Here is a 101912-nt window from a genome sequence, read left to right as displayed (position 1 = left end):
CTTGATTGACTATGCACTTGGGAACGCAGTCCCTGCTACCCCCAAGAGCGGATACGCTTTTGTGGCGGCAAACTCCAATGGTGGACAGAGCTTTGTCGAGGGTGGCACGCCGGTTACTCTGGGAAGAACCGGAAATAAATCGTTCTGCGCAATTGAGGATGGCGTTGTGCATTTTGATCCTACTGGCGCTGCTGCCGGCACCGCAGGTGCAACTGCCTGCATTGCATTGTCACCAATTGGCCAGTAAGTCAGTTTGATTTTGGCGAAGTACCTGGGGGAGGGTACAAGCCGGGAGGCGCCAGAAGCAATTCTGGCGTCTTTCTTTTTACAGCATAGTTCATTTGGAACTTAGATTGCTTGATACTAATACATACGATCTATTAATAAATACGGATCTATGAAGAATTTTTAGCAACCGCTGGACAAAGGGGGAGGGTTTGCTATGCATAAGCAAGAGGGTTTCTCGTTGATAGAACTGCTGATTGTTGTGGCGATTATTCTGATCATTGCGGCTATTGCGGTTCCCAGCTTGATTCGTGCCAGAGTTTCGGCCAATGAATCTGCGGCGGCCGCAGCTACCCGCACAATTATTACGTCCGAAGTTCAGTATCAAACCGCATTTGGGTCTTATTCTCCTGACCTTCCTTCACTGGGACCACCGGCCGCTGGGTGCCCACCTGGTGTCCCGCCGAGCACAAATGCCTGCCTGATTGACTTTGCTCTTTCTAACGCCGGCACAAACTCAAAGAGCGGTTACGTTTACGTTGCTAGCTCAACGAATGGGGCTGGCTCACAAACATTTGTAGAAGGCGCTTCGCCGAGTACTCCTGGACGTACGGGCGTTAAGACATTCTGCGGTACCGAAGATGGCGTGGTCCGCTTCAATCCAAGCGGAGGCGCGGTCCCAGGGACCCCAGCCGGGTGCACTGCCTTATCAATGATAGGAAACTGAAATTGGCGGTCATCAGAAAGCCCTTTTATGCTTCGCGACGAATCGGATTATTCCGGCGCCTTCTCAGTTAGTACGCAAGCTTTTCTCGTTTTGGAGTAGCTTGCGCTGGATAGAGATAACACTCTGTTGCGCTTCTCCCAACGTGGGGTAAATTTTCACGGCCTGCTGATAGACAATTAATGCTTCTTGCAATCTATTTTGACTCTCTAAATTTTTGCCCAAATGCAGATATGCGAGGTCGCTGGGAGCGATCTGGATTGACTTCGTAAAGTTCAGAATCGCTTCATTACTATTTCCCTCACTTTCCTCAAGCAAACCTAACCTCAGGTATGCAAAAGACTGTTGAGGATCAAGGCTTATTGCTTCACCATATTCAATTCTTGCTTCCTGGTTCCTGCCTGAAATAGCCAGCGCTCTGCCCAGCAGCGCATGTGTCCGGGCCTGGGAACGAGGATCATCGGTTAATTGCAACGCGAGTTTACACTCAATGATTGCTTTTTCTGGTCGGCCATTTCGAAGCAACGAAGAAGCATAATAGTAATGAGCATCTGTAGACTTCGGACTCATTCCTACGAGAATCCGATAGCCTACCAAAGCTTCCGCTGATCTGCCAGACTGTTCAAGAGCATTCGTCAAATTTGCCTGAGCAATATTATTGTTCGCTGTCACTTCTAAAGCATGGGACCATAATGAGACGCTGTCGTGCCAGTACTCCAGTTGATGGCGAGTATCCACAGAAAGAGCGATGAGTACGCAGAAACTGGCTACAGGCAAAAAATATTTGGGAATTTGCAATTTGTTGGACCAATCTGCAATCGCCCAGACGATGAACACGTAAAAGCCAATGAGCGGAATATAAACATATCGGTCCGCAATCGCCTGAGCTCCGATCTGAATGAACCCAATCACGGGCACTAATGTTGCTAGATACCAAAGCCAGCCCGTTAGCAGATAACGGTGTTTCCGGCCAAGAAGTGCCAAAGTAGATAAAGATACCAGCACGAATCCTGCCACGATAAGCTTCCAAAGCGGAGGTGGGTTGAATGCCAGGGGATAGAAAACCGCCAAACGTGTCGGCCAGAATGTTTTAAAAATATACTCTGCATAGGAAAACAATACATTTTTAAGACGAACATCCAGAGGAACTACATAATTTAACTTCGTAGCTTCTAACGATTTCTGTGCAATCAACGTAATGATGGAGCTTATAACTGACAGCAACACCAGAGGAGCTTTTTCGAGGAAAAGACGGCGCCAATGGGCTGGAGGAATTACCCCGTTGCTTTGCCCAATCCGGCCAAAAGGCCAATAGTCCAACAGTAATAATACAAACGGCAAAGTAACAACCATTGGCTTTGCCATTAAACCCAGGACAAAAAATGCCACGACAGCCAAATAACGTTTCATGCCAGGCTTGTGCACATACCAGCCATAGGCTGCAATCGCCAGCAACCAGAAGAGAGTACTCAGCACATTTTTGCGTTCGGCCACCCATGCTACGGATTGAACATTTAAAGGATGGAATGCAAACAGAGCAGCTACAATCCAACTGCGCCACAAAAAACCTGTGCCGTAATACAACACAGAAAACAGGAGCACGACATTAAGCACGTGCAACAGCAGATTGGTTAAATGGTAGCCTGCAGGATTAAGCTTAAAAATCTGATAGTCCACCATGTACGAGAGCCAGGTAAGTGGGTGCCAATTTGCTACATCGGTTGTAGTAAAAGCCCAAACGAAGTTGCTCCAGCTCAATCCTGACTGAACATGGAGATTCTCAGTAATGTAATCGTTATCGTCGTAATTGAGGAACCTGCATTCGCTCAGTGGATTGAAAAGAAGAAGCGTAGCTGCAACCAGGACCAGCGAAAGGACAACAAATTTTTTCTGTTTAGAATTGAATAAAGCATGCACAGAAAGATTGCCGTCTGGTTTTCCTTGAACTGGAGCAACCGTACTCGTAAAATCACTTCCTTTGCCGGAGACAATTCCAAACACAAATCTTAGCTCTCAGCCTTAATGGTTTTTGCGATTCTCAATGCCTTGCTGTTGTGCAAGGCCTTGGTTAATTGAATCAATGGCCTTCTGGGCTTCTGTCATGCCAGGCGTAATCGCCAACGCTTGCCGGTAGGCCCAAATCGCTTCATGCAATCGGTTTATTTGCTGCAATGCCCGGCCCAAGTACAAATACCCCAAGTTGCTTGGGGCGAGTTTTACTGCTGCCGCAAATTGGAAAACTGCTTCTTTGAATCTCCCTTCTTGCTGCAACAGTAGGCCATAATTGATGTGAGGTTTGTCTGCCGATGGAGCAAGTCGTATAGCTTCCTTGAAATCTCTTTCGGCCTCGGCATTTTTTCCCAACTGGCTGAAAGCTACGCCTCGGCTATTGTACGGAAGCGCCTTTGTTTCTTCTTCTTTCATGAGCGCAAGAGCGAGGTCACTCTGATGAACAGCTTCTTCTGCCATGCCAAGTCTAAGGAGCGGCACCGTAATGTTGTAATGTGGAGTTGCAACCGGCGGATTATCGGCAAGCGCGAGCTTATATTGGATCAAGGCTTCCTGCGGTTTGTTCAGAAGTAATAGAGCGTTGCCAAAGTTCAGGTTTGCCTGCATATTGTTTCCCGTGACTTGGATAGATCTTGACCACAGAGTCACGCTGTCACGCCAGTACGCCAATTCAAGTCGCGTATCCACGGATAGTACGAAGAGCGCACATGCTGCCATTGCCAGCACGATATTTCTTTTAACAACTGTCAGATTTCCCATCCAGTCGGCGAGCAGCCAGACTACTATGAGGAAGATCCCCATCAACGGAATGTACGCGTAGCGATCTGCCATGGCCATGCCCCCCACTTGCACAATACCCAGGACAGGCACCAGGGTTCCCAGGTACCAGAACCAACCAACGGGCAGATAACGTTTCTCGCGCATGCGCAAGACAATGATCGTGGTCAGAGCCAGAAACAAAGTTGCCAAGACGATCTGCCAGGAAGGAATGGATTTCTGTGGATGAGGATAATATATTGCCAGATGCGCTGGCCAGAACATCTTATAGATGTAGGTCAAGTAGGATGTCAAAGCGTTTTCAATACGAAACTTCAATGGCACTTGAAGGACGTCCATGGCTCCAACAGAATTTTGCGCTTTCAAAGTCACCACACAACTGAACACAGCGAGCAGGGCTAGAGGCAGTTTTTCCAGAACAAGCCGGAAAATATTCTCGGAAACACCTGTTCCTTTTTCAAAGATGTTAATACGTCGCAATGGCCAATAATCCAATAGAAGTAGTACAAAAGGCAGTGTTACGACCATGGGCTTGGACATGATCGCCAAAACAAACAATCCAACCACAGATAAATAACGCTTCCATGTGGGCTTGAATACATACCATCCGTAAGCCCAGATGGTCAGAAGCCAAAAGGTAGTGCACAGTATGTTTTTTCTTTCAGATACCCACGCAACAGATTCAACATTAAGAGGATGTACCGCAAAGAGGGCAGCTACAAAAAAGCTGGGCCCAATAGACCCTGTGCCGCGTTGCAACAATAGGAACATCAGCACTGCATTGATTGCATGCAGTAAAAGATTCATGAAATGATGCCCGGCAGGATTGGCGCCAAAAAGTGTGCAATCGAGCATGTGTGAAAGCCATGCTAATGGATGCCAGTTGGCTGCTTCTTCGCTGGTGAAGGCCCAAAGTAGGTTATTCCACGTCAAACCGGACAAAACGTGGGTATTCCCTGTGACGTACGCATTGTCGTCGTAATTGACGAACTCAAGACTTTTCACAGGCTGATATACAAAAAGCGTGATAGCAAACAATGAAAGGCCTAAGACCATCACTTTTTTTGGGGTCGAGCCAAAAAACCCGCTCAATGGGGACGTATGCCTTTTCGCTGCTGCTGGTGTTGTTAGTGGCATAGGTCAGGTTTGACTTGGCAACTTCTAGACAAAGAGTATACAGCTATAATATTTGGAACCATCTGAATCAATATGGTATTGATGGATTCCTTTCTTGTGGTGTAGTCGTCTGCTTTCTCGATATCGCATCGATGCGGTTCTGGATTTCGGTGGAATCCGATGAAATCTGCAAAGCTTGACGATATGCGGTGAGCGCCTCCACCAACCGGTTCTCCCGTTCCAAGGCTTGTCCCAGATAGAAATAGGCTGCACTGGTGGGAACAATCTCCAATGAGTGGGAAAGATTGGAAATTGCTCCGTTTAGATCGCCTTCCAGATACAAATGTACGCCTAAATTCAAATATGCCCTGTATTGCATGCCATCGAGTTGTATGGCTTCCCGATAGTGTGCCTTGGATTTTTCCATGTCGCCCATTTGTGAATAGATAGCTGCCATTTGAACATGCGCATTGGCTGCCGCAATGTTGCTTTGCGTGTAGAGCAGCGCTAGCTGAAATTCCTTGAGGGCTCCTTCACGGTCTCCTTGATAGACACGGTATGCTGCAAGATTAAAATGGGCCATTTCGTCATTTGGTTTGATCACTAAAGCGGAGTAGAAATGATACGCCGCCTCATCCAGTCTGCCTTTTTCCGCTAAAGCTGACCCCAAACAAACGTGGGCTGTAGCATTATTGGACGTCACCTCAAGCGCGTGAGAAAACAATGCAATGTTATCCTGCCAGCAGCCAAGCTGAATACGCGTACTCCACGATAAAGCAAGTAGTACCCCGAAGCAGGCTCCTCTTAAGAGATACTTTGAGACTTGAGTGGCTGGTACCCACTCCGAGATACTCCAAACGATCATCAGAAAAAGCCCAATCAATGGGATATAGGCGTAGCGGTCTGCCATTGCCTGGTTGCCAATTTGAACTAGCCCTATGACGGGGACGAGTGTCCCTAAATAGAAAAACCATCCCACCCGCAGGTAACGCTGCTGCTTAAACCGTAATACTACCCAGGCGGTTAACATCAGCAGGGCGGCAGCAAGCGCAATCTTCCAGGCAGCAAAAGTGCTGCCTGGATGCGGATAAAAAATAGCCAATTTGGAAGGCCAAAATGTCTTATAAATATAGCCGGCATAAGCAAGCAGTGCATTTTCGAGACGAACTGTAAATGGATAGGCAGTAGCAGATTTTACTGCCCCGCCAGATTTCTGGGCGATTACAGTGATGACTGCACTTGCAACAGACAGCATCATCAAGGGAACTTTTTCAAGAAGGAGCGCAAAGAAATCCTTCGATTGAGGGTTTGTGTCTCTGCTCTGACCAAATCCAAATCTCATCCGTTGTAGCGGCCAGTAGTCCAACAGCAGGAAGACAAATGGCAGGGTCACAACCATAGGCTTTGCCATCAACCCCAGGACAAATAGTCCAGCTACCGTTAGGTAACGTTTCCAATTGGGGTTCAACACGTACCAACCATACGCCAAGATGGATAACAGCCAGAACATCGTGCTTAACAGATTCTTTTGCTCCGAGATCCACGCTACAGATTCGACGTTGAGCGGATGAACGGCAAACATAGCGGCAACCATGAAGCTACGCCACAGAGAACTTGTACCCCGACAAAGCACAAGAAATAAGAGCGCTGCATTTACCGTATGCAAGATGAGGTTCGCAAAGTGATATCCCGCCGGGTCAGCTTTCGAGAACTGGCCAATCAACATATAAGATAGCCACGTCAAGGGATGCCAGTTTGAGAAATACGTGGTGGTGAATGCCCACATGACATTCTTCCAGCTTAGACCGGCAAGCACGCGGGGATTGCCGCTGACATACACGCCGTCGTCGTAGTTAATGAAACCATGATGGATAACAGGTTCGTAGAGAAGTAAAGTTCCTGCGATGAGGGTTGTGAGGGCCAGGACAAAAAGCAAACCATCTTTCCGGGTAGAAGAAACAGAGGCCGGGTCACCGCAGTTACGTAAGTCGTTTTCGAGCATGCTCATAGGAACAGCAGATAAGTCCTCATAGTTGGGATACAAGGCTATATTAGTGCAATTAACTCACATTTCTGGTTTGAAGTCGAAGTAAGTAAGGCGCACGATCTCATCCAGGAATCAAACGCTGAAGCTACAACAGACTTGAGCGATTTTCAGCAGGCGAGCGAGTCGCGGGAGATTTTAAGCTTATCCAGATTCCCCAGCACAGTTACAGCAATCCGGTCGGGCTGGAAGTATTCCTGGGCTAATGCTTGCAAGTCTGGGGCTGTCACGGCTTCAATGCGCTCGATGATTTCATCCAATCCGAAGAAGCGGTCAAAATACATTTCCTGGCGAGCCAGGTTCGACATACGCGAGGTGGAAGATTCCAGACTCAGCATGAGGTTGCCTTTGAGCTGATCTTTGGCTCGACAAAGCTCATCTTCCGGGATCCCATTTTCTTTCAGGCTGCGGAACTCGCTGACCACCGACTCCACGACCTTGGGCGCCGACTGGCGTGAGGTTCCGGCATAGACGGAAAGGCAACCTGTATCCCGGTACGGACTCAATTCGCTGAAAATTGCATACACCAGCCCCTGCCGTTCGCGGACGTTCTGGAAAAGACGCGAACTCATGCCTCCTCCCAACAATGTGTTGAGAACATAAGCGCTGTAGCGTCGCTCGTGAGAAATAGGATGGGCGGGGACGCCGAGGCAAATCTGCACCTGCTCCAGTGCTTTTTTGTTGCGCATGATGATTCGCGCCTTCACCTCGGGGGGTGTATCGTGCAAACCATTTTTCCCCGGCTTAAAACTCTGGAAGCGCTCGTTTACCAGTTCCACGAAACGCTTGGCGTCCAGGTTTCCCGCTGCGGCAATAATGATATTTTCCGGATGAATGTGCTTGCGGTAATAACTCTGCAGCAACTCCTGATCAAAGGCGCGGACGGTTTCTTTGGTCCCTAAAATTGGTTTGCCCAGGGGATGATCTTTCCAGAAATTCTGCGTAAAAATCTCATGCACGAGGTAATCGGGGTTGTCCTCATCCATCTTGATCTCTTCCATGATCACGCCACGCTCGCGGGCAATGTCATTTACATCAAGGACGGGATTCAATACCAGATCGCTAAGCACATCCATGGCAATGGGCATGTGTTGATCGAGAACTTTGACGTTAAAACAAATGCATTCTTTGGCGGTAAAGGCATCCATATTCCCGCCGATGGAATCCACTTGGCGGGCAATTTGCTCGGCGCTACGGCTTTTGGTCCCTTTGAAGACCATGTGCTCAAGGAAATGCGAGACGCCGTTGGCCTCTGGTTCTTCGTGACGCGAGCCGGTGCGCACCCAGATTCCGATAGAAACCGACCGGATATGCGGCATGGTCTCCGTTAGAACGGTCAACCCGTTGGGTAAAACTTTGCGATATATGTTGCGCGGCTCATCTACCATTTTCTGTTCTGCTTTCATTGCGTGCTCTTCCCACCCTGTCATCAACGTACAATAACTACAGGTTCACTTTTGTTAAAACTGTTGAAAGAAGATTCCAGGACGAGAACCATCTACAATTATAGACAGTTATTTGATGCATGGGTCAGCAGCTAAAATGCGCTTTATTGGGCCTTTCTTTTCAAGAACTTACGGGGATTATTGAAGGATTTGGCCAACCCCCATACCGCGCCCGGCAGCTTTACCAGGCCATTTACAGCCAGCGGCAGGGGACATTACAGGCTATTTCTACCCTGCCTGCAGATTTCCGCAATCAGCTCTCCGAAGAAGGTTACAGCATCGGTCTGCCTGCAATTGAAAAGAAATTTTCTTCTACCGACGGTACCATTCGTTATCTGATGGCTTTTGCCGACGGCCAAAGTGTTGAAACCGTCTGGATGCCTGAGGGCGATGGTGGAGAAGCAGGGGATGGATCAGAAGCCGACCTGGAAATAACGGATGAACTTCTTCCCTCAGGCCAGGCAACGGGAGGCTGGCAGGAAGGCAAATTTCATCGTGCAACAATTTGCATTTCAAGCCAGGCTGGCTGTGCGGTAAATTGTCAGTTCTGCATGACCGCTTTACTGGGGTTGCAGCGCAACCTGGCTCCTGGCGAGATTGTTGGACAGGTTCTTGCTGTACTGAACGACCGCAGCGTAAATATTGACCGCGAGCGCATCAACCTGGTCTTCATGGGGCAAGGGGAGCCGTTTTTGAACTATGAAAGCTTTATGCAAGCGGTCCGTCTGTTAAGTGATCCTGAGGGAATTGCGATTCCTGCCTCGCGCATGACCGTTTCCACTTCTGGTATCGTTCCCCGGATTTACGATTTCGGCAAAGAGCAGCTCCGCCCAAAGCTGGCGATTTCTCTGAATGCCTCAAACGATGACGTCCGTTCCGGCATCATGCCCATCAACAAAAAATGGGGTTTAGAGAAATTGCTGACGGCTGCCCGCGAATTTCCTCTGCGCAACCGTGAACGATTAACTTTCGAATACGTATTGCTGGATGGAGTGAATGACGAGGTACAGCACGCCAGCGAGGTAGTGGAATTGGTCCGAGGCATACGGGCCAAGGTGAACCTGATTGCTCTTAACCCCGGTCCGGAAATTGATTTCAAGACTCCTGTTGAACAGCGCGTGCATACCTTTCAGAAAATCCTGCGCGACGCCGGCATTCCGGCTTACATCCGCCGGCCACGCGGACGCGATATCTACGCCGCCTGCGGCCAGCTTAAGCGTACGGTTGCGTAGCCGTCCATTGATCAAATCATTGAAATCCAACCATCATTCCTAAATCTGGCTGTAAAATTCCCATTGTAGGATTCATAAGGTGATTGCAGGATGAACACTCCGCGCAGCTATCGCAGCCAGGATTTCGATGAACTCTGGCGCATTGACCAGGAGTGTTTCCAACAAGGCATTGCCTACTCCCGCCGTGAACTGGCCTGGTACATGAACCGGTCAAGAGCTTTTACTTTAGTAGCGGAAGAAGAAGCCCGCGGAAAAATTATGGGGTTTGTGGTTGCTGAGTCAGATCCTGCCGGCATAGGACATATCCTGACCATTGATGTGCGCCCCGGAGGCCAACGTGCAGGAACAGGGTCTCTGCTGCTGAAAGCCGCCGAGCGCTATCTCCTGCAAAAGAAATGCAAAGCGGTTTTGCTGGAAACTGCCGTTGACAATGCCGTTGCGCTGGCCTTTTATAAGCACCACGGTTATGCCGTGGTTGAAACCATTCCGCGCTACTACCTCAACAGCATAGATGCGCTGGTCATGGGCAAACGCCTGGAGGCCGTAAAGGTAGTCAAGGCTGGCTCGATCAAGGTCAAAAAGGCCAGGGCGAAAAAAATATGAAAAAATGCTCCTTTGGGGGGACTATAATTCACCTTAGGCCCCTTAACCTTCGTGCAGGCCACTCGTCTAATCTACAGCCGGCCGAAGCAATACCTGGGACCGGTTTGAATGCCCGAAAAAGAGGTGACGTATGTCGCTCTTGACTGTGCTGATGATAGTCTGGGGAGTGCTCACCGGTATTTTTGTTCTTCTGCTGATCTACCGTAGCACCTTGGCAATGCATGAGGATGATCAGCTATTTCTCAATGATGCCGAATCCCACTTACAAAATGAGCAAACCGAACTGCTGAAGCGCATGGATCAAATCCGGCCGTTTCTGCGCGTGCTGGGCGCTGGCTCCGGACTTCTGATTCTGGTGATTGGCGGTTTGTGGATCTGGCAAGGAATCGCGCAAAACCATCTATAACCGGTTTGTGCTCGAAGCGGTTTGGTTTTGACGAAATTGGCCCTGGGAGGGGAGAGTCCGGCTCTCGGGACGGTAGTTCTGTTTTTCCTCGAACCCCGAATCTATATTACCCGCCTTTCTCGACAAGTCTGTTAAGTTATCTATATTTTGTCTTATTGTCTTAAAATTTTATGATGGGTTATTCTATTGAAGATGGTTCACTTCTTGAAAAGGATGAGGCATTGAGCCGAGAGCCATCTCTGTCGAAAGCAACCATGTGTCCGGCATGTACGAGTCCTCAGGTCCTGGAGACTGTGGAGATTCCCGACCACGAATACGGGCTGGACTATCTAGCCAGGTACGCCGCCTGCAGAGAGTGCAACTCGCTTTACCAATCTCCCATGCCGAGTGACTCTGAACTGGCCTCGTTCTATCGCCAAAACTACCACAGCATGAGTGACGGTGGGTTTCTCATGCGAATGCGGCACAAGATGCGGATTCAACGGCTCAAGACCCTTCTCAACGGCAGCGGGGCCGTTCTAGACTACGGATGTGGCAATGGTTCATTCATGCGCCGGGCTGCGGCAGCCATCCCCAACGTCGAATTCATTGGTTATGAGATCGGTAACCACACTCAGGTCACCCGGCCTGCTGAGCGGGTCACGATCGTCCAAGGCGGGCCAGCGGATCTGTTTGAGGTTCTTTCTCCTTGCCAAGTGATCATCATGAACCACGTTATAGAACATCTGCCTGACCCATTTGCAATCGTCTCTGCGCTGGCCAAGAAGCTCATGCCCGGTGGCTGCTTCGACGGACAAACTCCAAACGCCGCATCTCTTGAGCACCGAATCTTCGGTCTGCGTTGGAGTGGGTTCCATGCGCCCAGGCATACTGTGGTCTTCTCCGTTGCCGGGCTGCGTAGCCTCCTCCAGCGGGCTGGGTTTGAATCAGTCAGCGTCAAAGGGGCCTTCAACCCAGCTGGTTACGCCGTCAGTTTCGCGAGCCTTCCCCACGGTCACGCTAAGGGAATGATTCCCAGGCACGGATTGAAGTGGCTCATATGTATCGCTGCCGCGACCGTTGTCTTACCGGTTGACGTCTGGTCGGGAGCGCCTGGAATGATTGACTTTAAGGCACGGAAGAAAGGAGACAATTAACTTGTGAGACCCGATGTCCTCTTAGCGCAGTATGGCAAGCGATCTGACGTTGTCTCTTTTATGATTACGACCGGCCACATTGCTTTTGTCCTGGCTCCGGTTTATTTAGCTGCGGTGATAGGACCAGGCGTCTTGCTGGTTCTCTTCTGGCTCTGGACGGGCCTGACCATGAGCGGCCTATTGAACCTGATGCATGAGTGTGCTCACTATCACGTCTTCAAAAAGCGTTGGGGAGCCAACCTCCTGGGGCGATGGATACTAGCCGCGCTGATGGTGACAGACTTTGATGCCTATCGTGCCTTGCACTGGGCCCATCACCAGAATCTCGGCGGAAGCGATGATCCTAAGTACAGCTACAAAGTTGACATCCGAGGCTGGCGCCTGTTCTTGTTTTTCCTCCGCTGCCTCATCGGCATTGAGGCACTGAAGAAATTCAGCTACGTAGTTCACACGCGACCCAATGCAAACCTGTCGCGTTCACGCTTCTGGATCGTTCGGGCCATGGCCTTTCATCTGGCATTCTTTGCCTCAGTGTTTATGGTTGCCTGGCGGTTTGGAGTACACGATGTCAGAATCGCGGCACTCAATGCTGCTATTTCTTATGGGGCCGTTTACCTCTATGGCGTGGCTTCTCTAACGCTCTTCGCAGCCACGCTTCGAGCAATCGCTGAGCACCAGAATGGGACAGATCACCCCGAAGTTGTGGGTAACGCGGTTTTGCGGAATCTAGCCTGCGGACCAATCGAGAGACTGATCTTCGGGTGTTATGGGTTTGCAGAGCACGCAACTCACCACCTTCACCCTGCCATTCCAAGCTATCACCTTCGTGATGCAACCCACGAGTTGGCTACCGAGGCCCCATGGCTTGAACCCCATGTTAGTTATCTTGCGATATTGACGGTCCAAACCCACTCAAAGTCGCCCTCCGAAGAATTACAGTATTTGCGGTAGACAATTTCTGACAAAGTACCACAATGAAAATGCCCCAAAGGTCTATTCTTGCTGGTGGCAATGGAAAGCCTCTTTTCGTTAGAGTAAACAGGCGGCAATTGCAATCAATGATCCTGTTAAGATATGAATCAAGCTACGCGAAAGTGGCGGAATTGGCAGACGCACCAGACTTAGGATCTGGCGGGGAAACCCGTGAGGGTTCGAGTCCCTCCTTTCGCACCAAAAAACCAGTTCCCGGTTCTCAGTTGTGCTGTGCACAGCCTATACAAGGCGCCTGCGCCTATTTGCAACCGAATGAATTATGATGAAATTCGTAGATTTGGGTTCTGAGAACTGAGAACCGAGAACTGCGAACTAAATCGAGAACCGAGAACTGATTATGGCCACCCCAGCGCAACCCAATATCAAGCTCACCAACAGCAAAGACTACCGGGAAAACTACGCCAACAGCGTGCAAGTACGCGTGAACGTATGGGATTTCTTCCTGGTCTTCGGCACCTTACAGCAGCCGACGCCGACTGAGATGGAGGTCAACAATTTTCAGGGAATTTATCTTAGTCCACAGCAAGCCAAGGCGCTGCTCACCATCCTGCAGCAGAATGTGGTGAACTACGAAAAGACCTTCGGCGAGATCAAGCTTGATCCGCGCATGGCAGTTCCCGGACAGGTGCATTGATGTGCGAGACAGGTTTGTGCCTGCCGGCCTGATGCGCAGGACTGCGCTCTTCATTTTTATTTTTGTTCTTTTGCTGGCCGCGCATTGGTCCCTGCTGCGGCTTCCCTACTTCTGGGATGAAGCCGGCTATTATGTCCCCGCCGCGTACGATATTTTTACTCGTGGCGATTTTATTCCTCATTCCACACTTACCAATGCACATCCGCCTTTAGTTATGGCTTACCTGGCCCTGGCCTGGAAGCTCTTTGGCTATTCCCCTGCGGTCACACACACGGCCATACTGCTGATTTCGGCATTGGCGCTGTTGGGCGTATTCGTGCTGGCGCAGCACGTAGCCAATCGTGTCGTAGCCGCCGCCAGCACCTTGTGTACGGCGCTGTATCCCGTATTTTTCGCCCAAAGCTCGCTCGCTCAGGTGGATTTGGCTGTAACCGCCTTCACTCTTTGGGGTGTTTTTTTTTATTTGAAGCGACGGCGCTGGCTGTGCGTGGCGGCATTCGCGCTTGCAGCGCTGTCCAAAGAAACCGCCATTATTACCCCGGCTGCACTCTTTGCGTGGGAGGCAATACGGAAATCAAAAGACACTCCGGCGACCTCGTTCTTTCAACGGGCGGTTCGTTCCACTTGGCTGCTACTACCAGCACTGCCGCTGGCCGCATGGTTCGCCTACCACTATGCGCACACGGGATACGTCTTCGGCAACCCACAATTTTTCCGCTACAACGTAGATTCCACTCTGCAACCGCTACGCATCGTCTTTGCCTTCATCCTTCGTGCATGGCAACTGGTTGGCCACGCCAATCTTTACTTACTCACGTTGGCCATGGTTTTGGCCATGTTTCTGCCTGCGCGGAGTGATGCAGGCGTCCCCCGCGAGCGCATTGCTCTACCTCATCAGTTTGTCTTTGCCGTAGTTATGGCTGCTTATCTTGTAGTCCTTTCGTTGATCGGAGGAGCGGTGCTGGCGCGCTACATGCTGCCAGCCATCCCTTTGGTGATTATCATCTCCGTTTCTACTGTCTGGCGCCGGATTCCCGGTTGGCCGGTCGTCATAACGCTGGTTTGTGCGGCTTTTGTTGCCGGACTGTTGATCAATCCACCGTACGTCTTCGCTCCTGAGGATAGTTTGGCCTACCGCGACTTCGTTGTGCTGCACCAGCAAGCAGCCGGCATGATGGAAAAGAGGTTCCCACAAGCGCGGGTGCTGACTGCCTGGCCGGCAACAGATGAACTCTCTAAGCCCTACCTCGGCTACGTCAACACGCCCCATAAAGTGCTGCAACTGGAAAGCTTCACCAGGGAGGACTTAGAGGCAGCCAGTCAGAGCACCGAATTCGATATGGCAGTTATATTTTCGAGGAAGTATGAGCCTCCACGCCGCCTGCCTGTTCCTGAATTCTGGAAGCGTGCTCAGACTCGATTTTTTGACTACCATCCCGACACGCCGCCGGAGTTGGCAGCACAGATTCTGGGAGGAAGCGTCCTTTGGAAGGCCCACCGGGGTGGGGAGTGGATTGCCATCATCACAATTCCCCAAATCCGGAATGCAGATCTGCACCGAAAGGCTGCGTTTACCTTTTAGAATCTTCGGCCCCCTGGACTCCCAATGCAGTCGGCCCCTCTCAGCCCCACTTGCTGCAAGTGGTTCGAAACCTCTAAAACAGGCATGATCGCCGCATATTTACTGGGCAAAGTCGCTTTCACATCGGGTACTTGCTGAGATAGTCTGCTGTGTTTACTGGATAGATATCATCGGTGGGCTGTTTCTGCGTACTGCGGACTGAGTACCGAGCACTGCTTTTGCGAATTTTCAAAGACCTCGTGGGCTTATGCCCCCGCATCCTAGATGCCAGATACACTTCCGGAACGATGATAATCCACGTTTGCTCAGAAATTAAGACTTTGATACCACAATGGGACCACGGGCTAAACCGTTTTAAGGGTTACTGTATCCGGGCTGCAGGTGTCGCTCCTCCAGCACGCGGGCACGCGCTGGGGACCCCCGGTTCAGGCGCTGGAGCATCGCAGAAATGAGGTATAGCAAGACTTAAAAAGGTGTAGCTCGCGGGAATTCCTAATCCGCGCTCGCCAGCCGCGCCGCGTCACGAAAAACCTTCAAGAACATCTTTTCTGTCAGTTTGCCGGTCAGGGTGTTCTGCATGGAAGGATGATACGACGCCAACAGGATTTTGCCGTTACGCAACCGGTATCTGGCTCCATGCCCAAAAACATATTGCCCTTTGCTTTGCAGTACTCCGCGTCGCTTCAGATAGTTCAGATACCCATCAAAAGCAATCTTGCCCAGCACGACAACCACTTTGACTTTGCTCAGTCCTGCTAATTCCCGGTCCAGGAATTCGGAGCAATTGGCCAGCTCTACCGGTGTCGGTTTATTAGCCGGCGGAGCGCAGCGGGCAACGGCAGTAATGTAAGCGTCCTTCAGCTTCAGGCCGTCGTCTCTGTGCGTGGCGGTAGGTTGAGAAGCAAAGCCGGTTTTGTACAGTACGGGATACATGAAATTGCCGGAACCATCTCCAGTAAACGGCCTGCCCGTGCGGTTGGAACCATGTGCGCCCGGCGCCAGCCCCAGGATGAGCACGCGCGCGTTTGGATCACCGAAGCCGGGCACCGGCTTGCCCCAGTACTCCCAATCGAGATATGCGCGGCGCTTCTCACGAGCGACTTTGCGGCAGTAATCAATGAGCCGTGGACAGCGCTCGCAGGAGACAACGTCAGAGTTCAATTGAACAAGCCAGGAGGACATTCTTAATATCTTCTCATTATCAGGGGACGGATGAATGCTTTTACCGCGGTATTTGGAACGGCATGACTATTTACGCTGCCCTTCGTTTGACCGCGCTCACCGTGCTCTCTTATCATCATAGTTCGTACATTTTTCACTCCGGCCAGGCCGGCATGCTCTCCTAAATTCATTTTCAGAAGGCTAAAGTTTGAGTACAGAAAGCAGCACAAACCATGACCCCTGTACGCGCGAAGTTTCGGTGGAAGTGCCTGCCGATGTGGTCGCCAGGGAAACCGAATCCGTCGTCCAGAACTATCAGAAGCTGGCGCGTCTGCCCGGCTTCCGTAAGGGCAAAGTGCCCATCACGGTGGTGCGCAGCCGCTTTGCTGGCGATATCCGCGGCGAGGTGATCGAGCGGCTTGTTCCCCGCTACTTCCGCGAAGAGGTAGAAAAACAGAAGCTGGAGCCCGTATCGCAACCGCAAGTGACCGACCTGCACATTAAGGAAGGCGAGCCTATGCGCTTTAAAGCAACCTTTGAGGTGTTGCCGCCAATCGAGGTCACCGGCTACCAGGAGCTGCGCGCGGAAAAGACCGATACCAATATCTCCGAGGAAGAAGTCACGGCTGAGCTGAACAATCTGCGCGAGCGCCGTGCGGTGTTCACTCCGGTTGAAGATCGCGCTCTCGCCGACGGCGACTTTGCCGATGTCAGCTTCACCAGCACACCCAAGGAAGAGGGTGGCAAACCGGTCCCTGTTAACGATGTGCTGGTGCACATTGGTGGACCGGACACTGTAAAAGAGTTTTCCGAAAACCTGCGCGGGGCCCGGGCCGGCGAAGAGCGCACCTTCGATGTTGCTTATCCTGAGGATTTCAACGATCCCCGCCTGGCGGGCAAGACCGTCGAGTACAAAGTCGAGGTCAAGGCTATTAAGCAAAAGAGCCTGCCGGAGCTGAACGATGACTTCGCAAAATCTCTGGGCGACTTTGAAGATCTGGAGACGGTAAAGCAGCGGATACGCGAAGGGTTAGAGAGTGAAAAAAAGCACCGCGCCGAGCACGAGGCCAAAGAAAAGCTGATGGATGAACTCGTTCGCCGCAATGAATTCCCAGTACCGGAATCCATGGTGGAGCATCAGATTGATCTCCGGCTGGAGCGCGGCCTGCGCGCCTTGGCCGCTCAGGGTCTGAGTGCTGAGCACATGAAAAAGATGGATCTTCCCCGCCTGCGCGCCGGGCAGCGTGACGCTGCGGTGAAGGAAGTGAAAGCGTCTCTGATCCTGGAAAAAATTGCCGAGGCTGAAAAAATCGAGGTCAGCGACGAAGAGGTTGGCAAGGAAATTGACGCTCTGGCACGGCAAACCAAGCAGTCTTCCGAAGAGATTCGCTCGCGTTTGACGCGTGATGGTGCGCTCGATAAAATCCGAAATAGGATACGCAACGAGAAAGCTCTCGACTTCCTCTACCGTAGGTCCGCATGAACATGACGGCGGCAACTATAATGGCAAAAGCTGGCCGTCCAGTCCCCCGCGGAGGGCGCTTAAGCTTCCCCAGTCTACCGGGAGGAGCGCCGCAGCCACCGTTGGCCAGGAGCAATCCCTATGCAAAAAAATGATCCTCATATGATGCTAGTGCCTATGGTTGTAGAACAGACCAGCCGCGGCGAGCGCGCCTACGATATTTATTCCCGGCTGCTGCGCGACAACATTATTTTTCTGGGCACACCCATTGACGATACTGTCGCCAACCTCGTGATTGCGCAGTTGCTGTTTTTAGCTGCCGAGGACCCCGAGCGCGACATCTCGCTGTATATCAACTCCCCCGGCGGTTCGATTACCGCGGGTATGGCTATTTATGACACCATGCAATTCATACGTCCTGACGTAACCACGATTTGTATCGGGCAAGCCGCCAGCATGGGAGCTTTGTTGCTGTGCGCCGGGGCGCCGAAAAAACGCTTTGCCCTGCCGGGTTCACGTATCCTGATCCACCAGCCCTCCATGGGCGGACTGAGCGGCCAGGCGACGGATATTGACATCCACGCCAGAGAGATCCTGCGTATGCGCGAGATTACCAATCAGATTTTAGCTAAGCATACAGGGCAAAAGCTGGATAAAATAGAGAAGGATGTGGAACGCGATTTCATCATGAACGCCCAGCAGTCCAAGGAGTATGGAATCGTGGATGACATTATTTACAAACACAAGTAGCAGTACCTTCGATTTGCAACTAAGGTGTGCATCCGATGGCACTTTTACGGGTCTTCTTGTATATGTATTAAGGAGTTCTAGAAGAAGATGAAAACACGCTCCGGCCCTGAAGAAAGTCTACGCTGTTCCTTCTGCCATAAGTCGCAGGATGCAGTCGCCAAACTCATCTCTTCCCCCAGCGATTATCCCCGGGCTTACATTTGCGATGAGTGCGTCGCGGTCTGCAACTCCATCCTGGAAGACGATCGCACCGAAACGCAAACCGCCGCCGCGCCCAACCATCTGCCCAAGCCGCAAGAGGTCAAGGTATTCCTCGACGAATATGTCATTGGCCAGGAGCAGACCAAGAAAAAGTTGGCGGTCGCGGTCTATAACCACTACAAGCGCATTTACATGAATCGCCAGCGCAACAGCGAAGTGGAGCTGGCCAAGAGCAATATTTTGCTGATCGGGCCAACCGGAACGGGCAAAACGCTTCTCGCGCAAACCCTGGCCCGCATGTTGGATGTCCCTTTTGCTATCGTTGACGCCACCACGCTGACCGAAGCCGGTTACGTAGGTGAGGACGTAGAGAACATCATCCTGAAGCTGCTGCAGGCCGCCGATGGCGATGTGGGCCGCGCGCAGACCGGCATCATCTACATTGATGAGGTGGATAAGATCGGCCGCAAGGACGAAAACCCCTCCATCACGCGTGACGTCTCCGGCGAAGGCGTGCAGCAGGCACTGCTGAAGATTCTGGAAGGCACCATTGCCAACGTCCCGCCGCAGGGTGGCCGCAAGCATCCTCATCAGGAATTTACTCCTGTGGATACCACCAACATCCTCTTTATCTGCGGAGGCGCGTTCGTAGGACTCGAAAAGATCATTGGCCGGCGCGTGGGAAAGAAAGCCATGGGCTTCCGCACTGGCAATGAGAAAGATAAGGACGCCGTCGAATTCATTCCTGAATCCAAGCGCGATACCGAACTGCTCTCCAAGAGCCAGCCGCAGGATTTAATTAAGTTCGGCCTGATTCCCGAGTTCGTCGGGCGCCTGCCGGTGGTGGGGGTCCTGAATGATCTCGATGAGGCCGCGCTGGTAGAAATTCTTATCCGCCCCAAGAACGCTATTACCAAGCAGTATCAGCGTCTGTTTGAATTTGAAAATGTCAGGCTTAAATTCACTGACGATTCCCTGCATGCCATAGCGCGTGAGGCCCTGGCGCGTAAAGTGGGCGCTCGCGGCTTGCGCATGATTCTGGAAGAATTGATGCTCGACCTCATGTACCATCTACCAAGCCAGAAGCGTATTAAAGATTTTGAAGTGACCAGTGAAATGGTCGAGAAACGCGAAGTTTCTATTGCTATGATGGAGAAAGCGGGATAACCATAGTGAGCTCCCTCCGGGAAAAACTCGAAGTTCGCAAGCTGCCGATGATGCCCATTCGTGACGTGGTCATCTTCCCCTTCATGATGACCCCTTTTGTCGTGGGCCGCGAATCCAGCGTGCGCGCTTTAGAAGCTGCGCTCGCCTCCGACAAGAAGATCTTCCTGGCCACGCAACACGACGCCAGCGTGGATGAGCCCAAGCCCGGCGAAATCTACCAGGTAGGCACCATTGTCAATATCGTGCAGAGCCTGAAGCTTCAGGATGGCAATATCAAAGTCCTGGTGGAAGGGTTGGAGCGCGGCAAAGTCGAAGATATCAAAGAATCTGATGGCTATCTGCTGGCTACAGTACAAACCGCCAGCTATCCTCCGCTGCACTCACCCGCCATTGAAACCGGCATCCAGCGTGCTACATCTCTTTTTGAGCAATACGTAAAGCTGTGCCAGTCTCTGAACTACGAGACCATGATCGCAGCGGTCAAGATGGATGACCCCGCACGGCTGACCGACACCATCTCTGCCAACCTGCAGCTCTCCATTGAAGAGAAGCAGGAGCTGCTTGAAATTTTTGATCCTGCCGAGCGCCTCAACCGCATCTGCGATGTGCTCGATATTGAGATCGAGAAGCTCAATATGGATCGCACCATCCAGTCGCGGGTAAAGCGCCAGATGGAAAAGGCCCAGAAAGAGTATTACCTCAACGAAAAGATCAAGGCCATCCAAAAGGAACTGGGACGCGGCGAAAAGAGCGAGTTTGACGAGCTGAAAAAGAAAGTTGATAGCGCCGGCATGCCCAAAGACGTGCATGAAAAGGCGCTGCAGGAGCTCAAGAAGCTTGAAGCCATGCCGCCCATGTCGGCCGAGTCCACGGTTTCGCGCAACTATCTCGATTGGCTGCTGGCGGTCCCGTGGCGCAAGCGCTCCAAAGAAATTCGCAATATCAAGCGTGCCGAAGAAATCTTAAACACCGACCACTACGGCCTCGAGAAGATTAAAGACCGCATTCTTGAGTTCCTTGCCGTGAGGCAGTTAGTAAAGAATCCCAAGGGCTCGATCCTGTGCTTTGTCGGCCCTCCGGGCGTGGGCAAGACCTCGCTGGGTATGTCCATTGCCAAGGCCACAGGGCGTAAGTTCGTACGCATGTCCCTGGGTGGCGTGCGTGACGAAGCGGAGATTCGCGGACATCGCCGCACCTACATCGGTGCCCTTCCCGGCCAGCTTATTCAGATGATGAAGAAAGCCGGGACCAAGAATCCGGTCATCATGCTCGATGAAATTGACAAGATGTCCACCGACTTCCGTGGCGACCCGTCATCGGCCTTGCTCGAAGTGCTCGATCCTGAACAGAACCACAGCTTCATGGATCACTACCTCGACGTTGAATACGATCTCTCGCAAGTCTTCTTCATAGCCACGGCTAACGTACTGCATACGATTCCCGCTGCTTTGCAGGACCGTATGGAAGTTCTGCGGCTGCACGGCTACACCGAACCGGAAAAGCTGGAAATCGCCAAGCAGTATCTGGTCCGTAAGCAGCGCGAGGCCACCGGTCTGACGGAAAAGAACATCACCTTTACCGACGATGCCATCACCGGCATTATTCGCGGATTCACTCGCGAAGCCGGCGTTCGCAACCTAGAACGCGAGATCGGTAATATCGGCCGCAAGGTAGCGCGCCGGGTAGTCAAAGATGGATCCGAGTACAACATCAATATCACCGGCGAGAACATCGGCGACTTGCTGGGCGTTATCAAGTTCCGCGACACGCTGGCGCACGAGAAGAACGAGATCGGCCTGGTGACCGGCCTGGCCTGGACCGAGGTCGGTGGTTCGATTCTCAGCACCGAGGTAACGATTGTAGATGGCAAAGGCAAGCTGACCACGACCGGCAAGCTCGGAGACGTGATGCAGGAATCGGCCCAGGCTGCCATGTCGTATGTGCGCTCACGCGCCCATCGTCTGGGACTCCCACGCGACTTTTATCGTAACGTGGATATCCATCTGCATGTGCCCGAAGGCGCCATCCCCAAAGACGGCCCCTCGGCAGGCATTACCATTGCCACCGCCATGGCCAGTGCGCTGAGTAAGATTCCAGTCCGGCGCGACGTCGCCATGACCGGAGAGATAACCCTGCGCGGTAAAGTGCTTCCCATCGGCGGATTGAAGGAAAAACTTCTGGCTGCCCATCGCGCCGGCATCTTCGAGGTCATCTTGCCGCGGGATAATGAGAAAGACCTCCCCGATGTGCCGCAGAGCCTGTTGAGTCAGATCAAGCTGCACTTTGCCGATACCATGGATGAAGTTCTGCCCATCGCCCTGGAGCGTCCACTGCCTGAGATTGAAGAGGCAATCGCCGTCAACCAGCCCATGGCCAATGTGCCCCAGTCGAGCGAGGGAACGACCACACATCAGTAAGATTTATCTCTTGAATAAAGCCCGCAATACGCGGGCTTTATTTTTTTTAGATTCGTAAAAAAACCTAATTGCTTTTCTCTGTGCCTCTGTGTCTCTGTGGTAAAAAAACCTGAATGAAAATTCACTGCAAATTCCTGACCTCTGCCGCCGACCCAGGGCAATTCCCTGCTCCAGCCGTTCCCGAGATCGCCTTTCTTGGACGTTCCAACGTCGGCAAATCGAGTCTTCTAAATTCTCTCGTCGGTGAGAAAATTGCTAACGTAAGCTCGACCCCGGGCAGAACCCGGACAATTAATTTTTTTGAAATTTATCTGCGCGCAAAAAGCGCGCTGCCGGATTTACGCTTTGCCGATTTGCCCGGCTACGGCTATGCCAAGCTTTCCAAAAGCATTACAGCCGAGTGGCCGAAGTTTATTGATCCCTATTTGACCGGACGCGAAAACCTGGCTGGCTGCATTGTGCTTGTGGATTCCAATGTCCCACCCCAGCCCAGTGATTTGCAATTGATCGAATTCCTGCGCGCAGCCCAGAGGAATTTACTGGTCGTCGCCACAAAGAGCGACCGGCTCTCTGGCAACAAACTCAACAACTCGTTAAGAATATTGGGCCGGGAATTGCAAATCGGACCGGTTCTCGCCTATTCCGCAAAAACCGGGACGGGTCGCGAAGAACTTTGGAAAGAGATAAAGAAAATCACATCAGAAGACACAGAAAAATACTCAATATAATTCTCGTTCCTGAGTGTGACCCAATTTTTCTCAGTGCCTCTGTGCATAGAAGCTTCTATTTGCACCCTACTGCCCGCTGCTATGTTGCTGCCCCAGCCAGGCATTCAGGTTCTGCTCCTGCTGTGCCTTCAGATCAATGCAGTTGCTAATGCTTTCTAGCGCACGCGGCAAGCTGCGCTCTGCGGCAGGCACTTTATGCTCGGTGAAAAACTGTTGTACCTCGTCGCGCGTTTTAGCGTCACAAAAAGAGTTGGTTGCCGTTACGATCTCCCGGCCGCTGGATTGCGTGGTCTTGGCTTGCACGCCGGACCAGTTTTGCCGCACCAGGTTCCAGACCTCCGAGCGAGCGGCCGGATTAGAAAACTGTCTGGCAATGAGCCCGGGGGCATCCTGGTTGCGGATCTCCGGCGAGAGTACCAGATTAAAAGTGCGCTGAATCAACTCCGGTTGGCGAAACTCCACCAGTGCCCTGACATAAAGGTAATACTCTTCCGGAGACTTCGCGTTCTTGGAACTTTCCAGGATCTTGTTGTACAAAGCCTCATCGCCTTCGACAGCAGCAACGCGGAACGCGGTGCGGACCAGCGTGGTATCTGCCGAAGCCGGGTTCTCCATGTACTGCAGCACCAGTTCGCGGGCTTTCTTCAGCGTCTCGGGATCGCGGCCAAGATAGCCGTAAGCTTCAAGGACTTTAGCGCGAAGGCTGCGGCGCTCATCACCCTCTCCCGGAGCCGATGACCAGCCCAACTCTTGTGCCGCCGGACGAAACAGATTACGCACAAATGTCTGGAACTGCTCGCGGTTGGAATCATCCAGGAGATCGCGGTCAATACTGGAAAGATTCTCCACCAGGATATCGATTGCAGAGAGGTTGCGCTCCTGCTGCATCCCCTGGATCAGAGAAAGATAGTCGCCCATGCGGTACTTGCCGGCGCGGACCGCAGCCCAGCTATCTCCCAACAGCGAAATGCGCTCCTGCGGCGAGAGTTTGGTCTCGGCAACCTCGCCCAATCGGCGCAACATCGCGGGATCGTAGACCGACCGGTAGTGGCCCACGGCATCGGCATTGGTGAATACCCACGGCGAGCAGCCGTTCAATTCGACGGTCTGCTCTTGCTTGGTAACAAGCTGGCAGCTCCTGCCTTTCTCGGTCTTTATGCAAACTGGGATTTGCCAAAGTTCACTCGAGGGTTGCTTCAGCAGCTTGCTGTCGTAGTAAAAACGCTGTTGCGAGAGTGTGACCTCGGTCCTGCCGTTTTTGCAGGCGGACTTCACGGTGAGCAACGGAGCGCCCGCCTGGGTAATGAAGGTGGGCATGATCTGGTCCACCGGTTTGTGTGAAGCTTCTGCAATCGCATTCCAGAAATCTTCCGAGGTGGCGTTGCCGTAAGCATGTTTTTCCAGATAGGCATTAACTCCTTTGCGGAAGACCTCGGGGCCCACGTAGGCTTCAATCATGCGCAAGACTGACGCCGCCTTTCCATAAGCGATGCCATCAAAGAGTTCGTCAATCTGGTTAGGGGTCTCGGCCTTGGCCCGAATCGGGCGCGTATGCTGCAAGGAATCGGTATTCAGCGCCATGCTGGTGGCCCGCGCCTTGTCTATATCAAGGTCCCAATCCTGCTTCCAGTCGGCTACTGGCTTCCTCGACATCCATGTGGCAAAGCCCTCGTTGAGCCAGATATCGTCCCACCACTTCATGGTCACAAGATCGCCGAACCACTGGTGCGCCATCTCATGTCCTAGAACATCGGCGACTTGCTTGTGCGCATCCACGGAGGCGGTTTTATCATCAATCGTCAACAAGGTCTCCCGGTAGAAGATGGCCGCGGTGTTTTCCATGGCTCCTGCCTCAAAGTCAGGCGCCGCGAGGATATCCAGCTTTCCGTACGGGTACTTGATGGAATAATAATTGTCATAAAAATGCAGGATGTGCTCGGCAGATTCGAGCGCAAAGCTCAACAGGTTTTTCTTGTCGGGCGTAGCGCAGACTCGGATAGGAATTCCATCCTGCGAACCCTCCTGGCAGTAAAAATCTCCCACCGCAAGCGCCACCAGGTAGGTAGACATCTTCGGCGTGGTCGAAAACTTAATGGTGTGCTGATTTTCGCCCGGGCCAGGCGTATCCGAGATGATTTTGCCGTTCGAAATGGCGGTATCGCCCTTGTCCGCGATCACCGTAACGTCAAACGTTGCTTTATACGATGGTTCATCGAAGCTGGGAAATGCACGCCGCGCATCCACCGCTTCGAGCTGACTTACGGCATATTTCCTTCCATTAGCGCGGCTCAAATACAGGCCGCGTAGCTGATTGTTCAGTTTGCCCTTGTAGTGAATATGCAGCAAGGCAGGACCGGCAGCGATAGGCTTGTCAAAGGTCAAAGTGACCATCTGATTTTCTGGGCCGTTGGTTACCTTGCCCATGAGGGTATCTTCGCCGAGATGCACCATGACGGCCTCAAAATCAATCTCCGCCGCATTGAGCACGATGACATTGTTGGGCTTCAACATGTGCAGGGTAATCTCTTCCTGGCCGGCAAAGGTGTCGGTCGCAAAGTCCGGCGTAAAGGTGAGCTTGTAATTCTCCGGAACGGCAATTTCCGGCAGTCGCTGTGCCCGGAGGCACGAGACCATGACAATCATGCTGCAGATTACACATACAATCGTTTTCATTTTGGGAATCTATCTCCAGTGTAAGACTTATAATTTCATGCATTGCGGACAGAAACTGTCCCATTCAAAATAGTGGTCGAGCACCGATTACCGCCAACCCAATAAGCGATTTCGCGGTAGTCCTCCGCTTCAAAAACGGCCAGATCAGCGTCCTTCCCTGGCTCCAGGCTCCCTTTGCGCTCTGCCAGCCGCAGAGCATGGGCGCCGTTGATTGTGGCTGCGGCAATGGCTTCGGCAGGCGTCATCTTCATGTGCGTGCAGGCCAACGACAGGACAAACTGCATATTGCTCGTCGGCGAGGTTCCCGGATTATAGTCGGTTGCCAGCGCTACCGGCACTCCGCCGTCAATCAAAGTGCGTGCCGGCGGAAATTTTTCTAATCCTAGAAAGTAATTCGATCCCGGCAGCAGGGTCACGACCGTATCGCGTCTTGCTAGCTGCGGGATGTCTTCGCCGTTGATGCAATCCATGTGGTCGAATGAAGCCGGATGAAAACGCAGCAACGGCCACAGCTCTGCTGACGAGAACTGGCCTGCATGCGCTCGCACGCCCAGCCCATGCTGTGTTGCGGCCGCGAAAACCTGCTCACAGGCTTCCAGGTTAAACGCTCCGCGTTCGTAAAAGATGTCCACGAATGCGGCCAGCTTTCGTTTGCTGGCCAGTGGGATCATCTTTTCGCAAACTTCGCGAAGGTAACGCTCGGGTTTATTCTGAAACTCTTTTGGAACCACATGTGCGCCTAATAGTGTAGCCACCACCGTCCCCGGCCATGCCTTGGCCGCCTGCTGGATGGCTTCCAACGATTTGATTTCTGCTTCCACGCTGAGGCCGTAACCTGACTTGGCCTCTACCGTGCATGTCCCCTGCGCCGCCATCTCCTGCAATGTGGCCAGCGCCCGTTGAGCCAGGATTTTTGCCGGTGCTTTGCGGAGAGCTTCCACGCTGCTGCGGATGCCGCCGCCGGCTTCAGCTATTTCTTCATAAGTCGCTCCGGCAATGCGTTTGTCGAAATCCACGAGTCGCGGAGCGGCAAAAACAAGGTGAGTGTGCGAATCAACGAAACCTGGAAGGACCACTTTCTGTTGGCAGTCAATTTCTTCAACGGACTTCAGCTTCTTGCGCGCAGGATGCCGCAGCACCTCGCGCTGTTTGCCGGCAGCCAGAATTTTGCCGCCGTCGCAAAGCACGGCCGCATCTTCGATGATTCCCACGTCGTTGAGTTCGTGCGCGCGGCGCGGGCCTTGACCTTTACCGGGAGCGTGCAATGTCAGCAACTCGCCAATATTGGCTAGTAGCAATGCGCTTGCGGATTGCTTCTTTTTACTTGCTGTCACCGGAACCTGCTGGATTGCGCTTCATGGGAATTTTCACACCTTTGCGCTGGGCGAAGTCAATGGCGGCCTCATATCCTGCATCAGCATGGCGTATGATTCCCATTCCGGGATCGCAGGTCAGCACCCGCTCAATACGCTTCGCCATCGCCTCGCTGCCATCGGCGACCGTCACCTGGCCGGCATGCAGAGAATAACCAATTCCCACGCCTCCGCCGTTATGCACTGAGACCCATGAAGCGCCGCTTGCAGTGTTGAGCAGCGCATTCAAGATGGGCCAGTCGGCGACGGCATCAGAACCATCCTTCATGGCTTCGGTCTCACGATAGGGCGACGCCACCGAGCCACAGTCCAGATGATCGCGCCCTATTACAATTGGGGCCTTGAGCTTGCCATTCTTAACCATCTCATTGATAGCCTGGCCAAACTGAGCGCGCTCGCCATATCCCAGCCAGCAGATGCGCGCCGGCAGCCCCTGAAACTTGATTCGCTTGCGTGCCAGATTGATCCAGCGGCTCAGGATCTGGTTTTGTGGAAACATCTCCAGAACTAGATTGTCTGTCGCGGCAATATCGCCAGGATCGCCTGAGAGCGCCACCCAACGGAATGGCCCACGCCCCTCGCAAAACAACGGGCGGATATACTCCGGTACGAATCCTGGAAAATCATAGGCATTCTTCACGCCGTGTTGATGGGCGAAGGTACGAATGTTGTTGCCGTAGTCAAACGTCACCGCGCCCATCTTTTGCAGCACCAGCATTCCTTCCACATGCCGAGCAATCGAATCCAGCGAGCGTTCTTCGTATCCTTTAGGATCGCGTTTGCGCAACTCCGTGGCCTCGACCGGGGAGAGCCCTCGCGCAATGTAACCGTTCAGGGGATCGTGGGCTGAGGTCTGGTCGGTAAGCAGATCAGGCACAACTCCGCGCGCCGCCAGTTCGGGAACAACGTCGGCACAGTTCCCCACTAACCCAACCGAGACCGCCTGTTTTTTGCGGATAGCATTCTTGAGAATGCGCAAAGCTTCATCCAGCGTATTGACCATGAAGTCGCAGTAGCCGGTCTTGAGGCGCTTCTTGATGCGCTCGGCGTCTACTTCGATTCCCAGGAACGCCGCTCCCGCCATAGTGGCGGCCAGGGGCTGAGCCCCGCCCATGCCTCCCATGCCGCCGCTGACCACGAGCTTCCCTTCCAGGCTCCCTCCGAAATGCTTCTCCCCAGCGGCAGAAAAGGTCTCAAAGGTCCCTTGCACGATGCCTTGCGAGCCGATGTAAATCCACGAGCCCGCGGTCATCTGGCCGTACATCATCAAACCGGCGCGCTCCAGTTCATTGAATTTTTCCCAGTTGGACCAATGCCCCACCAGGTTGGAGTTGGCAATCAGGACCCGCGGCGCATGTTCATGTGTCTGGAAGACACCCACCGGCTTGCCTGACTGCACCAGCAGGGTCTCATCATTTTCCAACTCCTTGAGAGCAGCGATAATCGCGTGATAGCAATCCCAGTTGCGGACAGCGCGGCCCGTGCCCCCATAGACCACCAGGTCGCGCGGTCGCTCGCCAACTTCTTCATCGAGGTTGTTCATGAGCATGCGCATGGCGGCCTCCTGCTGCCAGCCTTTGCAGGAGAGGGTGTTGCCGCGCGGCGCGTGAATGGGCGTGTAGCTCTGCCGGAGAGTTTCCGTCTCAGTAGGCATCACAACGATGTTAGACGAAATGAGCGATGTGGAGCAATTGGCAAGGAAATACGGGCTAATGTGTGAGCGATGATGGGCAATTACCACGTACTGTACGCAGTGCCATCCGCGCCTATCGTATCGGAGCTGCTGTGGACATCATCAATGCCGATCTCCGTCCCCTCGAAGCTTGCGTCGGCTTCCATGACAGGGTTCCAATCGGCCTTGCCTGTCATCGGGTCCTTGGGGATCTGTTTCAGGTACCCATCGGTCACCAGATCGTCGAGTGCTGCCGGCGCGCGTTTTTTGTCGTAAGTGTACTCGTCAATCGCACGGCGTATGTTGAAAAGATCGTCTTTTAATACTGTCTCTTTCGCGTGAAGTATGTGGCGCTTGTACGCGCAACTGGATAGGGACATCGCAACTAGCAACAAACCAACGATTTTCGCCGTGCGAATCCGCATTCCATCACCACAAACTGAGTACTGGGTACCGAGTACTGAGTACTGTTTTACCAAGAGCTGTACTCAGTGCCTTCCGTGCTCGTCAGGTTTGAGCTGCTGTGGACGTCATCAATGCCGGCATCGGTCTGGTCGAGATATTGCATCACATCGGCCTCTACCGTGACCTGCCAGTTCGTGTCATGGGTCATGGGGTCTTCCGGAATCTGCTTCAGATATCCCGCGGCCACCAGATCGTCGAGAGCTTGCGGCGCTTTTTTCTTGTCGTAGGTATATTCATCAATCATGCGGCGCAGGGTGAACAGATCGTTTCTCAGGGTAGTTTCCTTTGCCCTCAGGATTGACCGCTTGAACATGGGAATAGCAAATGACAGGAGAATAGAAATTATGCTGAGGACGACCATCAACTCAATAAGCGTAAGGCCGCGTTGTCTGCGTGAGATCACCATTCCGAATACCTACCACGTGCTGTACGCTGCGCCATCCGAGCCTATCGCATCGGAGCTGCTATGGATATCGTCAATGCCGATCTCCGTCCCCTCGAAGCTTGCATCAGCTTCCATGACAGGGTTCCAGTTGGGCAGCTTAGTCATCGGATCCGGAGGAATCTGGTGCAGGTACCCATCGGTCACCAGGTCGTCGAGCGACGCCGGCGCCCGTTTCTTGTCGTAGGTGTATTCGTCAATCGTGCGGCGCAGGGTAAACAAATCATCTTTCAGGACGGTTTCTCTTGCCCTCAATATGGATTGTTTATACATGGGGACCGCAAGCGACACCAGGATCAGGATCATACTGATCACGATCAGTAGCTCAATGAGCGTAAAGCCGCGCTGTTTGCGTGAAATTACCATTCCGAATATTTTGTCCCGTCGAGTGCCGTGCCATTTGATTTGGTGTAAACGTCAAAAACATTCTGCTCGCCCCAGGAATTTGAGTCCGGATCATCTTGCAGCGAGCGCATCCCCCACTCCGCTTTGCCCGTCAGGGGATCAACAGGAATGCGGCGCAAGAAGCGGATGGTCTTCCCTTGCACATCCACACCCTTCACCAGCGTATCCAAATCAGGGGGATAGCCTTCGCTTCCCAGCTTGATCTGGAAAGCACCGCGATCGGCAGCATCTTTGTAGCGGTCAATGGCATCGCGCATCTCCCAGAGATCGTGGCGCAGCTCTTTCTCTTTCTCTCTTTTAATCCGAACGCGCATCACGGGTATGGCCGCGCCAGTCAGAATTGCAAGAATAGCGACGGCTGCAATCAGTTCGATGAGCGTAAGCCCACGTTCGTGGTGCCGTGCATTCCCTGCTATCAACCGTTTCTGCAAAAGCCATTTCACGGTAAAAATTACCTCTGTATTACAACGGAGGAGGAAAATTCAAAATCTTGACTGCCGTCTGCCCCGTGACGTTGACCGGGATTAAGCCCGTCAAGCTTTTGGGCGCAACACTGGCAGGCGTTAGAACGTAGTCGCCGGGTTTGTTCAGCAAAAAAACCAGGGTCAACACTGCACCCTGTCCTGGAACTCCCGGCGCGCTGGGCGCTCGGATAACGGCGGCGTGCACCACTCCATTCTCCGCGCGTCGTACCACCGTTGCCGGCTGGTTGTCGCTCGAGAGATAGCCTCCATTGGTCACATTGAGCAATTCCATCGCCGTAGGATCGTATTTAAGTTCCATTGAGAAATCATGCACGGGCGATGCGCTGTCGAGCATCACGTTCACTGCTGCCGTGGTTCCGGCTGCCTGCGTGATGACCGGGGGATCCAAGCGCACAGAAGCTTTACCGCTAGCTGCCGGAGCAGGAGGGGAAGGCGAAGAAGGAGCAGTGCCGTCCTGTGCTGACTGTCCTCCCTGAGGCAATTGCAATCCAGCAACCGGATTCGTTACTGGCGGCGAAGCAACCGGTGGAGGCTGCACGCCATCGGTTCCCGTAGGCGCCGGGCTGGGCGTATTCATCGCCGTTGCGCCCTGCGGCGGATTAGCATTCAGCGGAACTGTCTGTGGCGGTGGCACAGGTTGCTGTGGTGGATTTTGCTGCGCCGGTGGAACAAATTGCTGCGGCGTTGGTTGCACGGGCGCTGGCTGCGGCGCTGGTTGCTGCTGGACCGGCGGCTGCGACTTCACCGAATTCCGGCGCAGCTCCACTGTGTTGCCGTTACCGATATCCAGGGAGCGCCGATTGAGCGGCGTGACCTCTTGCATACGTACGATGTGCGGAATCAGCACAAATACAATCTCGTTTACATTGTGGTCCACATGTTCTTTGGCGAACAGGTATCGGAACAGCGGGATTCTTCCCAATCCGGGCAGGCCACTCCAGCTCTTGACATCTGAGTCTTCGAAAATCCCACCGAGAATGTTGATTTCGCCTTCCTTAAGGCGAATTTCATGATCAATCTTGCGCTGTCCAATAATCGGCTGGCTGATGCCCCCGATGTCCACGTTGCTTGTGACCGAGGAGATTTCAAGCGAAATCTTGAGTGTCACTTCGCGGTTGGCATGTACCGTGGGCGTAATTTCAACATTGACGCCCACATCCAGGTACTGGAACTGTGTGTTCACCAGTCCGCTGAAGCTGCCGTTGGTGCCGGTTGTCCCCGAAAATGGATTGCCGATTGAGCCGGTAGCTACGGGAACACGATCACCGATCTTGAGCGTTGCCTTCGCTCCATTCACGGCTCGAAGTTCCGGGCTTTGTATGACCTTGCTGTCACTGTCGCTGAACAGGAACGATGCTGTCGCTTGCGGAGCGGTTACGGCATAACTTTGCGAACCTATGTGCTTAAAGGTGTTGAAGGTCAGCCCCGAGGCAGCAGCAGCAGGCGTAGTGGGGGTGGTGTTGTTATTAGTCCCAGTGTTGGTGGTGGTGGTTGCGGGGGCGGTTGTGGTTACGCCCTGAAGTTGGACGGTTACGGAACTGGGAGGCGTAATCCCAAGGTCACGCATGCGGTCGCGGTTGACCTGCATGATGGCAACATCTACCACTACCTCGGCTTTGGGCTTGTCTATGTCATCAATCAATTTTTCTGCCAAGGCTATCTGGTCGGGTGTACCCCGCACCACGATGGCATTCTGAGAAATCAGTTGCTGCACACGGTCAATCTGTAATACCGCGCGCAGAGTATTCACAATGTCCTGCAAGTCTGTGTTCTGCGAAACATTGGAGAGATAAAAGGTCTTGATGACGTTCTGCTCTAATTCCTTCCGTTTGGTGGGGTTATCGGAGGCAATAAAAATGGTATTGCCGGTCACCGGCCGCCAGAAAGTCTTGGACTCGAAAGCTACAATCGCGAGCGCGTCCTGCAGCGAAACCCCATTCAGTTCAATGCGGATGCGGCGCGATGTATAGTCCGGATCAAACAACACGTTGATCCCCGCCAGTTTGCCGATGGTCTCATAGATCATGCGGCTGTCTTCCGTCAGCTTGAGTGTGATGGGTTGGTCTGAGATCGGCTGCAATTCCACCGGCCCCTGCGCCTGTTGCAACATGGTGGAAATAGGCCCTTGCGAGAGCATTTCATTTTCTGAGGATGACGGTTTTTGGTTGGCCTCGTCTATCATGCGGCGCGTCTGGCGGATCTCCTGCTGGGCAATATCCATGGAGGGATCAATGGCAGCCGCCGCCTCAAATTGCGCCAGCGCGTCTTCTAACCTGCCCCCGTCACGCAGAAGTTGGCCGCGATGGACTTTCACCGCCGCTGCATAAAACCGGGTACGCTCGAAGGCTGTCCGGTAGCGTAGGTCCTTGGGATCTTTATCGTAGGCCTGCTTGAAAAACTCATATGCGGTTTCGTATTTTTGGGCTGCCTCCGCGTCCTTCCCTTTTTTATAGAGGGAACCAGGTGATTCGGCCTGAAGCACAGGCGAGGTTAACAGGCAAATAACCAATACCAGACGAACACTGAATTGGTTCATATAGGAACTTGGATTCAAGGCAGAAAAAAAGGTTTTCAAATACCCCATCCGGTGGAAAAAAATATCCCTATGTCATACTAAGCGGGTGAACCCGATAAAACACAGGAAGCAAGCATTATACATCGCATTGCCCGCTAAAATTCGTGTGCTAGCATACAAAGTTACCTTAGTCATTGTGTCGCAAGAGTAAAGTTTGCCATGCCGCGCCAGCCCTCACATCAGAACCGCCCGGAGAAGCCCAAGAACACCAAGCGTGATCCCGTCGCTAGTGGCGAGCGCGACGCCACTATAAACCGCTCGGCATCGCATAACTACTTTCTGCTCGAAAAATTTGAAGCCGGCATGATATTGAGTGGCACTGAGGTCAAATCGATCCGCGCCGGCCACGCCAACCTGAAAGACGCCTACGGAATTATCAAAGACGGTGAATTATGGCTGTTGAACGCCCATATTGGCCCCTACGACCACGGCAATATCTTTAATCACGCGCCTCTGCGGACGCGCAAGCTGCTGGTTCACAAAGAAGAACTGCGCAAGCTGATCGGCAAAACCCAGCAAAAGGGGCTGACGCTCATCCCTACGCGCATTTATTTTAAGAATGGCAGGGCAAAATGTGAATTGGCCTTGGCCCGCGGTAAGCAACTCTGGGACAAGCGCGAAACCGAGCGCCGCAAAACCGCCGATGCCGAAGCCCGCGCCGCGATCTCGCGAGCCCGAAGAAGCTAGTTAACCACAGAGAGACAGAGGCACACCCAATGACCCGATGACTCAATGAACCAATGACTCAATTCTCTGTGTCTCTGTGGTAAAAAATATGTCTGTGGTGAAAACAACCTATGCAAACATTGCTGAAAATTTCTAATCCCGCTGAAATCGAAACCGAATGCCTGGCCGTAATTGCCCTCGACAATGGCGAAAAAGACAAGAACTCCGCCCGGGTTGCCACAGAAGAAAAAGCTGTCGCTGATGCTGTAGCTGACCTGATTTCGAGCGGCGAAGTTACCGGCAAGACACTTGAAACTGTTTTGCTTCATGCTCCGCGCGGATTGAAGGCCAAGCGGCTGTTGATCATCGGCGGAGGCAAGGCGAAAAACTTTTCTGCTTATGAGTTGCGCAAAGCCGCCGGCACGGCGGTGCGCTTCCTGAAGCCTAGGGGGTTACGCAAGCTCGCCTTCCTGACGCCCTCCGGTTTTGACGGTGCAGGCAATGCGCTAAGGGCCATCGTCGAAGGAGCTTTAGTAGGCGACTTCGATCCTGATACTTACAAATCCGACCGCAAAGACCAGAGCGTGCATGAGTTCACAGTTGTAGCTCCGGCCAATGGCAACCAGCAGGAGTTAGACCGTGCTCTACAGGAAGCACGCGTTGTCGGCGAGTCGCAAAACTTCACCCGGGAACTGGTCAACGAGCCGAGCAATCGGATGACTCCCACCATACTCGCCACCCGTGCCCGTCAGATGTGCGAAGAAATCAAGTCGCCGCATTTGAAATGCGAGATCCTCGACGGCGACGCCATCCGGCAGCTCAAAATGGGGGCATTCTGGAGCGTGGCGCAGGGCTCCGATGAACCGCCTGCCCTGATTGTCATGCGCTACTCGCCTCCGGGCGCGCCGGAAAAACCGGTGTTGGGTCTGGTAGGCAAAGGCGTTACTTTTGACACCGGCGGAATTTCCATCAAACCCGCCGACGGCATGGAAAAGATGAAATATGACATGGCCGGTGGTGCGGCCATGATCGGCGCCATGCGCGCCATTGCCTTGCTGCAGCCCAAGATCAAGGTGATTGGCATTGTCTGCGCTACGGAAAACATGCCGTCCGGCAAGGCCCAGAAACCTGGCGACGTGCAGATTGCCATGTCGGGCAAATCCATTGAGATCATCAACACCGATGCCGAAGGCCGCCTTGTACTCGCCGATGGCCTCTATTACGCTCGCCAGCTCGGCTGCACTCATCTCATTGATGCCGCCACACTCACCGGTGCCTGCGTCGTAGCGCTGGGCATGGTGAATGCTGGGGTTTTCGCCAACAATGACGACATCTACGAACGCTTCTCTAAGGCTTTACAGCGCTCCGGAGAAAAGATGTGGCGGCTGCCGCTCGACGGCGAGTATCAGGAGCTGATCCGCTCCGGGATCGCCGACATCGTGAACAGCGGCGGACGCTGGGGTGGAGCTGTAACTGCCGCCATGTTCCTGAAGGAGTTCGTAGATGAGACTCCCTGGATCCATCTCGACATCGCGGGTGTCGCCTGGATGGAAGAAAACAAATCCTGGATCGCCAAGGGCCCCAGCGGTGTCCCCGTGCGTTCCCTGGTCGAATTCGTCCGCAGCTTTGAAAACAAAAACTAATGAGAATTACGGTTTTCGATTTTTGATTGACGATTTGTTGAGAATATCTTAGGAGCCAATCCGCATTCCTCTGCGGCAAAGGTTTTTTGCTTTTCTCTGTGTCTCTGTGGTGAAACAATTCTAAAAAACCTCCGCGTTCCTCTGCGTCCTCGGCGGTTTAATTCTGCAGGATCCGCTCAAGCTGCATCCTGTTCCCCACCGGCAGCGTGCCCAACGCCACCCGCACCAGCGCAACGTAGGCCGTCCGCGCCAGTGGTACTTTTTTTAGAGCCGCAAGATGTTTGCGGATCGTCTCCACGTCACCCCGCTTGATCGGCCCACTAAACGAGGCCGCTGCGCCCTGCTTCGCGTAGTTCTCGACGGTGCGCAGCAAGATGGGCTGCATCACCCGGCCAAGCTCCGCCTGAGGAATCTTCGCCTGCCTCGCGACCTTTTCACCCGCAGTGAGCAGAGCAATGATCAGCGGCGAACAAAATGCTCCAATTGCATGGTAGAGGACCTTGTTCTCTTTGCGAATCTGGAACGGATATCCTCCTAAATCCCTGGCAATACGTTGCGCGGCCCGCACGGCAGTGGCATCACCTTCAAGAGCGAAAGCTACGCCATTCATGCCGGCAGCCTTGCCCGCTACAAATGTCATCATCGGATGGACGGATGCAATCGCTGCCCCCCGCCGCTTCAGCGCACGCAGCTCATCGCTGCCTAGCGCGCCCGAGGAATGTAACGCGATCTTTCCCTTCCAAGCGGTTCCAGGCTCATACTCTTCTGCGCTGCTGCGAATACTGTCATCGTTCACACAAAACCAGATGATGTCAGCAGAAAGCCGGGCCTTTGAACTGGCCGCTGCGCGGGCCCTTACCTGCCGGGCCAGCCGTTGGGCGCGGCGGAGCGATGTCGGACGAGCCACAATTTCGTCAATCCGGTATCCCGCCCGGCGCAATGCTACAGCCAATGCGTTGGCAATATTGCCCGCGCCGATCAGAGTAATGCTGGGTCTGGTAGCCATGCTTTGAAGAATAGCAAAACAAGCTTTTAGCTTTTGGCTTTTAGCTTTTTCTCTGTGCCTCTAAGTTTCTGTGGTGAATATTTTCTCAATGACTCAATGACCCGATGACTGAATCCCACAATTGTCCGCAATGCTACTATTTCTCATGTCTACTTCACGCAAGACAAAAGCCTCTCGTGTAATTTCCTCCAAGGTTGTCTTTCGCGGCCCGATATTCAATGTTGTTACCGAACAGGTGCGGGAGCCCGGCGGATACATCGCCCGCCGTGACATCGTTCGTCATCCCGGCTCTGTCGTCATTCTGCCGGTGGAGAGCGCCGGAGCTACGCCCCGTGTCCTTTTGGAGCGGCAATACCGCCATGCTACAGGGAGCATGCTTTGGGAGCTGCCTGCGGGGAAAATTGATCCCGGCGAAGCCCCGCTTGCCGCCGCCAAGCGCGAGTTGAAAGAAGAAACCGGTTATACGGCAACCCGGTGGAGTTTGGCCCTGCGTTTCTATGTTAGTCCGGGATTTCTGGATGAACGCATGTCGGTTTTTCTGGCGCATGACATTCGCAAGGGCGAAGCCACGCCGGAAGAAGATGAAGTCATCACCATACACCTTGTTCCGCTGCCTAAAGCCGTGGGCATGGCCGTGAACGGTACCATTCAAGATGCCAAAACCATTGCCTCCATCTTATGGCTGGAGCGCAAGTTACGGGCCTAAGCATTTTCTTTTATTGCGTTTGTGGGCATCTCGCGATACGATACTTTCGCTCGCAGATCTTCCCCCCAGGAGCAACTGCTGGCGAAGCGCCAGTGGTTTACTAACTTGACAACGGCGGCGGTATGGCCGCTAAAATTAAGTTAAACAATGCCAGCAAACAGGTTTCTCATTGCTTGGCAAGCTGGCCCTATTGGGTTGGCCTCCCCCCGTGAAGCAATAAAACCTGCTTGAAGCAATCGTCAGGGAAGAAACTCGTGTGTTCACTCCGCAACTGCGGACTGGATCCGAGGTACGGAGGAAGAGTAAGTGTCTCAAATGAAAGGTAAAGTTAAGTGGTTCAACAACGCGAAGGGATTTGGATTTATCGGGCGTGACGAAGGACCTGATGTTTTCGTCCACTACAGCGCCATCATCTCTGAGGGATACAAGAGCCTTCAGGAAGGTGACGAGGTTGAGTTTGAAATTGTCCAGGGTCAAAAGGGTCCTCAGGCCGATAAAGTTCAAAAAGTACAGAATTAACAATTAACCCCGTCTACCCCCCTTTTTTACCCAGTCCTCAATAGGGTCTGGGTTTTGTTTTGAAGGACATGGCCTCCTGAGCGGTTTCCCTGAGAGTGTCTCCATCGTATACTCTCCCCAATGGGTGGAACCGTTTACCGAGAGCCTCAGCGTCTACAAGGCAAGGGTACTCCCTCGCTCCGGCGGGTCAAAACCAACTGGTGGTTGATCATCGCCGTTGTCGTTGTATTTGTTCTGGCTGCGCTGTGGCTGGCATCCCAGATTTTTCACTCCAACGAGCCTGCCCCTGTGCCGGTTATCGCCGGAACCTCCAGTCGCTCGCTGGCCATCTCCGGCGATGGAAAACTGCTGGCCTCTGGAGCTCTCGATGGGACCCTGCGCGTCTTTTCCACGGAAAATGGACACGCACGGTCCATGACCAGGCTGCCTTCTGCAGTTATGGCGCTGACTTTTGGGCCAGGGGATACTCTCTTTGCCTTAGTGCAGAATGATTCCCGGTTACATATTTTTTCCGGTGATTTGACCGTGCACTCTGAGCGCGAGGTACAGCCTCATCCTCATGATCTTGCCTGGTCGCAGACCCTGGATGGCGTCATCGTAATCAGCGGTGGCATAGACGAGGTTCATCCCAAGCTTGAAATCTTCCCGGCGCAGCCCATGGGAATTGTTGAATCGACGGTGCAACTCTACGATTTGCGCGCCTGGAGCGCCCCTCGTAGTGTGGCCGCCAGCAGTGATGGTACGCGTATAGCCATTGCCCTTTCCGCCCGCAAGAACAATCTTATTTTTTACGATCCCAAAGTGCGCCGCATAGCCGCCGTGCTCACCGTGGATGGCACCCCGCAGGGCATGGCATTTTCTGAAAAAGAGGAGCGCCTGTGGGTAGCCTCGCCTGCTACAGAAACCATCACCGAAATCAGTCCGCGCTCCACGGTCACTACGGCTTATCCCAAGGGGGCTTCCACATCCCCGCCCATCATGATTGCGGTCAATGAAGCGGCGCGGCGCGCTTACACCAGCGGATCGCTTACCTTTCCTGAAGTAGACCTCGACCAAAACAAAATCGTCCGCACCGTGGAACTTCCCTTCCGCTCGGCCGCTATCGTGCTCTCGCCCGATGGCAAAACGGCTTATGTCAGTGCCGATGATCAGAACCGGATCGGCGTGGTTGACGTGCAGAATATGAAGTATCTGCGCGACATCACCTGGGTGTCCCCGTCCAAGTAGTTCCCGTTCGCTGGAAATCCCGAAATCCGGCGGCACCCCCACCCACTTGCTAGCAGGGGTCGGGCGTGCCAAAAACCACGTCTGACCCGCATCATTACTGGCGAAAATCAATTCGGGGTAGGGGACTTGCTGAAGCAGTTCCCGGTTCTCAGTTCTCAGGTGAAGTGCGATCACTTTGGCCGCTCAAGTCTTGGACGATGGGGTACTTGCAGCAAGTGGGTGGAGCCCTAAAAACAACGTTGATTGCCGCGTATTTGGCGGGGAAAGTCGAGGTCGGTGTGGAGACTTGCTGGAAGTACTCGTACCAGTCCTCAGAATCCCGCATCGCAAATAAGTTTTCAAAGAACCTTCTTCACTTCTAAGGGCTCCGCGGTTATCCGCTATGCCCTCGCGCTCCGCTCGCGCGACTCGGCGCTCGCTTCGCGCTCCGGGCCAAAGCCCGGCATTCTTGAATGCCTGACGGAGACACACGTCTGGCAAAATTATGGCTTGTAGTATCCAAGAAGTCGATGTTTTGATACCAACGTGATATCACTTCTGAGGTAAGCGTCCGGCCGGCACCGTGCTGATGCCTTGAACTGGGGTTATGAGTACTATGGCGATGTTACGACAGTTGAGCAAATCCCCTCCCGTTTCCACAGTTCTTGCACCGTCAATCCTGCGCTGTTATGCTTTGCCTCGATGATCACCGAGGCTTCTCGGCTAGCAGGATGAGAAGACCGCATCTGAAGTCGCAGCAAGGAGGATAAGCATGGGATTCATCGTTTGGATTGTGGTTGGACTGATTGCCGGTTGGCTTGCCGGCCTGGTTATGAAGGGCAGGGGCTACGGCGTACTGGTGGATATCATTCTCGGAATCCTGGGCGGCGTTGTGGGCGGCTGGGTCTTTGGGCTGTTGGGAATCTGGCCGGGAGGCGGCATCATAGGTTCCATCATCGTGGCATTTGTTGGGGCGGTAATTTTGGTCTGGATTGCCCGCTTGATTAAAAAAGCCTGACAAACTCTAGCAACAAATTGCGCTGTGATGGTAGAAGCCTCGAACTCGGGTCATGAATGATATGGCGATGTTAGGCCAGCAATCAAGCGCGAGGTGGTGCGGTCTGCCACGGGTGAATCTCAATCAAAGATTCTCCTTCCTGTGCCCAAAGAATGGCCGTTTCAGCTCCCATGCGCTTGGCAGCTTCAAAGACCTTTTCACTGTTCACCCTGAGCTTGGTCGCGTCCTCCGGGTCTGGCTCCATCACGTTCCCGTCCACAGGAACCGACACGAACGCATACTCGATCTTGGTCCGCTTTAGACGGACGCTGATGCTGTAGGTTTTCTGTTCCATGCTCGCTATCGTAAGCGAAATGCTTAGCCGAACCAATGGTTTTGGCCGGGTTGTGAGCGTAATCGCGATTGATCAACACTTACAAAGCTGAGGGGCTCTGAAGACGCAGTAGGGCCGCCTTAGCTTCATCGGACCACTTCTCCGGACCATCGAGCGTCTGCGCCGTCTTGTATTGCTCGATGGCTTGCGGAAGCTGGTTCAGTTTCTCAAAAACCCGCCCCAGGCGAACATGAATGGCAATATCCCCAGGTTTTTCTTCGAGCGCATCGTTGTAGCGCAGCAATGCTCCGTGATAGTTCTTCTGTTCGAAGTAGTAGTCGCCAACATCCACGTTGTGAGCGGCCTTAAACGCCGTCTCCATCTTGTCGTCGCACTCGTCCACGGGAATCGTGTTTGAACGGCTGGAGCTCGTGTTTGCGTCGCTGGGCGTTTCGCCTCGTGGCGCAGGTTCTGGAGCCGTTTTTGGCAGTCTTGAATGGCCGAAGCACAACCCCCCGATACAGATAGTCCCGGGCAAAGGGTTGGTATTGCGGTTTGCCTTCTTGGATTGCTGCTTATTGACCTCAGCAATGATATCGTCAACCGGGAGGCCAGCGGGACAGGAAGGCGGTTTGGATTGCGCCAACATTGCTGCGCTCACGACAACCATAGCTAAAGCGTATCGCATGTGCATGCGGTCATTGTAGCGCCAATATTGGTACTCAACTTGTGGGTGATTAAAGACTTTCCGGACGCTTACCTGCAACTCACTGGTCGCTTCATAAGAAATACCGCAAGCGCACTTCGACACCATTCTGTTTGGCGTCTTGCAAAAGAGGAAGCAGCGCTTCCAGTTGTCTGAGAGCCAACTCTTGATCATCCATGACATTCTTTTTCTTTCTTAAATACGCGACCAGGGCTTCTACTGACGCCAATGGTTCCTCGGGAGCAAACCGCTTCAGCATTTTCTTACGCACGGCAGCGGGAGTCATTCCCTCTACGGCGGCGGCCTGCTCGACCTCCTCCTCACCTATGGAGATCATCTCATCCAGTGGAGTGACATCCAACTCGTATGCGATATCCGATAGCTCCGTCAAATTAAGGTTGAGCTGCTCATAGCTGACAGAGTTCTTCTTGCGCTTGAACTCTACTTTCAAATCTGCTCCCATCACGGGCCTCTTTCCCCAAAGATCGCGGTTTGCCTTTTTGGATTGCTGCTTATTGACCTCGGCAATGATATCGTCAACCGGGCGGTCAGCGGGACAGGAAGGCGGTTTGGATTGCGCCACGTACCGGGAAGAACCCCGGCTACCACGCACATCACAGTCTTGAGTTCGGCAAGGACCAAGGAGAGCCAGAGTTAACGATAGGTTTTGCCAACCGCCCGCATTCGCAGCTCAATGAGTGACAAGGCGATGTTACGACAATTATTCCGTCACCCTCGCGAGATGGTACGATTCATCAAATGTGGAGTTGGAGAAGAAGACTAAACATTGACAGGTCCCTGACGGATTCAGGGTTCAGCGCATAGGAGTCGCAGCCGCAATGGCCATCTCCGAGCTTCCGGCTTCCGACATTGCGAAATACCTTCGTGAACACCCAGAAACGGTCAGAGCGTTACTGGGTGAATCCTACGACAAGCGATTCACTCCGTCTACTTTCATCGCCGAAGAAGACCGAGGATACAGAGTTGGTTGGTGCACCAGAGACGCGCAATACCAGTGCGTTCAGGTGTTCTCGGATTTGGCAGACGCGGCGACTGACTATCTCTTGTTCTCGCTTGGCAAGGGTCGCTGGACGTCTGGCAATTGATGAAATTTCGAGTTATGGGTGCTAGGGCGATGTTTCAACAGTTACTTTGAGGCTCTACGACTCTGCTTCCTTCTCAGCGGTCCGAGCTTTCGCTTGTGCACGCCGTAGTAATCACGTTCATCTGTTAGCCTCTCGATTGCGAAGTAGCGTAGAAGGCTATCGCGGTCAGTGGTTTGCTCATATTCGCCTTTCTCGTTCACCAACCAGATGCAGTCAAGGCGGTCTTGGCGACGGTAGTAGCCGACGCGGAACTGGCGACCAATTTCCTTCTGCCATTCACGGGTCGTCCGATCAGCGCGGACCAACCGAACTCTTGAGCGCGGCGGAATAATCCTCGGAATTCGCTCCATGCGGAATCTATTGTAAACAAGCGGAGATGGAGATGGAGAGAGAGGATTTGCGTAACTGTTGAGAACAGGCGATAGCGCTCATTGACTGCGTCGTGAGCGTAAAGGCGATTCTGCAACAGTTAGTCCGGATGTGAGTGCAAGAGCTCCCTGGAAAGTCATCGAAACGTGAGTAAAATCAGTCATTAATGGGCCGCATAGTGTCATTAGCCAATCTGGACGAGAGAGAACGCGAGATAGTACGAGAGTGTCTGCACGCAGCCGTAGAGGGTCCATTCTTTCCGGAGTGGGAGTTCGGGACCATATTTGGTCTCACACGGGATGAGGTAAGGCAGGTTCTCCTGTGTTGGCCCAAACTTAATGAAGCCGACGAGTCCGTTGTGCGGGCAATCAACAACTCGTTCAACAACCTTCTGGGTTATCCAACACCGAACAAGCAAGAGATATGGCCGAAGTTCATCTCAGTGAGCGGCATGGAGCTTGCGAGAATTTTCGACAAATGGAAAGGCAGAACACCTCGCACTTCTTATAAGGCGCGAGATTACTTTGATGATGCGATATAGGGTTTTGTACCGCGATCTCAGAAATCCGCAATGAGTCGATACGGCGATGTTATGCCCCACCCTACGCTTCAGATGTGGCAACGATGTTTACTAACGCGAACCTTTTGCCAATCGAGATAGAACAGCACCAGACGTTGCGCACACCCTCAATTGCGACTGGCCGGTCGGAGGATAAACCATGGGCGATACGTTTCCTGGTGGCGAGTCTGCCGACCGCCTCGTTGCCGACCAACTGAGCAGCATGTTTCACGGCTGCGGTTTGCGCAGAGGCGGCGCGGAATTGCGAAATATAGGTACCGCCATCGAACTCCAGGATTACGGTGAAAAGTGCCATGATGCCAATTGTAGCTGCGTAGCTGGATTTCACCGCCTGGACGGATTGCTGGCGCAATGGCGATGTTACGCGAAGTCAGTGCATTAGAATCCAGCGTCAACGAGTGCTATGGCGATATTTCGCCAGCAGTGGACCAGCCACACGGTTTCAGTCAGTATCGGTAACAGCTAAAATCCAGAGCGTTCGCAGGTTACGGTCGAACAGAATTGATGTCCAATCCCACGCGACGTTATAAAACCAGCGAGTCCACGCGTTGTAGCTAACGTAGAACTGTATTTCCGAAAACCTCAGATCGAAAGCTGCTTCGCAGAAATGGAGGGCGAGTTGTTTTTCTTCCTTTCCATCGCCGCGTTTGTGCCAGTAAGCTCCTCCTGAATGAAGACACTGTGCCAACCTACCGTCGAACAGGAACGGACTTTCCATACTGAAGACCTGAGCACCAATGGGGCAAGGCGGTGGGTTCACAATGAGGTCTGCCTCAGATGGAATCATGAGTTCGGGTAGTGCCAGTCGGACCTCGGGACGGGACAGAAGGGATACCAGTATGCTGTCTTCTAATAGACGGTTTCGCGAAGCATACCAGTCAAAACAATCGTCGGAGGAGATACGGAATGCAGCTAGAACTGCTCCTCCATTGGAGTGAGACTCTCGCAGGCTTGCTAGGACGTCGTTAAATATGCCTGACGTTAGCTGGACAGGTGTTAACGGAACCCGCTGACACATCGTTCGTGCCTCTTCCCAGCTTGGGCGTGGTTGTTGCCAATCCGGTGTTAGACATCCCATACTGCATTTTAGAGCATGATTGGTGTAAGCAGGCTATACCACTCAGAACCAGCCAATGAGTGGAATGGCGATGTTACGCCAAGTCAGTGCATTAGAATCCAGTGTCGCTTTCCGCAGCCATGAGCGTCCTAGGGGCCGCCATCCAGCGTAACGATTCCGCTGAGTGGGCATTCAAGATTTTGCGTTGATTGCTTGGCAAACTTCTCTTTGGTCTCGTCTATCTTCCACGCAGCCGTGGCCTTGAGCATGGTTTTGGCCAGTTTTTCATCTCTCGCGTTGGATCCGGCGCTATTATTCAGCACTGCGACGACTGACCCGGGTACTTCTTTTCCATCCGCTTGACACGTGCCTATGAACATGGGCGAGGTTGCTGCATGAGAGGGAAATGGAAGCACGTCGCGAATCAGTCCGCTTTTCGTATTCACCAGCAGTTCGTACTCGCTTCCGCAAATCTGCCACGAAGACAGGAACAAGCGATCAGAAATCTCGGTTCCACCCAAATCTTTCAGACCCAAATCCTTGTGCCGTTTTTCGAGCACAACCACGGGTTCATTGGAGTCGTGTTTCCCAAGCAAAGACTTGGGAATATCGGCTCCGCATTTGATCCCTGCAAATTGATCCAGCGCCCACGCTTTTCCGCAGACGATTATCAAAACAAACAGGATTACTCGAATCTTGAACATTGTAGGATTCTCAACCCCGAGGACTTTTTCCGCAACCTCTAAATCCGTGCCCTGACACAGCCAAAATCGCCGAATTCCTGACCTGAGGGCTGAATACCAATACGCCCTAGAACTGGTTTTTGTACTGCTCAAGGGCAACACGCACCAACTGGCTGCGGGTGCGGACTCCGGTCTTCTCGAACAATTGTTGCAGGGAGGCCTTCACGGAACTTTCCGAGATGTTCAGCCGGTCGGCGATTTCTTTATTCGCCAACCCTTCGAAAACCAGGGTGAGCACCTGGCGTTCCCGTTCGGTGAAAGTTTTAGCGCCGGATGGTTTGAGTTCCGATGCTGTCGCTTTTTCCATTACTTTCTTGAGATAGGCTTGCTCGAACCAGACCTTGCCGGCCAGTACCTCTTTAATACCTTGGGAGAGTTCCGCCGGCGAACTATGCTTCAGTACAATGCCTGAGATTCCGCTGCGAATCAGGTCCGCAGCTTCCAGCTCATTCACGCCGGCGGTCAGCAGTAGTATTTTGCCCTGAAATCCGGTGGCGCGGGCTTTCGCCAGGAACGCGGAGCCTTTTTCATCGCCCAGATCGAAATCCAGCAGGACCACGTCGGCAGGCCAGAGCGCGATGATCGAGATGCCATCCTGGACAGAGCCGCAGTGGCGCACCTCAAAGCTGTGCTCGCCCTCAAGCAGCCTGGCTACGCTCTCGCGAAACAGAGCATGGTCATCAATGATGAGTACCCGGATCTTGTCAGCTTTGGCTGGCATAGGCCGATTCCCGAGCGGTTGCCACAGGCACGAGCGAGACCGCGAAACAACAACCCATGTCTCTCGGTTCGTAGTGCAAGTCGCCGCGGAAGGTCCTCAAGATGGCGCGGGAAACATACAAGCCGAGTCCAGTGGCCACAGCTTGCTTTTGAAACGGCTGAAAGAGCTCATCGGGAGCAACGACGCCGTGGCCGGTATCTTCAAACCGTATGACTACGCTCTGGCGTTCAGAGACAGCAGAGATGGTCAACTGTCTTTGATCACTGGCCTCCATGGCGCGTTGACTGTTCTTCACCAAATTGAGAAAAACCTGTATAAGACCATACCGGTCGGCGGACACCAGGGGCAAGTCATCCGGGATGCGGCAAAGTAACTTGATGCCCGCGTCGTGGAGCGATGGCTCAATCAAAAGCCGCAATTCATCGAGTACCGAAGGCAGCTCCACGGCTGCGAGATTTTGCTCGGTGGAAGGCTTCAGATCCAAAGAAGCAATTTTTCCCAGCGCTTCCACCAGTGTTCCCAAGGCAAGAAAATCGCGGTTCTCAGCCAGGCAGGCAACGTGCGACAGGTTCCTTTGTACGGTCGAAATGGCCCCGCAGATATTGCGGATTTCATGGGAGACTGCCACCATGACGATGCGGGCATTTTTCAAAAGATGATCGAGGCTTAACTGCTCTCGGTCGCGTATATCCTCCGACAGGTCGACGATTATGGCAGCGAGGCGCGGTCCGGCAATGGTGGAATAGGTGGAAAACCACACTGCTGCCAGAAATACCTCGCCGTTAGGACGCCGGCCCTGGCATTGCATCGTGGTGCGCAGCACCCGGGAGGTGTAACTTTGCGCGACCGCCTGCAACGCCGGCACGAAAGGCGCAATAGATAGACCGCGCAGCGGTGGACCCTCGGGAGAAAGCAATTGCTGAGCGGCCTGATTGGCGCGCTCGATGAGCCCTCCGGAGTCTACGGTAACAATGGCTGCAGGGCTGCTCTCGATGAGGGCTTCGAGCTGTTGTTCGATATCCTGTCGAAAACGGATCTGGCGCTCAAGATCTTCCATATGCTGCGTCATGAGCCGCCGCTTCGCCACCAACTCAGAGACAAAGAACCCTGTACCGATATATCCCATGGTAACCATCATCAGACGCGTAATGTAGGCGCTCGTGGGAAGGTTGCTGAACAGCTCCTGCAGGCCGGAACACAACAGCGAAATACCAACAATCTGCCAGCGATTCAGGAAGCCCGCCACCAACATAATGGGAAACAGATATAAGAAGCCGAGTGAAATGTATGCCGGCGTTCGCCAGTCCACAACTGCGATCACTACAACGAGAGCTGCAGCAATCAGCAGGTTCTTTCTGCGATTCGATGGCGCGTAGATGATGGAAATGTCGAACATGACGCCTGGCTCTTCGGACTAGTGTAAATGCAAGAACATCATTACTTAATTCAATCGCATATCAAAAGGAATTTGACCAAAAGATAGGCCCTAACCCCGAAAGATATCCCTCCCGCCGCAAAGATAGGGTTCTCAGAAGATGCAGCACAGGCTTAAATGGAAAGGCATAACGATTTTGTTAGAAGCCCGGCATTCGTCAGATGGGTTTGGTGAGTAAGAGTCCATTATTGAAAACATGAAAGAACCTAGGTCCCTCGACTCCGCCGCGAAGCGCGGCTGCGCTCGGGATGACAAAAGTTTGATTGAGGAACAAGGATATCAACAGAACTAGATGGCCTCTAACTGACTCTTGATTGGGGAACCATTACCGCGGAGACGGCACAGAAATGGATTGGAATGCGTATGTCAAACTCGCGTGTCTTGTTTTCATCATCGCGGGTCTGGCCTGTCTCGCTGTGGGTGGCCTGCTGAACTATTTCCGCAGGCCTGGCGGCAAAAGACGGCAGCGAAGATCATTCCCCGGCCGCCGGTAATCCGGCGGCGTATTCATGACTAGAAAAAAAGATGTGTGCGGCATTCCCTGGGCGCCTTTAAAGCTGGCAGAACAAAATGGAATCATGGAATCAACGATGCGAAACAAGCTCTTCTTCTACTTTGCGCTGATACTCTGCAGCTCGCAGGGCTGGGCCCAGGCGCAACCGCCGGCCCCAGCGCCCTTGACTCTAAATTGGGACCAGGTCCGCCAGCGCTTTGAACAGAACAACCCGACGTTGCTGGCAGACAAGGTGAGTATTGATGAATCCAAGGCGCAGGAGATCACCGCGTATCTGCGCCCCAACCCGCAGCTCACCCTGTCGAACGATGGCACCCAACTCGCTCGTTACAAAGGAGTCTGGCAACCGTTCACCGGCACCATGCTTGTAAGCAGCTTCAGCTATCTGCATGAGCGCCAGCACAAGCGCGAATTGCGCCTGGAGAGTGCACAGAAGGCAACCGGAATCGCGGTCTCGACCCACGCTGATCTTGATAGGACCCTGCTTTTCAACTTGCGCAGCGACTTTGTGCAAACCCTGCAGGCCAAAGCGGTGCTGGCGAGGGCGCAAGACAACCTGGAATACTACGACCACGTACTCGACGTAAGCAGGACAAGGTACAAGGCCGGTGATATCGCGCAGGTTGATCTCGACCGCCTGGAATTGCAGCAGTCACAATACGAGTCTGACCTGCAAGCCGCGGAAGAGAGCCTGAAGACGGCGAAGATACAACTGCTAACGCTCTTGAACGACCGTACGCCAGTCGCGCAATTCGACGTGACGGGTCCATTTGACTTCACCGACCAACTACCGCCGCTCGATGAGTTCCGCAAGATCGCCCTGGACACGCGGCCCGATTTGAAAGCGGCCGTCGAAGCCGTAGACAAAGCCCAAACCGATCACAAGCTCGCAGTTGCCAACGGTTCAACGGATCCTACCGTCAGCGCGTGGTATTCCTACAATCCCTCGTTCAACAATCCGTTTGACCACCAAACTATCGGTACCAGTGTCAGCATCCCCCTCCGCATCTTCGACCGCAACCAGGGAGAGAAGCTGCGCACGCAACTGGACATTAATCGAAACCAACGGCTGCTCGATGCCACCCAGGCGCAGGTGTTCAGCGATGTGGATTCTTCTTATGCAACGCTGGAGAGCGACCTCACCCTGCTGCGTCCATACAAAACCAAGTATTTACAACAAGCGGTCCGCGTGCGGGACATCATCACCTTCTCTTATCAGCGCGGCGGCGCTTCGCTGCTCGATTTCCTGAACGCGCAGAGTGAATACCGGAGCGTGGAGCTGAATTACATCAACCTGGTCGGCTCTTATTTAATGGCGGCGAATCAATTGAACCTTGCCGTGGGTAAGGAGGTAATTCCATGAAGAAACGTTTTTTTTACTATTTCGTCGGGGCACTTTCATTGCTGGGCGTCTGTCTTCTCCTCGCTGCGTGCGGAGAAGGGCAGGCAGATGTGAAGGCCGAAGCGCCGCCTCCGCCCAAGGTTGAGCACGAATCCAATGTCAACATCGTCAAGGTGGACCATCCCGAGCAGTTCCCGCTTGCCACCGCCGCCGAACATCAATCGGTAAGCACCCTGACGGTGACAGGAGTAGTGAACCCGGATGTGTCGCGCAATGTGCCGGTCATCTCGCTTGCCTCGGGCCGGGTTGTGGACATCCGCGCGCGCTTGGGCGACCAAGTCAAGAAGGGCCAATTGCTGATGCGAGTTCAGAGCGCGGATATCTCCACGGCATTTTCGGATTACCAGAAATCCGTCAACGACGAGAGGCTGGCCCGGACGCAACTGGAGCGGGCTAAGATTCTCTACGACAAGGGTGCAATCGCCCAGAAGGACATGGAAGTCGCCGAAGACGCAGAGCAGAACGCCAAGGCCGATCTGGAGGCGAAGGCGGACCGCCTGCGTGTTCTTGGCGTGAACAAAGATCATGCCAGTGGAAGTGGAATTGTGGATGTGGTGGCCCCGGTGTCGGGGGTCATCACCGATCAGCAAGTCACCAACGCGGCCGGGGTTCAGGCGCTCTCCGGGCCGAACCCGTTCACCATCTCGGACCTCTCGTACGTCTGGATACTGTGCGATGTGCATGAAAACGAACTATCCAATATTCGCCTGGGCGACTACGCCGACATTCATCTGAATGCCTATCCCGACCAGCTCCTGAAGGGCCGGATTGACAACATTGGGGCGGTGCTCGATCCCAACATCCGCACCGCCAAGGTAAGGCTGCAAGTTCAAAATTCGGGACTCCTGCGCGTAGGAATGTTTGCTACCGCCACGTTCTACGGCAAAAAGCCGGAGAGACGGGCTGCTGTACCAGCGAGCGCTGTATTGCATTTACGTGACCGTAACTGGGTCTTCATGCCTTTAGCCGATGGACAGTTCCAGCGCGTCGAAGTTACCGCTGGAGAGATGCTTCCGGAAAACATGCAGGAGATCATCTCGGGCATTGTGCCGGGGCAGCAGGTGGCCGCGAACGCCCTGGTGCTGCAAAACACGGTGGAACAGTAGATGATTCGCAAGATTGTTGATTTCTCGCTGGAGAACCGCTTTTTTGTCCTCACAGCGGCACTTATACTGCTTGGCTGGGGAGCGATCTCGTTCCACCAGCTTCCCGTCGAAGCCTATCCCGACGTTGCCAATAACTATGTCGAGATCATCACGCAGTGGCCGGGAATTTCCGCAGAACAAATCGAGCAGCAGGTCACAATTCCTCTTGAGACGGTGATGAACGGCGTCCCCCATGTCGTTCATTTGCGTTCGTTCTCCCTTTTTGGGCTTTCCGATGTAAAGCTGATTTTCGACGATGAAGAGGAGAATGCCTGGAACCGGGAGAGGGTCCTCGAACGGCTTTCGCAAGTGAGCTTGCCGCCGGGCGTCGTGCCCCAGATGGGTACGGATTGGAGCCCCGTCGGCCAAATCTACTGGTTCACGCTGAAGAGCACGAATCCAAATTACGACGTGATGGAATTGAAGGCAATTGAGGATTGGGTGATCGAGAAAAACTTCAAGGCCGTGCCCAACGTGGTTGATGTTGCCAGCTTCGGTGGTCCGACCCGCGAATATCAGGTGCGCATTGATCCCGACAAACTGGTCTCCTACGGTCTCAGCCTGTCCCAGGTGGAGCAACAGCTCACCAACAACAATGCCAATGCGGGCGGCAGCTTCGTCGAAGCCGGTCTGCAGCAAATCAACGTTCGGGAAGTGGGGCTGGTCAGAAATGTGCGCGATATCGAAAACACGGTCATTATGACCAAGAGTGGCACCCCACTGCGCGTAAAGGATATCGCCGTCGTTGCTCAAGGCCCGAAGATCCGGCTCGGACAGACTGCGCGAGCCATCATTCGAGAAAACGGCAAGATCATTGATAATGACGACGTGGTTTCAGGCATCGTGCTCTTACGTAAAGGCGCAAATGCGGACGAGGCACTCGCAGGAATCCACTCGAAGGTTAAAGAGCTGAATGATCACATTTTGCCTCCGGGCGTAAAGGTAGTTTCATTTATTGATCGCAGCGACCTGGTCCACTACACGACGCATACCGTGCTGCATAACCTTACGGAAGGCATCATTCTGGTCGTGGTCATACTCTTTCTGTTTCTCGGGAATGCTCGCGGAGCGTTGATTGTTGCACTCACGGTCCCATTTTCGTTGTTGTTTGCCGCGACATGTCTCCAGTTGAAGGGCATTCCCGCAAACCTGCTCTCCCTGGGCGCGCTGGATTTCGGAATGGTTGTGGACGGCGCGGTCGTCATGGTGGAGAACATCGTCCGCCACATGGGCCATGGCGGCGCCACCTACAAGACGCCGATGGAGCGCATCCGCGAAGCGGCCCACGAAGTCCAGCGGCCTGTGTTCTACGCCATCGCGATCATCATTACCGCCTACTTGCCAATCTTCACTCTGCAGCGGGTCGAAGGACGCCTGTTCCATCCCATGGCCTGGACCGTGGCCTTTGCGCTCCTTGGCGCGCTCGTGTTTTCCATGCTGATCGCGCCCGTTCTATCCAGCGTGTTGTTCCGCAAAGGCGTGACCGAATGGCGCAATCCCGTATTGGAACTCTTGAAAACGCGCTATCGCACCGCTGTGAAATGGGCAATCGAGCATCGTTTGGTGACCGTGGGCGGAGCAGTTCTTGGCGTGCTCATCTCCCTTTATCTCACCGTGGGCGGAGTGATCGGCTCTGAGTTTCTGCCTCACCTGGATGAGGGCGCACTTTGGGTCCGCGGCACCCTCGCTCCGAGCACGGGACCTAGTGAAGGTATCCGGGTAATGAACCAGGCCCGCGTCGTGCTTTGTTCTTTTCCCGAAGTTACTCAATGCTGGAGCCAGGTGGGGCGCCCCGACGATGGAACGGATACCACGGGTTTTTTTAATACCGAGTACTTCGTGGACTTGAAACCCAAGGAAAAATGGCGGCCTGTGTTTCACGAAGACAAGGAAAGACTGATCGCCGCGATGCAGCGCGAACTGGATAAAATTCCTGGCGTCGTCTGGGGTTTTTCGCAGCCCATCGCCGACAATATGGAGGAAGCAGTCAGCGGAGTCAAAGGCGAGCTCGCCGTGAAGATTTACGGTGATGACCTCAAACTTCTCGAGACCATGGCCGATCAGGTCGTCAATACCATGCGCCAGGTCAACGGAATTGAGGACCTTGGAGTCTTTCGAGCTCTGGGTCAACCTAACCTCAATATCGAGGTGGACCGCCAACAGGCGGCGCGCTATCAGATCAACGTCGCAGACGTTCAGGATGCCATCCAGACCGCTGTTGGAGGCACCGCTCTGACGCAGGTGTTGCAAGGTGAGCAGCGCTACGACCTGGTAATGCGTTACCTTCCGCAGTACCGCAACACCAAGGAAGCCATTGAGAACATTCGCTTGCTATCACCGACCGGAGAACGGGTCTCGCTCGCCCAACTCTGCAAAATTACGGAACAGGATGGCGGCTCGGAAATCTACCGTGAAGGTAACCAGCGCTACGTCGCTATCAAGTACAGTGTGCGCGGGCGCGACCTTGGCGGCGCCGTTGAGGAAGCGATCAAGAAAGTAAACGCGCAGGTCCAACTGCCGCGCGGGTACCACCTGGACTGGGCGGGAGAGTACGAAAGTGAACAGCGCGCCGAAGCGCGTCTGTTGGTCATCGTGCCGCTGACCCTGCTCTTGATTTTTGGAATTCTCTATACGATGTTTCGTTCGCTCAAATGGGCGCTGCTCATCCTGGGTAACGTGGCCATGGCGCCGATCGGCGGACTGCTTGCGCTTTTGTTCACGGGAACGCACTTCAGCGTTTCCTCGGGCGTCGGCTTCCTGGCTCTTTTCGGAGTCTCGGTGCAAACCGGCGTCATCATGCTGGAGTATATTAATCAGCTACGCGCGCGGGGTCACACGGTGGAAGACGCTGCTATTGACGGAGCGGTCCTGCGCCTTCGCCCCATCATCATGACGATGCTGGTAGCGACGTTCGGCTTGCTGCCTGCCGCACTCTCGCGCGGTATCGGGTCAGACTCGCAGCGGCCCTTCGCTATCGTCATTGTTGGAGGGCTGGTTGGAGCGCTGCTGCTGAGTATCTTCTTGCTCCCGACCTTGTACGTGTGGTTTGCGAAGGAAGGCGACAAGCTCCCTGAACCGGAGCCGGACTTTGAGGAGAGCGCATAGCGCTGCTCCGTTCGCGCCTCGCAAATTAAGCTAAATATAAGAAGTCTGCTGATCTGGCAGCCAAAGGAGCCGGAAGGGTGAACAAGCAGGAAGTTCGCGCTCGCATCGAGCAGGTCGGCATCATTCCCGCAGTTCGCGTGTCTTCTGCCGAGGATGCACGCTTTGCCGCCGAAACCGTCAACCGCGGCGGTATCCCGGTCGCGGAAATCACCGTGACTGTGCCTGGAGCCATGGAAGTAATCTCCGATTTGTCACGCAGGATTCCGGAAATGGTCGTGGGCGCTGGAACGGTCCTAGATATAGAAATAGCGAGACGCTGTTTGGATGCCGGGGCAAAATTCTTGACCAGCCCCGGACTCGTTCTGGACGTCATGGAGTTCGCAGTAAAAAATGAGGTTGTCGTTATTCCCGGCGCGTTGACACCAACCGAAGTCATTACGGCGTGGAAGGCCGGCGCCGACATGGTCAAGATCTTCCCCTGCGCGCAGGTAGGCGGTGACAGTTATATCCGGGCGCTGAAGGCGCCGCTGCCGCAGGTACCATTAGTTGCCTCAGGAGGCGTAAACCAACAAACGGCTTTGAATTTCGTTCTGGCGGGGGCAGCCGCGCTCGGCATAGGCACAGAGTTGATCCCGAAAGAAGCTGTGCAACGCAGGCAGGCAGAACGCATCCTTGAGTTGGCACGCAGGTTCACGAAGTTGGTGAAGGAGGCGCGCAACCGCATGTCGGCACAATGACGCCTAACGGAAGAAAGGCAGCGAATCAGTGTGACAAGAATCGCAGGGTCATACCATAGGTATGCGTCCGTTGATCGACAATCGGCAGAAAAGAATACGCCGGGTCTTTGTACTTACTGGAGTGGTGGCGGACGACGTAACCTCCGATCAAGTACCCTAAGGCGCTGCCCACCAGCGCGTCCGAAGGAAAGTGATGGCGCCCGGTTACACGGCTTACGCTGACCGCCGTGGCCACCGCATAGACTCCCAGATCCACCAGCTTATTCGGATACTCTGATGCCACCACTCTGGCGAAAGCCCAGGTGGCGATGGCGTGTCCTGAGGGGAACGAGCTGTTCAACGAGTAGTTGCGCATACCGTTAGGCCAGAACGCGCCGCTGCCATTCCCCGTGTCAGGCCTCTGGCGGTTGGTTGCAAGCTTCAATCCTTCACCTACGATCGAAGCGTCAATGATCGCCTCGATCCCAAGGCGTCCGGTTTCTGTGAGGTGCTCATTGTGCGTAAGCGAGCCGATGAGGAACAGCCCCGCACCCTCCCCGACAAGCGTGTAGCCTGAGCCAAGGTCAGAAACTTTGTTGCTGATATTGATTTGATTCCGGCTGCTCCCCAGGTTTTGCAGGGCTTGTTTGTCGTAAACCAGGGCAACTCCGGTGGCGGCGGCAAATGGCACGAGCCAGACGGAGTCGTGCGACTGGAGCCGCAAAGGGCTTGTCCAGATTCCGGCCTGATCGTGGAGAATGTCAACCGCGCAGCGATCCAGGTGAGTCAAGCCGCAGACCGGTGGCTTGGCCGGCTGCGACGGCGCAGGCGTGGGCGTACATGAATCGGCCGATGACGGATCGGTGCATCCTTGCGGGTTTTGAGCAGGAGGAACAGACGTGTCTTGAGCAGTAGGAAGCAACGTGTTTTGAGCAGAGGCGATCTGCAGCGGAAGAACAAGCGCCAAAGCTGCGCATAAAAGCAAGCCAAACGCGGATGAACGGAGCATGCCATATTTTAGGATGCATGATTACATCAGGGAGGTTACTTTTGTAGCCCAGGGAATTGACCCGCAAAATCCGATCCGCGCAAATCTGCGTTCATCTGCGGCAAGCTTTTGTTTTTGGCTAAAAGCTAAAGGCTAAGAGCTAAGAGCTTCTTCCCCCAATAAGATGAGAAAATAATGGGCATGAGCCAACCACCGCGCTCCCTGGATAACAAATCCGTCGCCACCCTGTTCTACGAAACCGCCGAACTCATGCAGGTTAAAGGCGACGATCCTTTTCGCATACGCTCCTACCAGCGCGCCGCCGAGGCCATTGAATCGCTGGGCGAGCCCATCGCCGGTCTGGTTGTCGATGAAAAAAAGCTGCTCGCGATCCCCGGAATCGGCAAGAGCATGGCCGGCCATCTGCAGCAACTGTTTAAAGACGGCAAGCTGAAGCCGCATACCGAGCTGCTGGAAAAATATCATCCCAGCATGCTGGAGCTGCTGAAGATCCAGGGACTCGGTCCCAAGACCATCGCGCTCATCTGGGACGCCTACAAAATCTGCGATCTGGCCGGTGTAGAAGGGCTGGCGCGCGAGGGCAAGCTGCGCACCCTGCCCCGCATGGGTGAGAAGGCGGAGCAAAAGATCCTGAAAGGCATTGAGGATTACCGCCGCATCTCGGGACGCTTTCATCTCGACGTGGCCGACGAAACCGCGCAGAAGATCATGGAATACCTGGGCGGCACGCCGGGTGTAGACAAAATTACTCCTGCCGGCTCGCTTCGCCGCGGACGCGAAACGATTGGCGACCTCGATCTGCTGGTTACCGGCAAAGCCTGCTCCAATGAAAAACAGCTTGATGCGCTGAAACAAAAAATCCTCGCCTTCCCCGGCATCATGGAAGTCATCGCCCAGGGAGAGAACAAAGTCAGCTTCAAGCTGCGCAGTGGCATGCAGGTGGATGTCCGCCTGCTTCCCCCGGAATCGTTCGGAGCGGCCATGCAGTACTTCACCGGATCGAAATCGCACAACGTTTCTTTGCGCCAGCGCGCCCTTAAAATGGGTTTCACCCTGAATGAATATGGGCTGACCACACTCAAGGGCGAGAAACGCGTCGCGGGAAAGACCGAAGAAGAAATTTATGCCAAGCTGGGGCTCGACCTGATCCCGCCTGAGATGCGCGAGAACTGCGGCGAAATCGATCTGGCGGAAGAACACAAGCTGCCCGCACTGATTACCCAAGATGACATCCAGGGCGACGTGCACATGCACACCGTCGAAACCGACGGACGCAACACTATAGAAGAGATGGCCGAGGCCGGTACCAAGCAGGGATACAAATATATCGCCATCACCGACCACTCCAAGAATCTCGCCTTTGCCAATGGTCTCGATGACAAGCGCGCCGAGGCTCACATCAAACGGATCCGCAAAGTGTCGAGTCACGCCAGTGGCATCAAGATTTTCGCCGGCATCGAAGTGGATATCCTCGCCGACGGTGAGCTCGATCTTTCTGACGATGTTCTGGCGCAGATGGATGTGGTCATCGCCAGCGTGCACTCCCATTTTCAGCAGCCGCCCGAGCAGATGACCGAGCGCCTGCTGCGTACGCTGGAAAACAAGCATGTATCTATTCTCGGCCATCCTACAGGACGCCAATTGCTTCGCCGCGACGCCTTCCAGTTTGATATGAACGCTATCCTGAATGCCGCAGCTAAAAACAAAGTTGCCATGGAGTTGAACGCCTATCCCGAACGCCTCGATTTGAATGATATTCACTTACGCATGGCGCGCGAGCGCGGCGTGAAGATCGTCATCAATACCGATTCGCACCACGTCTCTCACCTGGAAAAAATCCGCTATGGCATTTTGCAGGCTCGCCGCGCCTGGCTCACAAAGAAAGACGTGCTCAACACGCTGCCCGCTGATCAGTTCGCTAAGGCCATGAAGAGACACTGGCCGGCGACGTGACGCAGAGGCCCTCTCGAAATAACTCTTATCGTATTTCCATCAGATGTATTAAAATGTGTTTATGGCGAACACACGAAGCGCAACTCTCAGCATTCGTCTCAAGCCGGCAACCAAGAAACGGTTGGCGAAGTTGGCCAAAGAGTCTGGCCGCAGCGCAAATTTTCTTATTTCAGATGCGGTAGAGTCCTACGTCGCCGACCAGGAAAGAATGCTGGCGGAGATCGCCCAAGCCGACAGGCAGGCCAAATCGGGCCACTACATTAAACACGAGGACATGAAGGCATGGCTCCTCTCCTGGGGCACCAACCAGGAACTGCCGCCGCCGAAATGCGTTTGTGGTAAAAGTCACGACGATGAGGCGCCGTGTCGATAAAGCCGCCTGGGGGCCAGCGAAAACAGCGCGCGTGGTCGACCCAGATAGAAATCGTCTGGTCTCCGCTGGCGCGAGCACGGTTGCAGGAAATTCGGGCTTACGTGGAGTTAGATAAGCCCGAGGCAGCCGAGCGATTGGCCACACGCATTGTCGCCATCGTTGAAGCTCTGAGGAATCATCCTAATCTGGGGCGGGCAGGAAACGAGCCCGGGATCCGCGAGTTAGTCATCGGCGGGACTCCTTACATTGTCCTTTATCGAATACGAGGTAAGCGTATTACCATCAGTACGGTCTGGCATGGAGCGCAGCGTAAAAACCGCTAGAAGGGTTTAAAAAGCTAACTGCCGCCTTCCTCTCGTATAATCAAACTTTAATGGCCTACCAGGTTTTAGCGCGTAAGTATCGTCCGCAATCGTTTGCCGATGTCATTGGGCAGGAGCACGTCACACGCACTCTAAAGAACGCTATCGAGCAGCAGCGCATCGCCCACGGATACATCTTCAGCGGCCATCGTGGCATTGGCAAGACCACCGTAGCTCGCATCCTGGCCATGTGCCTGAATTGTCGCGGCGGAAAAGAAGACCGGCCGCAGGCTGAGCCTTGCGGCAAGTGCGACTCCTGTACGGAGATCCGCGCCAGCAGCTCGGTTGATGTAATTGAGATCGACGCCGCAACGAATCGCGGTATCGACGAAATCCGTGAACTTCGCGACTCGGCGCGTTATCGTCCCGCCCGCGACCGCTACAAGATTTACATCCTCGATGAGGCCCACCAGATTACCGATGCCGCCTTCAATGCCCTGCTGAAGACCCTGGAAGAGCCGCCTTCACACATCGTCTTCATGATGGCCACCACCCAGCCCGAGGATATTCCCCAGACCATCCGCTCGCGCTGCCAGCATTTCAGCTTTCATGCCGTGCGCTTTGATGAAATCGTGAACCAGCTCACAGCCATCGCCCAACAGGAAAAGATCAAGGCTGACCGCGACGCCATTGCTCTGCTGGCCGAGGCTGGTGACGGTTCTATGCGCGATGCCCTCTCCATCATGGACCAGGCCATTGCCTGTTGCGGCGAAACACTGACCGGTGAGGTTGTGCAGCAATTGGTGGGCACGGTTCCCGGTGAGGTTCTGGAAAAGATGATGGAGGCGGTTGCCGCTAATTCCAGCCAGGATGTCTTGCGCCTGGTGGATAAGCTCGTGACCGAAGGCCAGAGCCCTACGCACTTTACCAGGCAACTGGTCCGCTTCCTGCGCAATGCGATGGTGGCCAAGGTTGCGGGCGGCGATTCTGCGCTGCTGCAAATTTCTTCCGATGAGCGCGCACGTGTGGCCCGCACCGCCGAGCTGTTCAGCGAAGAAGACCTCACCCGCTTTCTGCAAATCATGCTGCGCACCCATGGGGACGTAAGCTACAAGTCCGAGCAACGCTTTCACCTGGAACTCGGATTGTTGAAGCTGGTCCATGCGCAACGGCTGTTGCCCCTGGAAGAGCTGCTGAGCGGAGCGACCGTAGAAAATCGCACTCAGTCTGTGCCATCCGCTCCCGCTTCGCAAAGAGCAGCCACGCCGCCATGCCCTTCGCCTTTCAGTCACGAAAGTGGTGGGACATCACGGAGTGAGCGCCCCTCGCCTTTCGAACGGGACCGCGCACGCCAAGACAATGTAAGAAAGACTGGACCCGAAATGTCATCCAGCACACCAGTGATAGTTGCCGGGTCGAGCGCGCTTGCCGTTGCTGTTGCGGAAGCATTGCCGGAGGAACCCTCTGCCGCCGAGCTACAACCTTCACCCGCTCCTGTGTTGGAACGGGAACAGGAACGGGAGCCGCAAGCGCAACCGGCAGAAGATCTGGTCAACCGCATCCGCAGCGCTGTGCTCGAAGCCCTGGAAAAGGGCGGTCAGCATACGCTGCTCTCAAATCTTGAAACTGGCCAGTGGAGCATTGCCGGCAATGAACTCGTGGTTCAGGTTGCGGTCCCAGCGACTTTTCTGGATATGGCCATGACCAACGATGCCAACCGCCTCGTGACCGCTGCCATCAACTCCGCTGCCAAGAGAATGCTGAAGCTGCGCCTGGAGAGCACGGCACGCGCCAATGGAGCAGTCGGAGCAGCAAGCGGGAACGCTCCGCCGCCGGCAAGAAGCACCGGGTCGTCAGGCTCGGCCCGCAGTCGCGCCGCAGATGATCCTGTGGTGCGGCACGTACAGGAAAAGTTCGCAGCCGAAATTCGCACGGTGATAGACCATCGCGAGAAAAGAAGCTAAGGTTTTTGGAGACAAACATGGGCGGCTTCAATCCCAAACAATTGCAGGAAATGCTGGCGCAGGCCAAGCAACAGGCCGAATCACTGCAGGAAAAGATGCGCGAGACCGTGGTGGATGGCTCCGCCGGCGGCGGCACCGTCACCGTCAAGATGAACGGTCAAAAACAGGTCCTGCGTGTGACCATTGACCCGGAGATGGTGAAGTCGGGCGACCTGGAGATGCTGCAAGACCTCATCACCGCCGCCATGAACGACGCCGGAAGAAAAGTAGATGAAGCCATGCAGTCCAAGTTAGGTGGAATGTTGGGCGGTATGGGATTAAGCGGGCTGTTCTGAAAAATGGGTATAACAGAAGACAAGCTCAACAAGATCGAAAGTTCTCGATCTTGTCATTCCGACGCGAAGCGGAGGAATCCCTATTGTGCCGATAAATTATCGTTCTGCGTTCCAAGAAAGTATTGGAGTTTAAAGGGATTCCTCGTCGCTATACTCCTCGGAATGACAAGATCGATTTTTTTAGGGCGGTAAAACCCATTAGATACTGCCAGATTCTTAGGTGATGAATGTCCAAGTTTGCCGAGCCCATGGCTCGACTGATTGAAGAACTGAAGAAGCTTCCCGGCGTCGGTAGCAAGAGCGCACAACGCCTTGCCTTTCATATCCTGCGCTCGAGCGAGGATGATGCCGGAGCGCTGGCCACCGCCATACACGACGTAAAAGACAAATTACGCCTGTGCTCGCTGTGCAATAACATTACCGATATTGATCCGTGCGTCTATTGCAGCAATCCGACCCGCAACCAGCGCCTGGTGTGCGTGGTGGAAGAACCCACCAACATTGCCGCCATCGAGAAGACGCGCCACTTTAACGGCGTCTATCACGTCCTGCACGGCTCCCTTTCGCCGCTGCATGGAATCGGCCCCGAGCATCTGCGCATTCAGAATTTGCTGAAGCGCCTGGAGCGCGGCGAGGTAGATGAGGTCATTCTCGCCACCAATCCCACCGTGGAAGGCGAGGCCACCGCGGTTTACCTCACCCAGCAGATCAAGCGCGAGCGTCTGCCGGCCAAAGTCACGCGTATCGCTATGGGCATTCCGGTAGGCAGCGACATTGAATACACCGATGAAGTCACCATGTTGAAAGCCATGGAAGGCAGAAGGGAGATGTGAGCACACTGGCTCACACCGCATGAGAACTGAAAAGAGACAGACGATGCGCAGGCCGCGAAAAACCCAAGGCAGTGTCGAGCAATTCGTGAAAAGCAAAATGAACCAACTCGCACATGCCGAGGACCTGCTCACCGTGCGGGAAGTCCTGGATCTGGTTTGCCACGAGTTCGACATAACTACACTTGAGGCAGTCAAGCTGATCGGCCACGCAAAATTGCATTTCGAGTGCTTTGATTAGGCATAGCCCATGCCCACCCGCATTATCAAACGTGAAGAAGTGGTCCGGGTTTTGACTGACTGGCGCGAAGGCCGGATGTCATCGGAAGAGGTCCTCCGATGGGCAGAAGCTTTTTATCCATCAAGCAGCTCGGATGTGGAATATGCTGACTGGGAAGGTGACAACTCCGTCACGAACGAGGTGCTGAGTGCTCTTGAATCATTGGATATGAATCTGGCTCTTCCCGAAGATGCACCCATTTACCTGGAGTTCCTCACAACGCCACCAAGTCGATTCGATGTAGGATATACCCAGTTCAAGCAGCAGATCGGTGCGATTGATTACGAGACACGGCGAGTGCAACTCAAAGATGTGCCGCTATACTTGCGATTTCTTCGAAAATAGCTGTTCGCGGTCGCGCCGCCAGAGGGCCCCACGAATTACTGCTTGGAATCGAACCCTTGGAGCTGTTCTTAATGCAATCCAAACACCGATAACTGCGATGAGGTCCCCACGTAGACTTTTCCGTTCACGATGGTGGGCACGGTAAACTTCACCGCGCCGCCGGGATGGTCATTGCTGTTAGCGTTGGAGTTATACAGCTCCGTAGCCAGGTTGGTCGCATCGAAGGCGTGGAGCACTGCGGATCCGGGTCCGCCGTAGGCATCCGCTTGAATGACCCAAAGAATTCCGTTGATATTGCCGTTGGCTGAAACCGAAGGCGTAGGACCAGGGAATCCGACTCCGACTGTGCTGCGCGAAGTTGGGCTGGAGGAAAGAAGGCCGCTTCCCGCAACATTGAACGCGTAGGCTTTGACCCGGTCACCCGATCCTCCGAAATAGACATTGTTGTTCCAGAAGGCCGGCATGCCCCATGTGCCGCCCACGGCGCTGGGAAGTTCCTGCACGATCTGCGTATCGCTGCTGCTGCACGTTGAGCAATACCCGCCCATGCTGTCGCGGTCAACAAGATAGATCTTGCCTTCCTTGCCGACTTGCACCAGCAGATGCGGATGCGCTCCGGTCACCGTAGGCAGCAACAGGACCCCGCCGGAACCTACATCTACATCACCATTATTCAAGCTGCCTTGGTTGAAGGGAGTGAAATAGCTTGCCACCGGGAATGTTCCGCTGGCTGGCGCTCCCAGGTTCATGATGCTGTCTCCGTAATCTTTGCCGCCGCTGTTGACATCGAAATTGCCGTTGCCTGTGGCAAAGAACACGTTGGTGCCATCGCCACCCAAGCCTCCGCCGCCCATCCAGATTCCAGCCAGTCCCGCATTAGGAGAGGTATTGAAAACCGCAACCTGGGCCAGGGTTGCGGGATTATAGGCCATTACCCAGCCATGGTAGGGTCCGCTATCGCAATGCGATGCCCAGCCGATATAGACCAATCCATTCTGCAGCAGCAAGCTGGTGCGGTTGAACTCTCGCAATGGATTAAAAGTGAGAACGCCACCCGAGGAACCGTCGCCGGTTCCGCTCACCGACGCCTGGATCACCATCGGCCCGCCAAACTTTTCTGCCCCAGTTGAAACATCGAGCGCGTGCAGGCGCTGGAAGAACTTGCCGCCCTCCTTGGTTTTCGAGATCACATACATCGTTCCCGTTACGGGATCGATCACCGGCGTGCTCGTGATTCCAATCTCTGGCACCAGGTCCCCGCAGCCGGTGTCGCCCCCACTATTTACCGCGCTGCCGCCCGGCGGAATCAGGCTCGTCTTCCACAGGGGACTGACATTGCCCCCAGCGTTATCATCGGCGTCAAAGGCATAGATGCTATCGTGCTCGGTGGCAACATAGACCACGTTGTGCACCCCTTTGCCGGGAATATTTCTGCCCGGCATGTAGAGAGGCTGGGCGTAAATGTATCCATCAACAGCCTGCGAAAATTGCCTGCCAAAGCGGGCCTTGTTGACATTGGCCGGCGTAAGCAGAGTTTCGTTGATGTTCTGGCCGGTCCGCGCGATGTCATTGTGGTAGGTGAGAACGGCGTATTGCACGCTGAGCTGCGCCGCGCCCGATACCGAACTGACTGGATCGGTCGCGGTAATCGTCACCGGACCGCCCAGGCTCAGTCCTGTCGCCACGCCTGTGTTCAACCCGATCGTCGCAACCGTGGTGTTGGAGGAAGTCCAGTTTACCGAGCTGGTAAAGTCCGCTGTGGTGTTGTCGGTGTAAATCCCAGTGGCAGTGAATTGCCGGCTTTCTCCCTGCACAATCGCCATGCTATTAGGCGAGACGACAATCGAGGCCAGCACGGCAGGCGTCACCGTGAACTGAGCGGTGCCGCTGACCCCAGTGGATGGATCTTGCGCAGTGATGGTGACCGGCCCTCCAACCGCGCTCCCGCGTGCAACCCCGATGTTGTTGATCGGCGCGACAGCGGCGCTGGAAGAGCTCCAGATCACGGAATTCGTAATGTTGGCCGTGCTGCTGTCACTGTAAGTCCCGGTCGCGATGAACTGCTGGATGCGTCCTTTGGCAATGGACGGACTTGCCGGTGTGACCGCCACAGAATTCAACGTAATTGCCGCTGACGTCACCGTCAACTGAGTCGTGGCGTGAAATGGCCCTGAAATCGCGGTAATGATCACCGTTCCCAAACCGACTGCCGTGATAAGTCCGGTGTTGGTAATGGTTGCGACGTTGGCATCCGAAGAAGACCATCGCACATGGCTGGTAATCGCCACCGCATTCTTCCCGGCGCTGGGAGTAAATGCCCTGTACGCGGTGAACTGCAGTGTCTTCCCCACTGCCACCGAACCCGCCGCCGGTACAAAGATAAATGTTCCCGCGCCCGATTGTGAACTTCCCGCGGGGATTGCGATTGCGCTGGTCATGATTAGGATCGTTACGATCCCGGCAATGCGCTGGAGAAAGCAGAGAAACCTCTTTCGCGTGGCTGAATGCAAGAAACTCTCCTAAACATGGGAACAAAACACGGTGGACGACCGTCTAGAGGGAGGGAGAAACTAATCTAAAGCCCGGAGTGCAACCAGTCAACGGAACTTCGCTTGTTGGTAAGTATCAAAGGTCTTAGACCTTGCGGACAGGAAGAGTTATGCAGTGGTTCATCCTGAGACTTGTCTATTGGTGTGGAACAACTCACAAGCGCAGACTACTCCCGCAGCTTCGCCAACAAATCTTGTGGATGTACCGGTTTAGCCAGGATTTCAAACTCGTGCCCCTGGTTGCGGGCCATCTCCAGCAGATCAGCCGTGGCCGCCTGCCCTGAGAAAAGAAGTACTTTGCAGCCCGGCAGAAATTCCCGAATCTTGATTACGGCTTCAATGCCGTTCATGTCGGGCATAATGACGTCGCTGATGACAAGGTCCGGTTTGTTGGCGCGGGCGCTCTCCAGTGCCGCCGCGCCGGTATAAACGGCCACCGCATCATAGCCAGATTGATTCAGGATGATCGCCAGAGTATCGGCAATCATCTGCTCATCATCAACGACCAGGACTTTGGGTTTGATTTTCCCCTTGCTGGTATCAGCCATGTCATCTCCGCTGCAAAACGGGATTGAACGCCATCAATAAACCTTTGATTATAAGCTCGACAGCTCGGAGCGGTAGCGGTGCGCCCACAACAAAATCAACTTCAGTTTATGGGAGTTGGCATGTTACATTTACGGCGGTTTCTACCATTTCAATAAAATCATTCTTAACGACTAGGGAGCGACATTCATGGAACCGCAGGAAATTCAGGAACAAGCCGAGCACGCGCATCATTCCGGTCAAAAAGGCATAGGACTTACCACCTCCATCGTGGCCGTCCTGCTGGCGGTTGCAACTTTGCTGGGCCATCGCAGTCACACCGAAGAGGTGATTCTGCGCACCGAGGCCAATGATCAGTGGGCTTATTACCAGGCCAAGAAAATCCGCGCGCATGTCTATGAGGCGGACGCGCAGTTGGCCAAGCTCTCCTCCGCGGACGCTGCCAAAGACGTTGCCGCCGACATGGCCAAGAAGAGCGCCAAATACGACAAAGATGCGGAAGAGATCCAGAACGAAGCCAACAAGATTGACGGCGAAGAGAAACTCGTGACCCGGCGCGCCAATTACTTCGATCTCTCGGAATTGTTTCTGGAGATTTCCATCATCTTCTGCTCCATTGCATTGCTGACGGAGATGAAGGTCTTCTGGAAGGTTTCTTTCATCACCACGATTGCCGGCATCGGCGCGATCGTCGTCGGATTTCTACTGCGCTAAAGCAGCCGCTCCGGGGCCCACACGAGTACATCTATTTCTCTCGCAAAATGGCACACGGGATTGAGCTTGGGCAGCTCGATTCCCGCCGCCTCGGCCATGGTGTTCACTTCAAACTCGGCTCGTGCTTCCTGCAAAGGCCAGGGCACATGATGGATATCCGCACGGTACAGCCTGCCCTGGTGGGGCGCGTACAGGCAATAGCGCTCGACCAGCCATTGCTCCAGTGATCGCGGCCGCGGTTGTTGTACGTCAGCTACAGGAACGTAGTGGGCCACCAGCTCCGCCTTCTTTCGTCCGCGTCGGCGCGACGAATACTCAAAGCCTGCAGCGATCTCCTTCTGGATCATCTTGGCGTGGTAATACGGCAAATGATAACTGGCTCTCGCGCCCATGACCGCCAACAGGCTGGCCGCATCCAGGCTGAAAAAGAAAACTCCGGGCTTCTCCTGATAGCGTACATATGTCCTGACATTCAGCTCAAGAAAGTTAGACGTTCCCAGAATGGGAGGCGCCCCACGCAAGCGCAGCCCGGTAATGCGAAATGGAGTCACCGCAATCCACGCCTGGCCATCACGAAGATCAAGTTGCAGCATCTCTGGGATAAGCGGACGCACGATGCTGGGTTCAAGTGGCCAGTGCGCAAACAGTAGGTTCCTCCATGTTTGCCGCATCAGCCACGGACGCGCCGGCAACGGCCAGGGCCGATGCGCTATAGACTCCAAAATCTTCTGTGCCTTGAATGACATTCGGGCTTTTGTCTAAGGGCTTCGCGGTGAACCGCTCCGCCGTCCTCACCCCAACAAGCCAAAACCGGGCTTGTCGGGGACCCCGACTCGCGTCTGACTCGCGCGCGACAGCGCTCGCCATCCGCTCACCCGTTTACGCCTGTGACTTTTTATCTTTGAGAAGCTGGCGAATGATGTGCTGTTGAGCATCGGTAATGGAAACAAACTCCAGCCCGTGGGATTGGTCTTTTTGATAGCGCACGACTGCATTCAGCACCATGGTAGCGCTCTTGTAGATCTTGGGCAGCTCAACCTTCACGGTTTGGCCTTTGCCCACCGGACGAGACAACACGACCCCCAAACCTGCCTCGCAGATGTCTTTGGCGTGACCGGCCAGAACATTTCCGCCTTCGACCACGCGGATTTCAGAATGCCAGGCACGGCGCTCATGCCTTCGGGATGGGGCGTAGTTAGCTACGGCGCAATCCTTTGTACGTTCAGTTAGAGGGCTTTGAAAAGTGGCTGCGACTATACAACGACCGGGGGCGAAAAGAAAGGGGTTTTGCCCGTATTTTGGCATCCGTAGAAAACCTGAAGTGCATCGTCCTAAAGATACCTGTACTAAGGAAGAAAGCTCTTAGCTCTTAGCCAAGAACAAAAGCTCACAGCGAATCAACGCGGATTGGTTCTTGATTCTTTAATGACCCGATGATCCGATGACCCAATGACTCAATCTCTAATGTGAGCTTCCAGAACTGTTTCCCCCGAACGAGCCATTGGAATCTCCCAGGATAAGCACCCCGCCCGCATTGGAAGTTGTTCCCGGTCCTGGACTAATCGTGATCGTGGATCCCATGGAAACACTATAGGACGTATTGGCAGCCAGCCCGGTTATCATGTGAATGTTGACACCGGCAGGAACGGTATAGCTAAGGCTCGACATAGAAATTCCATCATTCATGTTATGGGGAAAAAGGACCGCTATTCCATGGATAGCAACTCCTTCAAAGGAAGCTCCGCCAGTACTTTGAATATAGGTAGGATTCTCAGGTGAAGCTCCAACATCCGCACCTTGCAATAGCGTTAAGAACCGCACAGTCTGAGGTTCGCCTGCTGCATCGATTTTTACCCGGAACTTAATCGGTTCAGCTTGCGCTGCCTCGGCTACATCAGTTTGTTCCGTGGTGATCGCAGCACTCGCCGGCAGAAGAGAAGTGATGATGAGCTGCTGGCCGCTGTTATTGACTGCGATGGCGCGGTTCCCGGCGACGGTCGCCTGGTTCACCGTTTGCAACCAGACTTGTTTGAAACGGCTCTGATTTGTATTCGCCGTTTCCGCCCGGTCATAGGTGATGACAAAGTCAGGTTTGATCCAGACGATGGACCGGCTGGCGTGGCTGACGTCGCTCAAACTCTCATGCTCGGAATTGTAGAGATAAGTAGCGTCGCCCAGTGCATAGGTATATCCATTCGCGAAGGCGTAAGCCTTGATAAAATTCTGCGCTGCCGCCCTGGCCGCCGGAGTGTCTTCCACCATGCTCCATTGAGAACCGGTGTTAGAAATCTGCAGCCGATAGTCGGTGCGCGATACGGGAGCGTTTTGTATGGTCATGGAATTATAGGTGTTGGTTAATCCCAGACTGTAACTGGAAAGGCCTTTGGTGAGCCACTCCCCTTTTCGGTAAAAATTAAAACTGAGAGCATCTCTGTGCTGATGGTCTACGGCGTTCCAACCAGAGCGGAAATGAAACCAGGCAGCGCCTGTATCCCAACCGGTTCGCGAGTAGAGATGGCCAATCCCTGGAACGTATTGGTTCAAGGCCATGGACAAACGAGGATCGGGCAGTGCCTTGGGATCAACGCTTGGGTCAAAAAGCAGAAAATAAAAGATGGACTGAAGCTTGCCGGGAAAATCGCTATAGTCTCCACCTCGACTGACTACTTTATCGATTCCACCGGGCGGCAGATAAGCAACGGCCCAGCGGATCAAATTAAGGGTCGCGCTGTCACCTCGGGACTGAGCGTAAAGCGCAAGAGGACCTGACAATGCAACCTCATCGCGGAAGAGGTAGCGCTGCATATCGCCGTAGTTAGAAGGCAGATAGACCGGGGAATCGAATCCCATGGCATTGTAAGTCGCCGGGTCATCCAAGGTTGATGGACTAAGCGTATGGAACCGGCTGGCAAGCAGATCCGGCCAAAAAGGATTATTGCTCAGCACCACCTGCGGTCCGTATTTCGCCGGATCATCCACGCCCGCGGTCCGCAAGGCCAGAAAGTACTGGGCAAGATAGGCAGTCGTTTGCGGTGAATATTCAAAACCCTCGGCAAACAACCCGCCTTTACAGTCGTTGGTCATCAGATTATCGAGGACATACCCGCGCGTACCGGTCGCGGTGGAAATAAATTTTCGGACGTCGTTGTTAGGATCATCCTGCGGATCGAGCACAAGCGAAAGAAAAGTCAGAAGCCTCAGCTCCGATGTGTAGTAGTTATTTCCTGAAAAGCGTACAACATTGCGATCCGTCACCAGAGTTGCAGAGTTTTCGTAAGGCTTCAACAGATCATAGGTGTAGGTAAAACCAGGCCCATTGCCCAACGGGTCAGGATGGCCATCGGTCGTGGTATTGGCATTGATAAGGTCGCTGGCCCAAATTGTGTAGAGCTGCAGAAGCTTGCCCTTATCGCTTGCCGTCAAAGAAGGATAAATCCAGTCTACCGTGGTGAAGTATGCCTCACCGGTCCAGCGGCTCCTGTTGTCAGCGATGAAAGCGGGATCATGCGGGCCCTGCAAAAGAGGTGTAACTAACCTATCCATCAAAATTGTTCTGGCCCTTTGCGCATAGTCAGCCGCTTCCGCAGATACCGGGTCTACCAGCGACATGAACGCGAAAAGCTCTGCCGTAGTCTCGCAAAAGTTGATGGTCTCAGAGATGGTAGTCGTGCAAACGATCTGGTTGCTGTCCATATCCGCTTTTGCTCGAATAGCGATCTTTTGCAGCCCTTGGGCGTACATCGGATTGCTGGCGACGGCCCATGCTCGCAGACGCGGCAAATCGCTGGCAGTGATCCAAATACGTGGATGCCCGGTTACCTGTGTGGGAAGCGTCACCGTGACACTGGCCGAGGCCGATTGGTTCGCATCCGCCTGCGACACCGCCGTCACGCTTACGCTGGCAGGATTGGGCACAGCCGCCGGCGCTACATACACGCCCGACGTGGAGACGGTACCAATGGTCGCGTTCCCGCCGGTCACTCCATTCACCTGCCAGGTCACCGCCGTGTTCAGGGCCCCCGTGACGGTTGCGGCGAACGGATAAGCTGCATTGATGACAACCGGCGTACTGGTCGGCGCTATGGTGACACTGACGTTGTCAACCGTGAGCGTGCTGCTCCCCGTGACCAAGCCAAAAGTGGCGCTAACAATAGCATTGCCAGAGGTCCTAGTGGTCGCCAGTCCCAGGCTGCCGATCGTGGCAACCGCGGGTTTCCCGGAGCTCCATGTTACAGAATCAGTAAGGTCATGTTGACTGCTGTCACTGTAAGTTCCAATCGCACTGAACTGAACCGAACTACCCAGCAGAACGGAGGGATTGTTAGGTGCTACCGCGATTGAGCTTAGAGTCGCCGAACCTACCGTCAACCGGGCAGAAGCTTTGAAAGGACCGCTCAAAGCTGTGATGGTGACTACTCCTGGGGTGCTGCCGCTGGCTTTTGCGACGCCGGTATGTGGATCAATCGCAACCACATTTGGGTTAGAGGAGGACCATGTGGTATCCGTGGTAACCGCCCGTTCGCCACCCTGTTGTCCCGTACCTCGAAAAGACGCGAGCGTCGCGGCGTATGGCAACTGACTGTTAAGCCCAACGAGTTGATCAGAAGGACGAATCCGCAACCGCATCGGGCCCTTCTGTGCAGATAAAGGAAGGGCCGCGGCCACTAGAACAGCCAATGCAAGCAGGCGAAACACCAGCCGATGCGGTTGTACCTGAAGATAGTTATAGAAGCTTAAGCGCAAAAACCACCGTGGGATTTTAGAAATAGTTTGGGCTCTTCGTTGATCTCTGAAAAGCAATTTTAGGGGGTTGAGACAAATAATACTCTAACCAATCCCCCAGGATCAATGTTCAACAGCAACGCTGCTGTGCATATATCTAAGTGGCAAAAACAGGAAAAACGTCACGCCCGGATGGGGTACTTGCTGCTAGTGTCTTGAGCACTAAAAACAGCGCTGATCGCCGCGTATTTGCTGGGGAAAGTCGCTTTTGGGTGAGGGACTTGCTGGAGCAGTCCTCAGTCGTCAGTCCTCAGTCCTCAGGAGGCTTTTCTTCTAAAGGGCTCCTCCCGCTTGCGGGATGCGCCCTGGCCTTCGGCAGAGCGGAATTGTTGATTTGCGAGAGCTAACGGCACAGCTAAAGCTGCGCCCTGACAAGCACGCGCTAGCGCGCGTGTATGGGCTTCCGCAACGGCTTTCCTGAGTCGCGCGTGGCAATAAATTTTCAAAGACCAAATGGGCTTTATTCAAATCCAGCCCCGCATCCTGGGATGCTTTACGAACCCTTACTGCCCTGCTACCGCCTTGTGCCCCTGAAGCGTTTGGCCGGGGCTGGCATTCTGGCAGTCTGGGGAACCGTGCCGGTCACAAAGCCAGGGTTGCCGAATTGCGGTCTTCTCCACCACGGCATTTCGGGCGTGGCCACCTGGACATAACGAGGCCCCAGGCCGGGAGGGTATTGCACGGGTGGATTTTCTTGCGGCGCAGGTGCGACGGGCTGCGCGGCAGGCGGGGCCGGGCTCATGGCTGATTGGCTGTTTGGTTGTGGTTTATTTTGTTCGTTCGGTTGGGGTTCGTTTTGTTCATTTTGCGGCTGGGCTTTTGGCTGATCTTTTACCTCGGCTTTTGGCTGATTTTGGGTACTCGGGGCGGATGTGGGGCTGACGCTCTGCTGCCGGTCTGGCTGGCTGGGCTGGGAGAAGGGTTTCGGGGTAGAGGCGTCGACGGTCTTGTGAGGGTCGTACACGGTCCCTGTGACAATATCCCTGACTACGAAGTTTATGCTTTCAATCGGCTGTTTCTTGGCGTGGCGGGAGGCTTGGCGGTTGGCCTCGTGTTGGTTGCGCGCGTCGAACTCAAAGGTACGGAGCATGGCGAGGGCGCACTGGCGCATTTCGGTGGCGGCACGGAGGTCAATGTTGCCCTGGCAGAACTGGCGGGCGACCTCGTTTAAAAACTCGGCCACGCCGGAGGCTTCGCGCATTGGTTTGGCGAGAAGGCAGGCCAGCTCTGGAATGGCTTGGGGAGTAGCTTGGGCGTTGCGCCTGCGAAGGACTCCGCCGGCGCGGCGTGCTGCCGCACTTTTCTTTTGGGCGGCGGGATCGTGGAAGAAGCAATATTGCTTGCCGGTGCGGGGATTGGCCCTACACTCGGTTCCGTCATTACGTTTGTGGCAGCAACGGGGTTGCTGGCTGGGGTTGGTTTTTACTCCAAAAAGCTGTGCGATTTTCATAGATATCCTTTCTGGTATCCCTTTTAGGGACACCTGAAGACAATGATGACTCACAATTGGTGGAAATTAACGGTATGGTGCCAGTTTGATATCAGTTTTGCCACGGGGAGCACGGATGCCTGTCCCGGCGTGTGGTAGATGCGCTGCACTGCTTTGCGGTCGTCCTCGGTCCGAGGTAATCTTCTTGTGCAATTCTGAGATTCAACCCATGAACGAAAGCGATATCGAGTTACTGAAGACCAGTGTGAATAAAGTGGTGCGGATTATCTGTCGGGATGGCGAAGACCTTTTAGCGAAGGTACGTTTTGTTTCTGACCAAGACCAAGAAGTAATTTACGATTTGGTTTCAACCACTAGAGAGTCCCAATATGAGAAGCACGATGAGCAACCAGCGTATCTTATCAATTTCGAAGATATAGATCGCATCGAGCCACTTCGGAAGTCTTAAAATGGGGCCATGTGACCCACCCGCCGGGGCTAAAGCCCGATTTTTGAGCTTGCTTCCCCCCGGCTGAAGCCGGGGGCTCCCACCGTGCGCCGCAAGCGGCGCAATTAGGACATTATTAACGCAGGGATCAATAAGCCGGGAGGCTCCCGCCGTTTCCGCAGGAAAATGCCGCGTACATTCTCAAGATTCTTCTTCCGCTTTGCGGGATCAGGATGACAGACTTAGGAGATTGAGTCATTGGGTCATCGGACCATCGGGTCATTAAAGAACCAATCCGCGCAACTGCGCGTTGCTGCCCATCGTCTTGCAAACGAAGTCTGAAGGTGTTTGACTTGGCGCAGGAGAGCTCTCATGAACTCGCGACCATGGTTTCTCCCATTCCCTGTGCTGGTGCTGGTTACTGCCGGTTTTCTTTGTGGGCCGGCGGCGCTTCCGCAGGCCCCGCGGCCTGGCCATGCCGCGGGGGCAAAGTCCCGGGGCAACCAGAGCGGTCCGCCGTTTGTGGTCAAAAAGAATGGGAAGTACGGCTTCATTAACCGGACGGGCACGATGGTCATCCCGCCGCAATACGATAATACTTATCAATTCAGCGAAGGTCTGGCCAGCGTACAGGTTGGCGACAAGTGGGGTTTCATTGATGCGACCGGCAAGATGGTCATCCCGCCGCAGTACGATCTTGCCTGGCGCTTCTTCGAGGGGATGGCTGGAGTGCAGGTTGGCGACAAATGGGGCTTCATTGATAAGAGCGGCGAGATGGTCATCCCGGCACGGTACGACTCTAACTTTCTCCGCTTTTCCGACGGGCTGGCTGCCGTAGTGGCCGGGGGCTCCGTTGGCTACATTGACAAGACGGGCAAGATGGTTATCCCGCCACATTACGCCACTATCACCGGGAACTTCTCCGAAGGGTTGGCTGCGGTTGTGGTGGCCATTAAAGCCGGCCCCAGCGGCTACATTGACAAGACCGGCACGATGGTTATCCCGGCACAGTACGGCCTTGCCGATGAATTCTCCGAGGGGCTGGCCGGCGTGGAGGTCGGGGCTAAATATGGGTACATTGACAAGACCGGGACGATGGTCATCCCGCCGCTGTACGACATTGCCGTTAGCTTCTCCGAAGGGCTGGCTCGCGTGCGACGGGCCGGCGACGAAAAAGAGGGCTACATCGACAAGACCGGCACAATGGTCATCCCGCCCCGGTACGACAATGCAACTGAATTCTCAGAGGGGCTGGCTGCCGTGAAGATCGGGGAGAAATGGGGCTTCATCGACAAGACCGGCACAATGGTCATCGCGCCGCAGTACGACTCTGCCAATGGATTCTCCGAAGGGCTGGCGCCCGTCTGGATCGGCGACAAATGGGGCTGGATCGACAAGACCGGGAAGTATGTTTGGGAGCCAACAAAATAAAGCATTTTGCTTTGATCCGCGGCGAAAAACCTGCTCTCACGGCTGCCACGCTGGGTCATCTGTATCGACTCCAGGGAAAACGGGATTGACTGCGGGAGCAGTAAGTCTGGTGAGTGGAATAGCTCCGGTGCCGTCGGTGTTGATGACCCACAGATTTACTGCACCGTTCATGTTTACGGCATTGCTGCCATCAAGGGCGGTATTAGCAACAAATGCGATTCTCCGGCCGTCTGGCGCCCACACCGGGATGGAAGCAAACGCATTTGCGGCAGTGAATCTGGTCAGCGCAGTCGCGCCGGAGCCATCCGCATTCACGACCCAAATGTTGGGAGTATTGTTTGTGTTCGCGGCGTCGCTTCCATCCAACGCGCGCCGGGAGTCAAAGGCAATCTTGTTGCCATCTGGCGACCACACCGGAAGAGAAGGGATAGTGAAAACGCCGGTTGTGCTCATCCTGGTCACGGCGGCAGCGCCGGAGCCATCCGCATTCATGACCCAGATGTTGGTCGTGTTGTTTGTGTTCGAAGCATCACTGCCATCCAAAGCACGCGTCGAGAGAAAAGCAATCTTGCTGCCTTCCGGCGACCACGCCGGAGAAAAGCTGTCTGCGCCCTTGGCCGTGAACTGCGTCAGCGCAGTCTCGCCGGAACCATCCGCATTCACGACCCAAATGTTGAAAGTATTGTTTGTGTTCGCGGCGTCGCTTCCGCTGAGGGCGCGCATCGAGTGAAAGACAATCTTACCGCTGCCGTCGGGCGACCACACTGGAGAAAAGCTGGAGGCGTTCTTCGCAGTTAGCCTGGTCAGCGCGGTCGCGCCGGAGCCATCTGCATTCATGACCCAAATGTTGTAAGTTAGGTTTGCGTCCGCGGCGTCGCCTCCGGTCAGGACGCGGGCCGATTCAAAGGCAATCTTGCTGCCATCCGGCGACCAATGCGGAAAAAAGCTAGATACTGCAGTCATCCGGGTCAGCGCGGTCGCACCGGAGCCATCCGCATTCATGACCCAAATGTTGTCAGTTAGGTTTGCGTCCGCGGCGTCGCTGCCATCCAGCGCGCGTCGCGACATGAATGCGATCTTCCGTCCGTCGCGCGACCAAGCCGGCAGCGTACTATCTGTATTTAAGTTGCTCAGATTTGTCAGCGGCACAACGCGGAAGTCTCGCGTAATCCAAATGTTGTAGGTTGTGGCGGCGGCATTGCTGCCGTCGAGCGCGCGGTTGGAAGCGAAGGCAATGGGCGCGAGGATCCTGAAAGCCAGAGCGCCGGATGTGCCTCCTCCCGGAGAGGGATTGGAAACTGTGACCGCAGCCTGACCCGCGGTGGCCAGATCAGAGGCCCCAATCAGGGCCGTGAGCTGGCTGCTATTTATGAATGTCGTGGCCCGGCCGCTGCCATTCCACTGCACCACCGAACCCGGCACAAAGCCCGAGCCGTTCACTGTCAAAAAAGTGATACCCGGTCCCGGTGCCGTCACGATGTTGGGGGACATGCTAACAACACTGGGTATCGGATTCGACGTCGGAGTGGGTACGGGATTTGGTCCTGGTGTAGATCCGGATGTCAACAAGCCTGTACCTTTGGCAACTCCGCCACAGCCCGAGCTGACCGCGCTGATGGCGACAGCCAGCAGCAACAAAATCGCAAGTGCCTTTTTGTCTCTTCGTGGCCTCTCAATTTTTGTAGAGAACCGGCTGTTCGAACTCATTACAGATACTCCTCTTTTTCCTAAAATCATTTCGTGGTTTGTTCTACCTACCGTTCTCGGACATCCAGTTGCTGTGGGCGGCCTGAGAGGCGTGCGGAAAAGTCTCCGCAACTTGCCTATAGTGGCAAAAACAGGAAAAACATCACGCCCCGGTTGAAGAATAGATATCTGAATCGTGCTTTTTGGCAATTTACGGGGCCAGCGTGGGACAAACAATTCTCTGAAAGATAGCTTGGGCGGGAAAGACTAGAAAGAGTGGTGCGCCCTCTCCAGCCATAGCCTTGCCCTGATTCGGCTAGCAAGATGCTTCGCGCGCGCGCTCAGCATGACAAGCTGCAGGCTCGATGGAGCAACAAGACAAAATGGGAGACGTAGCAAGCTACGTCTCTACGATGGAATTACTACGGTCCGAGATAACTCAATCCGCGAAATCCGCGGCAAAAAACCTTCTCTCACGGCGTTGCGACAACGGGCAGTTCGATGAAGCTTGCCTGTCCCGGCGCGTGGTAGATGCGCTGGGTTGCTTTGCGGTAGTCCTCGGGCTTGGCCCAGAAGATGCTCTGCACGAACGTCTGCGGATTGCGATCGTAGAGCGGGAACCAGCTTGACTGGATCTGCACCATGATCTTGTGGCTGGGCAGAAAGACGTGGTTGGCCGTGGGTAGGGCGAAGTGGTAGAGCAACGGTTTATCAGACGCGATGGGCTTGGGGGTTTCGAGGCTCTCGCGATAGCGTCCGCGGAAGATATCGGCGGAGACCATGAGCTGATAGCCGCCGAGGGGCGCGTGGCCGGCTACTTCGTCGGGATAAACGTCAATCACCTTGACTACCCAGTCGGAATCGGTTCCGCTGGTCGAAGCCATCAGGTTGACGATGGGTTGCCCGCTGATTTTCACGGGCTCGCTCAGAACATCGGAGACGAAAGCTAAAACATCGGGCCGGCCGGAGGCTTCGCGCTGGTCATCCACCAGCCAGCGCCGCCAGGAGTAATCGGCGCCGTAGGCGACAGGCTGAATGGGACGCGCGCGGAAGGGCACGGGCTTTGCCGGGTCGGAGATGTACTCATCGAATGCCGCATCACCTGCTTTGGGCGCCGCGAAGCTCAGCTTCAGGCCTGCGCTCAGATACAACGGCGTGGGCTTGATGGTGCATCCGCTGCTGCAGCCAGCCGGCCATGCGGGAAGCTGGCGCCATGTATTGGTTCCGGTTTCAAATGCGTTGACAGGAGCGACGTCGGATTTGGGTGCATCGCTTTTGAGGTAGTGGTCCAAAAAGGGACGCAGGATGTTTTGCCGGAAGTAGAGTGCGGTATCGCTGTTGAATTTCAGGGCTCCGAGCGCGCTGCCGTCGCCGATCTCCTGCCCGTGATGCCAGGGGCCCATGACCAGAAAAACTTTGTCGTTGTTTGTGTCCTTCGGCTTGATCGCTTTGTAGACGGCGATGGCGCCGTAAATATCTTCCTGGTCCCAGAGGCTGTGGACCAGCATGACCGGGACTTTCAGTGGCTGTTCTGCCAGCACCTTATCCACCGCCTGATCGCGCCACCAGGCGTCGTAGGTGGGATGCGCGAGAATTTTGCGCCAGAAGCCGACCTGTTCGAGTCCGCGGCGGCGGCCGAGCTCGCCGGCTGATCCGGCCTGCATGAACATGTCATAGTCGTCGTAGTTGCTTGACCACCACTTGGCGTCGTTCTTGTGTGTGGCCTCCTGCTCATAGATGTAGGGCATGTTCTGCTGGCGGAAGGCGCCGTTGTGGAACCAGTCATCGCCCATCCAGCCGTCCACCATCGGGTTCATGGGCACGGAGACCTTGAGCGCGGGATGCGGATTCACCAGCGCCATGAGCGGCAGGAATCCGTCGTAGGAGATGCCAAGAATGCCGACCCGGCCGTTGCTCTCCGGGATGTTCTTCACCAGCCAGTCAATGGTGTCGTAGGTATCAGTAGCGTGGTCCACCGGCGTTGGATTTTGCGGCCCGTGCAGCGGACGGTTCATCACGTAGTCGCCCTCTGATCCGTATTTGCCGCGTACGTCCTGCACTACGCGAATGTATCCGCCTTCGATGATCACCTCGGTGGCGTTGTCGTAGCCTACGAGCATGGGGGCGAGGTGGGAGCTGAGAGCTCCGGTTTCTCCGCTGCCGCGGGCGTCGTGGCTGGTGAGCTCATCGGCGTTGTAAGGCGTACGCGTGAGCAGGATGGGAGCATCCTTGGCGCCTTTGGGAATCAGGATCACGGTGTGCAGCTTCACGCCGTCGCGCATCGGGATCATCTCCACGCGCCGGATGTAGTCGAAGCTATCCGTCACCGGCTCAAGCTTCGCCGGTGTCTCGCTCGGCAGGTCTGGATACGTTGCCGGCGGCGGTGAGCTCTGCCCGAGGACAGGCAAGGCCATCAGTAAGAACGAAGCAACATGCACGAAGCAACGAACTCGATTGCGAATCATCGGCATCAACTCCTTTTCACAAAGACTGGAAAGTTTACACCCTAAGACAGTTCCAAGGTCCAAGTTTCAAGTTGTAAGTTTCGAGTTTCAAGTAAGATAGTTTCGAGTTTCAAGAAACAGCAAAAAGAAAAACGGAGCTAATCTTTAATGTTGCGAAAAGTCTTGTTACGAAAAGCTTTGGCTGTGCTGGCGCTGGTTGGATTGTTGACGCACCCTGCTGCCGGTTTCGACAGTTACTGGCACTCGGTGTGCGTGCAAAAGGCGGGCGCACAGTTCGGGTTCACCGAAGATGCTTCTAAGATCATGCAACTGGGCAACTTCTCGCCCGACTTCTTCGGGCCGGTGGCAGATTACGCCGCCGGCCACCTGGGCAAGAACGAGATCAATGCCCTGAATCAATACCAAGCGAGCAACGCGCAGGTGCGCCAGGCAGCGATTTTCCTGCACTTTGACAACCTGAACAACGACTTCCAGCGCAACTCCGACTTCGATTATCTTTTCACCCACCTGCTCGGGAACACGCAGCGCCTGCTCGGGAGCTATAACAAGCTTCATATTGATGACCGCACTCGCAAGGTGCTGATCCTGGTCACGCTGGGCGCATCGCTCCACTGCGTGCAGGATTTCTACAGCCACTCCGACTGGGTGCACAATGATTTCGACAAAACCGACGTGAAGACGGTCAAACTGCCTGGCGGCGGCCTGCGGGCGCCCACCTGGTTCGAATTTCGCAGCAAGCACAGTGATCCCAACGGCTGGCCCTTCCGCGTGCAGTCGGGGATTTTCCCTCCTGTGGCCGGGGCGCGCAATACGCATACGCACATGAACCACGACAACTCGCGGCTGATGTATATCGAATCGGAAAATGGACAGCCCTTGCGTTCGCAGGCTGAGTATCACAATGCCGGACCGGTGCCCGCGCACGGCGATGACGCTTCAGATCTTGCGCACCAGCAGTTCGCGGTGAATACGGCGATGGCGGCGAGCGCGGAGTGGATCCAGAAGGTCGAAGAGAATGCGGACGCACGATCCGCGATTGAGTCGGCCAGGACGTGGAACCTGAAGAGGAGCGATCCCCACCTGGCGAAGGAGTTGCAGGCCGGCATCATTACCGAAACGGCGCTGTCATGCGCGGCCGGCAAGTGGGATGGCGATGAGCCGACCGGCGAGCGCGGCACGCTCTGCCGCGCCGTCCTCGAGCGGCAGGTGAACTCGGTGGGCAATACCAGCGGGTCACAGTTGAAATCTGAGATTGTTGGCCTGGCCACCAGCCTGCTTATGCCCTACGCCCTCAAGTTCACCGGCATGTTCTGGGACGTTCATAGTCAATACCATATTCTTGACGGTTTGGGGCAAGACATCGGTTCCAGCAGCGGTCATTACAGCTTCGGGAAGTAAGGCAGTTTCGGGTTTCAAAGCCCACAGCTGGGGACGGCTGTGCCACACGGAATTACTACTGTCCGGGATAACTCAGGTACGCCACGCCAACATTCATCTGGTGGTGAAGGGCGTCGGGCAGGGCCATGGCCAACGCGATTCCGAGCAGGGCGTGGGCGACACCGAGCCAGTAGATGTTCCGGTAGCGACGGAAGATTTCGGCGAACACCAACCCCATCATCGCGGTAGCGACCAGCAGGACCCAGTTGGGTATATGAACCGCGCTGAACAGGAGTGCGGTGGTGACAACGGCCTTGGTGCCGCTGGCCAGCAGGCGCTCAAAGCGGATAAAGAAAAACGATAGCGTAATAAACTGCTGCACCAGGGCCCACACAGCATAGACGCCGCTGTGCAGAAGAGGACGCGGCAGCCAGGGAAAAGTATGCAGGGTTCCCTCGATAGCGCCCGCACCCAGGATGGCGGCGGCCAGCAAAGCTCCGGAAACCGCAATCCAGACTGACTTTCTTAGTCCTATGCGCCCGACGCCGAGCTCAGAGGCGCTGCGGGGACTGGTAAGAGTGGCAATAAGGATCCAAATTGCTGCCGCGATCATGAAAATGGCGGCGTACCTTGGGGTCCACAACGCAATTATGATGAGGGAGAAAACTCCGGCAACTTCAATAAATTCTCGGCTAAGTACTTTCACTTCGTTCGGCTACTTCCTGGGAGAAATTTTTTAACACAATCTTAACAATAAGAATAACCCGAGATTGCCGGATTGCACTCGTGTATTGTGTAAAAATTTGCAAAGTAAAAATGAAGAAGGGCGGTACCTGATTAGGTGCCGCCCTTGGCTTGCAGGTTGTCTTTGGATTTTAGTCGGCGTACTTCACTGAGCAACCGTAGGGACGTGTGGCAGCCTCGGCGACCGGCTTGCCTGCTATCGCCTGCTCCAATGCAGTGGAGACGTAATTCTTTGAGCTGTTGATATCGGAGACATCCGTGGTGGGATGATCGTCAATCGCGCCGTTATAGATCAGCTTTCCGCTGGGATCAATAATGAACATGTGCGGAGTTGTTTTGGCTGCGAAGAGGTGCCCCAAATCGCCCTTGGGATCGAGCAGAACCGCCGTGGGCGTGGTATTCATTCGCTTCACATAATCATTTTCTTCGGCGGCGGTCACGTAACCCTGGCTTCCCGGCGCGGAAGAAACTACGGTAAACCAGACTACACCCTTCTGCGTCCACTCCTTCTGGAGCTTCTGCATGTTGCCGCTGTCATAGTGCTTGCGGGTGAAGGGACATCCCTTGTTGGTCCACTCCAGGACAACATACTTTCCCTTATAGTCGGAAAGCTTCTGCACTCTGCCATTGCTGTCGGTGGCGGCGAAGTCGGGTGCTGACTCGCCTACCCGGGCTGCGAATGCACACAGTGAAAAAAGGGTGAGCAAACTTAGGATCAAACCGGTTGAATAGCGTCTCATTGGGGCCTCCTTGACCATAAAATGCTATCAAAATCGGATGGGTTTGTGGGAGTTCAGGGCGCGCTACTTTGTCCGGCACGAGAGACCACGGGAGCGTTGACCTCATATCCTCGGCCATCAAGCACTACGACTCCTCGCAGACGAGTAATCGGTTTCAGCAATTGCTCTGATTTTTTCAAGTCAATACGAACTCCAGTTAGATCGGAGTGGACTTGCTGCGGGGCTGCATTCTCAATTTGTTCGGCTTCCCGAGGAAAGAAAATTGCGTTCGCAACCCGCTTCCCTGTCCGTATGGTCAAAACAAAATCATCTTTGCTCGCAACTGCCGATTGTCTCCAACTTCGCGGCGGCGGCAGAGGCAAACTTGCTTTGGTCCTAGTAAATAGGTCCTGATTGGCCGAGGGCTTTGGAGTCTCGCTCGAAACCGGCAGCGTCAACGAAACTTCTCCGTGGCCAGAGATGCAGACCTCACGGCATACCAGCCACTTCACGGTGGCAGCAAGCTGAGTGGTTGTGCCCGGTTTCAAATTTGCCGGCGGATGAATGCGCATCATCAGAAGCACTTGATCTTCATATCCATAATCCATCAGCTTGGAAATCGGCAGGCGTGCCGGCGTAGGCCATTCAATCGCATCGGCTTGAAATCCTGGGGGCAGCTTCCACTCCACCTTAGGAGGCTCGCCCGAATCGCCGGGGTTGATCCAATAGACATGCCAGCTCTTTTCCAGATTGAATTTCAAACCGGCCTGGAAGCTGTGCCCGGGAGCAATCGAGGCATTTTCCGCAATTAAATCCACGGTGAGATGCGGCGCCGAAACCGCTGCGGAGCTGAGTGCGGGGAAAAAGCAGAGAAGAGCATTAAAAAAAAAACACGCGGAGAGGGATGCAACGCATAGGCTCTATCTGCAAAGCTACAACTGGCGGAAAAGTAACGCAAGGGGCTATATTCTGTCGTTGCTCAAGTTAACGATCAGTCAATTCGTCCGGATTCGAACATCGCGGTGAACCCCGAACTGTAATTTTGGGTCGAATATGGGGCTAAGGAGTAGTTATCAACTGATTCTGTGCGCATATTGTGCAACTGCCGAGGCATCCACGCATTGACTACTCTGCCTATGACGGCCGCTTGCTGTGGTGTCTTGAAATGCATTGCGTGGCGCTGCGAAAGGAGATGAGGAATAAGCGTGAGTTCGTTCCCTTCCAACTGGCACCAGCAGCAGCTATAGCCGCTTGCATGACGGACAAGATAGAGCGGCCGCTCGCGCAAAGACTTCCACGGGGAGCGCTGTATCTCTGTTTGCTTTTTATCAATTTCAATCAGTGATCCTGGAGGCAGGATATCGGCCATGGTGTCGTCTTTTAATCCAATCCATGCATAACGGAAGTGAGTCGGATGCAGCCGCTTGCGCAGCGCCGCGGGTATGTTGCCCCACCGCCTGGGATGAGGACTTAGCAAATGCGTCTCTTTCAGGCTGATCTGGGCATTGAAGTTCAAGCGAAAATCGACGCCGTCTTTACTTAGTTCAATAGGCCTCAGAGTAATGGATTGCGAATTCGCCCTTTGCCGCGCTGATGGAACCGGAACCCTGTGGCGGTTGCTTTCCTGCCATTCGGCTTTTACGTCAATTCCGAAGATCAGAAGCAGTTGCTCGTAGGGAATTTTGAAGCATCTCGCAAGGCTGCAGATTTTATAGATACTCGGGGCTGAGCCGTTTTCCATCTCGCCCAGGCTCGTCTCTGAGATGTAATACTCCATGCTCGCGCTGATCTCGGCAATTGAACGGCTGGCGCGTTCAACGTCGTCCGGTTTCATCAACCGTTCTTCGCGAAGTTGCCGGATGCGTTCCCCAGAATTCATCGACTTTTATCCTGTCAGAAAATTTCCAAAAGTCAGCTTTGGGGGGAGGGGGAAGTAGGTACGTTTGAATTGTCTCTTAAACCTGGTGTAGAAGGAAGCTTTTAGATTGTAAAAAATTTGTCAACAAACCAATTTGGGACAAAAGCCATTCTTGCACTCCAGACGACTTTAACCCGCATTGAGCCCCAACCCCAGGTGAGCAGTCCGAGCAGACACCAGGCGATGACTAACGGAAATTCTCGTTGCGCCCACGATGATCTCAGAATCGGCTAACACGGTTCATCCAAATTACGATCAACAGCACCACGACACAAATACCAATCAGAGTCATAAACATCCGGGTTTCTCCTCGAAACTCTCCCCTAGCAGATTCACCAGGGACCTGAATTAAATGTCTTTTTTGCGTCTAAACCGCAGGTAATCGCTCAAAGAACCAAACACTTACGACTCGGCCAATGATTTCAGCATCTTGCGGCAGCGTAAACTGTCTTACCGGCAGCCGGGAGAGCGGATGAGGCAGCAACGTCAGCACCTTACCCTCTTGCTGGCACCACCCACAATTGTAGCTCCCGGTATGGCCTATCACGTAAACCGGGCGTTCGCGCAGGTTTCTCCAGGCAAAGGCTTCAATCGAATTCTGCCTTCGGTCAATCTCTACCAGGGAACCGGGTGGAACCAGGTCGCCCATGCTGTCATCATCCAATCCGATCACCGCGTAGTGATAGCGGGCAGGATTCAAGCGCTCCAATAACGGCGCGGGCAAACATTGCCACGCAGCACTGCTGGATTGCAACAAGTTGGTTTGCTTGACGTCGAAGTGGGTATCGAAACTTAATTGAAAAGAGAATCCAAGCTCCTGCAGGTTGATGCGCACCAGCTCGCTGCGTACCGGATCGAGTTCCATACCCGACCACGACCGTTGGAGCTCGACGCCAAATGCCTGTATGACTCTCTCGTAGGGCATCCGCAGACAAACCGCCAGGCTGAAGAGCTTGTAAATACTTGGCGTAGTTCCCTGCTCGATCTCGAGCCATGCGTCCGGGGAGATGTAATAATCCGGATTGCCTCTCTCCTCGGCAATCGAGCGGCTCACCCGTTCGATCTCGATCGGCTTGGGAAGACGGTCCGTCTGCAATCTTTTGATCAAGACCTCTGAATTTGCCGGCTCCATGAGAACCCTCAAATCGGTTTCAATAAAAACGGATTATGCCATTTTCAGGCGCAAAAACCAGTTGATCGAAAAAGAAACTCAAGCGGAGCGCGAAGGCTGGAGGGGTGCGGCCCATCAACGAAGGCAGAGCAGCCAACATAGTTCCGCGTGGGGGGCCCATACTTGAAAGCGAAGCCACTTTATCGCAGAAATTTTATGGAAGCAACCCCAATCGAGAGTGGATACGACGACATTTAAAACCGGCACTGGCACTCGGGGCGAGAACCTAGGTTATGTACAACAGCATGGCATTGCCGTCTTGAGAGGCTTCGGCATAAAAAGCTCTGACCGGTTTTACGAATCCCGCCACGTCTTCCAGTGAGATGATTACGGGCCTTCCAGGATAGGGCGCTAACCCATAAATTCTTTTTGCAGCCGCATCTTTGGGATCAAACGCCTTCACCAGTTTTGCAAAATCAACCGCGGCCAAGGACTGGGCAACGGCTTTGACCTGTTGCGGTGTTAAGTAACGGGCAGGACCATAGCCCATAATTCCCTCCTGATCGGGTATCTCCGTGCCGCCAAGCACCACATCGGCAAGTGGTCCGGTTCCACCCTCGGCCGTGCCATTCAAGATGTAGTGAAGAATATGCCAGTCTTTTTCGAGGGGAAAGATCCTTCGCGGCTCTTCGGGCAAAGTTTTCTTGTTTCCCTTAACGAGTTGCGGGCCGGGTTTTGGCCTGCCCTGAGCTGCAGCCAGCCGGGATAACGTCTGCTCAAGACGCTCTTTGAGCTGCTCCCTGACCTGTGCCTTCTGTTCTGCGGAAGCATCAGGATATTCGTCGATTCCTTCCAGGCTGCTGCGAAGGAATTCCTCGGGATCGAGTCTGGAGATGTCCATGATCTGACCTAACATCTCATCTCCATGTTGTTTTATCGAGGCAAGAATGTGCTTATAGGCGAGCTGCGGATGCTGAATGAACTCCGAAAGTCTCTCCGAACTGATCTGCTCCAGCGAGGCTTGCATTCCCATGAGTGTGAATTCCTTTGGTGCCGATGGCGCCTCTCAGTTTCTGCAAGTGCTCAAGGTCTTGCGCCATTCATCCGCGAATTGTATTCAAATCCTTGAAACCATGTCCAGAATTTGGCGGCGCTTTTAACCTCTTATTATTTTATTATTCACAAACCGGCTTGTGATTTGTAAAAGGTATTGGAATCGTGGTCTGGAGCCCGCTGGCCAGCGGCTTTCTCTCTGGAAAGTACACGCGGCAAGACCCAACCGGCGGCAAGGGACGCATCGCTGACTTTGATTTTCTTCCCATTGACCGCGAACGCGGTTACGACTTAATTGAAAAGATGCGCGGGATAGCGCAGCATAACTCTTCTCGGCGCAGGTGGCGCTGGCGTGGTTGCTGGCAAAACCTTTTGTATCGTCTATCTTGCTCGGAGCCAGCAAGGTTTCTCAACTTGAGGACAACCTGGCGGCCGCCAATGTTCAACTCACGGCGAACGAGCTGGCCGAACTCGCTACACTGACCGCTCCAGTCGCCATTTATCCCAACTGGTTCCAAGCCAAAACGCATGACCCGGCTGCGAGTGCGGCGTTGGGAAAAAAGAATGCCACTACGTGATGCGAAATAGGACAGAGATCACATTTTCAATCGTGGATGGCAATTGCATCCACAATTCCCGTTATCGGCGTATTCGAGGTATTAATGACATTGACTTGAATGGATCCATTTAATTTAAATATTGTACCCACGCGCAGGCCACTGAAGCCATCCGAGTTGGCTTCAATCGAAGCGGTTACGGTGTAATTTAAATCGGCAAAGGCCCCATTCCAGTTGATGGTTATAAATGAGTTGGCGTTACCAGCAATATTAAACGACGCTGAGCGGGCGTGTTTCAGTCCGCCTCCGGCCGCGTTGACTCCTGATCCGACAGTCAAACTGCCGTTGACAGTCACTGCCCCGCCAGGAGCAATACTCATCTCGGTGGCATTGTTTTCGCGGAAATAGATACTGCCGCCGGTAGGACGATTGACTACCGTATCGGTTCCATTCCCCACCAGCGAAAAATTCGCACATCCTGACATACCTGAGTTGCCAAAACCGATTCCCGTAAAAGGAGCGCTGCAACCGGCATTGCCGAGATACACATTGCCGCCATTCGTGGTCAGCGTTTGATTTCCGTTGCTGTCAAAGTTGAAGATGGTTCCTCCGCCATTGGTCCCAGCCAACACACCACCACCACCGTTGTTCCGAACCGAAAGAGTGGTGAAGATACTGTTACTTTGGAAAGTATTGAATACTCCAGTAAAGGAATTATTGCCGGCAAGTTGCGCGTAACCGCTGGGACCAAGGCCGCCAAGCTGGGCGGCATTTACCCCGGTCACATTGGCCCCGTTCACCGAGAGCGCGGGAACCGATGGGGTGCCTGCAATGTTGATGGTGTTGTCGGCCGCGGTAACGCTGGTCGCTCTCTGCTCTGGCCCGTATAAGTAAACACTGTTGCTCGAGGTACCACCTGTAAAGCCAACCCGTCCAATCACCTGGGTACCCATGGGAAAGGCGCTGCCTGCATCATGGCATTCACCTGCCGTGGTCGCGCTGATGGTTACGTAGTTGCCCGCATGTTGACTTGCAACGTCGAAATTGCAGCTCGCCACTCCGGCAACCGTAATCTGCACCTGGCCGCTCGTGCCGCTGCCGGCAACCACGATTCCTAGAACTCCTCCAGTGTCTCCTGGAGCAGTAATGATTGCCGCCCCACTGGAGTCCAATTTGGCCAGCCGGTTTTGTGTGGTTCCGGTTGTACCCTCGTTAAAGCGGGTGACGGCAATGGTGGAATTGAATCCCAAGTTCTGAATTCCGGTGAAATTGTTGCTTATATCCAGCCGGGCATAATTGGTGGCAACGATGCCGCCGAGTTGCGCGGCATTTGTGGCAGAGCCTGCGTTGCCGCTGATGTTGATGTTATAACTCCCGGTGAGGGCGGTCACAGGAATAGTTCCGCTGCTCAGGTTGCTGGCATTGAGGTTCGTCAGCCCGGAACCATTGCCGGTGAACGTGCCTCCGGTCACGGTACCGGAAGCGCCGAGGTTTCCGGTAATGCTCTGATCACCTGTAAATGTATTAGCACCCAGGATGGCCGCCGTTCCGGTAATTTTGGCCGGGCTGAGGCCGGCATTGGCGATGTTGGCGTTGGTCACGCTGTTGGCCGCCAGCATCGCGTTGGTGACGCCAGCGTTAGCAATGCTGATCGTCCCGCTGCCGGTGATAGGACCGCCCGTCAGCCCCGCACCCGTGCCCACGCTGGTGACTGTGCCTGCATTGATAGGATTACCGTTCAGGTCCTGGTAGGCCGCGGCCTGCACTGCGCCGTTGCCCAACACCTTGAATACGTTGCTGCCTTTGGCCTGGCCCCAGAGAATCTGGCAGGAAGCGCCGGTGCAGTTGGCATCGTTGTTATTGAACAAGGCGGCAGGGTTGCTGATCTTGCTGGTAAAGCCGAGAACGCCGACTGCCAGGCCGCTGCCGGTAGTATCGGCCGCGAATCCACGCACTCCTACTCCGTTGGGACTGTCGCTACGCCCGTTCACTCCGACGCCGTTAGCATTTGCCGTAGTACTTGTGGCCCGGCCTTGTATGGCAACGCCATTAGGGCTGGCTGAAACTCCACGGACGCCCACCGTGCCGCCCGTACCTCCCGTTCCCCCGGTTGTATCTGTGGCGACGCCGAGTACTGCGTAGCCGTTGGGCCCGGCAATTCTACCTTCCACTCCGATTGCAAAGCCGTTGTCAGTGGTATCAGAAGCAGAACCAAACACTCCCACCCCGCCCGGGCTCGAGGTTTGTCCCTGGACGGCTATCGGAGTTCCTGAAGGAGAGGTGTCCGTTGTTTCTCCTAGCACGCCCACTCCAAAGGGACTGGCCGTGCGTCCGCGCGTACCGACTGCAGTACCGGCACCAGTGACATCACTGGCCACGCCGAATAAACCGGTTCCGTTGGCGTCGCTGCTGCTGGCGTTTACCCCAGTCCCAGTCGTGACAGCAGCGTTCACTGTCTGACTGAAGCTCTTATTACCGGCGATGCTTTGATTGCTGACCAAATCCACATACGTACCCGACAAGCTGGGAACATCGCCCGACTGAATGCCGCCGACCGCCCACGTGCCAACTCCAGAACTGCGCAGGTACTGACCAGCCGAAGCAGGTGCAGCCGTGATGCCGGTTCCGCCGTTGGCGATGGGCACAGTTCCGGTAAGGCTGATGTTGGGGGTTGTTCCGCCGCTCGAAGCCAGCGGCCCCGATGCGGCAACGCTCAGCACGCCGGTATTATTCAAGGTGAGAGTGCCCCCCAGGGCAACCGCGCCACCTCCGCTCAAACCCGTACCCGTGTTCACGGTAACTGAAGAGTTCTGCAGCATCGTGTTGGTCACGCCCGCGCTCGCAATGCTCAGGGTCGTGCTTCCGCCAAGGGCTACGCTGCCACCGCCGGTTAGACCCGCACCGGCAGCTACTATCAAAGACGGATTGGCCAGCTTGCTGTTTGTAACCCCAGCGTTGGCTACTGCCACTGTTGGAGCTGAGGCCGTGCCGCCGATTGTGATGGAGCCGTCACCAGGGGCTACGCTGGTTACCGATCCAGGGAAGGTTTGTCCGCCGGCAAAGGTAATCTGGCCGTTGTTGGCAATGCTCAAGCCAGTCTCAGCCAGAGGGTTGTTGCCCACTGAAAACAGGAGGTTCAATGTCCCCGAAGCATTGTTGCTGTTATTGTTGAGCGGCTCGGCCTGCCAGCGGAAGCGCTGGTTCACTGCTGACCCGGCGCCGCTGTTGTAACTGGACGCAGCCAGGTCGAGCGCGCTGGAGTTAAAGCCGCCGCCCGGTGTCGCGTTGCCAAGGGGTGGATATTGCACTCCTCCGGCAAAAAGATTCGACGCGGTGAAGGTATTACTCGCTCCCAATTGCGGAACTACGGTTGCATCAATGGATAGAGTTCCCGAATTGGTAATCGGACCACCTGTCAAACCTAACCCGCTGCCAACGCTGGTTACTGTACCGCCGCCGCCACCGACGATCGTGGCCGGAGCCCAGTTGGTTCCATTGAATTTAAGAACCTGACCGCTCGTAGGAGGGGTGTTCACAAGTGGCGTACCTTGCAGGCCGGCGACGGTCGCGTTCGACAGGGTTCCGCTCAAATCACCACCCGCGGCCGGCAGCCCTGCCGCCGGAAAGCTTTGCCCCGGTGCGAATGTAATGCGGCCATTGCTCGCAATCACAAGCCCGGTCTCAGCCGGAGTGAAGTTGTTCGCCGTACCCGAGAACAGCAGGTTGAAGCTGCCTGAAGGATTGGCGCTATTGTTCCCTGCCGGCTCGGCCTGCCAGCGGAAGAGCTGAGCTTGTGCCGTGCTGGTATTGCTGTTAAACACTGACGCTGTCCAGTCGGTCGGATTAGAAGTCGCGCCCGCGCCCGTATTAGCCGTTCCTGTGGCTCCGAGCGCTAATCCACCTGTGAGGGTGCCACCGCTGAGTTGCAGGTAGCGCGCATTAGTAAAACTGGCGTCAAGGTTCAGCGTGGTGGTTCCGCCCAGGGCCACACTGCCTCCTCCAGTCAGCCCTGAACCGGCGCTGACGGTCAGCGCAGGATTGGCCAACATAGCGTTGGTCACTCCGGCGTTGGCGATGCTCAAGGTGATGCTGCCACCCAGGTTCACGCTGCCTCCGCCCGTCAGCCCGGAACCAGCGCTAACCGTTAACGAAGGATTCGCCAGCAGTGAATTGGTTATACCCCCCGCCGCCAGACTAATGTTGGGGATCGTGGTCCCGTTGGTCACCGTGAGCGGCGCCGTTCCGGAGACATTGGTTACGGTCCCGGAGCTGGCTGCCGCAGGCGCCCATTTTGTCCCGTTGAACTGCAGGACCTGACCGCTGCCCGGAGCGGTGCTTGCAAGCGGCGTGCCTTGCAGGCCCACGACCGTCAAACCCGACAGAGTACCGCTGGCGTCGCCACCCGCTGCCGGTAATCCCGAAACGGGAAATACCTGCCCAGGAGCAAAACTGATGCGTCCGTTGCTGGCGATGGAAAGCCCGGTCTCGGTAGGCGTGAAGTTGTTTGCCGTGCCCGAGAACAAAAGGTTGAAACTACCCGCAGGATTAACAGTGTTGTTGCCCACCGCTTCCGTCTGCCAGCGGAAGAGCTGATTTTCAGCCGTGGCGTTGCCGCTGTTATACACCGAAGCTATGGCGTCAAAGGTATTGGAACCAAAGCCGCCGCCCGGCGTTGCGGTATTGACGGCAGGAAGCCGCAAGCCCCCACCTGCTGAAAACAGTCCGCTAAAGCTTCCCGCTCCACTAAAGCTGGCCGTCGTGCCACTGAGCGCTCCGGTCAGCGTTCCACCGTTTAGCTGCAGGTAGTGCGCGTTGGTAAAGGTGGTATCCAGGTTCAGTGTGGTAGTTCCGCCCAGGGCCACACTGCCTCCTCCCGCGAGCCCTGAACCGGCACTCACGGTCAGTGCAGGATTGGCCAGCATAGCGTTCGTCACCCCGCCATTGGCAATGTTCAATGAGAGCGTCCCGCCTAACGGTAGAGCGCTTCCGCCTGCCAGTCCTGACCCACCCAGCGTATTGATGGTTACCGAAGGATTGGCCAGCATGGCATTGGTCACGCCACCGCTCGTAATGCTGATGGTGCCTGTTCCAGTAATCGGGCCGCCGCCGAGTCCAGCTCCCGTGGCTATGCTGGTCACCGTTCCCGTTCCGGGAAATGCCTGCCCATTGGCGAAGGTAATCATGCCTGACATGGTGCCGCCGCCGAGCTGCAGGTAGCGTGTGTCTGTAGTTGTGGTATTCAGCGCAACCGTCGGATTTGTCCCTGTGCCGCCGATGGTAATGAAGTTATTGCCCGAAGTGACGCTCGCGACCCCGCCGGTTCCGGGGAAGGTTTGCCCATTGGCAAAGCTGATGATGCCTGTGTTGCCGTTGATGGCGAGCCCGCCAATCGCTACTTGCGTGCCGTTATCGCTGATCAGCGAATTGGTCAGCGTGAAATTGTTGGCGATGCGAGGAATGTGTCCCGGCGTCGCGCTGCTGCGAAAGATGATCTGGTAGAGCACGGGGCCATCCAGTGGCCTATCGTCGGTCTTCACCCTCTGCCAAACGATACCCGGGGCCGGACGCAAGCTCGCCAGCAAAACCGGTTTCGCAGGCAAACTTGAAGCCACTGCAAATGGCGTGGTTTGCCGGGCAGCGGCGCTGGGCATCTGCGCAAACGAATCTGCGGCAAGAACCGTGATCAGCAAAACGCTAACTGCGGTCCACTTTGAAAACTTTCCTCTATACACATCTGCCTTGAGCACGTTCAGGCTCATATGCCCTCCTCCAAGTTTGTCTTGATTGGCGTTCCTCGCGGATAACTTCCAGCCCGTGGCTGCGACCGAAGCCACAACCACGGGCCGTTGTCTTCCCCAAGTGGAACTTCGCCATTTCAAAATGAAAACCGCATCCCGGCAATGCCGCGGCGAATACCTTTCAAATATTTCTGGAAAACGGTACAACCTGCTGAAAACGCTGGGTTTGAGCTAAAAAGCTCACAGAGAACACGGGATTTCCGTGCTACAATCCGCAGCATCTGTCATATTGATTTCCACACACTATGCCTCCGCAGATGCAGGAATCGGTGCATGGAACGCTACGCTTTGGCGTGTATGAGGCCGACCTGCGCTCGGGGGAGCTACGCAAACACGGGCTGCGGGTACCGCTGGAAGAAAAGCCTTTTCAAGCCCTGGTAGTTCTGTTGCGGTACGCCAATGAAGTTGTCACCCGGGAAGAACTTCGTCAGCAGCTCTGGCCATCCGACGTTTTCATCGACTTCACCCACAGTCTGAACACGGTGATCGCCAAGGCCCGCCGTGCTTTGAATGACAGCGCGGAAAAGCCCCGCTTTATTGAGACCGTGGGCCGGCACGGCTATCGCTTCATTGAAAAAGTCGTAATCGAGATGCCCAAGGCGGCAGCTCCGCCCGATTTGCAGTTACTTCGCAAAGCAGAAAACGTGGCGGTGCAAACGCCTGCCATTGCGATCGCCGCTCCACTCGATCCTGCTGCTCGACGTCCAGAATCCAAGAAATCCCACCCTGTAAAAACCTGGGCGATTGCTGTAGTAACGCCCATTGCCTTGGCGTTAATGGTCATTGCGATCCTCAACCCCTGGGGATGGCGCGATGCTCTACTGGGCAAGCCAGGGCATCCTATTCGTTCGCTGGCTGTGCTGCCTCTTGAAAATCTCTCCGGCGACCCTTCGCAGGAATATTTTGCGGATGGAATGACCGACGAATTAACCACTGATCTGGCTCAAATCGGATCGCTGCGCGTAATCTCGCGCACTTCCAGCATGCAATACAAGTATGCGCATAAATCCCTGCCGCAGATTGCCCAGGAATTGAATGTGGATGCCGTGGTGGAAGGCTCGGTGCAGCGTACGGGTGATCATGTAAAAATCCGGGCACAATTGATCGAAGGACATAATGACAGACATCTATGGGCAGAGAACTACGAATCAGACCTGCGTGACGTGCTGGCACTGCAGGATAACGTAGCCCGCGACATCGCCCGCAAAATCCGGGTCGAGCTGACTCCGAAAGAGCCTACGGTGCAAGCCGCAAGCTTCCAGGTGAACCCGGCTGCCTATGATGCTTATCTTCTGGGCCGCTATTACTTTGAGCAGCGTAATGAGCAAGGACTGAAGAAGAGCATTGACTATTTCAACCAGGCCATCGCCATTGACCCTAACTATGCCCTTGCCTACAGCGGGCTGGCGGATTCCTACCATGTATTTGGCACCTACGGAATCATGCCGCCCGATGAGGCTATTGCCAAATCAGAGGCTATGGCGCGCAAAGCCCTCTCGATTGACAACAGTTTAGGCGAGGCCCACGCCGTCATGGCAGATAATTTGACAACGTACCATTGGGATTGGGCCGCCGCCGAGCCGGAATACAAACGCGCGATTGAACTGAACCCCAGCTATGCCACCGTCAGGGAGTGGTATGCGGAATACCTTAATGCCATGGGAAGGCCCCAGGAAGCCATCGCGGAAATCAAGAAGGCGCAAGAGGTTGATCCGATTTCCTTGATCACGAACGCGGTCATAGGGCGGGTTTTCTTCATGTCCCGGCAATACGATCAGGCCATCGCACAATGCAAGAAAACCATTGAGATGGATCCCAGCTTCCCTCGCACTTATGTTTATCTCGCCCGGGTTTACGAACAGAAAGGAATGTACGATGAAGCCTGGACGAACTACCACAAATCCCGTGTCTTGATGGGATCGGAACCTGAGTCCCAGTCCATTCCTCCAGCCAAGGGCCTCGACGCCCAATCCTATTGGAAGCAGCGGCTGGCATGGGCACAATATGATCTGAAACATGGCCGCAAGGCGTCTTTTGATCTGGCCGTCGCCTATTCTTATTTAGGAGACAAAGACCGCGCCTTTGAGTGGCTGGAAAAAGCCTATCAGGAACACAACAGTTGGATGGCGGAACTGAAGATCAATCCTATGAACGATCCTCTACGCTCCGATCCTCGCTTCCAAAGTCTTCTCAAGCGCATGAAGTTGGAGTAAGTCCGCCAAATCAGGGTGAGCTTTTGGTGAGCGCCGTCCCGCGCGAACCAAAAGCGAGGGCGGAGCGGTTTTACCGCGGAGCCCTTAGATATAAAGGCCCCCGCGCTGCTATAATCCGCGCCATGAAAAAGACAAAGACCTTATCCGTTCTAGTCTGCGGTTTCATGTTCGTCTCCATCTTTTGTTCTACTAGCCACGGCCAGACCAGCAAGCCCAAGGCATCGGCGGTGCACGGCATCCAGTCGCAAGCCGTTTTTCCCATCGAAGAGGGTTTGGTTGATGCTCACGGTGTCTTGATCTACTACACGACCGTGGGCCGGGGAGCGCCGCTGATGATCGTCCATGGCGGGCCGGGGGCATCGCACGATTATTTTCTGCCCTACCTGCTGCCCCTGGCGCGGACCAACAAGCTCATCTTCATAGACGAACGCGGCTCCGGCCGCTCCGAAAAACTCGAGGACACCACCCAGTACACCGTCGAAAACATGGTGGAAGACGTGGAAGCAGTCCGCCAGGCGCTGGGCCTGGGGAAGATCAATCTGCTCGGCCATTCTTACGGTGGCGTGCTGGCCCAGGCCTACGCCTTGAAGTATCAGCAAAACCTGACGCACCTCATACTGGGCAGCACCTTCCAGAGCACCTCGGCCATGAACGAAGTGCTGGCCCATGAAAAGCAGAATATGGCGCCTGATGAGCGTGCAAAACTCGAGAACTTTGAGAAGGCCGGTCTGTTCGGCAAAGGCAAAGTTTGGGAAAACAACCGCTATCCCAACGACTATGCCGCACTCGCCTGGGGCGACGGATATTTCCCATTTTTGTACCAACGCCGCCCCGATCCCAACTACGATCCCGTGGCCGGCAACACCACCTTGTCATGGGACCTTTATCGCGAGATGTGGGGATCGCACGGCGAGTTCGTGATTGACGGCAACCTGAAGTCGGTGGAGTACACCGACCGGCTGTCGAGTATCCATGTGCCCACGTTGATGATCTGCGGGGACCACGATGAATCCGACCCATCGCTCTCGCGCACGATGCACGAAAAGATTGCCGGATCAAAGCTGGTGATCGTGCCCCAATCCGGACACATGACCTTCGTGGACCAGCCCAATCTGTTCATCAAGTCGGTGGACGACTTTTTGCACGGAAGGTGAGAGGCAATACTAAACCCGCGTCGATCCGTGTTAATCCGTGGTGAAAAGTCTTTGCAGTTGCCTTGTGAAACTGGTGACGTGAAATTTGACGTGCATTTCTTTGTGTCCTTCGTGATTCATTCCTTCGTGTCCTTTGTGGTTAAACATTTAAATATGCTAAGCGGCGTGAGGAAGCCACGACGGGAAAATTGGTGAGTGAGCAGTATGGTACAGATGCCGAATGACCTACGAATTACTCTGAGAATGCGGGAGACGAACTATGCGTTTTGACCTCGCGGACTGCCCGGGGATTGCCGAATAACCGGAGTTCAGCAGATATTTGAGAGAATCCTGCGTGAACTTCGCGAACAGATATGCACTCCCAATTTAATAATTGCTGTAGTCCCAAATTTTAGTAACTATAAAGATGCGGCCAGGGTCTTGCCCGCTCCGTCCAGAAGGCAGGTTTTTTATGAAACGACGCACATTTCAAGCAAAAGTATTGGCAGTGATATTGGCAGTGCTCATCGCTGAACCAACATGGTTGGGCGCTCAACAGCAACCGCAATTGCCCGATCCCGGCTCCGCTTCCGGGATGACCAAACAGGAGCAGGAACAAGCCGGCTTGCAAGCCATGGCTGAGGTGTACAAGCAAATGCCTGTTCTGCCCGACTCCAGCCCGGTGACGCAGTACGTCCAGCAGTTGGGAAGAAGGCTGGTCCCTGCGATCCCACAGGACCAGTCGTGGCCCTACCAATTCCACGTTATTCCGCAAAAGGACATCAATGCCTTTGCCCTGCCCGGCGGACCTATTTTCATCAATCTGGGCACGATCCAGGCGGCCGATAGTGAAGCCGAACTGGCGGGCGTGATGTCCCACGAGATGTCTCACATTTACATGCAGCACTCCGCGAAACAGGCGGGGAAAGCATCGCTGGCCCAGGGACTTCTGGGCATTCTGGGCGCCGTTCTCCCGGGCAACACCGTCGGCAATATCGCCCGTTTAGGCATACAGATTGGCGCCGGGACGGTGTTCATGAAGTATTCCCGCGCCGATGAAGCTCAGGCCGATGCGGTAGGCGCCATCATCATGTACCGGGCGGGCTTCAACCCCAAGGCCCTGGCCGAGTTCTTCCAGAAGCTCGAGCAACAAGGCGGAGCCGGCAGCCCGCAGTTTCTCAGCGACCACCCCAGCCCGGGCAACCGTGTAGCTTCGGTTGAGAAAGAGATTCAGGGCTGGCCCCCGAGGGGTTATTTTGATACTAGCCAGGCCTTCGTTAGCGCCAAGCAACAGTCGAACGGTATTAGAACCTATACGGCCCAGGAAATTGCCGACGGCGCCAAGCAGGGTCTCTGGGCGCAACAGAATGCCCAGGGCGGCGCCATTCCGTCAAACCTGCCTTCAGCATCTACCAACAACAACGGCGCTCCGGTCGGTTCCCAGAATGGGAATATCACCAATGTAAGCTACAGACAGATCAAGCCCAGCAGCAACTTCACCCAATTCACGCACAACGCCTTCAACATTTCGTATCCCTCGAATTGGCAGACTGCCGGCGACCAGAATTCGACGGTCACCATCGCCCCGCAAGCCGGCGTTTCACAGGGAACAATTGCCTATGGCGCTATTGTCGGTGGGGCGCAGGAACAGAACAACTCTTCGCTTGATCAGGCGATGCAAGACCTGATCCAGAATCTGCAACAGTCCAACGCCGGCATGCAGGTGTCAGGAAACCCGCAAAGTATCCAGGTCAATGGTGTGCAGGGCCGGTCGGTGAATCTCATTGGCAATTCGCCCGTTCAGCAGAATGGCAGAGCGCTGGCGGAGCGCGATTGGCTGGTAGCGTTGCCGCGTCCCCAGGGTGGCTTGCTGTACGTGGTGTTTATTGCTCCGCAGAACCAGTTCAGTCAGTTGAGCCGCACTTACCAAAAGATGCTGAACAGCTTACGGATGAAGTAAGACCTCTTTCATCGCGATGGGTTTTGCGGTCCGGGTGGCCAACGGCCTAAAAACGTATTTTGGGGGATCACCCCACCCACTTGCTAGCAAGTCGTTGAAGGGTCCAGAACCGCGCCTGACCCCCGTCATTACTGGCGAAAATCAATCCGGGGCGGGGGACTTGCTGCTAGTCCTGTCCACAGAATCCCGAGTCGCACTAAATTTTCAAAGACCAAAAGGATTATCAATCCCGCATTCTTGAATGCTGTCTTTTGCCTAAGGGCTCCGCAGCCAAAACCAGGCCGCTTCGCGCTCACCCCGTGTTCTTTTGCAGTTGTTTTTCACTGGCAACCTGTCCCGGCGTGCCGTGGACCGGCAACTGGTAGCTGACAACTGCTTCTCCATGATGACCTGCTGTTTCGAGGAAATCAACGTTTTGATACCAGAGTGATATCATGACTAGATAAACCTGGGTGCCCCATTCGCGCGCCAGCGCGTGTGGGGATGGCTTCGAACTTTTGTGGGGAAAAACGGCGCGCGTCCCGCCAAAAGTTCAGCTCCTGAACGGGGGCGAAGAATTTAGTCCAGGCCGGGGTGGCCCACCACAGTCATACAGTGGTCAGACGCGGTTTTGATAACTGTTTTTTGACTAGAGCGGACCTGTCCCGGCTTTCTTTGTGTCCTTGGTGATTCATTCCTTCGTGTCCGTAGCCTGCCCTGAGCCAAGCCGAAGGGTGGTTAAACATCAGTCATTTCCCGAGTCCGAAGGATTCACAGCCCCGGCAGGGGCGGCGTATTATAGCCCAGCGCTTCCAGCGCTGGGTAAGCAAACCAAATAAACCAAGTCCTGTAAGGACGACGCCAGAAGGATGCAACCAACATGGCACACTCTTTCGTAAACAACAACCTGCATTGCGTCTTCAGCACCAAAGAGAGGCAAAACTTTGATTCGTCCGGAATTTCAAGAACGCCTGTGGAAACTCATTGTCTCGGTGGCCGTGGAGCGCGGCATGAGAGTTCCGGCCATCGGCGGCATCGAAAACCATGCCCACATCCTGCTTTCCGTCCCGGCGGTGCTGCCGCTGGCAAAAGCCCTCCAAAGCATCAAAGGTGTTTCCTCCAAATGGATCAATGAAAAATCTCCCGGCCGCGGCAGGTTTGCCTGGCAGGAGGGCTACGGCGCATTCAGCGTCGGCCCTTCCCAAATTGAAAACACGATCCGGTACATCAGGAACCAGCGGGAACATCACCGCAAACAGACGTTCGAACAAGAATATATTTTGTTTTTGAAGAAGAACAGCATGGAATATGACGAACGCTTCGTATTCGGATAAGGAGCGAGCGTCGTCCCTACGGGACTCGGATCATTTTGGCATCCATACCCAGCGCTGGAAGCGCTGGGCTATAATACGTCGCCCCGTTGGGGCTTGCTTCCCAGCGATTACAACTGAGTAATGCTGATCTCCGGTTTGCTGGAAGCGCTTCAGCCCCCAGGGTATGGCATCAGTGTAGTCTGTTCTCGTCAGGATTCATCGAGTACAAATAAAACCCCCTCCCTAGCAGAGCTAGGACCCGGCACCCTCAAGAGTAATCATGAAATAACCGTTTGGGCCGGGCTACCCTGAAATCGTGGTAAAACCCTAAAGCATGAACATTACTCAATGGGTCGCCGGCGTTGGAGCTTGCACAGGTGTAGCGAGCCTTTCTTGGAACATTTATTTGAAACTGTCTTCAGGCCCCAAACTGTGTGTTCAGGCATGGGCAGGTATGGTTAAGCGACCCGCTCCCCCCGGAGACCCTAAATATCTTAAAGTGTCTATACAGAACATCGGAACCGCACCAACGACATTGACCAACTATGGTTTCTACCAATATGCGTCTGAAAAGGACCGCTCTCGCCACAAGCCGGAAACTGCTGCCGTCTTGAACATTTATCAGGGCGCTGTCGTTCCATACAGACTCGCTGTTGGTGATGAGGCAACAATTTTCATGGAACACAACCTTGAGTTTGATAGAGCACTACAGAAAGGCGTTGTTTATTTTTGGATCTCCCATGCATTTGCGAAAAATCCGATAGAGGTTCCTATTTTTTCACCTCCGAAGGAATAAGTGTAGCCCGGGTCATAGAGTGAGCTCTGAAGCTTTCTGTCTGGCTCGAAGTTTTTGAAGCTGGTTGTTGAAGAGTTTGCTATCAAACATTTTGAATCTTGTGAGCAAGGCGATTTCCTGTTCAAATCCGTCTACAATTTCCGCTATTGACGCATTGTTATTCTTGAATTCCATCATTTTTTCTTTTATTGACTCGGAGAAACCTTGGAGATGTTTCCACTCTGGAATCTTGTAGACCGCATCCCGGTGCTGTTCATAATAGAAATCAAAAACTTCTGTTCTCATTTCTTCAATGTTGAGTTTCATGTATGAAGGGTTTAACTCCCATTGTTTTCCAAGCACAACAATGCGGAAATACACATCAGCAAACTCTTTATAGATATCCTTCCGGGCACGTTTGGCTGTAAATTGCCGCACATACCACGCTTTAAATGGTTCAAGCAAAATTCCTGAAATGAGACCGAGCGCCCAGCCTGTTGCAGCACTCAACAGAATCTTCGTTAAGTCTGACATGCCGTGATTGTGCGGTAGCTTAGGTGGGGAGTCAAGCTGTGACATGCTGGAGTAAAATTAAAAAACTATACTCATGAGAGGACGGGAAGGCAAGTGACTAGCTGGAAGCGATCATTTTTCGCCGGAATGACCGATTATACTGGTGTCCCGATGGACGTGATTCTGTCGCATCTTCGGGACTGGCGAGATAATACGGTCGATACGATCAGCCAGCTCAAGCGTCTGCAAGAAAGAGTGGACAAGCAAAGAGATAAACTCGACTCTCCCGACGATGTTTCGCAGTACATTGATTTTTTTGTGGATCTGTTTACTAGATACCAGGGTGATTTCGAGAGATTGCTAACTGAGCTCCCTCGCAACGTGAGTGATGCCCATCTAGAAATCCTTCGCCAGATCTACGAAAGCTCTAAACGTGCAGAGGATTCTTGTATCAGATTTAAGCAAGACCACATTGCGCGCGGACTGAAAGACGAAAGCCTCCGAGGGTTAGTTGACAGAATCTATGCAGAGTCCAGAGATATGGTGATCGATTATAAAGATTTATCAAATCTTATTCCTCGTCTACGCACATTTGTCGGAACTAACTATGCAGATGATGATCGACGTTTCGCGCTTATGGCCATTGAGGAGGCACAAAAGAGTGTTCCTGAAGACGGAAGGCCGCATCCGATGGTTGGTGCAGTTGTGGTCAAAAACGGAACTGTTATCAGCAAATCGCATCGCGGAGAGATTCCCCAGTGCCATGCTGAATATATAGCGTTGGACAAGAAGCTGCCAGATGATTTGGTCGCAGGTGCCACGATCTACACGACACTCGAACCCTGTACCGCTAGGAAACATCCGAAGATTCCTTGTGCGCAGCGGCTCGTCGACCGGAAGGTGGCCCGCGTAGTCATCGGCATGTTAGATCCGAATCCCGAGATTCGAGGACTTGGTGACCAACTGCTGAGCGACGCTAATATTGAAATCCAAATGTTTCCACGAGATTTGAGAGCGCAAGTTGAGGAAATGAACCGGGAATTCATTAGGGCGCAACGACAGAAGCAAACGCCCAAGAAGGCAAATGAGATCGCAGACGTTGCAGCCACGACAGCTGCCAGGTTGCTTACTGATGCAACCCGCGAAGTGCAAGAGGCGGCGTGGTCGTTTTACGAACTACACACGCAGCATATGGTGGCTCGCGCCGTCAAAGACATTGCTAATAAGGAAGAGCAAATCAGGGCGAAAATTGCTGCGGCACGCCGCGTCTTTGCTCAAGATTATGATGTGCCAACTGACTTAGCTGCGGTAGCAGTTAGTGAATTAGGAGCCATAAACATTGCCCTGGTGAAGCTTTTCTCAACAAGTGACCAAACGGAGATGGAAATAGCAGCAACTCAAGTTCAAGATGCGTGTGAGAAAATCCGCAAGGCGGCTAAGCCCTATGCATATAGATCACCTAACGGCTAGAGTGGCGGCGTACTCCAAACGCACGATGCTCAGTTATGCACGGATTTTCTTCAACAATCGCAAGCCCCATTAGCTGCTCTTCGGTAATGACAAGCGACGTGCAGAAACCCGGCCGCCAAGCTCGGCTTTCTCGTTAGTCCGCAGTTGTCGTCTCAGTCCTCAGGAAAACGATTTAACCGCTTTTCAAAAATCCGCGTGCCGGCGATTCCCGCCGCCTGCCCCGGCGTTCCCAGCTTCACGCACTGGTTGTAGCCGTCAGCCGCCGGTTGACCACGATTCCAGCGATGATCAGGCTGAAGAGAACGGCCGCGAGCAGCAGCAGCCATCCCCAATACTGGCCCGGCTGGCGCAGAGCGCGGACGAAATTGCGGCCGTAGTGCTCGGCGATGATGGCGATGACGGTGTAACGGACGCCCCGGCAGATGGTTACGACCGTCAGAAATCTCCTGGGGCTGTAGTTGGAAGCGCCGGCCGCCGCGAAAAGCACGCTGGTGGGAAATGGAAAGGGCACGGCCGCAGAAACCGCAAGAGCACTGGTACCCCATTTGTGAAAAAAGCGGAGAATGGCATCCGTCTTCCGGTTTCCAAATTCGCGATTTCCGAATTCGCGGTTTCCGAATTCGCGGTTTCCGAATTCGCGATTTCCGAGTTTGCGATTTCCGAATTTGCTTTGCAGGTAAGCCGATCCCGCCCGGCGTGCGACTCTGAACGTGAGGTAGGCTCCGATCACCGATCCTGCGGTTGCCACTGCCGCATACTCGTACCATGGATTGCCGTGCCGGGCAGCGAGAATTGCCGTCAGGATGTCGGGGCCTCCAAAGGTGGGCAGGGGAGAGCCATCGAGAATCGCGAGGGAGAAAAGCCCGAGCGCTCCCAGGTGGCGGAACATCGCGCTAACGCTGCGTCCCAGGCTCGGTGCGGCGTTTTGGAGGAAGACGTTCAGCATGAGAGCAATATATCAACTTTGCCGCGGGGTTTTGTTTAACCACCCTTCGGCTTGGCTCAGGGCAGGCTACGGACACGAAGGAATGAATCACAAAGGACACAAAGCAATACGCTACTTTTTAAAGAATCCGCGTGATCCGTTAAATCTGCGGTAGGCTTTTGTTTTAGTTCAAAAACGGTATCATTCTGATATCAAAACCTTGATTTCTCAGAAGCTGCGGGCCACAATTGGGCTAGACGTGTGTTTACGTTACGCATTCCAGAATGCGGGGTTTCATAACCCATTGGCTCTTTGAAAATTTGAGGTGATGCTGGATTCTGAGGACTGGACCAGCAGCAAGTCCCCTGCCCCGGATTGATTTTCGCCAGCAATGACGCGTGTCAAACGCGATTTTGAGGCTCAAAAACACTTGCTAGCAAGTGGCGTGGTGGGCCAGCCCTGTTTTAGTTTTTCCTGGGCGCAAAGAACAGCATTGCCCAGACAAAGAAACCGCAAGATCCTTCACGCCAAAAAACGGCGTTCAGGAGGACAAGATGCAAACGGAATTGACGAAATCAAAACGTCCAGTGGTGGTTAAAACAGACTAGCAGCTAGTCCCCTGCCTCGGATTGACTCTCGCCAGTAATGACGCGGGTCAGACGCGATTTTGAGACCTCAAATCACTAGCTAGCAAGTGGGGTGGGGGCCCCTGCGATTTCCAAAAAATCTGCGTTGATCCGCGTTCATCCGCGGCGAAAGGTTTTGCGGTTGTTTTTTGAAACTCGAAACTTGAGCCGTTTTCGCGGCGTCTGAGCCGCGAGGCGAAATCCCGAGCGCAGTCGAGGGATCTGGGTTCTTGAAACCTGAAACTGCTCTTAAGGCGCTCCGCCGGCGGTTACTTCTGCCTGGTTCTGTATTTGCTGGGTCTCTATGTGTACTACGGCGGGTTTCGGCGGCGCGTGACTGGTGAGCATCTCCAGCACATCAGAGCCGTCGTCATGGTCGGGGGTCAGGGCCACGTCGGAGTAGTTGCGGGCTTCGGGGTCGCGCTCCAGGCGCTTCTGGAAGCGGTGCAGGCGCCACGCCAATTGGGCTACCTTGAAATGTTTGTAGATAAAATTCCCAAGGAAGCGCGGATAGAAGACAAACGGGCTCTCGATGGGCAGGCTTGAGCGCCGGTCTTTGCGGTACTTGCGGCGCAGGAAGCCTCCCTGCAGAGGATGCACCTTCTCAAACACGATGCAACTGTGGAACCACAGCAGCAGCACCATCACGTTGCCGACTTGAATCCCGGTGGCTGCGGCGCGGCGCATCATGGTTTTCATGTGATCGAG

The 101912-nt window shown here is 54.4% G+C and carries 85 protein-coding genes and 1 tRNA gene (1 of these 86 only partly in view); 44 read left to right on the top strand and 42 right to left on the bottom strand.

What is annotated here, in order from left to right:
* Together VK738_07995 and VK738_07990 are read left to right on the top strand one after the other, a co-directional pair.
* The coding region (locus VK738_07995; protein HTD22580.1) for a hypothetical protein at positions 1-247 on the top strand (247 nt) is incomplete at its 5' end.
* A 195-nt stretch (positions 248-442) separates the two neighbouring features.
* Positions 443-952: a prepilin-type N-terminal cleavage/methylation domain-containing protein gene (locus VK738_07990; GenBank protein ID HTD22579.1), complete on the top strand. Its 510-nt coding sequence runs from the start codon at positions 443-445 to the stop codon at positions 950-952.
* Positions 953-1015: 63 nt separating this feature from the next.
* Here the strand turns inward: VK738_07990 and VK738_07985 are convergent, their stop codons facing one another.
* The 4 genes from VK738_07985 to VK738_07970 form a co-directional block, all read right to left on the bottom strand.
* Positions 1016-2950 (bottom strand): tetratricopeptide repeat protein, encoded by a 1935-nt coding sequence (locus tag VK738_07985; GenBank protein HTD22578.1) that lies wholly within the window; start codon positions 2948-2950, stop codon positions 1016-1018.
* 18 nt (positions 2951-2968) lie between these two features.
* Positions 2969-4873, bottom strand: a complete 1905-nt coding sequence (locus VK738_07980; GenBank protein HTD22577.1) for a tetratricopeptide repeat protein — start codon at positions 4871-4873, stop codon at positions 2969-2971.
* Positions 4874-4940: 67 nt separating this feature from the next.
* Positions 4941-6860 (bottom strand): tetratricopeptide repeat protein, encoded by a 1920-nt coding sequence (locus VK738_07975; GenBank protein HTD22576.1) that lies wholly within the window; start codon positions 6858-6860, stop codon positions 4941-4943.
* Positions 6861-7006: 146 nt separating this feature from the next.
* Positions 7007-8302, bottom strand: a complete 1296-nt coding sequence (locus VK738_07970) for a pitrilysin family protein (GenBank protein ID HTD22575.1) — start codon at positions 8300-8302, stop codon at positions 7007-7009.
* A 119-nt stretch (positions 8303-8421) separates the two neighbouring features.
* Between VK738_07970 and rlmN the strand changes: the two genes are divergently transcribed.
* The 8 genes from rlmN to VK738_07930 all read left to right on the top strand — a co-directional run bounded on the left by rlmN (position 8422) and on the right by VK738_07930 (position 14927).
* Complete coding sequence (gene rlmN / locus VK738_07965; GenBank protein HTD22574.1) at positions 8422-9573, top strand: 23S rRNA (adenine(2503)-C(2))-methyltransferase RlmN; 1152 nt, start codon at positions 8422-8424, stop codon at positions 9571-9573.
* Positions 9574-9663: 90 nt separating this feature from the next.
* Positions 9664-10176 carry a GNAT family N-acetyltransferase gene (locus VK738_07960; protein ID HTD22573.1) on the top strand — a complete coding sequence of 171 codons (513 nt, stop codon included), beginning with the start codon at positions 9664-9666 and terminating at the stop codon, positions 10174-10176.
* Between the two features lie 130 nt (positions 10177-10306).
* Entirely contained in the window at positions 10307-10582 is a 276-nt protein-coding gene (locus tag VK738_07955) for a hypothetical protein (GenBank protein HTD22572.1), read from the top strand.
* A 254-nt stretch (positions 10583-10836) separates the two neighbouring features.
* On the top strand, positions 10837-11718 hold the full coding sequence (locus VK738_07950) for a class I SAM-dependent methyltransferase (GenBank protein HTD22571.1): 882 nt from the start codon (positions 10837-10839) through the stop codon (positions 11716-11718).
* A gap of 3 nt (positions 11719-11721) precedes the next feature.
* Positions 11722-12669 (top strand): fatty acid desaturase, encoded by a 948-nt coding sequence (locus VK738_07945; protein ID HTD22570.1) that lies wholly within the window; start codon positions 11722-11724, stop codon positions 12667-12669.
* Between the two features lie 137 nt (positions 12670-12806).
* Positions 12807-12891: transfer RNA gene (locus tag VK738_07940), tRNA-Leu, on the top strand.
* Positions 12892-13048: 157 nt separating this feature from the next.
* On the top strand, positions 13049-13345 hold the full coding sequence (locus VK738_07935) for a DUF3467 domain-containing protein (GenBank protein HTD22569.1): 297 nt from the start codon (positions 13049-13051) through the stop codon (positions 13343-13345).
* A gap of 1 nt (position 13346) precedes the next feature.
* Positions 13347-14927: a glycosyltransferase family 39 protein gene (locus tag VK738_07930; protein HTD22568.1), complete on the top strand. Its 1581-nt coding sequence runs from the start codon at positions 13347-13349 to the stop codon at positions 14925-14927.
* Between the two features lie 492 nt (positions 14928-15419).
* Here VK738_07930 and VK738_07925 read toward each other — a convergent pair whose 3' ends face one another.
* The gene (locus VK738_07925) at positions 15420-16109 is read right to left on the bottom strand and encodes a uracil-DNA glycosylase (GenBank protein ID HTD22567.1); all 690 of its coding nucleotides are present in this window, start codon (positions 16107-16109) and stop codon (positions 15420-15422) included.
* Positions 16110-16296: 187 nt separating this feature from the next.
* Here VK738_07925 and tig point away from each other — a divergent pair, with 187 nt between their 5' ends.
* The 5 genes from tig (at position 16297) to yihA (ending at position 22813) form a co-directional block, all read left to right on the top strand.
* On the top strand, positions 16297-17571 hold the full coding sequence (tig, locus tag VK738_07920; GenBank protein ID HTD22566.1) for a trigger factor: 1275 nt from the start codon (positions 16297-16299) through the stop codon (positions 17569-17571).
* Between the two features lie 141 nt (positions 17572-17712).
* Positions 17713-18300 (top strand): ATP-dependent Clp endopeptidase proteolytic subunit ClpP, encoded by a 588-nt coding sequence (gene clpP, locus VK738_07915; protein ID HTD22565.1) that lies wholly within the window; start codon positions 17713-17715, stop codon positions 18298-18300.
* Between the two features lie 87 nt (positions 18301-18387).
* Positions 18388-19668 carry an ATP-dependent Clp protease ATP-binding subunit ClpX gene (gene clpX / locus VK738_07910; protein ID HTD22564.1) on the top strand — a complete coding sequence of 427 codons (1281 nt, stop codon included), beginning with the start codon at positions 18388-18390 and terminating at the stop codon, positions 19666-19668.
* Between the two features lie 5 nt (positions 19669-19673).
* Positions 19674-22085: an endopeptidase La gene (lon, locus tag VK738_07905; GenBank protein ID HTD22563.1), complete on the top strand. Its 2412-nt coding sequence runs from the start codon at positions 19674-19676 to the stop codon at positions 22083-22085.
* Between the two features lie 113 nt (positions 22086-22198).
* A complete protein-coding gene (gene yihA / locus VK738_07900) occupies positions 22199-22813 on the top strand; it encodes a ribosome biogenesis GTP-binding protein YihA/YsxC (GenBank protein ID HTD22562.1) in 615 nt (204 codons plus the stop codon).
* 66 nt (positions 22814-22879) lie between these two features.
* On the opposite strand, the gene VK738_07895 is transcribed toward yihA, so the two are convergent.
* The 8 genes from VK738_07895 to VK738_07860 form a co-directional block, all read right to left on the bottom strand.
* Entirely contained in the window at positions 22880-25486 is a 2607-nt protein-coding gene (locus VK738_07895; protein HTD22561.1) for a M1 family metallopeptidase, read from the bottom strand.
* Positions 25487-25521: 35 nt separating this feature from the next.
* Complete coding sequence (hutI, locus tag VK738_07890; GenBank protein ID HTD22560.1) at positions 25522-26820, bottom strand: imidazolonepropionase; 1299 nt, start codon at positions 26818-26820, stop codon at positions 25522-25524.
* Positions 26807-28513, bottom strand: a complete 1707-nt coding sequence (gene hutU / locus VK738_07885) for a urocanate hydratase (protein ID HTD22559.1) — start codon at positions 28511-28513, stop codon at positions 26807-26809. The genes hutI and hutU overlap by 14 nt, the downstream gene beginning before the upstream one ends.
* An 80-nt stretch (positions 28514-28593) precedes the next feature.
* Entirely contained in the window at positions 28594-28956 is a 363-nt protein-coding gene (locus VK738_07880; protein HTD22558.1) for a hypothetical protein, read from the bottom strand.
* Between the two features lie 47 nt (positions 28957-29003).
* A complete protein-coding gene (locus VK738_07875; protein HTD22557.1) occupies positions 29004-29402 on the bottom strand; it encodes a type II secretion system protein in 399 nt (132 codons plus the stop codon).
* Between the two features lie 9 nt (positions 29403-29411).
* Entirely contained in the window at positions 29412-29804 is a 393-nt protein-coding gene (locus VK738_07870) for a type II secretion system protein (protein HTD22556.1), read from the bottom strand.
* Positions 29798-30286 (bottom strand): type II secretion system protein, encoded by a 489-nt coding sequence (locus VK738_07865; GenBank protein ID HTD22555.1) that lies wholly within the window; start codon positions 30284-30286, stop codon positions 29798-29800. Before VK738_07865 ends, VK738_07870 begins: the two co-directional genes overlap by 7 nt.
* A gap of 19 nt (positions 30287-30305) precedes the next feature.
* Entirely contained in the window at positions 30306-32864 is a 2559-nt protein-coding gene (locus VK738_07860) for a secretin N-terminal domain-containing protein (protein HTD22554.1), read from the bottom strand.
* Positions 32865-33062: 198 nt separating this feature from the next.
* Between VK738_07860 and smpB the strand changes: the two genes are divergently transcribed.
* Both smpB and VK738_07850 read left to right on the top strand, forming a co-directional pair.
* Positions 33063-33590 carry an SsrA-binding protein SmpB gene (gene smpB / locus VK738_07855; GenBank protein HTD22553.1) on the top strand — a complete coding sequence of 176 codons (528 nt, stop codon included), beginning with the start codon at positions 33063-33065 and terminating at the stop codon, positions 33588-33590.
* 110 nt (positions 33591-33700) lie between these two features.
* Complete coding sequence (locus tag VK738_07850) at positions 33701-35212, top strand: leucyl aminopeptidase (protein HTD22552.1); 1512 nt, start codon at positions 33701-33703, stop codon at positions 35210-35212.
* Between the two features lie 157 nt (positions 35213-35369).
* Here the strand turns inward: VK738_07850 and VK738_07845 are convergent, their stop codons facing one another.
* Positions 35370-36218 (bottom strand): Rossmann-like and DUF2520 domain-containing protein, encoded by an 849-nt coding sequence (locus VK738_07845; GenBank protein HTD22551.1) that lies wholly within the window; start codon positions 36216-36218, stop codon positions 35370-35372.
* Positions 36219-36363: 145 nt separating this feature from the next.
* Here VK738_07845 and VK738_07840 point away from each other — a divergent pair, with 145 nt between their 5' ends.
* The 4 genes from VK738_07840 to VK738_07825 all read left to right on the top strand — a co-directional run bounded on the left by VK738_07840 (position 36364) and on the right by VK738_07825 (position 39667).
* Complete coding sequence (locus VK738_07840) at positions 36364-36924, top strand: NUDIX hydrolase (protein HTD22550.1); 561 nt, start codon at positions 36364-36366, stop codon at positions 36922-36924.
* Between the two features lie 315 nt (positions 36925-37239).
* Positions 37240-37443, top strand: a complete 204-nt coding sequence (locus VK738_07835) for a cold shock domain-containing protein (protein ID HTD22549.1) — start codon at positions 37240-37242, stop codon at positions 37441-37443.
* Positions 37444-37563: 120 nt separating this feature from the next.
* Complete coding sequence (locus VK738_07830; GenBank protein HTD22548.1) at positions 37564-38670, top strand: hypothetical protein; 1107 nt, start codon at positions 37564-37566, stop codon at positions 38668-38670.
* Positions 38671-39421: 751 nt separating this feature from the next.
* Positions 39422-39667, top strand: a complete 246-nt coding sequence (locus VK738_07825; protein ID HTD22547.1) for a GlsB/YeaQ/YmgE family stress response membrane protein — start codon at positions 39422-39424, stop codon at positions 39665-39667.
* A gap of 82 nt (positions 39668-39749) precedes the next feature.
* Here VK738_07825 and VK738_07820 read toward each other — a convergent pair whose 3' ends face one another.
* From VK738_07820 to VK738_07810, 3 genes are all read right to left on the bottom strand, one after another.
* Positions 39750-40001, bottom strand: coding sequence for a hypothetical protein (locus VK738_07820; protein ID HTD22546.1), 252 nt, complete (start codon positions 39999-40001; stop codon positions 39750-39752).
* 79 nt (positions 40002-40080) lie between these two features.
* A complete protein-coding gene (locus VK738_07815; GenBank protein HTD22545.1) occupies positions 40081-40668 on the bottom strand; it encodes a tetratricopeptide repeat protein in 588 nt (195 codons plus the stop codon).
* A gap of 91 nt (positions 40669-40759) precedes the next feature.
* A complete protein-coding gene (locus VK738_07810) occupies positions 40760-41269 on the bottom strand; it encodes a hypothetical protein (protein HTD22544.1) in 510 nt (169 codons plus the stop codon).
* A 256-nt stretch (positions 41270-41525) separates the two neighbouring features.
* Here VK738_07810 and VK738_07805 point away from each other — a divergent pair, with 256 nt between their 5' ends.
* On the top strand, positions 41526-41792 hold the full coding sequence (locus tag VK738_07805) for a hypothetical protein (GenBank protein ID HTD22543.1): 267 nt from the start codon (positions 41526-41528) through the stop codon (positions 41790-41792).
* A 971-nt stretch (positions 41793-42763) separates the two neighbouring features.
* Here VK738_07805 and VK738_07800 read toward each other — a convergent pair.
* The 5 genes from VK738_07800 to VK738_07780 all read right to left on the bottom strand — a co-directional run bounded on the left by VK738_07800 (position 42764) and on the right by VK738_07780 (position 46658).
* Positions 42764-43093: a hypothetical protein gene (locus tag VK738_07800; protein ID HTD22542.1), complete on the bottom strand. Its 330-nt coding sequence runs from the start codon at positions 43091-43093 to the stop codon at positions 42764-42766.
* 90 nt (positions 43094-43183) lie between these two features.
* The gene (locus VK738_07795; protein HTD22541.1) at positions 43184-43501 is read right to left on the bottom strand and encodes a hypothetical protein; all 318 of its coding nucleotides are present in this window, start codon (positions 43499-43501) and stop codon (positions 43184-43186) included.
* Positions 43502-43947: 446 nt separating this feature from the next.
* Complete coding sequence (locus VK738_07790; protein HTD22540.1) at positions 43948-44502, bottom strand: hypothetical protein; 555 nt, start codon at positions 44500-44502, stop codon at positions 43948-43950.
* Between the two features lie 106 nt (positions 44503-44608).
* Positions 44609-45262, bottom strand: a complete 654-nt coding sequence (locus VK738_07785) for a response regulator transcription factor (protein ID HTD22539.1) — start codon at positions 45260-45262, stop codon at positions 44609-44611.
* Entirely contained in the window at positions 45246-46658 is a 1413-nt protein-coding gene (locus VK738_07780) for a PAS domain-containing sensor histidine kinase (protein HTD22538.1), read from the bottom strand. The genes VK738_07785 and VK738_07780 overlap by 17 nt, the downstream gene beginning before the upstream one ends.
* Before the next feature lie 548 nt (positions 46659-47206).
* Between VK738_07780 and VK738_07775 the strand changes: the two genes are divergently transcribed.
* The 4 genes from VK738_07775 to VK738_07760 all read left to right on the top strand — a co-directional run bounded on the left by VK738_07775 (position 47207) and on the right by VK738_07760 (position 53600).
* Complete coding sequence (locus VK738_07775; GenBank protein HTD22537.1) at positions 47207-48574, top strand: TolC family protein; 1368 nt, start codon at positions 47207-47209, stop codon at positions 48572-48574.
* On the top strand, positions 48571-49719 hold the full coding sequence (locus tag VK738_07770; protein ID HTD22536.1) for an efflux RND transporter periplasmic adaptor subunit: 1149 nt from the start codon (positions 48571-48573) through the stop codon (positions 49717-49719). The genes VK738_07775 and VK738_07770 overlap by 4 nt, the downstream gene beginning before the upstream one ends.
* Positions 49720-52863 carry a CusA/CzcA family heavy metal efflux RND transporter gene (locus VK738_07765; protein ID HTD22535.1) on the top strand — a complete coding sequence of 1048 codons (3144 nt, stop codon included), beginning with the start codon at positions 49720-49722 and terminating at the stop codon, positions 52861-52863. It begins immediately after the preceding gene.
* 77 nt (positions 52864-52940) lie between these two features.
* The gene (locus tag VK738_07760) at positions 52941-53600 is read left to right on the top strand and encodes a bifunctional 4-hydroxy-2-oxoglutarate aldolase/2-dehydro-3-deoxy-phosphogluconate aldolase (protein HTD22534.1); all 660 of its coding nucleotides are present in this window, start codon (positions 52941-52943) and stop codon (positions 53598-53600) included.
* Positions 53601-53625: 25 nt separating this feature from the next.
* Here VK738_07760 and VK738_07755 read toward each other — a convergent pair whose 3' ends face one another.
* Positions 53626-54588: a phosphatase PAP2 family protein gene (locus tag VK738_07755; protein HTD22533.1), complete on the bottom strand. Its 963-nt coding sequence runs from the start codon at positions 54586-54588 to the stop codon at positions 53626-53628.
* A gap of 180 nt (positions 54589-54768) precedes the next feature.
* On the opposite strand from VK738_07755, the gene polX reads away from it, so the two are divergent.
* The 8 genes from polX (at position 54769) to VK738_07715 (ending at position 60970) form a co-directional block, all read left to right on the top strand.
* Positions 54769-56541, top strand: coding sequence for a DNA polymerase/3'-5' exonuclease PolX (gene polX / locus VK738_07750; protein HTD22532.1), 1773 nt, complete (start codon positions 54769-54771; stop codon positions 56539-56541).
* A 61-nt stretch (positions 56542-56602) separates the two neighbouring features.
* Positions 56603-56914 (top strand): CopG family ribbon-helix-helix protein, encoded by a 312-nt coding sequence (locus tag VK738_07745; GenBank protein HTD22531.1) that lies wholly within the window; start codon positions 56603-56605, stop codon positions 56912-56914.
* On the top strand, positions 56905-57237 hold the full coding sequence (locus VK738_07740; GenBank protein HTD22530.1) for a type II toxin-antitoxin system RelE/ParE family toxin: 333 nt from the start codon (positions 56905-56907) through the stop codon (positions 57235-57237). Before VK738_07745 ends, VK738_07740 begins: the two co-directional genes overlap by 10 nt.
* Positions 57238-57287: 50 nt before the next feature.
* On the top strand, positions 57288-59180 hold the full coding sequence (dnaX, locus tag VK738_07735) for a DNA polymerase III subunit gamma/tau (protein ID HTD22529.1): 1893 nt from the start codon (positions 57288-57290) through the stop codon (positions 59178-59180).
* A 17-nt stretch (positions 59181-59197) separates the two neighbouring features.
* Positions 59198-59515, top strand: coding sequence for a YbaB/EbfC family nucleoid-associated protein (locus VK738_07730; GenBank protein HTD22528.1), 318 nt, complete (start codon positions 59198-59200; stop codon positions 59513-59515).
* 227 nt (positions 59516-59742) lie between these two features.
* Positions 59743-60348, top strand: a complete 606-nt coding sequence (gene recR, locus VK738_07725) for a recombination mediator RecR (protein HTD22527.1) — start codon at positions 59743-59745, stop codon at positions 60346-60348.
* A gap of 97 nt (positions 60349-60445) precedes the next feature.
* Complete coding sequence (locus VK738_07720; protein ID HTD22526.1) at positions 60446-60586, top strand: hypothetical protein; 141 nt, start codon at positions 60446-60448, stop codon at positions 60584-60586.
* A 9-nt stretch (positions 60587-60595) separates the two neighbouring features.
* Positions 60596-60970, top strand: a complete 375-nt coding sequence (locus tag VK738_07715; GenBank protein HTD22525.1) for a hypothetical protein — start codon at positions 60596-60598, stop codon at positions 60968-60970.
* Between the two features lie 68 nt (positions 60971-61038).
* Here the strand turns inward: VK738_07715 and VK738_07710 are convergent, their stop codons facing one another.
* Positions 61039-63408: an Ig-like domain-containing protein gene (locus VK738_07710; GenBank protein HTD22524.1), complete on the bottom strand. Its 2370-nt coding sequence runs from the start codon at positions 63406-63408 to the stop codon at positions 61039-61041.
* Positions 63409-63686: 278 nt separating this feature from the next.
* Positions 63687-64067, bottom strand: a complete 381-nt coding sequence (locus VK738_07705; protein HTD22523.1) for a response regulator — start codon at positions 64065-64067, stop codon at positions 63687-63689.
* 187 nt (positions 64068-64254) lie between these two features.
* On the opposite strand from VK738_07705, the gene VK738_07700 reads away from it, so the two are divergent.
* Complete coding sequence (locus VK738_07700; protein HTD22522.1) at positions 64255-64779, top strand: DUF4337 domain-containing protein; 525 nt, start codon at positions 64255-64257, stop codon at positions 64777-64779.
* On the opposite strand, the gene VK738_07695 is transcribed toward VK738_07700, so the two are convergent.
* From VK738_07695 to VK738_07680, 4 genes are all read right to left on the bottom strand, one after another.
* Positions 64776-65525, bottom strand: coding sequence for a DUF2071 domain-containing protein (locus VK738_07695; GenBank protein HTD22521.1), 750 nt, complete (start codon positions 65523-65525; stop codon positions 64776-64778). The genes VK738_07700 and VK738_07695 overlap by 4 nt on opposite strands.
* 133 nt (positions 65526-65658) lie before the next feature.
* Positions 65659-66084, bottom strand: a complete 426-nt coding sequence (locus VK738_07690) for a PilZ domain-containing protein (protein ID HTD22520.1) — start codon at positions 66082-66084, stop codon at positions 65659-65661.
* Between the two features lie 156 nt (positions 66085-66240).
* Entirely contained in the window at positions 66241-69405 is a 3165-nt protein-coding gene (locus VK738_07685; GenBank protein ID HTD22519.1) for an Ig-like domain-containing protein, read from the bottom strand.
* A gap of 670 nt (positions 69406-70075) precedes the next feature.
* The gene (locus tag VK738_07680; GenBank protein HTD22518.1) at positions 70076-71011 is read right to left on the bottom strand and encodes a hypothetical protein; all 936 of its coding nucleotides are present in this window, start codon (positions 71009-71011) and stop codon (positions 70076-70078) included.
* 799 nt (positions 71012-71810) lie between these two features.
* On the opposite strand from VK738_07680, the gene VK738_07675 reads away from it, so the two are divergent.
* Positions 71811-72869: a WG repeat-containing protein gene (locus VK738_07675; protein ID HTD22517.1), complete on the top strand. Its 1059-nt coding sequence runs from the start codon at positions 71811-71813 to the stop codon at positions 72867-72869.
* Positions 72870-72905: 36 nt separating this feature from the next.
* Here VK738_07675 and VK738_07670 read toward each other — a convergent pair whose 3' ends face one another.
* Complete coding sequence (locus VK738_07670) at positions 72906-74576, bottom strand: hypothetical protein (protein ID HTD22516.1); 1671 nt, start codon at positions 74574-74576, stop codon at positions 72906-72908.
* Between the two features lie 452 nt (positions 74577-75028).
* A complete protein-coding gene (locus VK738_07665) occupies positions 75029-77020 on the bottom strand; it encodes a CocE/NonD family hydrolase (GenBank protein HTD22515.1) in 1992 nt (663 codons plus the stop codon).
* A 147-nt stretch (positions 77021-77167) separates the two neighbouring features.
* On the opposite strand from VK738_07665, the gene VK738_07660 reads away from it, so the two are divergent.
* Positions 77168-78418, top strand: a complete 1251-nt coding sequence (locus VK738_07660) for a hypothetical protein (GenBank protein ID HTD22514.1) — start codon at positions 77168-77170, stop codon at positions 78416-78418.
* Between the two features lie 55 nt (positions 78419-78473).
* Here the strand turns inward: VK738_07660 and VK738_07655 are convergent, their stop codons facing one another.
* The 6 genes from VK738_07655 to VK738_07630 all read right to left on the bottom strand — a co-directional run bounded on the left by VK738_07655 (position 78474) and on the right by VK738_07630 (position 83922).
* A complete protein-coding gene (locus VK738_07655) occupies positions 78474-79103 on the bottom strand; it encodes a CPBP family intramembrane glutamic endopeptidase (protein HTD22513.1) in 630 nt (209 codons plus the stop codon).
* Positions 79104-79272: 169 nt separating this feature from the next.
* The gene (locus VK738_07650; protein ID HTD22512.1) at positions 79273-79881 is read right to left on the bottom strand and encodes a redoxin domain-containing protein; all 609 of its coding nucleotides are present in this window, start codon (positions 79879-79881) and stop codon (positions 79273-79275) included.
* Between the two features lie 53 nt (positions 79882-79934).
* Positions 79935-80678: a protein-disulfide reductase DsbD domain-containing protein gene (locus tag VK738_07645; GenBank protein ID HTD22511.1), complete on the bottom strand. Its 744-nt coding sequence runs from the start codon at positions 80676-80678 to the stop codon at positions 79935-79937.
* A gap of 173 nt (positions 80679-80851) precedes the next feature.
* Positions 80852-81739: a helix-turn-helix transcriptional regulator gene (locus VK738_07640; GenBank protein ID HTD22510.1), complete on the bottom strand. Its 888-nt coding sequence runs from the start codon at positions 81737-81739 to the stop codon at positions 80852-80854.
* A gap of 406 nt (positions 81740-82145) precedes the next feature.
* Positions 82146-82910, bottom strand: coding sequence for a hypothetical protein (locus VK738_07635; protein ID HTD22509.1), 765 nt, complete (start codon positions 82908-82910; stop codon positions 82146-82148).
* 265 nt (positions 82911-83175) lie between these two features.
* Entirely contained in the window at positions 83176-83922 is a 747-nt protein-coding gene (locus VK738_07630; protein HTD22508.1) for a YfbM family protein, read from the bottom strand.
* Positions 83923-84283: 361 nt separating this feature from the next.
* Here VK738_07630 and VK738_07625 point away from each other — a divergent pair, with 361 nt between their 5' ends.
* Positions 84284-84520 (top strand): aldo/keto reductase, encoded by a 237-nt coding sequence (locus tag VK738_07625; protein HTD22507.1) that lies wholly within the window; start codon positions 84284-84286, stop codon positions 84518-84520.
* 26 nt (positions 84521-84546) lie between these two features.
* Here the strand turns inward: VK738_07625 and VK738_07620 are convergent, their stop codons facing one another.
* Positions 84547-90258 carry a hypothetical protein gene (locus VK738_07620; GenBank protein HTD22506.1) on the bottom strand — a complete coding sequence of 1904 codons (5712 nt, stop codon included), beginning with the start codon at positions 90256-90258 and terminating at the stop codon, positions 84547-84549.
* A gap of 284 nt (positions 90259-90542) precedes the next feature.
* Between VK738_07620 and VK738_07615 the strand changes: the two genes are divergently transcribed.
* The 3 genes from VK738_07615 to VK738_07605 all read left to right on the top strand — a co-directional run bounded on the left by VK738_07615 (position 90543) and on the right by VK738_07605 (position 95603).
* Positions 90543-92510, top strand: coding sequence for a tetratricopeptide repeat protein (locus tag VK738_07615; protein HTD22505.1), 1968 nt, complete (start codon positions 90543-90545; stop codon positions 92508-92510).
* A 122-nt stretch (positions 92511-92632) separates the two neighbouring features.
* A complete protein-coding gene (locus VK738_07610; GenBank protein ID HTD22504.1) occupies positions 92633-93664 on the top strand; it encodes a proline iminopeptidase-family hydrolase in 1032 nt (343 codons plus the stop codon).
* Positions 93665-94115: 451 nt separating this feature from the next.
* Complete coding sequence (locus VK738_07605; GenBank protein HTD22503.1) at positions 94116-95603, top strand: M48 family metallopeptidase; 1488 nt, start codon at positions 94116-94118, stop codon at positions 95601-95603.
* 292 nt (positions 95604-95895) lie between these two features.
* On the opposite strand, the gene VK738_07600 is transcribed toward VK738_07605, so the two are convergent.
* The gene (locus VK738_07600; protein ID HTD22502.1) at positions 95896-96039 is read right to left on the bottom strand and encodes a hypothetical protein; all 144 of its coding nucleotides are present in this window, start codon (positions 96037-96039) and stop codon (positions 95896-95898) included.
* Between the two features lie 454 nt (positions 96040-96493).
* Here VK738_07600 and VK738_07595 point away from each other — a divergent pair, with 454 nt between their 5' ends.
* Positions 96494-96916, top strand: a complete 423-nt coding sequence (locus tag VK738_07595; protein ID HTD22501.1) for a transposase — start codon at positions 96494-96496, stop codon at positions 96914-96916.
* A gap of 313 nt (positions 96917-97229) precedes the next feature.
* A complete protein-coding gene (locus VK738_07590; GenBank protein ID HTD22500.1) occupies positions 97230-97691 on the top strand; it encodes a hypothetical protein in 462 nt (153 codons plus the stop codon).
* 12 nt (positions 97692-97703) lie between these two features.
* On the opposite strand, the gene VK738_07585 is transcribed toward VK738_07590, so the two are convergent.
* Positions 97704-98249 carry a hypothetical protein gene (locus VK738_07585; protein ID HTD22499.1) on the bottom strand — a complete coding sequence of 182 codons (546 nt, stop codon included), beginning with the start codon at positions 98247-98249 and terminating at the stop codon, positions 97704-97706.
* 48 nt (positions 98250-98297) lie between these two features.
* Between VK738_07585 and VK738_07580 the strand changes: the two genes are divergently transcribed.
* A complete protein-coding gene (locus tag VK738_07580; GenBank protein ID HTD22498.1) occupies positions 98298-99653 on the top strand; it encodes a deaminase in 1356 nt (451 codons plus the stop codon).
* Positions 99654-99888: 235 nt separating this feature from the next.
* On the opposite strand, the gene VK738_07575 is transcribed toward VK738_07580, so the two are convergent.
* A complete protein-coding gene (locus VK738_07575) occupies positions 99889-100599 on the bottom strand; it encodes a VTT domain-containing protein (GenBank protein ID HTD22497.1) in 711 nt (236 codons plus the stop codon).
* 854 nt (positions 100600-101453) lie between these two features.
* Positions 101454-101912, bottom strand: partial view of a radical SAM protein gene (locus VK738_07570; GenBank protein HTD22496.1) — the end only. Its footprint extends 1317 nt past the window's final position; the window shows 459 of its 1776 coding nt (coding positions 1318-1776); the start codon falls outside the window, past its right edge; the stop codon is at positions 101454-101456.

This window comes from Terriglobales bacterium, from assembly GCA_035487355.1.
Taxonomy (GTDB): Bacteria; Acidobacteriota; Terriglobia; order Terriglobales; family Acidobacteriaceae; genus QIAW01.
Note: the sequence above shows the minus strand (reverse complement) of the source record. Positions and strands in the feature narration are given on the sequence as shown.

Coding starts and splice junctions, on each gene's coding strand:
- VK738_07990 (HTD22579.1), top strand. CDS start 443: ATGCATAAGCAAGAGGGTTTCTCGTTGATAGAACTGCTGATTGTTGTG.
- VK738_07980 (HTD22577.1), bottom strand. CDS start 4,873: ATGCCACTAACAACACCAGCAGCAGCGAAAAGGCATACGTCCCCATTG.
- VK738_07975 (HTD22576.1), bottom strand. CDS start 6,860: ATGAGCATGCTCGAAAACGACTTACGTAACTGCGGTGACCCGGCCTCT.
- VK738_07970 (HTD22575.1), bottom strand. CDS start 8,302: ATGAAAGCAGAACAGAAAATGGTAGATGAGCCGCGCAACATATATCGC.
- rlmN (HTD22574.1), top strand. CDS start 8,422: ATGGGTCAGCAGCTAAAATGCGCTTTATTGGGCCTTTCTTTTCAAGAA.
- VK738_07960 (HTD22573.1), top strand. CDS start 9,664: ATGAACACTCCGCGCAGCTATCGCAGCCAGGATTTCGATGAACTCTGG.
- VK738_07955 (HTD22572.1), top strand. CDS start 10,307: ATGTCGCTCTTGACTGTGCTGATGATAGTCTGGGGAGTGCTCACCGGT.
- VK738_07950 (HTD22571.1), top strand. CDS start 10,837: ATGTGTCCGGCATGTACGAGTCCTCAGGTCCTGGAGACTGTGGAGATT.
- VK738_07935 (HTD22569.1), top strand. CDS start 13,049: ATGGCCACCCCAGCGCAACCCAATATCAAGCTCACCAACAGCAAAGAC.
- VK738_07925 (HTD22567.1), bottom strand. CDS start 16,109: ATGTCCTCCTGGCTTGTTCAATTGAACTCTGACGTTGTCTCCTGCGAG.
- clpP (HTD22565.1), top strand. CDS start 17,713: ATGATGCTAGTGCCTATGGTTGTAGAACAGACCAGCCGCGGCGAGCGC.
- clpX (HTD22564.1), top strand. CDS start 18,388: ATGAAAACACGCTCCGGCCCTGAAGAAAGTCTACGCTGTTCCTTCTGC.
- yihA (HTD22562.1), top strand. CDS start 22,199: ATGAAAATTCACTGCAAATTCCTGACCTCTGCCGCCGACCCAGGGCAA.
- VK738_07895 (HTD22561.1), bottom strand. CDS start 25,486: ATGAAAACGATTGTATGTGTAATCTGCAGCATGATTGTCATGGTCTCG.
- hutU (HTD22559.1), bottom strand. CDS start 28,513: ATGCCTACTGAGACGGAAACTCTCCGGCAGAGCTACACGCCCATTCAC.
- VK738_07880 (HTD22558.1), bottom strand. CDS start 28,956: ATGCGGATTCGCACGGCGAAAATCGTTGGTTTGTTGCTAGTTGCGATG.
- VK738_07875 (HTD22557.1), bottom strand. CDS start 29,402: ATGGTGATCTCACGCAGACAACGCGGCCTTACGCTTATTGAGTTGATG.
- VK738_07870 (HTD22556.1), bottom strand. CDS start 29,804: ATGGTAATTTCACGCAAACAGCGCGGCTTTACGCTCATTGAGCTACTG.
- VK738_07860 (HTD22554.1), bottom strand. CDS start 32,864: ATGAACCAATTCAGTGTTCGTCTGGTATTGGTTATTTGCCTGTTAACC.
- smpB (HTD22553.1), top strand. CDS start 33,063: ATGCCGCGCCAGCCCTCACATCAGAACCGCCCGGAGAAGCCCAAGAAC.
- VK738_07850 (HTD22552.1), top strand. CDS start 33,701: ATGCAAACATTGCTGAAAATTTCTAATCCCGCTGAAATCGAAACCGAA.
- VK738_07845 (HTD22551.1), bottom strand. CDS start 36,218: ATGGCTACCAGACCCAGCATTACTCTGATCGGCGCGGGCAATATTGCC.
- VK738_07840 (HTD22550.1), top strand. CDS start 36,364: ATGTCTACTTCACGCAAGACAAAAGCCTCTCGTGTAATTTCCTCCAAG.
- VK738_07835 (HTD22549.1), top strand. CDS start 37,240: ATGAAAGGTAAAGTTAAGTGGTTCAACAACGCGAAGGGATTTGGATTT.
- VK738_07830 (HTD22548.1), top strand. CDS start 37,564: ATGGGTGGAACCGTTTACCGAGAGCCTCAGCGTCTACAAGGCAAGGGT.
- VK738_07825 (HTD22547.1), top strand. CDS start 39,422: ATGGGATTCATCGTTTGGATTGTGGTTGGACTGATTGCCGGTTGGCTT.
- VK738_07820 (HTD22546.1), bottom strand. CDS start 40,001: ATGGAACAGAAAACCTACAGCATCAGCGTCCGTCTAAAGCGGACCAAG.
- VK738_07815 (HTD22545.1), bottom strand. CDS start 40,668: ATGCGATACGCTTTAGCTATGGTTGTCGTGAGCGCAGCAATGTTGGCG.
- VK738_07805 (HTD22543.1), top strand. CDS start 41,526: ATGGCCATCTCCGAGCTTCCGGCTTCCGACATTGCGAAATACCTTCGT.
- VK738_07790 (HTD22540.1), bottom strand. CDS start 44,502: ATGTTCAAGATTCGAGTAATCCTGTTTGTTTTGATAATCGTCTGCGGA.
- VK738_07785 (HTD22539.1), bottom strand. CDS start 45,262: ATGCCAGCCAAAGCTGACAAGATCCGGGTACTCATCATTGATGACCAT.
- VK738_07780 (HTD22538.1), bottom strand. CDS start 46,658: ATGTTCGACATTTCCATCATCTACGCGCCATCGAATCGCAGAAAGAAC.
- VK738_07775 (HTD22537.1), top strand. CDS start 47,207: ATGACTAGAAAAAAAGATGTGTGCGGCATTCCCTGGGCGCCTTTAAAG.
- VK738_07770 (HTD22536.1), top strand. CDS start 48,571: ATGAAGAAACGTTTTTTTTACTATTTCGTCGGGGCACTTTCATTGCTG.
- VK738_07765 (HTD22535.1), top strand. CDS start 49,720: ATGATTCGCAAGATTGTTGATTTCTCGCTGGAGAACCGCTTTTTTGTC.
- VK738_07755 (HTD22533.1), bottom strand. CDS start 54,588: ATGCTCCGTTCATCCGCGTTTGGCTTGCTTTTATGCGCAGCTTTGGCG.
- polX (HTD22532.1), top strand. CDS start 54,769: ATGAGCCAACCACCGCGCTCCCTGGATAACAAATCCGTCGCCACCCTG.
- VK738_07745 (HTD22531.1), top strand. CDS start 56,603: ATGGCGAACACACGAAGCGCAACTCTCAGCATTCGTCTCAAGCCGGCA.
- dnaX (HTD22529.1), top strand. CDS start 57,288: ATGGCCTACCAGGTTTTAGCGCGTAAGTATCGTCCGCAATCGTTTGCC.
- VK738_07730 (HTD22528.1), top strand. CDS start 59,198: ATGGGCGGCTTCAATCCCAAACAATTGCAGGAAATGCTGGCGCAGGCC.
- recR (HTD22527.1), top strand. CDS start 59,743: ATGTCCAAGTTTGCCGAGCCCATGGCTCGACTGATTGAAGAACTGAAG.
- VK738_07720 (HTD22526.1), top strand. CDS start 60,446: ATGAACCAACTCGCACATGCCGAGGACCTGCTCACCGTGCGGGAAGTC.
- VK738_07715 (HTD22525.1), top strand. CDS start 60,596: ATGCCCACCCGCATTATCAAACGTGAAGAAGTGGTCCGGGTTTTGACT.
- VK738_07710 (HTD22524.1), bottom strand. CDS start 63,408: ATGACCAGCGCAATCGCAATCCCCGCGGGAAGTTCACAATCGGGCGCG.
- VK738_07705 (HTD22523.1), bottom strand. CDS start 64,067: ATGGCTGATACCAGCAAGGGGAAAATCAAACCCAAAGTCCTGGTCGTT.
- VK738_07700 (HTD22522.1), top strand. CDS start 64,255: ATGGAACCGCAGGAAATTCAGGAACAAGCCGAGCACGCGCATCATTCC.
- VK738_07695 (HTD22521.1), bottom strand. CDS start 65,525: ATGTCATTCAAGGCACAGAAGATTTTGGAGTCTATAGCGCATCGGCCC.
- VK738_07690 (HTD22520.1), bottom strand. CDS start 66,084: ATGCCAAAATACGGGCAAAACCCCTTTCTTTTCGCCCCCGGTCGTTGT.
- VK738_07685 (HTD22519.1), bottom strand. CDS start 69,405: ATGCGGTTGCGGATTCGTCCTTCTGATCAACTCGTTGGGCTTAACAGT.
- VK738_07680 (HTD22518.1), bottom strand. CDS start 71,011: ATGAAAATCGCACAGCTTTTTGGAGTAAAAACCAACCCCAGCCAGCAA.
- VK738_07675 (HTD22517.1), top strand. CDS start 71,811: ATGAACTCGCGACCATGGTTTCTCCCATTCCCTGTGCTGGTGCTGGTT.
- VK738_07670 (HTD22516.1), bottom strand. CDS start 74,576: ATGAGTTCGAACAGCCGGTTCTCTACAAAAATTGAGAGGCCACGAAGA.
- VK738_07665 (HTD22515.1), bottom strand. CDS start 77,020: ATGATTCGCAATCGAGTTCGTTGCTTCGTGCATGTTGCTTCGTTCTTA.
- VK738_07660 (HTD22514.1), top strand. CDS start 77,168: ATGTTGCGAAAAGTCTTGTTACGAAAAGCTTTGGCTGTGCTGGCGCTG.
- VK738_07650 (HTD22512.1), bottom strand. CDS start 79,881: ATGAGACGCTATTCAACCGGTTTGATCCTAAGTTTGCTCACCCTTTTT.
- VK738_07640 (HTD22510.1), bottom strand. CDS start 81,739: ATGAATTCTGGGGAACGCATCCGGCAACTTCGCGAAGAACGGTTGATG.
- VK738_07635 (HTD22509.1), bottom strand. CDS start 82,910: ATGGAGCCGGCAAATTCAGAGGTCTTGATCAAAAGATTGCAGACGGAC.
- VK738_07630 (HTD22508.1), bottom strand. CDS start 83,922: ATGGGAATGCAAGCCTCGCTGGAGCAGATCAGTTCGGAGAGACTTTCG.
- VK738_07620 (HTD22506.1), bottom strand. CDS start 90,258: ATGAGCCTGAACGTGCTCAAGGCAGATGTGTATAGAGGAAAGTTTTCA.
- VK738_07615 (HTD22505.1), top strand. CDS start 90,543: ATGCCTCCGCAGATGCAGGAATCGGTGCATGGAACGCTACGCTTTGGC.
- VK738_07610 (HTD22504.1), top strand. CDS start 92,633: ATGAAAAAGACAAAGACCTTATCCGTTCTAGTCTGCGGTTTCATGTTC.
- VK738_07605 (HTD22503.1), top strand. CDS start 94,116: ATGAAACGACGCACATTTCAAGCAAAAGTATTGGCAGTGATATTGGCA.
- VK738_07600 (HTD22502.1), bottom strand. CDS start 96,039: ATGATATCACTCTGGTATCAAAACGTTGATTTCCTCGAAACAGCAGGT.
- VK738_07590 (HTD22500.1), top strand. CDS start 97,230: ATGAACATTACTCAATGGGTCGCCGGCGTTGGAGCTTGCACAGGTGTA.
- VK738_07585 (HTD22499.1), bottom strand. CDS start 98,249: ATGTCACAGCTTGACTCCCCACCTAAGCTACCGCACAATCACGGCATG.
- VK738_07575 (HTD22497.1), bottom strand. CDS start 100,599: ATGCTGAACGTCTTCCTCCAAAACGCCGCACCGAGCCTGGGACGCAGC.